Below are 111191 nucleotides of genomic sequence, written 5' to 3'. Positions count from 1 at the left end.
CCGGACAACTGGTCGTGCTGGCAAGCGGCTATGCCGAGGATGACGACGCCCTGCCGATCCGCACCGAGGCGCGGCTGGTCGCGGGCACTCTGCGCGCCGGGGAAAGCGTTGATTATGCGCTTGGTGCCGAACGCAAGGGGTATCTCGTTCCCGCGACCGGTCGCATCCGGGTGAACGGGGTCGAAGCCGATGCCCGCGACGGCATCGCCATTGCCGAGGTTGAAACGATCACCATCACCGCGATCGAGGAAGCCGAAGTCGTCCTCGTCGATACGCTCTGAATCTTGCCATCCAGTTCGAGGAGACCTGCCATGATTGCTCCTGATGCACCTGTCGACAAAGTGATCCTGCCGCCGCTGCGCGATCTGGGCGACGGGTTTTCGGTGCGCCGGGCCTTGCCCAGTCCGGGGCGGCGCATGGTCGGTCCCTTCATCTTCTTCGACGAGATGGGACCGGCGGTGCTGACCGGCGAACATGCGCTCGATGTCCGGCCGCATCCCCATATCGGTCTGGCGACGGTTACCTACCTCATCGAAGGGGAAATCCTGCACCGGGATTCGCTCGGCAGCCTGCAACCCATTCGTCCGGGCGAAGTGAACTGGATGACGGCGGGCAGCGGCATCGTCCATTCCGAACGCACGCCGGTCGAGGCGCGGGGCAAGGATGCCTTGCTGCACGGCTTGCAGATCTGGGTCGCCCTGCCGACGCAGCATGAGGAAGCTGCGCCGACATTCCGTCATTATGGTGCCGGGGCCATTCCGGTCGGTGAAGAGGCGGGGGCGCGGATCACGCTGATTTCGGGGGAAGCGGACGGGTTGAAGTCCCCGGTCGAGACCTTTTCGGACATGATCTATGCCGATCTCGTCCTCGCACCGGGGGCACGTTATGCCTTTTCGGCCGAGCATGTCGAACGCGCGGTCTATGTCGTTTCAGGCACCTTGCGTGTCGCCGGACAGGACGGGCAGTTCGAACAGGGGCAGCTTGTCCTGCTCAAGCCCGGAACGCAGGTCGTTCTTTCCAGCGAACAGGGCGCGCGACTGATGCTGGTCGGGGGCGAGCCGTTGCCTGAAAAACGCTATATCTACTGGAACTTCGTGTCCTCTCGCCCGGATCGGATCGAACAGGCCAAGGACGACTGGCGCAACGATCGTTTTGCGCGGGTTCCGGGCGAGCATGAATTCATTCCGCTGCCTGCCGAGGTTCCGGGAGCGAAGCTGGTATAAGGCCGCGCGCCGTCTGAGCGAAACGACCTGCAATGAGTTTATCTCATTGCAGGTCCGGATAAGAGTAATTCGTATCCACCGGGTGATTGCGGAGGGATATTCGTCTTGGGTTTTAAGCCGTCATGGGCCATAGCCCGGCGCGCATCCCCGGCGTTCCCGACGCATTCGGGCACGCTTCCTGCCTCATGACGCAAGGATGACTGCCTTGGCAAATTCGGACCCGAAGAAGCTCGACCCTCGCGGGCGCAAGGTCAAGATACTGGCAACGGTCGGACCGGCCAGCAGTTCCCCGGAAATGCTGGAAAAGCTCTTTCGCGCAGGGGCCGATGCCTTTCGCGTCAACATGAGCCACGGCGAACAGGCCATGCATGCCCAGACGATCGCGGCGATCCGCGCGCTGGAGGCCAAGGTCAAGCACCCGATCACGATCCTGTGCGACTTGCAGGGGCCCAAGCTGCGCGTCGGCACCTTCAAGGGCGATCGCGCGGTCATTCGCCATTCGGGGCATTTCACGCTCGACCGCAATCCCGAGCCGGGTGATGAAACCCGCGTCTGCCTGCCGCATCCCGAATTGTTCGGCATCCTGCAAAAGGGGCAGCGGCTGTTGATCGACGACGGCAAGCTGCGCCTGCGCGTGATCCGCGCCGACGCAAACGAAATCCTCTGTTCGGCCGAAGTCGGCGGGGTCATTTCCAACCGCAAGGGCGTCAACATTCCCGATGCGGTGGTGCCGGTCCCGGCGCTGACCGACAAGGATCGTCGCGACCTTGCCTTCGCGGTGGAACAGGGCGCCGACTGGATCGCGCTGTCCTTCGTGCAGCGGCCTGAAGATCTTGCCGAGGCACGGCGCCTGATCGGCGGGCGTGCGGCGCTGATGGCCAAGATCGAAAAGCCTGCCGCGATCGGGCGGCTGGGCGAGATCATCGAATTGTCCGACGGGATCATGGTCGCGCGCGGCGATCTGGGGGTCGAGCTCAATCCCGAGGAAGTCCCGCCGCTGCAGAAGCGGATCGTTGCCATGGCCCGTCGTCAGGGCAAGCCGGTCGTCGTCGCGACGCAGATGCTCGAATCGATGATCGAGGCGCCGACGCCGACGCGCGCGGAAGTTTCCGACGTTGCCAACGCGGTCTACGACGGCGCCGATGCCGTCATGCTCTCGGCCGAAACTGCTGCCGGTGCCTGGCCCGAAGAAGCAGTGACGATCATGAACCGCATCGCCGCCCAGGTCGAAGCGGACAATGCCTATAACGCGCGCATCCATTTCATCGAGACGCCGCCCGATCCGACGACCGCCGATGCTCTGGCCGGGGCCTGCGCCTCGATCGCGGCGACGCTGCCGATTGCGGGGATCGTGGTCTTTACCGGATCGGGGTCGACCGCGCGTCGGGTCGCGCGCGAACGGCCGGGCGTTCCCATGCTGGTCCTGACACCCACGCTCAAGACGGCGCGTCGCGTCGGCCTGCTGTGGGGGGCTCATGCCGTCAACACCAAGGACATCGGCAGCTTCGAGGAAATGATCGCCAAGGGCAAGCGCATGGCGCTGCGCCACGGTTTCGGGTCGCCGGGGTCGAAGCTGATCATGCTGGCCGGGGTTCCCTTCGGCACGCCCGGTTCGACCAACCTGCTCCATGTGGTCACTCTGGCCGGTGACGAACTGGCTCGCCATGCCGAGCAGGGTGGAGTGGACTGATCAGGCTCGCGAAAGGGCGAGTTTGGCGCCGAACCCGATGAAGACCACGCCACAAAGGCGGTCGAGCCCCCGGCTCACCGCCGGGCGGGCAAGCATCGGGGCAAGGCGGGCGGCAAAGACGATCATCACCGCAAACCACAGCAATGAGACCAGCACATGGGCGGCGGCGAGGACAAGGCCCGCCATGGCCATGCCGGGGCCCTGCGGCAGGAATTGCGGCAACAGCGTCAGATAGAACACGCCGACTTTGGGATTGAGCAGGTTGGTGAGGAAACCGCGTCGGAAAGCAATCAGGGCGCCGGTGCGACGGGCCGGTTCGACCGCCGGGCCCTGCGATGTCTTTCCCCCGCGCAGCAGGGCCATGCCGATCCAGGCAAGGTAAAGCGCGCCCGCAGCTTTCAGCCAGGCAAAGGCGAGCGGGCTTGCGACCAGGACGGCTCCGAGCCCGAGCGCGACGAGCAGTCCCCATCCCATGCAGCCAAGGCCAACGCCCAGCGCCGCAAAGGCCGCTGCGCGCGCACCTGCCAATCCGGCAGTGCGCAGGACCAGCAGGGTATCGGCCCCCGGCGTGATCGACAGCAGGGCCGCGACCGGCAGGAACGCCAGCACGGAGGCAAGGAGAGGGGGCGCCGCCGTCATGGCCGTGAGGTCGTTCAGCCTTCGCGGCGCCCGAACAGTGCGCTGCCGACGCGCACGTGCGTGGCGCCGAGCATGACGGCGGTCTCGAAATCCTCGCTCATGCCCATCGACAGCCCCGACAACCCGTGATCGGCCGCGAGCTTACCCAGCAACGCGAAGAACGGCGCCGCCTCGATCCCCGCGGGTGGAACGCACATCAGCCCCTGAACCGGCAAGTCCGCCGCGCGGGCCTGCGTCAGCAGGGCGGGAAGATCGGCAATCGCGCAGCCGCCCTTCTGTTCTTCCTCGCCGATGTTCACTTGCACGAACAGCGGCACGCGGCGGCCGACCTTGTCCATGGCATGGGCAAGCGCGGTCAGGAGCGAGGGACGGTCGAGCGAATGGATGCAGTCGAACAGACGCACCGCCGCTTCGGCCTTGTTCGATTGCAACTGGCCGACCAGATGCAGTTTGCAGTCGGGATAGGCCTCGATCAGCGCCGGCCACTTGTCCTGCGCTTCCTGAACCCGGTTTTCGCCGAACACCCGCTGACCTTCTGCAATCAACGGCAGGATCGCGGACGCAGGCTTGGTCTTGCTGATCGCGACGAGCGTGACGTCTTCGCCCTTGCGCCCGGCGATTTTTGCGGCGTGATCGATACGCGCACGGATCGCGGCAAGGGGGGAGAGATCGTCGTAGCCGGTCGGCTGGTCGGCGGGAGTATGGCTGGCAGGAGTCATGCCCGGTGCTATAGCGCGCGCATGGCAAAGTGCCACCCTGTCTCCCGATCCCGCCGCCTGCGGGCGCCGCGCGTCGTCCTCTTGAGCGATGCGCGCAACGATGCCGTGCTCGATCGCGCGCTGGCCCGGCTTCCGGCGGGAAGCGCGCTGGTCTTTCGCCATTATCACCTCGACCCGGCGGCGCGGGCGAAACGGATGAAGGGGCTCGCTCGGCTGGCGCGCCTCTACGGCGTGGCGTTCGTTCTGTCCGGGGTTGGCTATGGTCCGGCCCGCCACCTTTCCCGATGGGGCAAGGGCGCAGGCGGGCTGCGTCTGGCAACGGCGCACGACATGGGGGAACTGGCCGGGGCGGCAAGGGCCAGGGTCGATGCCGTGCTGCTGTCGCCGGTCTTTCCGACGCGCTCGCATCCCGGAGCGAAAGGACTGGGTCCGCTGCGCTTTGCCCTGATGGCGCGGCAATGCCCCTTGCCGGTTCTGGCGCTTGGCGGCATGGACAGGCGGCGCGCGGAACGGCTCCGGGCCTATGGCTTTGCCGCCATCGACGGGCTCTCGCGATAATCCGAACCGAAATCGGTGGATGCACGACTCGACGGAATCCCTTGGATTCTTGACGGTCGCGCGGCCTCTGGCGCATGATGGACACGGATGTGGGGATGACAGGGCCCCGCTTTTACCTGAAGGAATCGAGCATGGCATCGCGGGCAGTATCATCGGCATCGGGCGGGCGTTCCGGCCGGTCCGACTGGCGCGCGATCCTGCGCCGCAGTTTCCGGCGCAGTGCCGAGCTGATCGGCGGTGCGGGCCTGTTCGGGGTGATGGTGTTCCTCGCGCTCGCACTGTTCAGCTATACCGAGACCGATCCCTCGGGCTCGACCGCGTCGGGAAGTCCGGTCGAGAACTGGATGGGATTGCCCGGTGCATGGGCGTCCGAGCGGGTGCTGATGCTGTTCGGCCTGCCCGGTGCGCTGATCCTGCCGCTGCTGTTCGTCTATGCTCGCCGTTTGTGGGACGGGGCCGGGGACCTGATCGAAATCACCGAGGATGACGAGGAACTGCCCGAGCTGCCCGCGTGGTGGCGACTGGGGCTCCTGCTGACGGTGGCGATCGTCCTGCTCGATGTGGCGGTGGCGCTGGGCTATGCGCCGCAGGGTGGGCGTCTTCCGGCCGGGATGGGCGGTCTTTTCGGCCTGCTCGGCGCGGCGGGCGTGCATTGGGGCGCGCATTATGCCGGGGCGGTCGAGACTTGGGTGGCGCTGGCGGTTGCCGGGATTCTCGGGCTCGCGGGGCTGTTCCTGGCGGGCCGCGTCTTTGCGCTCGACTGGTGGCGTTTGATCACCCTCCCCAATTTCTTCCGCCGCAATACGGTTGAGGACGAAGGCGAGGACGATGTCGAGGATGCTCTCGCTCCGGCGCGGGCCAAGCGGCAGAAGGCCGGAGAAAGCGGCGTCATCATTGCTGACGCTCTCGAGAGCGCGGATGTCGACGAGGCGGGAACCCCGGCCGGAGACAATGCCGCGGCCGGATCGCGTCGCCAGACCGAGATCACCGATCCCACGCGTTCGCCTGCGCCTGCGACAACCAATACCAAGGCGCGACAGGGCGACCTTTTCGACAAGTTCGAATTGCCCTCGATCGAGATATTGGAGGAAGCGCCGCCCGCTTCGGCGCCCAAGATCGACAAGCTCGCGCTCGAACGGAACGCGCGCCTGCTCGAAAACGTGCTCGACGACTTCAAGGTGAAGGGCGAAGTGACCGCCGTGCGGACCGGCCCGGTCGTCACGATGTACGAACTCGAACCCGCACCGGGCACCAAGGCGAGCCGCGTGATCGGGCTGGCCGACGACATTGCCCGCAACATGAGCGCGGTCTCTGCGCGCGTCTCATCGATCCCGGGCCGCACGGTCATGGGGATCGAACTGCCCAACGTCACGCGCGAGATGGTCAGTTTCCGCGAACTGGTTGGGTGCGACCGCTTCGTCAATGCCAAGGGGCTGTTGCCGATCATTCTGGGCAAGGACATCACCGGCGAACCGGTGGTGGCCGATCTTGCCACCATGCCGCACTTGCTGGTCGCCGGGACGACCGGGTCGGGCAAGTCGGTGGGGCTCAACTGCATCCTCCTTTCGCTGCTCTATCGTCTGACGCCGCAGCAGTGCCGGATGATTCTGGTCGATCCCAAGGTGCTCGAACTCAAGAGCTATGACGACATTCCGCACCTCCTCTCGCCGGTGGTGACCGAGCCGGCCAAGGCGGTCCGCGCGCTCAAGTGGGCGGTCGAGGAAATGGAGCGGCGTTATCGCATGATGAGCTCGATCGGGGTGCGCAACCTCTCGGGCTTCAACGAAAAAGTTCGCGCCGCCGCGTCCAAGGGCAAGCCGCTCGGCCGCCGCATCCAGGTCGGTTTCGATCCTGATACCGGCGAGGAAATCTACGAGGAACAGCAGCTCGATTATCAGGTCCTGCCGCAGATCGTGGTCATCGTCGACGAACTCGCCGACCTCATGGTCACGGTGGGCAAGGAAATCGAAGTGCTGATCCAGCGTCTGTCGCAAAAGAGCCGTGCGGCGGGCATTCACCTGATCATGGCGACGCAGCGTCCCTCGGTCGACGTCATCACCGGCGTCATCAAGGCGAACCTGCCGACCCGTATCAGCTTTGCCGTGACCAGCCGCATCGACTCGCGCACGATCCTTGGCGAACAGGGGGCCGAACAGCTGCTGGGCAAGGGCGACATGCTCTACAAACCCAGCACCGATCCGATCAAGCGCGTCCACGGCCCCTTCGTCTCGGACGAGGAAGTCGAACGCGTGGCCGATCACTGGCGCGGTCAGGGCTCGCCCGAATATGTCGATTCGGTCACCGAGGAACCGGCCGAGGGCAGCTTCGGGTTCGACGATCTCGACGCCACCGCTTCGGACAATCCCGAAGAGCGCAAGTATCGGCAGGTCTGCCAGCTCGTGTTCGAAAGTCAGAAGGCTTCGGCGAGCTGGATCCAGCGCCAGATGGGCGTCGGCTACAATACCGCGTCCAAGTGGATCGAGCGGATGGAAGCCGATGGACTGGTCGGTCCGGCCAACCATGTCGGACGCCGCGAGATCTATCGCGACAAGGACGGGAACCCTCTCTGACCCGGCGCTTTTCATGCGCCCTTAACCTTGTCCTGTGCCCGCCGTCCTGTTGTCATGACCGGCGGGCCGGATTCCTCCATCCCGTGAACACGACCCGTCGGTCACATGTGGAGCAATGGAGGCGTTTGGCCATGGAGTCCCTGACAAAGTGCTGGTTTACCCGCGAACACCTCCCGGATCGCGTACGTCGCCATGAAAGCGATGGTTCGCTCCACAGCACCTGTCGTTATTGCCGACGTCCGGTGGTGACCTGGGATCGGCGGAACTGGTCGCTGGCCAATGGTATCGATGTTTCGCGGCTGGCTGAAATGGCGGGCGGACGCGTGCTGACGCTGATCGATACGCTGAGCGATTATGTGGTGCGCCGCTTCACGGTCGCTCATCTGGCCAGCGAGGAAGAGGTCGAGGCCTACAAGCTCGACTTGCGGGCCCAATACCGCGTCGATGAACCCGACAGCGCTCTTGAATTGCGCGACAGCGCGCCGCCGCGCGTCCGTCGCGGGGGCAAGATGCAGCGTGTCGCGGCAACGATGCGTTTGCCCGCCGCTCTTCCGGGCGCGGCCTGACGTCCTTTACTGACCTGTAATGAGAAGGACCTCATTGCAGGTTGGTATTACGGCAGGAAGGGCGCCGCCACTTCAGCCGGAACCCGCATCAGGCGTCCGCTTGCCCGGTCGAGCAAGGCCCAGGTGGTGCGGGACGCGACCAGCAACTTGCCCGCCGCATCGCGAAATTCGGTGCAGCGGTTAAACCGGGCACCGGTCGGCTTTTCCGGAATGAATGTTTCGGCATGGGCCATGTCGCCCTCGCGGATATTGCTGCGATAATCGATTTCGTGCCGGGTCACGACCCAGGCATAGGCCGCGACGTGGTCGGGCAAGGCATCGTGTTCCCAATGCGCGACGGCGATCCGCTCCATCCAGCGGACCCAGACCGCATTGTTGACATGGCCGAGTTCATCGATGTCCTCGGCCGTCGCGGAAAAGGTCATGGCAAAGCGGTTCGCCATTGTCGGCATTGTCCTTTTTGCGGTCAGGCAGCGTCGAGACCCAGTTGCCACAGGATGAAGGCGAATTCCTCCGCCGTTTCCTTGAGGCTTTCGAACCGGCCCGACTTGCCGCCGTGCCCGGCACCCATATTGGTCTTGAGAACCAGTTCGTTGCCGTCGGTTTTCAGCTCGCGCAGCTTTGCCACCCATTTGGCCGGTTCCCAATAGGTCACGCGCGGGTCGTTGAGCCCGGCTGTCACCATCAGCGGCGGATAGGCCTGCGCGCGCACCTGATCGTAAGGCGAATAGGAACGGATCAGGGCAAAAGCCTGCGCATCCTCGATCGGGTTGCCCCATTCGGGCCACTCGCCCGGGGTCAGCGGCAAGGTCTCGTCGAGCATGGTGTTGAGCACGTCAACGAAGGGGACATGCGCGACGACCGCGCCCCAGAGGTCGGGATCGGTATTGATGACCGCGCCCATGAGTTCGCCACCGGCCGAGCCCCCGGCAATCGCGATCCGGCCCGGTGCCGTCAGGCCGCGTTCGACAAGGCCGCGCGCGACATCGACGAAATCGTTGAACGTGTTGGTGCGCTTGTCGAGCTTGCCGTCCTTGTACCAGCGGCGGCCAAGATCGTCTCCGCCCCGGATATGGGCGATCGCAAAGGCCATGCCGCGATCGACGAGGCTGAGCCGTGCCGTCGAAAAACCCGGGCCGATGGCAATGCCATAGGCGCCATAGCCATAGAGATAGAGCGGCCCGTCGCCGGTACGGTCCTTGCGCATCATGATCGAGACCGGGATCGCGGTGCCGTCACGAGCCGGGATTTCCAGCCGCTGCGTCACATAGAGCGAGGCGTCGTAGCCCGAGGGGATTTCCTGCACCTTGAGCAGTTCGAGCCGCTTGTCGGTAACGTGATAGTCATAGACGGTCGCCGGGCTGACCATCGATTCATACGTCAGCCGCAGCCGGTCGGTCACCCATTCCGGATTGTCGGCAAGGGCCGCTTCGTAGCTTTCCTCGGGGAAGGCGATCGCCTCGATCCGGGCGGGATCGTCGTAATAGCGCACTTCGATGCGATCGAGTCCGCGCACGCGACCTTCGATGACATAGAAATCGCGGAAGAGGTCGAACCCGGTCAGGTAAAAGGCATCGCTGCCCTCGATCAGCGTCGTCCATTGCGCGGGCGAGGACAATGCGGCCGTCGCGAGGCGGAAATTCTCGTGCGTGTCGTTGGTGTGGATATAGAGCACCGGCTCGCTGCCGTCGCCACGGTCGAGCACATCGACGTCGTATTCGATTCCCGTCTCGCGCGCGCGGACCAGGATCGGCGTGGCGGTCGGATCGGCGGCGGGGACGAGATGGACTTCGCTCGTTTCATGGTCGCCGGTCGCGATGACCAGCCAGCGCTCGCTGGCCGAGAGACCGACGCCGACGCGAAAGCCTTCGTCCGCTTCGTGGAACAGCACCGTGTCCTCTTCGAGCGGAGTGCCGATGCGATGGACGAGCAGGGTGTCGGTGCGCCACTGTCCGTTGACGCGGGCATAGACGAGGGCGCTGTCATCGCTTGTCCAGACAAGGCCGGACAGGGTGTCGGGGATGACGTCGGGCAGGATCTCTCCGGTTGCGATCACCTTGATCCGCGCGGTGAAGCGTTCCGAACCGTTGTCGTCGATCGACCATGCCAGCCGCTTGCCGTCGTTCGAGACCGACAGCGCGCCGAGGCGGAAATAGTCCTTTCCTTCGGCAAGGGCGGTTTCATCGAGAACGAGTTCGTCCGCGCCGCCTTCGACCGGGCGGCGCCACCACTTCTTGTATTCGGCCCCTTCCTCGTATTCGACCCAATAGAGATAGGCTCCGTCCTTTTGCGGAACCGAGCGGTCGGCTTCCTTGATGCGCCCGCGCATTTCGGTGAACAGCTTGTCCATCAACGGCTGGCGGTCGCCCATGCGCGCGGCGAACCAGGCGTTTTCGGCTTCGAGATAGCCGAGCACGTCGGGGTCGGTGACTTCGGGATAACCCGGGTCGCGCAACCATGCGTAATCGTCCTCTACCGTCACGCCATGGTGGGTGAAGCTGGAGGCCCGCTTGTCCGCACGGGGCGGGGCGGAGATGGCAGCGGCGGGTTGGGGGGTGGTCTTGGCCATGTCCCGCATCTATGGTGTGCGCATTGACCCCGCAAGACGGGGCATCATGCAACCGATGCAAAGATTTTCAGGAACTCCCCATGCTGATGAACACCCACGAGGCGCGGCTTGACGCCTTGCGCAAGCATCTTGCAGCCGAAGGGCTCGACGGTTTCGTGGTCCCGATTTCCGACGAGCACATGAGCGAATATGTCGGGGCCTATGCCCGACGTCTGGAATGGCTGACCGGTTTTGCCGGGTCGGCGGGGACGGCGGTGATCCTGCGCGAAGAAGCGGCGATGTTCGTAGATGGGCGCTATACGCTGCAAGTGCGGGAACAGGTCGATCCGCGTTTCTATTCCTATCATCAGGTTCCGGGCGAAAGCGTCCCCGGCTGGCTTGGGACGCAGGCGCCGCAGGGTGCGCGGATCGGCTTTGATCCCTGGCTGCACACGCGCGGCTGGGCTGAAACGGTGGCGCGCGCGCTCGCCGCGCGTGGCGGCGAACTGGTCGCGGTGGCGGCCAATCCGGTCGATGTGGTGTGGGAGGATCGCCCCGCGCCGTCGCCTGCGCCCGCCGTTCCCCATGGAATCGAATTCGCCGGTGTCGATGCTGTGACCAAGCGCGGGCAAGTGGCCGCCTGGCTCAAGGAAAAGAGCCTTGATGCGGTGGTGATCGCCGCGCTCGATTCGGTTGCATGGCTCTTCAATCTGCGCGGTAGCGACGTCGATCGCACTCCGGTCGCGCTGGCGTTCGCGCTGGTCCATGCCGATGGCAGCGCCGACCTCTTCATGGCGCCGGAAAAGGTGACGCCCGATCTCGTCGCGCATCTGGGCGAGGGCGTGCGTCTTGCTTCCCGTGATGCCTTCGTGCCCGCGCTTGAAGCGTTGGGCGGGCGCAAGGTCGCGGTCGATCCCGATCGCAGCGTGGAGGCAATTTTCCGCGCGCTCGAAAGTGCCGGGGCGACGATTGCGCCGCTGCTCGATCCCACGATCCTGCCCAAGGCGGTGAAGAACCCGGTCGAGCTGGCGGGACACCGCGCGGCGCAGGCTCGCGACGGGGCGGCCATGGTGCGTTTCCTGCGCTGGCTCGAAGCGACTGCGCCTGCCGGTGGAGAGACCGAGCTTTCGGCGGCCGCGCGACTGGAAGCCGAGCGGGCGGCAAGCAATGCGCTGGTCGACTTGTCCTTCGACACGATTTCGGGTGCCGGGCCCAATGCGGCCATTCCGCATTACCGGGTCGATGAAGCCTCGAACCGGACGATCGCGCCCGACAGCATCTATCTCGTTGATTCGGGCGGGCAGTATCGCGACGGCACCACCGACATTACCCGCACCGTCTGGATCGGCCCCGGCGCGCCTCCGGCGCAAGTGCGCGACCGGTTCACCCGCGTGCTCAAGGGGCATATCGCCCTGTCGCGCGCCGTGTTCCCGCAGGGCACCAATGGGGCCCAGCTCGACGTGCTGGCGCGCCAGTTCCTGTGGTCGGCGGGGCTCGACTATGCCCATGGCACCGGGCACGGCGTCGGCAGCTTTCTTTCTGTCCACGAAGGGCCCCAGCGCATTGCCAAGGCGCAAGGCGGGCAGGCCGGGACTGCGCAGGAATTGCTCGAAGGCATGATCCTGTCGAACGAGCCGGGCTATTACAAGGCAGGCGATTACGGCATCCGCATCGAGAATCTGGTGCTGGTGACTGGACGGACGATCGCCGGGGCGGAAGGCGCTTATCTGGGCTTTGACAATCTGACGTTCGTGCCGATCGACCGCAGCCTTGTCGATGTCGATCTGTTGAGCGCGGAAGAGCGCGGCTGGTTCGACGCCTATCACGCGCAAGTGCGCTCGATCCTGGCGCCGCTGCTCGAAGGCGAAGATCTTGCCTGGCTCGAAGCGGCGACCGCGCCGTTGGTCTGAGCCCATGCGTGTTGCGACCTGCAACGGGTGTGTCTCGTTGCAGGTCGCCCATCGCGCGACAATCTGCGACAAAATACCCGCCAACCCGGCATAGTTCAGCGACAACCGCGTCCTATATCATGGGACAGAAAGTCGCGGGGCGGTTTACAATCAGCCCCCAAGCACAATCCCGGCAGGCTTCCCCCAATCCCCCATGCCTGCTGCGGGACCGCGCCGCGGCTTTCCCCCGTTTATCAAACGGCGCTCCGAGAAAGGGGACGACGAAATGAAGAAGTTGCTGCTGGCAGGTGTTGCCGCGGGCCTGATGTTGTCTGCGGCGGTCGAGTTCGCTGCGCCTGCCTTTGCTGAAAAGGCTCCGCAGAGCCAGGACAAGGGCGGACCCGACCGCGAAATCGCCTGGGCCGACGTGAAGGCCAAGGCCGATGGTCTGTGGGACAAGCTCGACGCCAATCACGACGGCAAGCTTGACCAGGCCGATCGCGATGCCCGCGTGCTCGAACACTTCGCCGAAATCGACGCGAACCACGACGGCGTGGTAAGCAAGGACGAATTCCTGGCTTTCCACCATGCGCGTGAAGCGAAGTGGAAGGAAAAGCGCGAGGACATGCCGCCTCCGCCGCCTCCGGGCGGAAAGGGTCCCGAAGGAAAGGGTCCCGAAGGAAAGGGCCCCGAGGGTAATGGGCCGCATGGCATGGGCATGATGGGCCCGCATCGCATGCACCCGGGCATGATGGGGCCGGAAGGCTTCATCGGAGAAGCGATCATCCACCCCGCGATGCGCGAAGCGCGTCAGGGCGATACGCTCACCCGCGCCGCTTTCGATGCGGCGGTCAAGGCTCGCTTCGACAAGCTTGACGCCAATCACGACGGCAAGTTGACGCGCGAGGAACGCCGGGCGGCATTTGGTCCGCGCGGTCCCCACGGCTGGCACCATGAGGGCCGTCGTGGCCCGCCTCCGGGAGATGGTGACGGCCCGCCGCCGCCTTCGGGAGATGAAATGTAAGTTTGCGATTGGGAACTCCGGTCGGCCGGGGTTCCCGACGCGACACCTAGCATGAAATGGGATTGTGGACGTGACGACCATGCTGGAACCTGTCCGACAATCGGATATGAGCGATGGGATGAGCGAAGCTGCCACCGAAATCCTGCTGGTCGACGACGAAGCGGCCCTGCGTGAACCCCTGGCCGATTATCTCGCCCGTCAGGGATTTGTCGTGACCCAGGCGGCGAGCGCCGCCGAGGCACGCGGCCGGATTGCCTCGGCCCATTACGATCTCGTCCTGCTCGACATCATGATGCCGGGCGAGGACGGATTGTCGCTCTGCCGCCATCTTGCCGAAACCAGGCGGATGCCGGTCATCTTCATCACGGCCAAGGGCGAATCGACCGACCGTATTGTCGGGCTGGAAATCGGCGGCGACGATTATGTCGTAAAGCCGTTCGACCCGCGCGAACTGGTCGCCCGCATCCGCAGCGTGCTGCGTCGATCGGGCCGGGTGATCCCCGAAGCCGTCGAAGCGACGCTCTATGAATTCGAAAGCTGGCGGCTCGATCCGCTCAAGCGCCGCCTGACCGATCCCGAAGGCGTGGTGGTGCCGATTTCCTCGGCAGAATTCCGCCTGCTCATGGCGTTCCTCGACCATCCGCGACAAGTGCTCGACCGCGATCGCCTGCTCGACATGGTGCAGGGGCGCGAGGCGCATCTGTTCGATCGTGCAGTGGACAACCAGATCAGCCGCCTGCGTCGCAAGATCGAGATCGACAGCCGCAATCCGCAATTGATCCAGACGGTCTGGGGCGGGGGCTACATGCTCGCCGCCGAAGTGCGCAAGATCGTGGCCAAGGACTGAAGGCGCTCGCCGTGAACGCGTTGCCATCGCAACCGGACGGGAAAAAGCCCTTCCTGCGCCGCATTCCGCTCTGGCCGCACAGCCTCATGGGGCAGATGTTGCTGGCGATCGCGCTGGCGCTTTTCGTGGCGCAAGGGTTGTCGGCCTATCTGATCTGGCGCGAACAACACGAGCGTCATCTGGCCGGAATGGTCAACAGCACCGCCATGCGCATGCTGGGTGAACGCATGGCGATGCGGCACGGATTTTCCGAAGGCATGCACCCACCCGGACCGCCTCCGGGGTTTCCGCCGGGATCGCCTCCGCCCGATCTTCAGCCTTTGCCCGCCTTGCCGGGAGGTCTTCCTCCCGAAGAGCGGCTGCGCCTGCCGCGCACGCTGCGTTTCCATGTCGACAGCCGCTCGCCCGAACAGCCCGGCGACATTCACATGGCCGAGATGGAAAAGCATCTGCGGCAAGTGCTGGAATCTCAGGGCGAACAGGTAAAAGCCGTGCTGGTGGTCGAACGCGATCCCGCGCGGGATGCGCTTGTGGGGCCGGTCCTGCCCGCCTTGCGTGCGCGGTTCGACACCTCGACCGGGGAAGGCTATCCTCGGCTGGTGATCGCCTCGATGCAGCAGGCGGACGGGACGTGGATGACCGTACGCAGCTTCGTGCCGTCGAACGAGACGCTGCTGCTCATCGCGCTGCTGCGACAGACGATCCTGATCTACCTCGTGCTGGTGGGGGTCGTCGCCCTGATCCTGCGCCGGATTACGCGTCCCTTGCGCGCGCTGACCGGGCGGCTCGAACAGTTCGCCCGCGAACCGGGACGGATCGAACCGCTGGTGCCGCAAGGGCCCGAGGACATGAAGCACCTGATCGCGGCGCATAACGCGATGGAAGCGCGTATCAGTGCCCTGCTCGATGAAAAGGACGTCATGCTCGGCGCGATCGGGCACGATCTCAAGACGCCGCTGGCAGCCTTGCGCGTGCGGATCGAGGCAGTCGAGGACGATACCGAACGTGCGCGCATGGCCGCCACGATCGAGGACATCAATCGCTCGCTCGATGACATTCTCTCGCTGGCGCGCGTCGGGCGCCCGTCGGATCCGGTCGAGGCGACTGAAATCTCCGCGCTCGTCGTAGATATCATCGGCGAATACGAGGACATGGGCGAACCGGTCGAAGTGATCGATCTCGAACGCATGGTTGCGCCGGTGCGCGCGACCTGGCTGCGTCGGGCCTTGCGCAATCTGGTGTCCAACAGCCTGCGCTATGGTGAACGCGCGCGGGTGACGCTGGCGCGCGACGGGCACGAGGCAGTGATCACGGTCGATGACGACGGACCGGGCATTCCGGAGGGTTCGATCGCCCTGATGATGGAGCCCTTCACCCGGCTCGACCCGTCGCGCAACAGTGCGACCGGGGGCACGGGGCTGGGGCTCACGCTCGCGCGGGCGATTGCCGATCAGCACGGCGGTTCGCTGATCCTTGCCAATCGGATCGAGAAGGGCCGGGTCGTCGGTTTGAGAGCAACCTTGCGGGTTCCGCTCGCCTGATCGCACGGCCTTGCGGGTTCAGGGGTATCGTTTGCCCGGACCCGGGGTTGCCGTTCGTCGGGCCGGGTCGGTCGCTGGTCGATGGCGTCACGGCAATCCGGTTGGCTTTGCAACCATCTCCTTGCTAGGCAGGACCATTCGCGGCCGCCGCTCCCGGCTGGCCGACGTCCTCCCATGGGGTGATGATGATCAGCTTTTCCAAGCATTCCCTTGCCGCGCTGGCGCTTGCCGGTTCGGCGCTTGCCCTTGCCGTATCCGTCCCTGCCTGCGCTGCGCCTGCTGCCCCGGTTGCAGCTCCGGCTTTCCCCGTCGATGGAACGCTGCCGCATACTGCGATCCCCAGCCACTATGCCATCGGGATCGTGCCCGATCCAAAGGCGATGACCTTCGCAGGCACCTTTGCCATCGACATCGATGTGCCCCAGGCAACCGATGCGATCACGCTCAACGCTGCGATGCTCAAGATCGGCGAGGCAAAGCTTGTCGCGACCGGGGGCAAGGCCACGGCGCTCAAGGTCACGTTCGACGACAAGCAGGAAACCGCAAGCTTTGCCGCAGGCAAGACGATTGCTGCCGGACACTATCGTCTGGAAGGCACTTATACCGGGCACATCGACACGCAGGCGAGCGGCCTTTTTGCGCTCGATTACACCGGCAACGACGGCAAGCCGACTCGCGCGCTCTTCACCCAGTTCGAGCCGAGCTATGCGCGCCAGTTCGCCCCGATGTTCGATGAACCCTCGTACAAGGCAACTTTCGACCTCTCGGTCGTCGTTCCCGAAGCGCAGCTTGCAGTCAGCAACATGCCGGTCGCGAGCGAGGCTCCGGCGGGCAAGGGGCTGAAGAAAGTCACCTTCCGCACCACGCCGAAAATGGCTTCGTACCTCTTGTTCTTCGGCGCGGGCGATTTCGAGCGGATGAGCAAGATGACCAGCGCCGGGGTCGAAGTGGGCATCGTCTCGCCCAAGGGCAGCGGCGAACAGGCCCGCTTTGCGCTCAACGAGCTGGCGGGGCTCGTCCCCTATTACAACGACTATTTCGGTCAGAACTATCCGCTGCCCAAGCTCGACAACATTGCCGGGCCGGGCCAGTCGCAGTTCTTCAGCGCGATGGAAAACTGGGGCGCGGTGTTCACGTTCCAGCGTGACCTGCTCGAGGATCCCAAGACGACCTCGCCTCAGTCGCGCCAGTTCATCGAAGTGGCCCAGGCCCACGAGATCGCTCACCAGTGGTTCGGCGATCTCGTCACCATGGCCTGGTGGGACGACCTCTGGCTGAACGAAGGGTTCGCCAGCTGGATGGAAACCAAGGCGACCGACCATTTCCACCCCGACTGGTTCGCGCTGATCGGACGCGTCGGCGGGCGCGAGGCGGCGATGGGGCTCGATGCCTTCCGCACGACGCACCCGATCATCCAGAAAGTGCGCACGGTCGACGAAGCCAATCAGGCTTTCGACGCGATCACCTATCAGAAGGGCGAAGCCGTCCTTGCCATGCTGGAAGCCTATGCGGGCGAAACCACCTGGCGCGACGGCATCCGCGCCTACATGGCCGCGCACAAGTTCGGCAACAGCCACACCACCGACCTCTGGAATGCGGTCGAGGCCGCCGGGGCCAAGGGGCTGAGCACGATTGCTGACGATTTCACCAAGCAGCCGGGCATTCCGCTGGTTCGCGTCGCTGCTGCGCAATGCGCAGGGGGCAAGACCACGCTGTCGCTGGTGCAGGACGAATTCACGCGTGATCGCGTCGGCGAACCTTCGACCCGGCGCTGGCATGTGCCGCTTCTGGTCGCGGTGGGCGGAGGCGCTCCGACCCGCTCGATCATGGCCGACGGCAAGACGACGCTGACGATCGAGGGATGCGGTCCGGTGGTCATCAATGCCGGACAGCTCGGCTATTACCGCTCGCTCTATACGCCGACACAGTTGAAGGATCTGGCCGGGGCCCTGCCGCGCCTTGCTCCGATCGACCAGCGCGGTCTGGTCGCCGATCAGCTCGAACTGGCCCAGGCCGGGTATCAGCCGATGGCGGGCGCCCTTGCGCTGCTCGCGGCGGTGCCGGGCAAGGGCAATCCCGAAGTCGCCAATGAAGCGATCCGCCGGTTCAGCGGGCTTTACGATCGTTTCGGGGACAACGCCGGGGCCGGAAAGGCCGCGCTCGCAGCCCGTGCGATCGCCCTGTGGAAGCCGCGCCTCGATGCGCTCGGCTTCGATCCCAAGGCCGGGGAAGCGCTGCCTGACGCCGACTTGCGTTCGACGCTGGTCGCGGTGCTGGGCAAGCTCGGCGAACCGGGCGTGGTGGCAGAAGCGCGTCGCCGCTTTGCCGCGCTCGACACCGATCCCGCTGCGCTTGACGGTCCGCTCAAGCAGGACTGGCTGGGCATCGTTTCCCGCAATGCGACGCCTGCCGAATGGGACAAGCTCGAACGGTTGGCCGAGGCGGCGACGTCCACGGTCGACCGATCCGATCTCTTCGTGCGTCTGGGCGCGGTGAAGGACCCGGCTCTGGCGAACAAGGCGCTCGCTCTTGCCCTGACCGACAAGCCGGGCAAGACGACGTCGGCGGCGATCATCACGGCGGTCGCGCGCGAACACAGCGAGCAGGCGTTTGACTTCTTCCTCGCGCATCGCGACGCGGTACTCGACCTGGTCGATGCCTCGGGCCGGACGACGTATGTCGAACGGCTCGCCTCGACCGCCAATACGCAGGCCATGGTCGACAAGCTGACGGCCTATGAAAAGACGATCGAACCGGGCGCGCAAAAGCCGGTCGAGCGTGCGCTCGCCCGCATTCGCAACCGTCTGGCAACCGATCCGCGCATCACCAGCGAAACGACGGCCTGGCTCGCAGGCCAGTAATCCTCACGAGGGCGTAAATCCTCAAGAGGACGGAAACCCTCAAAGGGCTGGCGTCGGTTTTGCATCGGCGCCGCCCACACGCTAAAGGGCCGGGTCTCATGACCCGGCCTTTTTTCATTCTGCTCGATGATGCGCGCCGCGACGGCGCGGTGCCGTCGCGGCTCTACGAAACGCCACTCGAAACCGTCGTTGCCCGGCGTCCGGAGGAGGTCGTGCCCGCTCTTGCCCGGATCGGCGCGGTTCCGGGGCATTGGGCCGGCTATGTTGCCTATGAAGCCGGGCTCGCGCTCGAACCCCGGCTCGAAGGACTGGCTCCGGCGCGGACCGGGGCGTCGGGCCCCCTGGTGTGGTTCACGCGCTTTGCCGACCTCACCTTGATGAACGACGCCGACGTCGAAACCTGGCTTGCAATGCAGGCGGAGGGGGAAGGGCGGCTCGGGCCGATGACGCCCGATCTTTCGACCGGCGGGTATGCCCGCGCCTTTGCCGGAGTCGAGGAAGCGATCCGGGCAGGCGATACCTATCAGGTCAATCTGACTTTTCCGCTCGGCGGGACATGGCGCGGCGATCCTCTGGCGATCCATGCGCAACTGCGCCGCGACGCCCGCGCGGGTTATGGTGCGGTGATCTGGGACGGATCGCACTGGCACCTGTCGCATTCGCCCGAACTCTTCTTCCGCCTCGATGCGGGCGATGCGACCGTCCGTCCGATGAAAGGGACCGCCCCGCGCGGACGCACCGAGGAAGAGGATCGGGTCAACCGCGAAACCCTGGCCGCCAATGTTAAGGATCGGGCCGAAAACCTGATGATCGTCGACCTGATGCGCAACGATCTCGCGCGTCGGGCGGTGCCGGGCAGCGTCAAGGTCGAGGCGCCCTTTGCCATCGAAAGCTATCCGACGGTGCACCAGATGGTGACCACCGTCCACGCCCGGCTCCTGCCCGGCGAAGGAGCCGCCGATCTTGTCCGCGCGATCTTCCCTTGCGGGTCGGTGACGGGGGCGCCCAAGATTCGCGCGATGGAATTGATCGATACCCATGAACGCGATGCGCGGGGGCTCTATTGCGGTGCCATCGGCCATGTCGATCCTGCTGGCGATGCGGTGTTCAATGTGGCAATTCGCAGCTTGCGTCTGGCACCCGATCATCCGGGGGCGGATGGCGGGCGCGCCACGATGGGGGTCGGATCGGCGGTCGTTGCCGATTCCGTCGCCTTGGGCGAATGGCGTGAATGCATGATCAAGGGGAATTTCTTGCAACTGTCCGCCGGTCAGGCCGATCTTATCGAGACCATGGCGTTCGATCCGGCCAAGGGGATCGCGCTGCTCGAATTCCATCTCGAACGTCTGCGCGACAGCGCCTCCGCGCTCGCTTTCGCGTTCGATCGCCATGCCGCGCGCAATGCCATTCATGCGCTGTGTTTCGATCTCGACGCTCCGGCGCGGGTGCGGCTGGTCGTGTCGCGCGGCGGGGCCATGGCGCTCGAAACCGCGCCGCTGCCTGCGCCGATCGAGGGGGCTCTGGTCTGCGCGGTCCTGCCCCTGCCGGTCTCCGCCGATGACTGGCGCTTGCGCCACAAGAGCAGCGATCGCGGGTTCTATGAAGCAGCGCTTGCCGCCGCCCGGGCTGCGGGCGCGGGCGAGGCGCTGTTCCTGCGCGACGATGGCCTCGTCACCGAAGGCAGCTTTACCAATGTTTTCGTCCGTCGCAGCGACGGACGCCTTGTCACCCCGCGCGCCGATCTCGGCCTTCTTCCCGGTGTCCTGCGGCGCAGCCTGATCGACGCCGACAAGGTGGTCGAAGGCGAAGTGCGCCTTGCCGACCTTGCCGATGGATTTCTGGTCGGCAATGCGTTGCGCGGACTTGTCCCGGCGCGTCTGCTGGAGCTTTGAAAATGCCCCCCATCGATCACCTCAGCGCGGCTCTGGCCCGCATCGCCCCCTCGCGCACCAATGCCATGACCGACCGGGCCATCGCCCTGCGCGCGGCCGGGCGCGACATCATTTCACTGTCGGTCGGCGAACCCGATTTCCCGACGCCCGACCACGTCAAGGCGGCGGCCAAGGCCGCGCTCGATGCCAACGATACCCGCTATACCGCCGTTGCCGGGACGCAGGCCCTGCGCGAAGCGGCGGCGCTTCATTTTCATCGTGATCTCGGCATCACGGTGCCGCCCGGACAAGTGATCGTCTCGGCTGGGGGCAAGCAGGCGATTTTCCACGCGCTTGTCGCGACGCTCGATCCGGGCGACGATGTCCTGATCCCCGCGCCGTGGTGGGTGAGCTATCCCGAGATCGTGCGCTTTGCCGGGGCCAACGTGGTGCCGATGCAGACCGACGCTGCCGGGGGCTTTCGCATCACCGCCGACCAGCTCGAGGCCGCGATCACCCCGCGCACCCGCTGGTTGCTGCTCAACAGTCCCGGCAATCCGACCGGCGCGACGTATACCGAGGCGCATCTTGCCGCACTGGGTGAAGTCCTGCGCCGCCATCCCCAGGTTCTGGTGCTGAGCGATGACATCTATGCGCCCTTGCGCTATACACCCGGTGCGCATGCAACGCTCAGCGTGGTTTGTCCCGATCTCGCGCCGCGCGTTCTGACGGTTTCGGGCGTGTCGAAAAGCCACGCCATGACCGGTTTTCGCATAGGCGTCGCCGCCGGTCCGGAATGGCTGATTGCCGCGATGGGCAAGTTGCAGTCGCATTCTTCGGGCAATCCCTGCTCGATCAGCCAGGCGGCAGCCGTGGCGGCCTTTGCCGGGCCGCAGGAATTCCTCGCCGACTGGCGTGAGCGTTTTCGCGTGCGGCGCGATCGGGTGGTGGCGGCGATCAATGCCATCCCCGGTCTTTCGACTCCGGTGCCCGATGGCGCCTTTTACTGCATGATCGATGCCGCGCCGCTGATGGCGCGCTTCGGCGACGATGAAGGACTTGTGATGCACTTGCTCGAACACGGGGTAGCCGTGGTCTCGGCTTCGGCTTTTGGCGGAAAGGACGGCTTCCGCATCAGTTTTGCCGCCGATGACGAACGTCTCGAACGGGCGATCGAACGCATCGCGGCGGCGCTGGCATGAACGAGCTTTCGATCCTGTTCGAAGACGGCGAAGCGCTGGTCATCGACAAGCCCGCCGGTCTGCCGCTTGATCGTCCGCGCGCGGGCGGGATTTCGCTCGACGACCGCCTCGACGAATTGCGGCTGGGTTTCCAGCGTCGCCCGGCGCCGGTCCATCGGCTCGACCGCGACACGTCCGGATGCCTTTTGCTGGCGCGCAATCCCAAGGCGCTCAAGCGGTTTGCCGCTGCTTTCGAAGCGCGCAAGGTGATCAAGATCTATCTCGGCGTGGTCGCGGGACCGGTTGAGGGCGACAAGGGCACGATCAGCCTGTCGTTGTCCAAGATCAGCAGCGAAAAGAACGGCTGGCGGATGATCCCCGCGCGGCAGGGCAAGGCCGCCGTGACCCACTGGCGCGTCCTTGCGCGCAAGGACGGGTTGACGCTCGTCGAATTCCGCCCGGAAACCGGCCGTACGCACCAGATCCGCGTCCATGCCGCCTCGGGGCTGGGGCACGCCCTGCTCGGTGACCCGGTCTATGGCAAGGCGGTGGCGGGGACGCGCACCATGCTCCATGCCGCGCAGCTGGTGATCCCGCGCGAGGGCAAGGACACGATCGAGGCCGAAGCACCACTTCCCGCCGATTTCGTGGCTTTGGGCTTTACGATCGAACCGTGAGTGCCGCCGACGCCCTCGTCGAACGCGCGCTGGCGCTTGCCAGCGAAAGTTTCATCGCGGCGGCGGGGCCGGGCGGGCAGAATGTCAACAAGGTCGCGACCGCCGTGCAATTGCGCGTCGATGTCTTTGCCTTGCGGCTCGCCCCGGAAGTCTTTCACCGCTTGAAGGAACTGGCCGGGTCGCGGATGACGGCGGGGGGCGAGATTGTCCTCACCGCCCGCCGTTTCCGGACACAGGAAGCCAATCGCGACGACGCGCGCGAGCGGCTGGCCGAGATCTTGCGCGAGGCGATGAAGATTCCGGCCAAGCGCGCCAAGAGCCGCCTCAACCGCGTCGGCAAGACTGCGCGGCTGGCGACCAAGAAGAACCGTTCCGCGATCAAGGCCGGACGCGGTAAAGTCAGCTTCGACTGACCGGCTTCACCGGCACTTACAGGGCCGGGGATCACCCTTCGAAATTGCGGATCACGTCGAGAAAGCGTTCGCCATAGGCGTCGCGCTTGCGTGCGCCCACGCCGCTGATTTCGGCAAGACCGTCGAGCGTCATCGGGCGCATGGCCGACATTTCGCGCAAAGTGGCGTCGTGGAAGATGACATAGGGCGGAACGCCTGCCTCGCGCGCAAGATCGCGGCGCAAGGCGCGCAGCGCGTCGAACAGCGGGTCGTTGCCGCCGACGTCCGCCGATCCGCCGCGACGGCGACGCGGGGCCTTTTCGGTGGTCTTGGGGACGATCAGGTCAACTTCGGCCTCGCCTTTCAGAATGGCGCGAGCCTCGCCGCCCAGCATCAGGCCGCCGTGTTCATTCTGGACCAGTGCGCCGCGCGCCTGCAAGGCTCGGCTGACGGGGCGCAGGAGGTTGGCTTCCTCATCGTCGACAATGCCGAAGACCGACAACTGGTCGTGGCCGCGCTGCATGACGCGTTCGTCCGAAGCGCCTTTCAGCACTTTTTCGACGTGGCCGAAGCCGAACGCCTGTCCGGTGCGATAGACTGCCGACAGCAGCTTGCGGGCGAGTTCGGTCACATTGGTGACCGCCGGAGGTTTGAGGCAATTGTCGCAATTGCCGCAGGTTTCGGGCGGGTTTTCCCCGAAATGGCGGAGCAGGATCGCGCGGCGACATCGCGGGGTTTCGACAAGGCTGGCGAGCATGTCGAGCCGCGCGCGTTCGCCGGAAAGGCGCGTTTCGTCCATTTCACCCAGACGCGCGCGGGCACGGGCGAAATCTTCGGCACCCCACAGCATCATCGCGACCGCCGGATCGCCGTCGCGACCCGCGCGTCCGGTTTCCTGGTAATAACTTTCGATCGATTTGGGGAGCGCGGCATGGGCGACGAAGCGCACGTCGGGTTTGTCGATGCCCATGCCGAATGCGACCGTCGCGACCATGATCATGTCTTCGGAGGCGACGAACGCGGCCTGATTGGCGGCGCGGACTTCGGGCGCGAGTCCGGCGTGATAGGGAAGAACCGTGCGCCCGGTCGCGCCCAGCTGGTCGGCTAGCTTTTCGACGCCCGCGCGGGTCGGGGCATAGACGATGCCCGGTCCCGGCTGCCCTTCGATCAGCCGCGTGATCTGGCGCAGTGGATTGTCGCGCGGCGTGATCGAATAGCGGATATTGGGCCGGTCGAACCCGGCGATGACAAGGCCATCGGAAGGAATGCCGAGCTGATCGAGAATGTCGGCGCGGGTATGGGCATCGGCCGTCGCGGTCAGGGCAAGACGGGGAACCGAGGGGAAACTGTCGAGCAGCGGGCGCAGCAGGCGATAGTCGGGGCGGAAATCATGCCCCCATTCGGAGACGCAATGCGCTTCGTCGATGGCAAAGAGCGCGAGCGGCGCGCTTTCGAGCAATTCGCGGAAATGCGGTTGGCTCGCGCGTTCGGGCGCGATGTAGAGCAAGTCGAGCGCGCCCGCGCGGAAACGTTCGATCGTCTGTCCGCGATCGGTGTCGGCGCTGGTCAGCGTTGCCGCGCGGATGCCGTTGGCGGTGGCGGATCGCAACTGGTCGTGCATCAGCGCGATCAGCGGCGAGACGACGACGCAGGTTCCTTCGAGCATGACGGCGGGAAGCTGATAGGTCAGCGACTTGCCCGCGCCGGTGGGCATGACGGCGAGCGTCGATTGCCCGGCGAGCACGCGCCCGACCACGGTTTCCTGCACGCCGCGAAAGGCGGGAAAGCCAAAGACGCGCGAAAGCGTTTCGCGCGCGGCGGAAAGGTCGTTGACCGCTACCGACATCACGCGGCCGGCTATGCCCGCAACCGGGCGGGTGCGCCAGAGGGTATCACGCTATTCCGGCAAGACGGCGCCGAACCATCGGCACGGTCAGCATGGTGCTGGCAACCGCCATCAACAGCATGGCGGTAAAGGTTTCGGCGGTGATGATCTGCTTGTCGAACAGGACGTTGACGAAAATGATCATGATCAGCGCCTTGGTCTGGAGCATCCAGCCGATCACGCTCGCTTCGCCTTTGGCCCAGCCGAGCAGGCGTCCGGCGAGGTGAACGCCCACAAGCTTGCCTGCGATCGAGGCGACGAGGAACAGCCCCGCCGAGCCGAAAATCGCAAGCGTGCCTTCTCCATCAAGGCCATCTCCCCATTTCGTCTTGAGCCCGGTCGAGAGGAAGAACACCGGCATCACTGCCAGCAACAGGAATTCGCGCAAGGCGTCGCGGCGGGCCATGTCGAAATGGTGGCCATCGAGCACGGCCCCGGCGAGAAACGCGCCGACCATGAAATGAAGGCCCGACCAGTCGGCGGCAAACCCGCTGGCCGCAAGCCAGATCAGGCCGATCGCCCAGCGATCGTTTTCTCCGACGCGGGCGATCAATTTGCGCATGCCCCAGGCGGCAAGGGCGAACGTGCCGAGGAACAGCGCTTGTCGTCCCATGCGTTCCCAATCGACGAGAATGAGTGCCAGCACGCCCCAGATCGCCACGTCGTCGAAGCTGGCATAGCGCAAGAGCCGATGCCCAAGCGGGCTGCGGAAAATGCCGAGCTTTTCCATGAGCAGGACCAGGATCGGCAGGGCCGTGACAGCACAGGCCATGCCGATCCCGAGCACGGCCTGCCCATAGGTGCCCTTGGGTCCGATCCAGCCCGGCGTGCGCAGGATGAGTGCGGCGGCAAGCGCACCGAACGCGAGTGGAACGAGCAGCGCGGAGGCGGCGGTCGTCAGCGTCTCGCGGCGATTGGTCCAGGCATCGTGAAGATCGAGTTCCAGTCCGGCCGCGAATACGAAGAGCATGACCGCCCACCAGGCAATGCCGTTGAGCGCGCCGATAACCGGCGGGGCGAAGAGGAAGGCGTATGTCGCGGGAAAGACAGCGCCCAGAATGCCGGGACCGAGCAGAATGCCGGTCAGGATCTGCACCACCACCAGCGGCGCAAAGCCGTCGGTCCGCAGCAGGCGCCAGAATGCATAGGGTACGGCCAGAATGATCGTCAGTGCGATCAGGAATATTTCGGTCGGGCCCAACGGTATCTCCCCAAAGTCTTTTTTCTTTGGGGCAAAGAGCATGACCCGGCCTGCCCTGACAAGAGCAGGCCGGGAAAACGTCAGTCGAGGTTGGGGCGAAGCCAGCGTTCGGCAGTGGCAAGGTCGATGCCGCGCCGGGTCGCATAGTCCTGCAACTGGTCGCGCCCGATCGTCGCCACGCCGAAATACTGGCTTTCGGGATGGGCGAAATAGAACCCGCTGACTGCAGAAGTCGGCAGCATCGCCTGGCTTTCGGTCAGAGTGATGCCCGCCGATTGCGTTGCGTCGAGCAAGTCGAACAGGATCGGCTTGAGGCTGTGGTCCGGGCACGCCGGATAGCCGGGGGCCGGACGGATGCCGCGATAGGATTCGCGGATCAGCGCGTCGTTGGTCAGTTGCTCGCCCGGCGCATAGGCCCACAGCGTGGTGCGGACATGCTGGTGCAGGCGTTCGGCAAAGGCTTCGGCAAAGCGGTCGGCCAAGGCTTTGAGCAGGATGTCGGAATAGTCGTCGTGCGCCGCGCGGAAGCGTTCGAGATGAGCGTCGATGCCGTGGATGCCGACGGCAAAGCCGCCGATCCAGTCGCCTGCCGGGTCGATGAAGTCGGTGAGGCAGAAATTGGCGCGACCCCGGCTCTTGGCGAATTGCTGGCGCAGGAACGGCAGGCGCAGGCGGGTGTCGCCATCGTCGAGGAAGACGATCACGTCGTCGCCTTCGGCCGCGCATGGCCAGAACTGCGCGACGCCGCGTGCGGTCAGCCACTTTTCCGAGATGATCTGTTCGAGCATCGACTGCGCATCCTGCCACAGCGAACGGGCGCTTTCCCCGACGATCGCATCGTCGAGGATGGCCGGGAACGTGCCCGCCAGTTCCCACGCGCGGAAGAACGGTGTCCAGTCGATGTACTGCGCCAGATCGGCCAGATCCCAGTCGGCAAAGATATGGCGGCCGGGCTGTTCGGGCGGCGGCGCCTTGTCGGTGAAATCGGCGGCGAAAGCGTTTTCGCGGGCTTCCTCGATCGACAGCAGCTTCGATCCGCCCTTGCCCGCGCGGGCGTCGCGCACGGCCTGATATTCGGCGGCGGTGGTGGCGATGAAGCCTTCCGCCTGGGTATCGGACAGGAGCTGGCTGGCAACGCCGACCGCGCGGCTGGCGTCGAGGACGTGGATGACCGGGCCGTCATAGGCCGGATCGATGCGCAGCGCGGTGTGGACCTTGCTGGTGGTCGCGCCGCCGATGAGCAGGGGAACGGTCATCCCGGCCCGCTGCATTTCCTCGGCCACGGTGACCATTTCGTCGAGCGAGGGGGTGATGAGGCCCGACAGGCCGATGATGTCGGCTTGCGTTTCGCGCGCGGTCTCGATGATCTTGGTCCAGGGCACCATGACGCCGAGGTCAATCACTTCATAGCCGTTGCACTGAAGCACGACGCCCACGATGTTCTTGCCGATGTCGTGGACGTCGCCCTTGACCGTCGCCATGATGATCCGGCCCTTGGCTTTCGCCCCGGCTTCCTTTTCGGCCTCGATGAAGGGAATGAGGTGGGCGACCGCCTTTTTCATGACGCGGGCGGACTTCACCACTTGGGGCAGGAACATCTTGCCCGCGCCGAAAAGGTCGCCGACCGTGTTCATCCCCGCCATCAGCGGGCCTTCGATCACTTCGATCGGGCGGGCGTGGGCAAGGCGCGCTTCCTCGGTATCCTCGACGATATGGGCGTCGATGCCCTTGACCAGCGCGTGTTCGAGACGGCGCACGACATCCCAGCCGCGCCATTCCTCGGCGGCCTTTTCGGCGGCCTTGTCCCGTCCCTTGAAACTTTCGGCCAGTTCTATCAGTCGCTCGGTCGCATCGGCGCGACGCATGAGCAGCACGTCCTCGCACGCTTCGCGCAGGACCGGATCGATCGCGTCATAGATGTCGAGCTGACCGGCGTTGACGATCGCCATGTCCATGCCCGCCGGAATGGCGTGGTAGAGGAACACCGAATGCATCGCCCGGCGCACGGTCTCGTTGCCGCGGAAGCTGAACGAGAGGTTGGAGAGCCCGCCCGAGATATGGACATGGGGGCAGGCGGCGCGGATTTCGCGCGCGGCTTCGATGAAATCGAGTGCGTAGCGGTCGTGTTCCTCGATCCCCGTGGCGACGGCAAAGACGTTGGGGTCGAAAATGATGTCTTCGGCCGGGAACCCGATGCCGGTCAGCAGGGCATAGGCGCGCTTGCAGATCGCGACCTTGCGTTCGCGGGTGTCGGCCTGCCCCTTTTCATCGAACGCCATGACGACGACGGCCGCGCCATAGTCGAGGCACTTGCCCGCATGGGCGAGGAAGGCTTCCTCGCCTTCCTTGAGCGAGATCGAATTGACGATCGGCTTGCCCGAGACGCATTTCAGACCGGCCTCGATCACGTCCCATTTCGAACTGTCGATCATGACCGGCACCCGCGCGATGTCGGGTTCGGCGGCGATCAGCTTGAGGAAGGTGGTCATGGCGAGCTCTGCGTCGAGCAGGCCTTCGTCCATGTTCACGTCGATGATCTGGGCGCCGTTCTCGACCTGCTGGCGGGCGACGTCGACCGCCTTGGCATAGTCCCCGGCAAGGATCAGCTTCTTGAACGCGGCAGAGCCGGTGACATTGGTGCGTTCGCCGATGTTGACGAAGCGGGCGCCGGTGGCGGCGGACTGGTCGGAGGTCATGATGAGCTTCTTTGAAAAGGGGGTGTCGTCGGCGGATCGGTGCGTGCGATCAGAGCGGGGTGATCAGGACGCCATGATGAAGGGTTCAAGACCGGCAAGGCGCGTCTCGACCGGCACATCGGGCAGGGCGCGGGGCTTGAGGCCCGCAACCGCCTGCGCCATCGCGGCGATATGATCGGGCGTCGATCCACAGCATCCGCCCAGCACGTTGACCTGCCCGTGTTCGGCCCATTCTCCGACGAGGCCCGCGGTGGTCCTGGGCGCTTCGTCGTACTGTCCCAGTTCGTTGGGCAGCCCGGCATTGGGATAGATCATGATCAGCGTTTCGGCGATTTCCGACAGCGTCCGCACGTGGGGGCGCAACTGGCTGGCACCGAACGAGCAGTTGAGGCCGACCGTGACCGGGCGAGCATGACGCACCGCGTACCAGAATGCCTCGACCGTGTGGCCCGACAGGTTGCGGCCCGAAAGATCGGTCAGCGTCATCGACAGCATCAGCGGCACTTCGCGACCGAGCGTGCGCTCGACCTGGCGCACGGCCATGATCGCGGCCTTGGCATTGAGCGTGTCGAACACGGTTTCGACGAGGATGAAGTCCGCGCCGCCTTCGACCAGGGCCGTTGCCTGTTCGGCATAGACATCGACCAGCGTGTCCCAGTCGATTTCGCGATAGCCCGGGTCGTTGACATCGGGGCTGAGTGAAAGCGTCTTGTTGGTCGGGCCGATTGCCCCGGCAACGAAGCGCGGACGACCGTCGCGGGCGGTGAATTCATCGGCAACCCGGCGCGCGAGACGGGCGCTGGCGACGTTGATGTCGCGCACCAGATGTTCGGCACCGTAATCGGCCTGGCTGATACGGTTGGCCGAAAACGTGTTGGTTTCGGCAATGTCCGCCCCGGCTTCGAAATAGGCGCGGTGGATCGCTTCGGGAACCTCGGGCCGGGTCAGCGCGAGGATGTCGTTGTTGCCCTTTTGATCATGCGACAGGCCGAGTGACCCGGCATAGTCCGCTTCGGTCAGGCCCCGGCGCTGGATCTCGGTGCCGAAGGCGCCGTCGGTGATGAGAATGCGCTTGGCCGCTTCGGCAAGGAACGCGGCGCGGGCGGCGCTGGGGACAAGAGTCATCAAACGGTTTCCTTTGGGCGGACGCCCAGCAACTGGCAAATGGCAAAAGCCTGATCGGCGCGATTGAGCGTGTAGAAATGGAAGTCGCGGACCCCGCCATTGTATAGGCGGCGACACATGTCGGCGGCAACCACCGCCGCGACGAGCGCGCGCGAACCGGGGCGATCATCGAGCCCGGCGAACATGCGTTCGAGCCAGTCGGGAATCTGGACGTTCCCGCCCATGCGGCGAATGCCCGAAAGATTGGTTACCGGCATGATGCCCGGCAGGATCGGCACCGTGATTCCGGCCGCCAGCGCGCGGTCGAGAAAGCGGAAATAGGCGTCGGTCGAAAAGAAGAACTGGGTGATCGCCCGGCTCGCCCCGGCATCGACCTTGCGCTTCAGGTTGTCGAGATCGGCTTGCGCACTCGTCGCCTCGGGATGGACTTCGGGATAGGCGGCAACCGACAGTTCGAACGGATGCCGCGCGGCAAGTCCCGCAACGAGTTCGGCGGCATTGGCATAGCCGTCGGGATGGGGAACGAAGCGGCCGCCCGCCGACGGCGGCGGATCACCGCGCAGCGCGACCAGATGGCGCACGCCCGCGTCCCAATAGCGATCGGCGATTTCTCCGATTTCACCCCGGCTCGCGCCGACGCAGGTGAGGTGCGCGGCCGGGACGAGCGAGGTTTCGCGGACCAGCCGGGCAACGGTTGCATGCGTGCGTTCGCGCGTCGACCCGCCAGCGCCATAGGTCACCGAGACGAACGAGGGATCGAGCGGCGCCAGGGCCTCGATCGCTTCCCACAGCTGGACTTCCATCGCGTCGCTCTTGGGCGGGAAGAATTCCAGGCTGACATTGATGTCACCGGCCATGTCGGCAAACAGCGGCTCTTCGTCAGCGTGGGTCGGGGGCGAAAGGGGGGGCACGAGACTCATTGTTTCAGACATCCTCATACGGGCGTGCGATGAGCCGGGCTCACCGGTTGCCGGTATCATGCGACGCGGACGGAGCACGGCGCACCGCCGTCCACAACTTGACGATCAATTCCTTGCCCGCGAGCGCACGGTCGGCGAGCGGTTCGAAACCGGCTTCGGCAAACAGGGCGGCCATCTGGGCGTCGGCAAAGCCGAGGCGGGCATGGGCATGGCGGGTGCGCAGTTCCTCGCGGTCGTGCGCGGCGAAATCGACAATGGCGATGCGTCCGCCCGGCGCGGTGACGCGCGCGGCTTCGGCCAGCACCGCTTCGGGCGCCTGCGCATAGTGCAGCACCTGATGAAAAAGCAGGGTGTCGAAGCTGGCCGAGGCAAAGGGCAATTGCGCGAAATCGCCCTGAACCAGTTCGACTTTGCCTGCGGGCAGGTGTTGCAGCCGGGTGCGGGCCAGACGCAGCATGTCGGGGCTGCGGTCGAGTGCGGCGACGCGGCTGGCCAGCGGGGCGAAAAGTTCGGCCATGCGCCCGGTGCCGGTGCCGACGTCGAGCAGGCGGCCGAGGCCTTCGCCATTGGCCGCTTCGCGCAGCAGTTCGGTCAGGGCCTGTTCGACCGGGCCGTCGGCGATGTGCAGGCTGCGCAGGCGGTCCCACTGTGCGGCATGGCGCGTGAAATAGTCCTGGGCGTGGGCCTGTCGCGTCGCGCGGATGGCGTCGAGATGCACGCGATCCTCGGTGCATTGCGCGGCGAACGCGCAATCGCCGTCTTCGGCCAAGGCAAGCAGGCGCCCGAGTGCTTCGACCAAGGGGGCGCTGCCGCCGCCACGCGATTCGTCGCTTTGCGCGCGCAGGAACACCCAGGCCCCTTCGCGACGGCGTTCGGCAAGGCCTGCGTCGCACAGGATCTTGACATGGCGCGAGACCCGAGGCTGGCTCTGCCCCAGCACTTGCGCGAGTTCGCCCACCGCCAGCTCCATGCTGGCAAGCAGGCGCATGATACGCAGGCGCGTCGGGTCGGCCAGCGCGCGCAGCATTTCCAGCAGGGAGATCGTTGCGGTCATGGCATGGCGTATAAAGACATCTTTATATGGCGCAAGGCATATAAAGTTTTCGTTATATCAAGTCCGGGTTTCCCGGTTCCGTTTGTCGCTCGGTTCGCCGCACCCCGATTGGACAGGGGCGTATGGTCTGGCTAGAACGGCGCGCATCCCCTTGCGCCTCGTGCGTATGCGACAATTGAGGAATTCGATGAAGACGATCGCCAAGACCGCTGCCCTTGTCCTGGCTCTTTCCACGCTGGGCGCATGCGGACGGCATGACGAGGCGAGCGATGACGCGACCCCCAACAATGTCGAAATGCCCGCTGCCGACTTGCCCGCCGCGCCGCCTTCGCTCGACGCGCCGCCGCCGGCCAAGGATCCTGCCGCCGACGCGAGCCAGGCAGCCCAGTCCGCCGAAGCTGCCGCGAGCAGCGCGGCCGATACCGCCGCCTCGGTCGCCGAAGCCGCCCGCGCGGCCGCTGCCGAAGCGGACCAGCAGGGCGGCGGGAATACCGGTAACCAGCAGGCCCCGGCCCAATAATTCCATTTGGTAATTTGACCATGATATCCCGGATCCTGCCCCGCATCCTGATCCCTGCCGCCGTTTTCGCGCTGGCGGGGTGTTCGGGTGACAGCGATCCGGGCCCCGGGGGCGTGACCCGGGGCGAAGCGCGTCAGCTCGACGCGGCGGCGGCGATGCTCGACGCGCGCCCGGCCGCGCCGCTGGTCGATGCGACGGTTCCTGCCGATATCGGCGAGGATACCTCCAAAGGGCAGCGGACCAAGGGACGCGGGCACACCTGACACTGCAGTTCGGCTGGCCCGGGCTTCCCGGAAGTGATATTAATTTGATATCATTTTTAGGGGAAGCATCATGGCCGAGTCGTCGGTTTCCGTGCATGTCAGTGTCGAGCGTCCGGCTGCCACTGCGAGCGGCTATACCATGCTGGTGGTGGCGTTCGTCCTCGCCGCCTTGCTGGCGGTCGAACTGATTTCACTCGTCAATGCGCAAGGCGTGATCACGATGCCCGTCTGGACGGTGGTCGCGCCCTTGCTGGTTCTGCCACTTGCCTTCGCGCTGGTGTCGGGCGGGTTCTACATGATCCAGCCCAATCAGGCCGCCGCGATCACTCTGTTCGGCTCGTATCGCGGAACCGATCGGGCCCACGGCTTGCGCTGGGCCTGGCCCTGGCTTGGCAAGGCGCGGATTTCGGTGCGGGCCAACAATGTCGTTTCGGAAAAGCTCAAGGTCAACGACTTGCGCGGCAATCCGATCGAGATCGCGGCCAATGTTGTCTGGCGCGTCGCTGACACTGCGCAGGCGCTCTACGATGTCGATGATTACAAGGCTTTCGTGCTGGTGCAGATCGAGGCCGCCGTCCGTTCGATCGGGTCGCGCTATCCCTACGACGATTTCGAACATGCTGAAGTGACGCTGCGCGGCAATCACGAGGAAATTGCGCGTGAATTGCAGGCCGAACTCAATGATCGCCTGCGTCTTGCCGGGATCACCGTCGACGAATGCGGGCTCACCCATCTTGCCTATGCACCCGAAATCGCGGGGGCCATGCTCCGCCGCCAGCAGGCCGAAGCGGTCATCGCTGCCCGGCGCAAGTTGGTCGAAGGCGCGGTCGGCATGGTCGAGCTGGCATTGGCGCAATTGTCCGAACGCGATGTGCTGACGCTTGACGACGAACGGCGTGCGGCGATGGTGTCGAACCTGATGGTCGTGCTGTGCGGAGAGCGCGATACGCAGCCGATCGTCAACGCCGGAACGCTTTACCAGTAACGCCGATGCCGCCGGTTCCGCGCAAAGCCTTTGCCCTGCGCCTCGATCCCGCGCTCCATGCCGCGATCGAGCGCAGTGCGGCGACGGATCTGCGCTCGGTCAATGTGCAGATCGAGGTCTTGCTGCGCGAGGCGCTGGCCCGGCGCGGGGTGCGGCTCGACCCGGTCGACCCGCCCCGGCGCGGCCGACCCCCACGTGAGGGGAAGGGGGCACGTGACGGGAAGGGGGATGGCCGGGAATGAGACGCTGCCGGGCCGATCCTCGACAGAGTGATGATCGACAGCGCCCTCGGGGTGGGGCAGAACGCCGGTCCGTCTCGTTCAAGAGGAACCCCCGTGATGTCGCGTCCTGCCCGCCTTGCCGCTGCCGTTCTCGTTGCGGCGTTTTTGCCCGGTGGTGCGGTTCTCGCCGATGGGGCGCGGGCGCCTTACACGCTGGCCGAAACCGGGCAGCGGTTCGCGGCCTTGCAGGATGCGGTCAATGCGATCGGCGACCGCTCGGGAACGATCATGATCGAGCCCGGGACCTATCGCGACTGTGCGGTGCAGACCAAGGGCGAGGTCGCCTTTCTCGCCGAAGTGCCGGGCAAGACGATTTTCGACGGAGCCATTTGCGAAGGCAAGGCGGCGCTGGTCGTGCGCGGGCGCGGGACGCGGGTGGAAGGGATGATTTTCCAGAACCAGCGCGTCGATGACGGCAATGGCGCGGGGATCCGTCTCGAGCACGGCAATCTGGTCGTGCGCCAGTCGTGGTTTCGCGACAGCGAGGAAGGCATCCTGTCGGCCGACGATCCCGACAGCAGCGTGTTGATCGAGCATTCGACCTTTTCGCGGCTCGGGCGTTGCGACCGGGGCTTGTCCTGTGCCCATGCGGTCTATTTCGGCGACTATGCCAGCGTGACCGTGCGCAACAGCCGGTTCGAGGCGGGCCGGGGCGGGCATTACGTGAAAAGCCGCGCTGCACGGATCGAAGTGACCGATTGCAGTTTCGACGATTCGGCCGGGCGGAGCAGCAATTACATGATCGACCTGTCCAACGGGGCGACCGGTTCGATCCGCGGCAACTGGTTCGTCGATGGGCCGGACAAGGAAAACCGCACCACGTTCATTTCCAACGCGCCGGAAGGGCACAAGCACAGCGCCGACGGTCTCGTGATCGAGGACAATGTCGCGCGTATGGTGCCGGGTGCCAAATATACGACCGCATTCTTCGTCGACTGGTCCGGCGATGCCATTCGTCTGGGCGCCAATACCATCGGTGCCGGGATCAAGCGTTTCGAGCGTCGTTAACGCAGGATGTGGCCGGTGCGGTCGCGCTTGGTTTCGAGATAGCGGTGGTTGTGCGGGTTTGACGGCAACTGGTGCGGGACGCGTTCGACGACATCGACGCCGACGGCCTTGAGCGCGGTGACTTTGGCCGGGTTGTTGGTCATCAACCGCACTTTGCCCACGCCGAGCAGGTCGAGCATCCGCGCCGCCACCGGAAAATCGCGCGCTTCACTGGGCAGGCCGAGCCGTTCGTTGGCATCGACCGTGTCAAATCCCTGATCCTGCAACTGATAGGCGCGCAGTTTGTTGATGAGCCCGATCCCGCGCCCTTCCTGACGCAAGTAAAGGAGGATGCCCCAGCCGCCGTGCGCGGCCTCGTCGGCCATGCTCCGCAGCGCTGCGTCGAGTTGCGGGCCGCAATCGCATTTGAGGCTGCCCAGAATGTCGCCGGTCAGGCATTCACTGTGCAGGCGCACCAGCGGGATCTTGTCATGGTCCTGATCGCCGATGATCAGCGCGACATGCTCGCGCAAGTCGTCGCGCGCGCGAAAGGCGATGATCTGCGCGTCTTGCGCGGCGGCCACGGGAAGACGCGCGCGGGTCTGGATGGTGAGGGCGACAGGATCGCGAAAGGCGGCAAGGTCGGACGGGGTCACAGTGACCGCGACCTCGCTGCCGCTGGCAACGAGATAGGCGGGAAGGATACCCGCGAGGCGCGCCAGTTCCATCGCTGTTGCCGCAACCAGCGGATCGGGCAGGGGGTCGGCGCGGAACGGACCGCGCAAGGGGCTGTCGAGATCGCGGGCGGGATCGGCAAGATCGCGTGCGGCGGCAAGGCTGAAGGGTTCGTGGCCGCGGATCAGCACCGGGGCCTCGGGGCTGAATTCGCGCAAGTTGGCGAGTTTGAGCGTCGCTGCCCGAGCCGCCGAAATCAGCATGCGTGCGCCGTAGAGCCCCGGCTGGGCAAAGCCCGTCTCGGCCGGAAGCAAGTCGAACGCGCGCGCCGGATCGCCGTCATCGGGCTCTACCCGGATGGCCCAGCCGTGGCGCAGGGCATCAAGCGCCTGTGCCGTGCGACGAGCGGCAACCGGACTGTTCACGCGGCAAATCCGGTGATCAGGGGAATGTGGTCCGAGGGTTGTTCCCAGCGGCGCGTCTCTTCTACGAAGCGATGACCCTGTGAGCGTGCGGCGACTTCGGGCGAGGCCCACATGTGGTCGAGCCGCCGTCCCTGATCCTTGGCTCGCCAGTACGAGCGATAGGACCACCACGAATAGTTCCGCTCGGGGGCGGGGATATGCTTGCGGCCCAGGTCGACCCAGTCATGGGCTGCGGCAAGGCGTCCGAGCGCTTCGACCTCGACCGGCGTGTGCGAGACGACCTTGAGCAGGGCCTTGTGGTCATAGACGTCGCATTCGAGCGGGGCGATGTTGAAATCCCCGACCAGCAGCGTCGGGCGGTCGAGCCCTTCCGACCAGCGCGTCATGCGTTCGAGGAAATCCAGCTTCTGCCCGAACTTGGGATTGGCCTCGCGATCGGGAACGTCGCCGCCCGCCGGAATGTAGACATTGTCGAGGAACAGGTCGTGGCCGAGAATTTCCACTCCGACATGGCGCGCTTCGCCATTGGCCTGCCAGTCTTCGCGGCCGGTTTCGCGCAAGGGCAGGCGGCTGACGATGGCAACGCCGTGATAGCCCTTTTGTCCGCTGACGGCCATGTGGCCATAGCCCAGACGTTCGAACATCTCGCGCGGGAACAGGTTTTCCGCGCATTTGATTTCCTGAAGACACAGGACGTCGGGCTTTTCCTGAGTCAGGAAGCGTTCGACCTGGTCGATGCGCAGGCGAACCGAATTGATGTTCCAGGTGGCGATTTCGATCATGCCAAGGGCTTTAGACACACCATCGGGGCAGGCAATCGGTTTTCGCAGGTCTGGCGGTTTTCGCAGGTCTGGCGGTTTTCGCGGATCTTGGGAGGGGGGCGGAAAACCCTCGCCCCAAAGGGGGGCGGAAGGGGCGAGGGTTCCAGCCGCGTTCGTCACGCTGTGGCAAGTCGGTTCGGGGGCTTGGCTGGCAACAGGGGGGAAGTGCCTGCCATTCCGTCTTGCTGAAACCTCTCTAGCTGGGCTCCGCTTTCGCTGGGATGAACGCAACGTGCAGGGTTTTTGCAGTTTGTCGCAGGAATGTATCGGTTACGTCCTGCCCCAAATGACCAATGGCCCGGACCGACGTCAAGCCGATCCGGGCCATTGTATTGAAAACGCTTTGGAAAGATCAGCCCGCGCGGTGGTTTTGCGGGTTCGGGTCGCGATAGCGGAAGGTGATTTCGTTCACCGGGATACCGTATTGCGGATTCATCAGATGAACGGTCGTCCGCCGCGCCTGGGCATCGGTGGTGATCCACGAATCAAGTTCGAGACCACCCGGTGCCGAAGCCTTGCGCACCATCTGCAGCGTCAGGGTGCCGTATTCCGGATGGCTGGGGTCGCGCACGGCGACACTGACCTGATCGGGGCGGCCCGTCGGGATCAGGCGGGCAAAGCGCGCCACGTCCTTGTTCGGATCGAGCAGGGCGCCGAGCGGGCTGTTGCGGATCGGCCACCGCTGGACCTGCCGCACTTCATAGTCGATCATCGTCAGCGCGGCGCCGTCCGAAACGATCAGCAGCGGGACGCCCGGCTGATACTGGAAACGGATCTTGCCCGGACGCTTCATGGTCAGCGTGCCGTTGAGGCGGCCGCCATTGGCATCGGTCTGGACGAAGTCGGCCCGCATCGTCGTAATCGCGCGCAGGGCGGCGATCGCTTCATCCACGGCAGCCGGATGAGCCCCGGCGGGGTCGGCGTGCGCGACGGACGGAAACGAGACGGCGGAAAGCAGGATGGACGAAAACGAAAAGGCCCCCACCGCAAACGCGGTGAGGGGGCCCTTGATCGTCGCACGGGAAACCGCGCGGGAAAGCTTGGTCAAGAAAGTCATAGCGGAGGGCTAGCTACCGGCCCTTGAACCGGCTGTGAACCCGCCTGTACAACCTTACTTGGCATACATGCCACCTTTTCGAACCTGCCCATGGGCGAGCCGTGAATCGGGGCCGGATGCCAAGATTACTTGATCTTGGCTTCCTTGAACTCGACGTGCTTGCGCGCCACCGGGTCGTACTTGCGGAAGCTGAACTTCTCGGTGGTGTTGCGCGGATTCTTCTTGGTCACATAGAAGAAACCGGTGTTCGCGGTCGAGACCAGGCGGATCTTGACGGTAGTGGGCTTGGCCATGTCGCTATCCTGAAACTTCTGTCCTGAAAAATAGATGCCCGCAAAAACAACGGGCGGCTTTGCCGCCGCCCCGCTAGATCTCTGCGCTACAGGGGCGGGGCGTTGGGGCAGAATCACCTGAATGTCAAGGGTACGGCGTTCGTTTCATGATTGCCGGATGCCCAGTGTACCCTGAAAAAGCCAGTGTATCCCGAAAAAGGGTGAGTCCCGAAAAACTCAGTCCGCGTCTTCGCGGGGCCCCCCTGCAAAGGTGGGGATCGGGTCGATCAGGCCGAACCGTTCCTTGTGCGGGGCATGATGGAGCGCGGGCAGGTCGAGCGGTGCGACATCCACGCGGGTGTCGGGCAGCCGGTCGAGCAGATTGCGCACCAGCGTCAGGCGACCGCGACGCTGGTCGTTGAAATCGACGAGCGTCCAGGGCGCCGTGGTCGTGTGAGTGGCCGCCAGCATGGCTTCGCGGGCCCGGGTATAGTCCTCGTAGTGCTTGCGCGCGGCAAGATCGACGGGCGAAAGCTTCCACCGCTTGAACGGGTCGTCGCGGCGTTCGGCAAAGCGGTGTTCCTGTTCCGCCTGATCGCAGCACAGCCAGTACTTGAACAGGAGGATGCCGTCGTCGACCAGCAGCTTTTCAAAGACCGGCACCTGGGCAAGGAAGCCGCGCACCTGATCCTCGTTGGCATAGCCCATGACGCGCTCGACCCCGGCGCGGTTGTACCAGCTGCGGTCGAACAGGACGATTTCGCCCGCACTCGGCAAGTGGGCGACATAGCGCTGGAAATACCACTGGCCGGTTTCCCGTTCGCTGGGCTTGGCCAAGGCGACAGTGCGGACCTGCCGCGGATTGAGCTTTTCCGAAATGGCATGGATCGCCCCGGTCTTGCCGGCGGTGTCGCGCCCTTCGAACAGGACCAGCACGCGCGCGCCGGTCTTGGCCGCCCAGCGCGCCGCCGCGGTCAGTTCGACCTGCATCGGTTCGAGGAGAGCGGAATAATCCTTGCGGGAAAGCTTGTCGGTTCCGTGCGCCATCGGTCGATCAGATCTTCATCAGCCAGACCAGGGCAAGGCCGCCCGCGATGATGCGATAGACGGCAAAGGGAATGAACCCGCGCTTCGTCACATAGTCGAGGAACAGGCGGATGACGACGAGAGCGACGACGAAGGATACGACCGAACCGATCGCGATCTGCGTCCAGCCCACCGGCCCTGCCTGTGCGGTCAGTTCGTGGCGGTTGTCCCACAGCTGCTTGGCCGTCGCGCCGAACATCGTCGGGACCGCGAGAAAGAAGCTGAATTCGGCGGCCGTGCGGCGATTTTCGCCCATCGCGAGCGAACCCATGATGGTGGCGCCCGAACGCGAGACACCCGGGATCATGGCAAGGCACTGCATCAGCCCGATCGTGAACGACTTGCGCAGCGACAGCGCGCTGACCGGCTCGAACTTGCCCTCGCGCGCGAACTTTTCGATGGCGATGATCGCAAAGCCGCCGACGATCAGCGCAACCGCGACGATCACCGGGGTTTCGAGCATGGCGTCGATCTTTTTCTTGAGCAGCACGCCCAGAACGGCCGACGGGATGAAGGCGGCGAGCACGTTGCGCACGAAGTGCAGCGATTCGCGGTCCTTGCGCAGAACGCCGATCGCGACTTGCGTGAAAGTGTTCCGGTAGAGCACCACGACCGCAAGGATCGCGGGCAGCTGGATGACGACGTTGAACACTTCCCAGGCTTTCGGGTTGTATCCGAAAAGCTCGGTCGCCAGGACGAGATGGCCGGTCGAGGAAACGGGCAGGAACTCTGTCAGTCCCTCGACGATGCCAAGCAGGATGGCGGTGATGTTCAGGCTGTCCATAGGGGCATGGGATTGCCGCGCTGCAGCAGGGCGGTCAAGCCTGCGCACGGCGCTGCAATGTTAAATTCCTTCAATGCTTGGGCCCCCGATAGTCCTACCAGATGTGGACCCGTTCCTCGGGCGGCAGATAGAGCTTGTCGCCCGGCTTCACGCCAAAGGCCTTGTACCAGGGTTCGAAATTGCGAAGCACCGCGTTGACGCGCGCTTCGGCCAGCGAATGCGGGTCGGTCTTGAGCAGTTGCCTGGCGAACGTCTCGCGGTATTTCCAGCGCCACGCCTGCGCGTAGGACAGGAAAAACCGTTGGTCCCCGGTGAGGCCGTCGATCACTTTGGCAGGCTTGCCGTGCAGCGAGAGGTGATAGGCCTCATAGGCCATCGACAGTCCGCCAAGGTCGCCGATGTTCTCGCCCAGCGTGAGGTGCCCGTTGTGGCAGGTCTTGCCGTCATCATAAGGACACTGGCGATCGTATTGCCCGGCAAGGTTGGCAGTCAGCTTCTCGAACGTCCTGCGGTCCTCGTCCGTCCACCAGTTGGCGAGTTTGCCGGTCCCGTCGTACCGTGAACCTGCATCGTCGAAACCATGGCCGATTTCGTGGCCGATGGTCGCCCCGACCGCGCCATAGTTCACCGCATCGTCGGCTTGGGGGTTGAAATAGGGCGGCTGGAGATAGGCGGCGGGGAACACGATCTCGTTGGCGGGCGGGTAGTAATAGGCATTGACCGTCTGCGGGGTCATCAGCCACTTGGACCGGTCGACGCCTTCGGCCAGTTCGCGCAGCTCGTCCTGCCAGTGCCAGCGTATGGCTTCCACCGCGTTCGCAAGCGGCGTGTCGGGATGCATGGTCATCCCGTCATAGGTCTTGAACGTGTCGGGATAGCCGATCTTGACGCCGAACTGGTCGAGCTTGGCCTGTGCCGCGGCGCGCGTTGCGGGCGTCATCCACGACAGGTCCTTGAGATTGGCGGCCATGGCAAGGCGCAGGTTGGCAACGAGCTTTTCCATCGCGGCCTTGCTCGTCATCGGGAAATAGCGCTGGACATAGATCTTGCCGACCGCTTCGCCCATTTGCGCCTGAACCGAGGCGACCGCGCGTTGCCAGCGTTCGCGCTGTTTCTGTTGTCCCTGCAACAGCTTGCCGTAAAAGGCGAAATTCGCTTCGTCGATGTCCGAAGGCAGGACTGCGGCATTGGCGATGAGGAAATGAACCGTCATCCACGCCTGAATGGTGGCGATGTCCTGCGTGCCGAGCAAGCGGGCAAGGGCGGGCATCCCGCCGCCCAGCTTTGCCAGATCGGCGGGGGAAAGGCCGAGACGGGCGACAAGCTCGGGCGAAGGCGGAACTTCGCGCACGATCAGCGAGGGGGTCTTGCCAAGGCCGCTGCCATCGACGAGCGGGGCGAGCGGAAAGTCGCTGCTCCAGCCGAGGAAATCGGCGTGAGGGATGACCGTGTGCGTCAGCAAGGGATTGCGCGCGAGCGCCCGGTCCCAGTCGGCCAGAGCAATCTGGTGCTCGAATTCATAGACCTTGTCGGCCATGGCACTGTCGTACCCGGCCTTGCCCAGCAGAAAGGCGAGATAGGCGCGATACCGTGTGCGGATCTCCACATTGCGGATCGTGTCGGACAGGTAATAATCCCGGTCGGGCAGCCCGAGACCGCCAATCCGGGCAAACGCGGCATTGGCCTGCGGATTGGCGGGGTCAATCTCGACCGAGAATACCACCGGTGAAGGCATTCCGGGTTCGCCCATCAATGCGGACAAGTCGGCGCGTGTTGCTGCCGCCCGGATGCGCGACAGCCACGGCTGGGCCGGGGCCATCCCGGCGGCATCGATCGCCCGCTGATCGAGGAAAGCCTTGTAGCTGTCGGCCATGCGCTGTTCCACCGACCCTTGCGGATGGGGGACGGCTGCCAGTTCCTCGACGATCCCCTTGACCGCGCGTTCGGCCTGAAGCCGCAGGGCCAGGACATTGCCGCTGTAGACGTATTGGTCGGGGATCACTTCCTTGCGGGCCCAGCGACCGTTTACATAGGCGAAGAAATCGTCGCCGGGCCGGACCGCGTGATCGATGTCGGCGGGGTTCACGCCCCATCCGGGAAAGGTCGGCACGGGATAGTCGGCCCCGCTCGTGCTCGGCGCGATTGCGGCGGGGGCCGGTTCTGCTGCCCGTGCAGAGGGGGCGAGGGAGAATGCCGGGGACAGCGCAAGGATCGACAACCCGGCGCGCAGCAGGGCCGCGCGGCGACGGGACGGGCATTTCGGCATAAGTCCAGCTTTCCCCCGAATGGACCCGGCGGGCCCTTTTCGGAGGGAGCGTTAACGATGCCGCGCGGGGTCGGCAATGCCTTCGATTCCCGCGTTTCCGGGTCAGTCCCGGCCGTCGCTCTGTTCGAACTGCAATCCGGCGAGGCGGGCATAAAGGCCACCGGCCTCCAGCAGCGAGGCGTGGGTGCCTTCCTCGACGATGCGGCCGCCGTCCATGACGATGATGCGGTCGGCTGCGCGCACGGTGGCGAGGCGGTGAGCGATGACGAGAGTCGTGCGCGCCTGCATCAGGCGATCGAGAGCATCCTGCACCAGCCGTTCGCTTTCCGCGTCGAGCGCGCTGGTCGCTTCGTCGAGAAGGAGAATGGGCGCATCGCGCAGCAGGGCGCGGGCAATCGCGATCCGCTGGCGCTGGCCGCCTGACAGGCGCGTGCCGTCCTCGCCGAGGAACGTGTCGAGACCTTGCGGCAATTCGCGCAGGAAGCCTTCGGCATTGGCGGCGCGGGCCGCGGCCCAGATGTCCTCGTCGCTCGCTTCGGGGCGGCCATAGCGCAAGTTGTCACGCGCGGTCGCGGCAAAGAGCACGCCTTCCTGCGGAACGAGAGCGATGCGGGCGCGCACTTGCGCCGGGTCGGCCTGGGGCAGGGGCACGCCGTCGATGCGGACCATGCCGCCTTGCGGATCATAGAAACGCTCGGCGAGCTGGAACAGCGTCGACTTGCCTGCGCCCGAGGGGCCGACGATGGCCACCGTCTCGCCCGGTTCGACCGTCAGCGAGAAATCGTGAAGCGCCGGGCTGTCGGGGCGGCTGGGATAGCGGAAGGTGACATGCTGGAACGCGAGCTGTCCGCGCGGTGGGGCGGGCAGGGCGATCGGTCGTGCGGGCGGCGCGATCTCGGGCTTTTCGCGCAGGAGCTCGCCCAGCCGTTCAGCAGCGCCCGCACCGCGCAGGAGATCGCCGTAGACTTCGGTCAGGGCCTGGAACGATCCGGCGACAAGGCCGCCGGTCAGGACGAAGGCGGCAATTGTGCCGCCGCTGATCCGGCCGCTGGCGACGCCGAGCGCGCCTTCCCACATCAGCGCGGTGATCCCGCCCAGAATAAGGACGATGACGACGGCGGTCATGATCGAGCGGATCAGGATGCGGCGGCGTGCGGTCGAGAACGTGCGTTCGACCGCAAGGCTGAACCGCGCCAGTTCCCGCGATTCCTGTCCAAAGGCCTGGACGACTTTCATCGCGCCGAGCACTTCGGCGACGCGCACGCCGACATCGGCGACGCGGTCCTGGCTGCTGCGCGAGGCTTTGCGCAGGCGATTGCCGAACAGGGCGATCGGGCCGACCACCAGCGGAATGCCGGTCAGGAGCCAGGCTGTCAGGGCAGGGGCCAGCGCAAAGAGATAGGCAATGCCGCCGATGCCCATGATCGAATTGCGCAGCGCGATCGAGACGGTCGTTCCGACCACCTGTTCGATGATCGCGGTGTCCGAGGTCATGCGCGAGGAGATTTCCTTGGGACTGTTCATCTCAAAGAAACTGGGCGGCAGCTTGAGCAGGTTGTCCTGCACTTTCATGCGGATGTCGGCGACGACCCGTTCGCCCAGCCACGACACGAAGTAGAACCGGGTGGCCGTGCCGATGCCGAGCACGACGACGATGCCGAACAGGATGATGAACCATTCGCCGAGCGCATGGGTATCGGCCCCGCGTGAGAACCCCTTGTCGATCACCATGCGAAAGCCATAGGGGACGGCCAGGGTCGACAGGGCCGTGACGATCAGCGCGCAGCCTGCCGCCGCCACTTGGCCGGGATAGGCAAGGGCCTGTTTCCACACCATGTGCAGCGGCCCCAGCGTCTTGCCGCGCGGGGGCTCGCTCTTGGGATCTGTCTCGGGTTGGGACGGGGACTGCCCCGGCTCAATCGCGGATGTGGAAGGTTCGACCGGCGGCGTGGCCGGTGTGACTGGCGCGGATGGCGGGATCGCGGCGTTCATGGTGCCTGCGCGTAGAGCATTTTTGCCTCAAGGTGTATGGGGCAATAAGCATTGTCACGAGGCAAATTTCGAAAGGGTGGCGCCGTTCGCGTGTTCGTATCGCGCTTTCCGGCCGCCGCCGTCCCGGCTGCCCTGTCGGTCGAACGTTTGATCGGCATTGTCCAAGAGTTGCATTGCGCAATCGAATGATGGCTCACACTATGACGGCAATGAAAGAGCGCGAGTCCGTAAAGTGCTCGTCTCGTGACAAGGAACCATGTTCGTGTTGTACAAGGCTTATGAAGTGCAGCGCTCGCTCCTCAATGCCGGGAGCGCGATGGCCGCGATGACGGTCGACATGCTCAATGACCCGCGTAATCCCTTTGCGGGCACGGCAGGGACGCAGGCGCTGGCGTCGGCACTCGATGTGTTTGCCCATGCCTCGGCTCCGCGCGGGAAACCCGCATTCGGCCTGCGGACTGTCCACGTCGATGGGCAGTCCTATGCCGTCACGGAAAGCACAGAGATTCACCGTCCTTTCGGCGATCTCAAGAAATTCACGCATGAAGGCCTGCCCGAAGATGCGCCGCGTCTCCTGATCGTGGCGCCGATGAGCGGGCATTACGCCACGCTGCTGCGCGGGACGGTCGAACGCATGCTCGACCGCAACGTCGTCTACATCACCGACTGGGCCGATGCAAAGCTGGTGCCCGAAGCCGAGGGGCGCTTCGATCTTGACGATTACATCGACTACCTGATCGGTTTCCTCGAATATATCGGTCCGGGCGCCCATGTCATGGCGGTGTGCCAGCCATCGGTTCCCGCTTTTGCGGCGACCGCCGTCATGGCGCGTCGCGGCCATCCCTGCCGCCCGGCCACGCTGACCATGATGGGCGGGCCGATCGACACGCGCGAAAGCCCGACTGCGGTCAACGATCATGCGATCACCAAGCATTACGTGTGGTTCAAGCACAACGTGATTTCCGAAGTCCCGGCAAACTATCCGGGCGCGGGCCGTCGGGTCTATCCCGGCTTCGTCCAGCTCGCCTCGTTCATGTCGATGAACCTGGGCAGTCACATGATGAGCCACTATGCCCTGTTCAAGCACATGGTGCAGGGCGACGGCGAAAGCGCCGAGGCGACCAAGCGGTTCTATGACGAATACCGCTCGGTCTGCGACATGACGGCCGAATTCTATCTGCAGACGGTCTATGTCGTGTTCCAGAACCACCTGTTGCCCAAGGGCGAGCTTGTCCACCGGGGGCATGCGGTCGATCTTTCGGCAATCACCGATACCGCGATCCTGTGTGTCGAGGGCGAGCGCGACGACATTTCGGGCATCGGCCAGACCCGCGCCGCGATCAAGCTGACTCCGGGCGTCCCCGACGAAATGAAGAAGTATCACCTCGCACCCGAAGTGGGGCACTACGGCATTTTCAACGGCTCGCGCTGGCGCAATGCCATTGCCCCGGTCGTCGACGAATGGATCGCCCGCCACGACCGGCGCGGGCAGGGCGCCAAGCTGAGCGTGGTTGCCTGATCGGATCGGCGGGCCGGGGTGGTCTCGACTGCCCCGGTCCTTCTCCGTTTCGTCCGATTATACGAAGAACTGCGAAATCCACTCGCAGAGCAGGGCGGGCTTGTCCTCGCCTTCGATTTCGACCGTGATTTCCATGGTCTGCTGCCATTGGCCGGGGCGCTTTTCCTCGATCTCGAGCAGTTTGAAATGACCCCGGACGCGCTTGCCCGAACGGACTGGGGCAAGGAAGCGGGTCTTGTTCCCGCCATAGTTGACGCCCATCCGGATGCCTTCCGGGCGCGGGCAGTCGCTGTTCTGGGTCATCAGCGGGATCAATGACAGCGTCAGGAACCCGTGGGCGATAGTGCCTCCGAACGGGGTCTTCGCCGCTGCCACGGGATCGATGTGGATGAATTGATAGTCGCCGGTCGCCTCGGCGAAGAGGTTGATCCGCTCTTGCGTGACCTCGATCCAGTCCGAAGTGCCCACGACCTTTCCGATCAGGTCCTTCATCGTCGTGACATCGACGGTTTTCGGCATGCTCGTCCCCTGTTGCTGGCCACGGGTCCGATGGTCCGGCCCGGGCATTCGTTGGCGTTTCTTGCCCCGTCATGCCGCCCGGAGCGTCGCCATGCAATCGATTTAATCGAATAATTAAGAGGTCGGAGGCGTGGTCCGGGGCGGAATCGCGGGCAGGGGGGGCTGCGACCTTGCGCCGATCATCGGGCCTGCCGGGCGATCGTGCCGGATCGCGGTTTCGATCTGTGGCTCGGTCCCGGCGTTTTCCTGCGCGATCATGGCAATGCGGCGGGCGATCCGTGCGTCGCGTTCGGCCAGCCGACGGGCCTCCTCGGCTGCTTCGTCGAGGCGCCGGACATAGGCGTGGAGCCCGCATTGCAACCCCACCAGCATGTAGCAGAACGGTTGAAAGGCGATGCCGACGAAACTGCCGCCGACGAGATAGACGATCTGCGCTTGCTGGAGTGCGTCGGCGAGCGGTGAGATCCAGGCCAGTTGCGGATTGGGCGTCTTGCGAAAACGGCGACGGATCACCTCCATCTGCACGACGCCCAGCACATGGAGCAGGAGCCACAGGCCGATGCCCGGATAGCCCTGTTCGCCCAGCATTTCGAAATAGCTGGAATGATAGGCGCGACCGCTTTCCTGCACTTGCTGGGTACTGATCTGGGTGGTGTTGTTGCTCAGGGTCTGGGTGATGACCTTGTCATAGGTCACGCTGTCCTGCCGATAGGCTTCGAACCCACCGCCGAACGGGTGGGACTTGGCAAAGTCGATCGTCCATTTCCACACCGCGACGCGAGTGCTGGCCGACTGGTCGGCCTGATGGTTCTGGATCGTGCTCATCCGCTCGGTAAAGCTTTGCGGCAGAAGCGGTATGGCGATCAGCGCGCCGACAGCGATCACGGCGATATAGGTAAAGCGCCTCTCCGTGCTTCGCAGCATGAGCAGGCCGAGCACGCCGACGCAGATGAGGCCGGTGCGGGCCTGCGTCCCGACCGGCATCAGCATGGCCGAAAAGCAGACTCCCGCCGCGAACAGCCAGACCAGTCGACCTGGCGGAAAGATCGTGCCGAACCGGGCCAGCCAGAGCGCGATCGGAATGAGGCATATGGCCACGGTCGAGATGATCGAGCCTTCGTAAAGCCCGGTATTGTCGTTGACGAGCAATTTGAGTTCGCCATAGCCGCCGCCACCGGTCAGCGTCTTGAGCCCGCCGTCGATCGTGATGACCGCCACGCCCAGAACCATGACGAGCGTCAGCGCCTCGATCCGCAATCGCGTGCGCAGTGTCATCGGCAGGAACATCGCGAAAACCAGCGCTTTCCACACCCACGACCACTTTGCGGCTGCTTCGTCGGGGAAGTCGGCGCCCAGCGTCGTCATCCCGCAATAGAGCAAGAGAACCAGCATCAGGCTCTGGCGCAGGGAAAAGTGAACGCCGCGCTTGTCCTCGCGCATTGCCCAGGCAATCGTCATGAGGATGAAAGCCAGCAGCGAGATCGGGATGGCCTGAAGCAGGCCCCAGCTGATCTTCTGCGGTGCGACGATGTCGATATAGGCGTAGGCCAGCACGAACAGGAATGGCCGCGCGAACCCGGCGGCAAAGAAGGCCATCACGAAAAGCGTGAGGAAAAGGTTGGTCATCCCGCCGTTCCCGGATCGCCGCCGGGGGGCGGCTGGATCGGCTGGGGTCGATGCACGCGCACGATTTCCCGGGGCGGCAGCAAGGGGTCGTTGTCGAGGTCGTCGCGCCCGATCAGCCGCCAAATGGTCAGCGCAAGCAGGGCATGCGGGACGACGAGGGCTAAGATGTCGATCATGGTCCTTGGCCCCCGCTCGCCGAAAATCAGGCGCTCTAGCTAGTCCGCCTGCGGTTGATAGCGCGTTAAACCTTGCTGTGGCATTGTTTTGCCATGACCCGGATTCTTCACGTCCTCGATCACAGCCTGCCGTTGCAGAGCGGATACACGTTCCGCACCCGCGCGATTCTCAAGGCCCAGCAGGCTTTGGGGCTGGACGTGCGCGGGGTGACCGGATTGCGCCATGCCGCTTCCGTGCCCGATGATGCGGGGTTGGCTGCGGGCGGGGAGGTGGTCGACGATCTCGTCTTTCACCGCACGCCGGGGCGGGTCGATGGGCCTCCGGGCTTGCGCGAATGGCGCGAGATCGAGGCTCTGGCCGCGCGGATCGTCGATCTCGCGCAGGAATGGCGTCCTGACGTGCTTCATGCGCATAGCCCGGCCCTGTGCGGGATGGCGGCGCTTCGTGCCGCGCGGCGGCTCGGTGTGCCGCTGGTCTACGAGGTCCGGGCGTTCTGGGAAGATGCTGCGGTCGGCAACGGCACCGGGCGCGAAGGTTCGCTGCGCTATCGCCTGACGCGCATGCTGGAAAACCGGGTGATTGCCGGAGCCGATGCAGTGGTGACGATCTGTCAGGGATTGAAGCAGGATCTGGTTGCGCGGGGATGCGATGCCGGGCGGATCACGATCATGCCCAACGGGGTCGATCTCGGCCTGTTCGGAACCCCCCTGCCGCGCGACGCTGCTTTGGCGGCGCAACTCGATCTGGGCGAAGGGCCGGTGATCGGCTTCCTCGGCAGTTTCTATCCCTATGAAGGGCTCGACGACTTGATTGCGGCGATGCCCGCGATCGTCGCGGCCGATCCGGGCGTGCGCCTGTTGCTGGTCGGAGGCGGCCCTGCCGAAGCCGGACTGCGCAGCGCGGCGGCGGCCTCGCCGGTCTCGTCGGCGATCCGGTTCGTCGGGCGCGTGCCGCACCACGAAGTCGATCGTTATTACGCGCTTGCCGATGTCGTGTGCTATCCGCGCAAGGCCATGCGGCTGACCGATCTCGTCACGCCGCTCAAGCCGCTCGAGGCCATGGCCCAAGGCAAGCTCGTTGCCGCAAGCAGCGTTGGCGGGCATCGCGAGCTGATCGAGGATGGCGTCACCGGTACGCTGTTCGCGCCCGACGATCCGGCTGCGCTGGCGCAGGCCATGGTGCGCCTGCTCGGTGATCGGGCGGGTTGGCCCGAACGGCGCGAGGTTGCGCGTGATTTCGTACGCAAGTCCCACGACTGGAACCGCAACGCAGAACGTTATCTTCCCGTTTACCACGCCTTGTTATCCCGGAAAGGTGATGGTGCCCGGATTGCCGCGTGATTCCGTTTTTTCGGATTTTGTCGGGTGGCGTTTTGAGTGAGGCGGCGTTTGGGTAAGGCGACAAGGAAGAGAGAGCCGTGAGCAAGAAAGCACGTCCCGCCAGCCAGCCGGTTACCGGCCATCGCCTGTTTCCCGGGCTTGCCGCCCTCTGGTTCGCGGCTCTGTTCGGATTGGGCATTCTCGTCACCGGCGGCGATGTTCTCGCCTCGCTGGTGATTCGCCTGCATTTGCCCGCAATCCTGCCTGCTGCAGCGCTGCCGCTTGGCCTGACGGCCCGGCTGCTGCTCGCGCTCGGCTTTGCGGGGCTTGGCGGTGTTTTCGGTCTGGCCCTTGGCCTTGCGATCAAGCGTCGTGTCACGGCGGGGCAGCCTGCCGTGTCGCGGGTGCGCAAGGAAGCCAGGGGCGAAGCGGTTGCGGCTGACGATGAAGTCGCTCCTGTTGCGCAGCGCGTGCGCAATCGCGATGCGCATCCCGATGCGCCGCCGCGTCGTCCGCTTGTTGTTACCGAAGACGTCGCTCCCTTTGAGCCCGAACGGACGGTGTCCGAAGCTGTGGCGCCCGAGGCTGCAATTCCCGAGGTTCCGGTTGCAGTCGACCCGACTGCCGAACCGTCCGAGCCTGTCGTTGCCGTGCCCGCAGACGATGTTCACGAGGATGCCGTCGCGGAGGAGTCGACCCCTGTGCCGTTCGCCGCGTTCCCCTCGTCGGAAGCGCATGTCGATCCCAACGCCCTGCCGCCTTTCATCGCTGCGGCACTGGCATCGCAGCGCATGGCCGAAGGTTCTGCCCAGGGCGATGTCGAGGCGGCTTCATGGGGGGCTGCCGATCATCCGGTGACCGATTTCATTCTCGACACCGAAGAAAGTCAGGTTCTCGAGCCGGTCGAACCGGCTGCCGGGATCGCGGCGCACGAGGAGCCTCTGGTCGCCGAGGTTGTTTCGTCTGAGATCGTAGTAGGTCCCGAAGACCATGCTCCGGTCGCGCCCGAGCAGGTCGCGGCTGTCGAGGCAGAACCTGCACTTGCGGCGCCTTGCGCTCCGCTCGCCAGCCAGGCTTCTGCCGTCCGGCACAAGCCGCTGACCGATGCCGAGCTTGAAAGCCTGGGGCTTGTCCAACTGATCGAACGCCTCGCTCTTGCCATTGCCGAGCGGCAGGAACTGCGCGGGCAGGGTGTTGACGGCGAAAACGGCCACGAAGCGTTTGAGGCGGCGCCGTTCGACGGAATGGTGGAAGGGATGGCGGGCGAGATGTCGCACCCGACGCCCGACCTTATCACGCCGCTCATTACGCCGTTGCACCGCTTCGATCCCCTGACCATGGACCCGCCGGGGCCCCTGCTCAAGACGAAGCCGGTTCGGGCCAATCGCCCCCAGGCCGTGGTTTCGGGCGATGATACGGACGATTTCCATGCCGCGCCTGCGCCTTCCATGGGGGGCGGAATGCTGATCGATCCGGTTGCGGCGGATGATTGGGACGACGACATCGACGGCGATCCGGTGGTCCCGCGCTTTCTCGGCATGACGCCTGCGGTCGCAGGCGAGGCTTTCGACGATCATGCCGGTGAGGAAGATCATAACGAAGGCGAGGGACATGGCGACTGCGGGCATGAACTTGCGGGGGAGGACCCGGAGGATCGGTATTCGTCGTTGATCGACATGGCCATGCCGCGCCCGGAATTGGTCTCGGTTCCGACGCCGATGAGCGATCCGGTCGTTCCTTTCCCGACCCCGAGCATGCGTCTGGCGGCAACGGCAGAGGGTGGCGAAGACATTTCGGACAAGGGCGAGGACGCTGATCGTGCGCTGCGCGAGGCCCTTGCGACTTTGCGCCGCATGACGGCAAAGGGTTGATCGTACTTCGATAGAGCGAGTTCTGCATGGTTGCCGGACAAGGTTTGCATTCCGGCAACACTTTCAGGCAAACCGCCCGACAGGGCCTTTCTTGACAGACCTGTCCTTGTTGCGCGGTTGCAAAATAACATTCATGCAGTCATTGGGAAAATTCGCGCAACTTTCGTTACCTTTCCGGTGGCGTGATTCGCGCGAATGAAAGACCTCTGGTTGCAGGAACTGAAAGACGATGGGATTTCCGCCGGTTCAAGGCCTTTATGATCCGCGTAACGAGCATGATGCCTGTGGTGTGGGCTTTATTGCTCATATTAAAGGGCAGAAAAGCCACGCGATCATTGACCGGGCGCTGGAAATCCTGCGCAATCTCGACCACCGCGGTGCGGTGGGCGCCGACCCGCTGCTGGGTGACGGCGCGGGGATCCTGATCCAGCTTCCCGACCAGCTTTTCCGCAAGTGGGCCGCTTCGCAGGGCAAGGAACTGCCCGCGCCCGGCGATTACGCCGTGGCGATGTGCTTCCTGCCGCAGGACGAGCCGAGCCGCACTTTCATCACTGAATTCTTCGAAAAGTTCATTGCCAAGGAAGGGCAGGAACTGATCGGATGGCGCGATGTGCCGACCACGCTCGATGGTCTGGGCGCGACGGTCATCGCCGAAATGCCGGTGATCCGTCAGTGCTTCATCAAGCGTGGCGAAAACACGCCCGATCAGGCCGCGTTCGAACGCAAGCTGCTCGCGATCCGCAAGCAGACGCAGAACCCGCTGCGCGCCCTTGCCGAAAAGCAGGGCCTGCCGGGGATCAGCCAGCTTTACATGCCGAGCTTCTCCTCGCGCACGATCGTCTACAAGGGGCTGCTGCTCGCGACGCAGGTCGGCGGTTTCTACGACGACTTGCGCGATCCGGATTGTGTCTCGGCGCTGGGGCTTGTTCACCAGCGTTTCTCGACCAACACCTTCCCGAGCTGGAAGCTCGCGCACCCGTTCCGTTTCGTGGCCCACAACGGTGAAATCAACACCGTGCGCGGCAACGTGAACTGGATGAATGCGCGTCGCCGCACGATGGAATCGGAACTGCTTGGTCCCGACCTCGACAAGATGTGGCCGCTGATCCCGCACGGCCAGTCCGACACCGCCAGCCTCGACAATGCGCTCGAACTGCTGGTGGCGGGCGGTTACAGCCTCGCCCATGCGGTCATGATGCTGATCCCGGAAGCCTGGGCGGGCAACCCGCTCATGGATGCCAAGCGTCGTGCGTTCTATGAATATCACGCAGCGCTGATGGAACCCTGGGACGGTCCGGCCGCCGTCGCGTTCACCGACGGGCGCCAGATCGGTGCGACGCTCGACCGTAACGGCCTGCGTCCTGCGCGTTTCTCGATCACCCGTGACGATCACATCTGCATGGCCTCGGAAAGCGGCGTGCTGCCGTTCCGTGAAGAAGACATCGTGCGCAAGTGGCGTCTCCAGCCCGGTCGCATGCTGCTGATCGACCTTGAAAAGGGTCGCATCATCGAGGACGAGGAAATCAAGGCCGAACTCGCCGGGGCCGAGCCCTACGAGGAATGGCTGGACGCTGCGCAGTACAAGCTCAAGGAACTCGACGTGGTCGAGCCTGAGCTGGCCGCACTGCCGGTGGAAACGACTTCGCTGCTCGATCGCCAGCAGGCTTTCGGCTATACGCAGGAAGACATCTCGAAGTTCCTCGAGCCGATGGCGATCTACGGCGAGGATCCGCTGGGGTCGATGGGCACCGACACGCCGATTGCGGTCCTTTCGAAGCGTTCGCGTCTGCTCTACGACTATTTCAAGCAGAACTTCGCCCAGGTCACCAACCCGCCGATCGACCCGATCCGCGAGGAACTGGTGATGAGCCTGGTCTCGATGATCGGTCCGCGTCCGAACCTGCTCGGCCGTGACGCCGGGACGCACAAGCGTCTCGAAGTCGCACAGCCGATCCTTACCAACGAGGAAGTGGCCAAGATCCGCTCGGTCGAGGCCGCGCTCGACGGCGCGTTCCGGACCGGCACGATCGACATCACCTGGGACGCTTCGACCGGCGCTGCCGGGCTCGAACAGGCGCTCAAGGAAATGTGCTGGGCCGCGACCGAAGCGGTTCTGGCGGACAAGAACATCCTGATCCTGTCCGACCGTGCCCAGAACGAGAACCGGGTGCCGATGCCCGCGCTCCTGGCGACGGCGGCGGTGCACCACCACCTCGTCCGTCAGGGCCTGCGCATGCAGACCGGCCTTGTCGTCGAAACCGGCGAAGCGCGTGAAGTCCATCACTTCTGCGTCCTTGCCGGTTATGGCGCCGAAGCGATCAACCCCTACATTGCCTTCGAAACGCTCGAAGCGATCCGGGTGGAACGCGATCTGCCGCTCAGCACCTATGATGTTCAGAAGAACTACATCAAGGCGATCGGCAAGGGCATCCTGAAGGTCATGTCCAAGATGGGCATCTCGACCTACCAGTCCTATTGCGGTGCGCAGATCTTCGACGCCATCGGCCTGTCGAGCGCGTTCGTTGAGAAGTACTTCACCGGAACCGCGACCTCGATCGAGGGCGTGGGGCTCAAGGAAATCGCCGAGGAAACCGTCCGTCGTCACGCGGCGGCCTATGGCGACAACCCGATCTACCGCAAGATGCTCGACGTGGGCGGCATGTACCAGCTGCGCCTGCGCGGCGAGGAACACGCCTGGACCGCGTCGAACGTCGCCAATCTCCAGCATGCCGTGCGCGGCAACTTCTCGGACAAGTACCGGGAATTCGCGCAGTCGATCAACGACCAGTCCGAACGGATGCTCACCATCCGCGGGCTGATGGAGCTGAAGAAGGCGGACAAGCCGCTGTCGATCGACGAAGTCGAACCGGCAAGCGAGATCGTGAAGCGTTTTGCGACCGGTGCGATGAGCTTCGGCTCGATCAGCCGCGAAGCCCACACCACGCTCGCGATCGCGATGAACCGCATCGGTGGCAAGTCGAACACGGGTGAAGGCGGCGAAGAGCCCGATCGCTTCAAGCCGATGGCCAATGGCGATTCGATGCGTTCGGCGATCAAGCAGGTTGCCTCGGGTCGTTTCGGCGTCACCGCCGAATACCTCGTCAATGCCGACGACATCCAGATCAAGATGGCCCAGGGCGCCAAGCCCGGCGAAGGCGGCCAGCTTCCGGGTGACAAGGTCGACAAGGTCATCGGACGCACGCGTCACTCGACGCCGGGCGTGGGCCTCATCAGCCCGCCGCCACACCACGACATCTATTCGATCGAAGACCTTGCGCAGCTCATTCACGATCTCAAGAACGTGAACGGCGGCGCGCGCATCTCGGTCAAGCTGGTGTCGGAAGTGGGCGTGGGCACGGTCGCTGCGGGCGTGTCGAAGGCGCGCGCGGACCATGTTACCATCTCGGGCTATGAAGGCGGCACCGGCGCGTCGCCGCTGACCAGCCTGACTCACGCGGGTTCACCCTGGGAAATCGGCCTTGCCGAAACCCAGCAGACGCTGCTGCTCAACAACCTGCGCAGCCGTATCGCGGTGCAGGCCGACGGTGGTCTGCGTACCGGCCGCGACGTGGCGATTGCCGCGCTGCTCGGTGCCGACGAATTCGGTTTTGCGACTGCCCCGCTGATCGCGGCAGGCTGCATCATGATGCGCAAGTGCCATCTCAACACCTGCCCGGTGGGTGTGGCGACGCAGGATCCGGTCCTGCGCGCGCGCTTCACCGGCAAGCCCGAGCACGTGATCAACTACTTCTTCTTCGTTGCCGAAGAGCTGCGGGCGATCATGGCCGAAATGGGCTTCCGCACGGTCGCGGAAATGGTCGGTCGGGTCGATCGCATCGATGCGCGCAAGGCGATCCATCACTGGAAGGCGGACGGCGTCGACCTTACGCGCCTGCTCCACCGCGTCGATCCGGCGCCGGGCACCACGCTTGCGTGGAGCCAGACGCAGGACCACGGGCTCGAAAACGCGCTCGACAACGATCTCATCGCCGCTGCCCGGCCTGCGCTCGACAAGGGCGAAGCCGTGCGGATCGAACGCAATGTGATCAACGTCAACCGCACGGTCGGCGCCATGCTGTCGGGCGAAGTCGCGCGTCGCTATGGTCACGCGGGTCTCCCCGACAACACCATCAACATCGCGTTCAAGGGTGTCGCGGGGCAGTCCTTTGGCGCGTTCCTTGCTCATGGTGTCACGCTGGACCTCGTCGGCGATGCCAACGACTATGTCGGCAAGGGGCTTTCGGGCGGCCGGGTGATCGTGCGTCAGCCGACCCACGTCGATCGTGAAGCGGCCGAGAACATCATCGTCGGCAACACCGTGCTGTATGGTGCGATCGCGGGCGAAGCGTTCTTCAACGGCGTCGGCGGCGAACGTTTCGCGGTGCGCAATTCGGGTGCCCTTGCGGTGGTCGAAGGCACCGGGGACCACGGCTGCGAATACATGACCGGCGGCGTCGTCGTCGTTCTGGGCAAGACCGGCCGCAATTTCGCGGCGGGCATGTCCGGCGGTATTGCCTATGTCTATGACCCCGAAGGCCGTTTCCCGGCTCTCGTCAACGGGGCCATGGTCGATCTCCTGCCGATCTCGGCGGAACGCGACGAAGAGGACGGCGCAGGTCGTCCGCAGCAGCGCGGGGTCGACATTCACGACTATGGCATGGGCGACATGCTGCGTCATGACGCGGAACGACTGCGCATCCTGATCGAACGCCACTTGCTCCACACCGGCAGCAAGCGTGCACGGGACATCCTCGACAATTGGGCCGAGGAACTGCCCCGCTTCGTGAAGGTCATGCCGCGCGACTATGCGCGTGCGCTCCGCCAGATGGAGGCCGAGCGCCTCGCCGCCGCTTCGGTCGCGGCCGAATAAGGATTGAATGAGATGGGCAAGGCAACCGGCTTTCTCGAAATCGAGCGCAAGGATCGCGGCTATGACGCGCCTTCGGAACGGCTGAAGCACTATCGCGAATTCGTGATCGCGCACGACGAAGCGACCCTTCAGGGACAGGCTTCGCGCTGCATGAATTGCGGTATTCCCTATTGTCACAACGGCTGTCCGGTGAACAACCAGATCCCGGACTGGAACCACCTGGTCTATGACAACGACTGGCGCGAAGCGCTGGACAATCTCCACTCGACCAACAACTTCCCGGAATTCACCGGGCGCATCTGCCCCGCTCCGTGCGAGGCGGCCTGCACGCTGAACATCGTTGACCAGCCGGTCACCATCAAGTCGATCGAATGCGCGATCGTCGACAAGGGCTGGCGCGAAGGCTGGATCGGGCCGCAGGCTCCGGTCAAGAAGAGCGGCAAGTCGGTTGCGGTCGTGGGTTCGGGCCCGGCGGGCATGGCCTGCGCACAGCAGCTTGCTCGCGCCGGTCATTCGGTGACGGTGTTCGAGAAGTCGGATCGTGTCGGCGGGTTGCTCCGCTACGGCATTCCCGACTTCAAGATGGAAAAGCACCTCATCAATCGCCGCATGGTGCAGATGATGGCCGAAGGCGTCGAATTCCGCACCTCGGTGGAAGTCGGCGTGACGGTCTCGATCGCCTCGCTGCGCGAGAATTTCGACGCGATCGTGCTCGCGGGCGGGGCGGAAGATCCGCGTCCGCTGCATATCCCCGGCTTCGAACTGCCGGGCGTGCGCTTCGCCATGGAATTCCTGACGCAGCAGAACAAGCGCAATGCCGGCGACGATGAAATCCGCGCCGCACCGCGCGGGTCGCTGACCGCGACCGGCAAGCACGTCATTGTCATCGGCGGTGGCGACACCGGTTCGGACTGCGTCGGCACTTCCAACCGGCAGGGCGCGCTGTCGGTTACCCAGCTTGAAATCATGCCGCGTCCTCCCGAAAAGGAAGACAAGGCACTGAGCTGGCCCAACTGGCCGCTCAAGCTGCGCACTTCGACCAGCCACGACGAAGGCGTCACCCGCGAATTCGCCGTGCTGACCAAGCGCGTGACCGGCGAAAACGACGTGACTGGTCTCGAATGCGTGCGGGTCGAATGGGTCGACGGCAAGATGCAGGAAGTGCCGGGCAGCGAGTTCACGCTCAAGGCCGACCTGATCTTCCTTGCCATGGGCTTTGTCGGTCCCCGCAAGCAGGGCCTGCTCGAACAGGCGGGCGTTTCGCTCGACGGGCGCGGCAATGTCGCGGCAAGCACCGACAACTATCAGACCAGCGTCGAAAACGTGTTCTCGTGCGGGGACATGCGTCGCGGTCAGAGCCTGGTCGTCTGGGCCATCCGCGAAGGTCGCCAGTGCGCCCGCGCGGTGGACGAGGCGCTGATGGGCGTTTCCGAACTTCCGCGCTGAAGGTTTCGTCCCGCGTTCCGGTCCGGCCGGAATGCGGGACGGCGCAGAAGCGGAAAACCGTGGATTACCGGGAAAGGCGCCCTCTCTTGGGCGCCTTTTTCGTTGCGGTTGTGCTATGCGGGGTCGTCGCGAATTGCGTGACAAAGTCGCTCGTTCCTTGACGAAATGCCGTTTTGCTGACTAGCGCCCACCCGCCGCTTGAGATTGGGGAGTCGAACCGTCCGACAGATTGCCGCCTTGCCGTACCGCACCTCGGGTGACGGTCTTTCCGCTCCAACGGAGATCATGCTTGTCACCTCGCGAGGGACGGGCCGCTGGGTTCTGCCCAAGGGAAACGGGAGCAAGGGCGAGCAGCCGCATGCCGCGGCCGCGCGCGAGGCACTGGAAGAAGCGGGAGTGACGGGGGCGATCTGCCCGACCCCGATCGGTAGTTATCAATATCGCAAGACGTTGCGCTCGGGCGCGGCGGTCAAGGCGAATGTGCTGGTGTTCCCGCTGGCCGTTACGTCGGAACTGGATGGCTGGCAGGAAGCAGGCGAACGTACGCGTCGCTGGTTCTCGCTCGCCGAGGCGGCACAGATGGTCGACGAACCCGACCTTGCCGTCATGATCCGCTGTTTCCGGACTACCGACCTCAGCGCGCATACCGAAGCCACACCGCTTGTCCGCAGCATCGGCAGCGTGAAGGAGAAAATGGGGATGTTCCACTGGTTCCAGAACCTGTTGCCGCGCCAGGGCAACTTCTTCGAGCTGTTCGAGGCCCATGGGCAGACGATCGTTGCCGGCAGCAGCGCGCTCGCTCGCCTGCTTCAGGGCGGTTCGGGCATGGCCGACCATGTGCGCGAAATCATCGAGCGTGAAAACGACGCCGATGCGATTACTCGCGAAGTTCTGGTGACCGTCCGCAAGACGTTCCTCACCCCGTTCGATCGCGGCGCGATCACGTCGCTGATCGGGTCGATGGACGATGCCATCGACCAGATGTACCAGACCGCCAATGCCGTCTCGATCTATGAAGTGACGGCATTCGAGCCGGAAATGCAGGACATGGCGGCGATCATCGTCGAAGCCGCGCGCCTGATCGCCGAGGCTTTGCCGCTGCTGCGCACGATCCACGGCAATGCAGCGCGCCTGCACGAACTGACCGAGCGCCTGATCCGTCTCGAAGGGCGTGCCGACGAAATCTATCACGTCGGCCTGACCAAGGCGTTCAAGACACATGGCGAATCCGCGCCGATGCGTTTCTTCGTCGCGCGTGAAATCTACATTCACCTCGAACGGGTCGTCGACAAGTTCGAGGATGTCGCCAACGAGATCGACAATCTCGTGATCGACCACGCCTGAGGGGGCGGGACAATGATGCATCTCAGCGTCGCGCTGCCCTTGATCATCGGTCTGGTGATCATGGCGCTGGCCTTCGACTTCCTCAACGGCCTTCACGACGCGGCCAATTCCATCGCGACGGTGGTCTCGACGCGTCTGCTGACGCCGGTTCAGGCGGTGCTCTTTGCGGCTTTCTTCAATTTTGCCGCCTATTTCACGTTCGGTCTGAAAGTTGCCGAAACGGTCGGCAAGGGGATCATCAACAAGGACGTGGTGACCCCGCAGGTCATCTTTGGTGCGCTGGTCGGGGCGATGGCGTGGAATGTCATCACCTGGTGGCGCGGCATCCCTTCCTCGTCGAGCCACGCGCTGGTCGGCGGGTTGCTGGGGGCGGGGATCATGCACGCGGGCCCGGGGGCGATCGTGTGGGGTGGCCTTACCACCACGACGGTCGCGATCGTGCTGTCGCCGGTTCTCGGCCTGATCGTTTCGATGCTGTTCTTCCTTCTCACGTCCTGGGCGCTGGTCTGGGCAACCGCAAAGACGGCAGAGAAGGGGTTCAAGCGGCTCCATCTGGTTTCGGCTGCAGCCTATTCGCTCGGCCACGGCGCCAATGACGCGCAAAAGACCATGGGGATCATTGCCGTCCTGCTCTATTCGCAAGGACTGCTTGGACCCACGTTCCACGTTCCGACCTGGGTCGTGCTGTGCTGCTATACCGCGATGGGCCTCGGCACTCTTTCGGGTGGCTGGAAGATCATCGAAACCATGGGCAGCCGTATCACCAAGCTGTCGCATCATCAGGGCTTCTGTGCTTCGGCGGGCGGCTCGGTAATGCTCTTTGCGGCGAGCGCCTTCGGCATCCCGGTTTCGACGACGCACACCATCACCGGCTGTGTCGTCGGCGTGGGCGCCGCCCGGCGCGCCTCGGCCGTGCGCTGGAGCGTGGCGCAGCGGGTCGTTGTCGCCTGGGTGGTGACGATCCCGGCCTCGGCTGCGGTCGGCGCGCTGTTCTACGAAATCGCGCGGGCTCTCTGATCCCGTGTGGCCTGTGGCCCTGCCCGGCGGGCAGGGCTCAGGCGAGCAAGTCTTCGAAAAAGGCGCCGAACAGGCGCGTGGGATGGCGGATCTGGATTTCCAGAATCCACAGGCCCGCACCCGGTACGTCTTCGAATGTGCCGAGCTTGCCGCCCGGCGGCAGGGCGCGGTGGGGGTAATCGCTCACCCGGTGTCCCTTGACTTCCAGATTGAGTTCCCAGCCCATTTTATGGGCTTCGTGCGCGGCCGCTTCGTAAAGGGCGATGCCGCCGACGTCGCCCTTGTGCCAGATCTTGCGCACTTTATCGAACAGGGTCCGCGCGGCCTTGGCACAGGCTGCCATTTCGGGATCTTTGCCGGTCACGTAGGTCGCCCCCGCATCCCCTTCATGGCCGCCGAAAACCGGCCCCATGTCGATGAAGAAGATATCGTCCTCGCCCAGCACGGGATCGCCGTCGCTCTTTTCACTGAACAGTTTGAGCGTGTTCGGGCCGAAGCGGACGAGGAGCGGGTGCCAGTCCAGTTCCATGCCGTGATGCGCGAGGATTTCCTCGCCCAGTGCCTGAGCCTCGCTTTCGCGCATGCCCGGAACGATGCGGGCGGCGATGGCTTCGACCGCGCGCCAAGTCTGTTCCTGCGCGGCATGCATCGCATCGAGCGAATAATTGGGGCCGATGGCTTCGCGGATCGGATGGCGAGAGGATGCAGAGGTTGGCATGGGGCAAGGGCTACACCGCTCGTGCCTGCCGCGCAATTCGCGAGGCCGCGTCACCCTTGTTGCTCTTTTTCCTTGAACGCTGTGGCTTTTTCTTGATCCTGAGATCACATCAAGCGGGTTCGAAGGCTCACTCAAGCGGATAGGATCATGGCGAACCGGAAACTGGCCCCACAGGCGGTATCGTTCTGGCTGGAAACCTGTGGAGACGACCTGTCGCCCCGGCCGCGCCTGAAATCGGATATCACGGCCGACGTCGCCATCATGGGCGGCGGTTTTACCGGGCTGTGGACCGCCTGGTTCCTGCTTCAGCACGAACCTTCGCTCGACATCGTCATCGTGGAACGGGATTTCGTCGGGCACGGGGCCTCGGGGCGGAACGGCGGCTGGGTGTCCCCGCGCTATCCGGTCGATGCCCATGCGATGATCGCGCGGTTCGGCGCCGACAAGGCCCGCGCGACGCTGCTCGCGCTCGAGGACATGGTCGAGAGCATTGGCACCACTCTCGCGGAAGCCGGGATCGACGCCCATTATCGCAAGACCGGCCTCCTCACGCTGGCGCGGGGCGAACATCAATTGCCCGGCCTCTATGCGACGCTGCGGACGTTTCAGCGGCTGGGGCTTGCCGACGACAAGCGCATCCTGTCCGCATCCGAGGCTTTTGACCGGGTCCACGCGACCAAGGTTCATGGCGGGCTGGCGAGCGATGGGGGCGCGGCGGTCCATCCGGGGCGACTGGTGCGCGGTCTTGCCCGTGCGCTCGAAGCGCGCGGCGTGCGCATCTATGAGGGGACGGCGGTAAAGTCGGTTCGCTTCGGGAGCGATGCGGGGCTGGAAACCAAGGGCGGTTTCGTGTCCGCGCGCCGCGCGGTGGTAACGGCGGGGGAAGCCTATCTCAGCGGCTTGTCGCAATTCCGCCGCGACCTCTTGCCGATGTCCTCGATGATCATTCTGTCCGAGCCGCTGACACCTGCGCAGTGGGAGGAAATCGGCTGGGCCGCGGGCGAATCTCTCAGTTCGCCGGTCCACACCAAGAATTACCTGACCAAGACGACCGATGGCCGGATTCTCTATGGCAGTCGCGGGGCGCTGTACCAATATGCCTCGGCCATGCCCGAGGACGTCGTGCGCGACGAGGCCATCTTCACCAAGATGCGCGGCGAAGTGCGTGACTGGTGGCCGCTCTTGCACGGGGTGCGCTTCACTCATTCCTGGGGCGGCTATCTGGGCATTCCGCGCGACTGGGTTCCGAGTGTCTGGTTCGACCCCGACAGCCGCCATGCCCGCTGCGAAGGCTATACCGGGCGCGGGGTGGCGACGTCGGCGCTTTCGGCCAGCCTGCTTGCTGCGCAAGTGCTGGGCAAGCCCTCCAGTCTCGAAGGCCTGCCGTTTCATCGCCCGCAGGCGCCGCGCTGGGAAGTCGAGCCGTTCCGCTACTATGGCGTCCGCTATGTGCAGAATGCCTTTGCCCGCATCGACGAGGCTGAGACTGCTGGTGAGCGCCTGCCGTTCGACGCGCCGCTCGCGTCCTGGCTGGGCGAACAATAACCCCGTTTCCTTCCAGGTTTTTCTATCAGGGACCGTCTCGCATGTCGTTTTCCGCCAATGCTCTCAAGTTCTACATCGACGGCGCATGGGTTGACCCGGCCGGCTCGGCAACGCTCGATGTGATCAATCCGGCGACCGAGGCGCCGTTCATGACGATCGCGCTCGGCGGCAAGGAGGATGTCGATCGCGCTGTCGCGGCCGCCCGTCGCGCGTTCGAGACCTATGCCTTCACCACCAAAGAGGAACGGCTGGCGCTGCTCCGCCGGGTGCTGGAGGAATACAACAAGCGGTTCGACGACATCGCCCGCGCGGTCAGCGCCGAAATGGGGGCGCCGCTGTCCTTTGCGACCGGCGCACAGGCCTGGGCCGGACGCGCGCACATGGAAGCCGCGATCAAGGCGCTGGAAGACATGGACTTCGAGGAACAGCGCGGAACCAGCCGCGTTCTGCTCGAACCGATCGGCGTTGCCGCGCTGATCACGCCATGGAACTGGCCGCTGAACCAGATCGTGTGCAAGGTCGCGCCGGCTCTGGCGGCGGGCTGCACCGTCGTGCTCAAGCCTTCGGAAATCGCGCCTGCGAGCGGGCTGATCTTTGCCGAAGTGATGGAAGCGGCCGGAACGCCTGCGGGTGTGTTCAACATGGTCAACGGCAATGGCCCCGACGTGGGACAGGTCATGGCCGAGCATCCCGACGTCGACATGGTTTCCTTCACCGGATCGACCCGCGCGGGCATTCTCGTTGCCAAGGCCGCCGCGACCACGGTCAAGCGGGTGTCGCAGGAACTGGGCGGAAAGTCGGCCAACATCATCCTGCCCGATGCTGATTTCGCCGATGCCGTGGCCAAGGGCGTGCTCGGCTGCTTCAGCAATGCCGGACAGTCCTGCGATGCGCCCACGCGCATGCTGGTTCCCGCCGATCGTCATGAGGAAGCGCTCAAGATCGCGCGTGAAACCGCAGCGGGTCTTGTCGTGGGCGATCCGCTCGATCCGGCAACGACGCATGGCCCGGTGGTCAGCGACGTGCAGTGGGGCAAGATCCAGCGCCTGATCCAGACGGGGATCGACGAGGGCGCCATTCTGGTGACGGGCGGTACGGGACGTCCCGAAGGGCTCGATGCGGGCTATTTCGTGAAGCCGACGGTCTTTGGCGGCGTCACTCCCGACATGACCATCGCGCGCGAGGAAATCTTCGGCATGGTGCTCTCGATCCTGCCTTACGACAGCGTGGAGCAGGCCATCGCGATCGCCAACGACACCGTCTATGGTCTTGCCAATTACATCGCCACGACCGACATCGAAAAGGCACGGGCGATTTCGCGCCGGTTGCGCAGCGGCACCGTTCAGATCAACTATCCCGACTGGGACACGTTCGCGCCGTTCGGCGGGTACAAGCAGTCGGGCAACGGGCGTGAATATGCCGATTACGGCATCCACGACTTCCTCGAGATCAAGGGCGTGATCGGCTGGGGCTGATTTTTCCGAACATTTTCCTGTCGGCTGAGGAGTCCCTGTCATGACCACAGTCCCGGCGCGAGAGCGCGGTCTCTACCACGGCTGGAAAGTCGTCATCGCGCTCTTCCTGGCCGGGATGATGGTCTATGGCTGCGGGCTCTACAGCTTCACGCTGTTCATCACGCCGCTGACGGCCGAATTCGGCTGGAGCCGTGCGGCAACGAGTGGCCTGGTGTCCGCGTTCTGGCTGGCGGCGCCGCTCACGCTGGCGGGCGATCCGATCATTCGGCGCTTTGGCGGCTTTCGCATGATTGCGGCGGGGGTGGTGATCGCCTCGCTCACCCTGATCGCCATCGGCACGTGCAAGTCCTTGATCATGCTCTATGCCTTGCGGCTGGTCATGGGGGTAGGCAAAGTGCTGATGGCCTGCGGGGTCAGCATTCTCGCCGCCCAGTGGTTCAGCCGCAGCTATGGCATGGCGATTGCGACGTGTTACGCGGGCTGGCATTTCGGCGGGCTGACCATGGTTCCGCTCACTCAGATGCTGATCGATCACGTCGGCTGGCGGACCACGGCGATGATTCTGGGGGGCGCGATTTCGGCGGTGACCTTGCCGCTGCTGTGGTTGTGGACGCGGGTTCCGTCACCTGCCGAACGGGGCGAAATTCCCGAAATCGGCGGACGTCTTCCTCTTTCGGTCGACACGCCTCGCGCCGGGGCGGCGCCTGCACTCGGCACGGTCATGGCGCAACCGATCGTGTGGTGGTCGATGGGCGTGACCATGCTCGGCGCAGTCGCTTATGGAGCGATCATCACCAACGAGGCGGCGCTGGTCGACGAACTGGCGGCATTGCGCGGTCTGGGGCATGGACTTGGTGCCGGGGCCGTGAGTCTCACTGCCGTAACCGCCTTGATCGGGGCGCTTGTGTTCGGCTGGGCGGCCGATCGGTTTCCGCCGCTGCTGCTCTCGACAGTCGACCTCCTGCTCATGATCGCGGGAGCCATGGGGTTCGTGCTGGTCGCGCGTGGCGGCGGTCCGCTCGTCATCGACCTTTCGGCGATTGCCTTTGGTCTGGCGGTTGGCGGTTTCGAGCCGGTGGTCGTGCCGCACATGAAGAAATGCCTGCCCCAGCAATGGTTCGGCCATGCCTATGGGACGTGGTATCTGGGCTATCTCGGCGTGCTGTTTGCCGCGCCGATCGCGCTCGGCTGGCTCCACGACGTGACCGGCTCCTATCTCACCGCGCTCGAATGCGCGCTGGTGCCGGTCTTGCTGGCCTTTGTCCCGGCGGTTCTGGCCGCAAGGGTCAAGGCCTTGGTCTAGTCGGGAAGCCGCCAGTCCACTTCGCCGCGCCCGTGTTCGGTCAGAAAGGCATTGGCCTTGCTGAAATGGCGGCAGCCGAAGAATCCGGAATGAGCGGAGAGCGGGCTCGGGTGCGGCGCTTTGAGCACCAGATGCGGGCCGTTCATGAGCCCCGGCACACGTGCGGCCTTTTTCTGCGCATGGCTGCCCCAAAGCAGGAAGACGCAAGGCTCGCTCTTGGCCGCGACCGCCGCGACGGCGGCATCGGTCAGCAATTCCCAGCCCCGGTTCTGATGCGATCCGGGCTGGCCCTGCTCGACGGTCAGCGCGTTGTTGAGCAAGAGGACACCCTGTCGCGCCCAGGCGTCGAGATGACCATGGCGCGCGGGCGGAATGCCGAGATCGCTCTGCAATTCCTTGTAGATGTTGACTAGGCTTGGCGGCACGCGCACGCCCGGCTGCACGGAAAAGGCAAGGCCGTGGGCCTGTCCGGCGCCATGATAGGGGTCCTGTCCCAGAATGACGACTCGCACGGAATCGAGCGGGGTCAGCTCGAGCGCGGCAAGGCGAGTGCCGCGCGGGGGATAGATCGCCTTGCCCGAGGCTTCCTCGGAACTCAGGAAAGAGCCCAGCGCCTTGAGCGGAGGGGACTGGAGCACGGGGCCAAGCGCAGGGCGCCAGCTTTCGGGAATGGCTGTGGCGGTCATGATGTGGCGGGACCTCTGCCACGCCGATCCGTCCTTGCCAATCGTCCATGCGCGCTTCGCCGCTTGCTCCCTGCCGCAGGAGCGCCTAATCGTCCGGCCATGGCCGTATATCTCCATGAAGAAGACTTGCCCGCCGATGTCCTTGCACCGGGCATCGTTGCCGTCGATACCGAGACGATGGGGCTCGTGACCACGCGCGACCGTTTGTGCGTGGTCCAGATTTCCGATGGCAAGGGCGACGAGCATCTTGTCCGCTTTGCTCCGGGCAGCACCTATGATGCGCCCAATCTGAAGGCGGTGCTGGCCGATCCTGAGCGGCTCAAGCTGTTCCACTTCGCCCGCTTCGACCTTGCCGCGATCCACTATTACCTCGGCGTCATGGCAACGCCGGTTTTCTGCACCAAGATCGCCTCGAAACTCGTTCGCACTTATACCGACCGTCACGGTCTCAAGGAACTGGTGCGCGAGCTTGCAGGCAAGGAGATTTCCAAGCAGCAGCAGTCGAGCGACTGGGGCGGCGCCAATCTCAGCGATGCACAGCTCGAATATGCGGCGTCGGACGTGCGCTATCTGCACACTTGCCACGCGGTGCTGGTCGACCGGCTCGCGCGCGAAGGGCGGGCCGAGATCGCACAGGCCTGTTTCGATTTCCTGCCGACCCGGGCGCTGCTCGATATTGCCGGCTGGGCTGATCGCGATATCTTCAGCCACGAATAAGCCGCTTTTGCCGCCCGTCGCCCGCCTTTCCCCATCCGTCAACGGAGCCCCGGCATGACCAGCCTTGCCGAACGCATGCGCAGCCGCCGTCAGGTCAAGGCCGCGCCGGGCGGTTCCCACGATCGCATGGTCCGCTTCCTGGCGGTGACATTGCCGGGAATGATCGGTGCATTGCTCGCGGTCATGCTGATTTCGCCGCTGACGCCGCGCGGGGAAATCAGCTTCCTGCTCGATCGCACGAAAGTGGCGATCGTCGAGGATCGCATGCGGGTGCTTGGCGCTATGTACCGTGGTGAAGACGACCACGGGCGGACGTTCTCGATCACGGCGGGCAGCGCGGTCCAGCATACGGCGCGGGAAAATCTGGTCCAGATGCGCGACATCACGGCGCGGGTGCTGCTCGACGATGGGCCGGCGATCCTGACCACCGATGCCGGGACATACGATTTCGGGCAGCAGGACATTTTCGTGCCCGGGGCGCTCAATCTGCAGACGTCGGACGGCTACCGGATGATGACCAAGGGGGCGACAATCGACCTCGATCATCGCCGTCTGGTCAGTACGCAACCGGTCGAAGGGCGCATTCCCACTGGTACATTCAACGCCGACAGGATAACTGCCGACCTCGGGACACGCATCGTGACTCTCGATGGTCATGCGCACTTGCGGATGGTTCCGGGCAGGATGAACATGCCCGGCCATGCGTCTGGCGCTGGCTCCAATACACAACAGGTACAAAAGCCGTGATGACTGCGAAGCCCGCATCCGTGTCCGTCCGCCCAACGACTGCCCGCCCGACGACTTCCACGCTCGCCCGGCGCAGCCTGTTCTGGGGCTTCGCCCTGTCGGCGGCCGTCCTTGCCGGGGCAGGTGCGCTCAATGCGGCAGCCATCGCGTCCCACAACAGCGAGGCGCCGGTCGACTTTTCCGCCGATCACATGGAATTGCAGGACAAGCAGAAGCGCGTCCTGCTGACCGGCAACGTCGACATCACCCAGGAAGAGCTGCGCCTGAAGGCGGATCGCACGCTCATGACCTATACCGACAATGACAAGCTGACCTTGCAGCGGATCGAGGCGACCGGAAACGTCGTCGTCACCCGCCAGGACGAGCGCGCTGCCGGGGACGTCGCGGTCTACGATTTCAATCGCAAGATCATCACCATGGTCGGCCATGTTGCCTTGCGCCGGGCGCAGGGTGACACGCTCAACGGTGGGCGTCTGGTGATCGATCTCAACACTGGCATCTCGAGCATCGACGGCCACGTCAGCGCGCCGCCGTCGGGAACTGCGGCAGGTCCGGTAACGACGGCACGTCCGGGACGTGTCAGCGGGACGTTCGTGGTGCCGAAGAAAGACGACAAGAAGGACAGCAAGGGCACGGCGACGCCGAAGCCCTGATCGTTCCTATCGGCTGTCGATGAGGACCCCGACCGATGTGTCGGGGTCAGTGAACCGAAAGAGTTCCCGAAATCTGGCCGAAAATCATTCCTCGGTGCGGATCAGCACCGTTTCCCCGATGAGCAGGAACAGGAGGAACGGCGACCACGCCGCCAGGAACGGCGAATATCCGCCGAAATTGCCCATCGCCAGCGCGGCATTGTCGACCACGAAATAGGCAAAGCCGAGCGCCATGCCGATCACCGCGCGCACGAACAGCTTGCCCGAGCGGGCGAGGCCGAAGGCTGCTACCGAACCCAAAAGGGGCATCAGTACCGCCGAGAGCGGGCCGGAAATCTTGTGCCACCATTTGCCGTCGAGTTCGTTGGTCCGATAACCCGCAGCCTGAATTTCCGCGATCGACTGGGACAGCTGCGTAATCGATTCGCGGTCGGCGTCGGTCTTGCGGATGATGATCTGGGTCGGTTCAACGCCCGATGCATAGACTTTCGGGCCGGGAAGGGTGGTCAGGGCCGCGCTCTGGACGTCGAAGCTGGTCGGGTGATCGAACCGCCAGCCGGGGTGGGTATACGTTGCCAGCGGGGCGTGGACGATTTCGGTGACGACGCCGGTGGGGTCGCGCCGGTACCAGCTGACTTCGCTCATCCTCGTTGCGGTTCCGCGACCGCTGATCGTCTTGGCAAAGACGATGTTGGGCCCATCCTGCAACCAGACGTTCGATTTGACGTCGCTGTCGGTGGGAACCGCCCCGTAATCGACATCCTGCCAGGCTTTGAGCGTTGCGGTCGAGCGCACGACGACGCGTTCGTTGAACGTGAAGGTGAACACGCTCGCGGCGGCCGAGACGAGGAACAGCGGTGCAAGCACCTGATGCGCGGAAAGGCCTGCGGCCTTCATCGCGATGACTTCGCTGTTCTGGTTGAGCGTCATCAGTGTGATGATCGTCGCCAGCAGGACCGAATAGGGCAGGAAGCGGCTGACCAGCTGCGGCGTGCGGAGCATGCCATAGCGCAGCAGTTCCATCTGCCCGTTGCCCTTTGCCGCCAGGATGTGCCCGCTCTCACTGAGGAGGTCGAGCATCTGGAGCACGAGCACCAGCATCAGCAGCACCGCGACGATGCGCACCGCGAACAGGCGGGCGATGTACAGCGTCATCGTCCGCGAAGGGAAGAAATCAAGCAGCATGGGACGTCCGGTGGCTGTCGTCGTCAGAGCCATCGCTCACCGGATGGGCATGATGATGCCCATGGCGCGAGGCAAAGAGCTTGCTGACGACTTTCGTCGCCTTGGCAAAGGCGGTTTCGAGCGCGCCCAGCGGCTGGCCACCCGGGACATAGGCAAGGCGCCAGTACATCCACATGATCAGCGCGGCGAAGATGAAGAACGGCCCCCACAAGGCAATCGTGGGATCGATCCTGCCCAGGCTGGAGACGTCCTGCCCGTATTCGTTGACCTTGTGATAGGCGACCACGAGAATGATCGAGACAAAGACGCCAAGGGACGAGGATGACCGCTTGGGCGGTACGGCAAGCGCCATGGCCAGCATCGGCAACAGGAACATCATCGCCACTTCAACCAGCCGGAAATGCAGGCTGGCGAGGCTCTGGTAGCGCATCTGCGGCGTCGAATCCTGGCTCCAGCCGATATGTAGCAGTTCGGGCAGGAAATACTCGCGATCCTGGTCCCCGCGGCGGCGGAACTGTTCGATCTTCGGCAAGTCGATCGGCAGGTCGTGGCTGGCGAAAGTCAGCACGCGCGGATTGCGGATCGTCGGCGATTCCTGGACGATCTGTCCATCGGTCAGGCGCAGGATGACCGTATCGGGATTCTCGCGATTGGCGAAGAACTGACCCTCGCGAGCGGAGATCACCAGGATCTGGCCGTCCTTGCCGACGACGCGGGCAAAGATGCCCTGGAGCTGGCGCCCATCGTCACGGCTCGATTCGACGCGCAGCGCGGTGCGGTCCTGCAGCGAGTTGAATTCACCGACCTTGATCGAGGCGCCGAGCGCGCCCGAGCGCAGCTCGAACTGCAATTCCTCGTAATAGTACCGCGAGAGCGGCTGGACATAGCTGACGATCAGGAGATTGAGCGCCGCCAGCACGAAGGCGAGGATATAGGGCACGCGCAGCAGGCGCGTATAGCTCAGCCCCACCGCGCGCATCACGTCGAGTTCCGAGGACGTCGCGAGTTTCCGGAAAGCCAGCAGAATGCCGAGCATGAGGCCGAGCGGAATGGCAAGGCTGGCATATTCGGGCATCAGGTTGGCCAGCATCTTGAACACGATGCCGACCGGTCCGCCCTGCGTCGCGACGAAGTCGAACAGCTTGAGCATCTTGTCGAGCACAAGCAAGGAGGCCGCGATGACGAACACCGAGAGCATCGGCACGAAAACCAGCCTGGCGATGTACTTGTCGATAGCGGTGAGGAATTTCACAAAGCTGCCGATTTGCCTGTCGGGGGGACGAACGGGGGGAGGCACAAAGTGCTTTCGCGTCGCCTAGCCCGGTTCGGGAAGGGAGGGAAGCGCAAAAGGGATTCCGGCCGTCGGCTGGTCGGCAAGTGTTGCCCGCGCAGCGCAGGTCGAGATGGAAGGGGCAGGAAAGTTCAGGCCTTTTCGAGCGTGCAGCGCAGCGGGTGCTGGTTCTGCTTGGCGAAATCCATGACCTGATTCACTTTGGTTTCGGCGATTTCGTAGGGAAAGACGCCGCAAACGCCGACGCCGCGCTGATGGACGTGCAGCATCACACGGGTCGCCTGCTCCAGATCCATGTGGAAGAACCGCTTGAGCACCATCACCACGAATTCCATCGGGGTGTAGTCGTCGTTGAGCATCAGCACTCGGAACATGCTCGGCTTTTTGGGCCGGGCGCGGGTTGCGATGCCGACGAGGCCGTCTTGATCGCCCTCACCATGATGGTCTCCGCCATCCTCGCCACCATGACCGGCCATGATTTCAGTCATGGCGATTGCATGCCCGGACTCGCGGGCGAGGGGAGTGAAGTGGCTTTGCATGGTGGGGGCAATATCGCATTGGCCCGCCCGCCATACAAGAGGCGAGGCGACCGGGATCTGTGCACGGTGCGCGCGACCGCAGGACGCTGTCGAGGCGAGCCGGGATCAGGGGCGCAAGGAAGGGCCCGAAAACGAGCGGGCCGGACGGAAAGAATTTCCCGCCCGGCCCTTCCGTCAATCAGAGCGCGGCTGCGTGTTGGCGCGACCGCACATAGCCGATTAAGCGGCGCCGATCAGGCGGCCGTCTTGATCTTTTCGACCGCGAGGCTGACGCGGTTGGAGATCGGCTGGAACGCTTCGTTGGCGAGCTTGAGCAGAGCTTCGCTGTTCTTCGAGCTGGCGGCGACCGCAGCGTCGAAGTGCTTGCGCAGGAGAGCCGACTGCTTTTCGAGGAGTTCGGTCGGGGTCTTGGCCGCAGCGAGATCCTTGAATTCGGCAGTCAGGGTTTCGAACGCGCTCTTGCCTTCGGTGGCATAGCCCTTGCCGAGTTCCTGCAGGCCGGTCGAAAGGATCTTGGTCGATTCGACCAGGGCTTCGACGTTGCCCTTGGCGAATTCGCCCAGTTCGCCAAAGCTGGCCTGGCTCTTTTCCAGAGCGGCCTTGGCCTTTTCCGAAGCGTCCTTGAACGCGGTCTGCATCTTTTCGGTGAATTCGGTCGTGGTGGTCATGACGAAAATTTCCTTCCTGGGGGCCGACGCTGTCCGGGGAAGGGGGGCGGCGGCGGGTTTCGTGGTCTTTGCTGCAGCCTTGGCCGGCTCGGCCGGAGTGGCTGCAACCGTTGTCGGAGCAGGGGTTGGCGGGGCAGGTTTGGCCACGGCAGGTGCCGGAGCCGCAGGCGGGACCGTCTTGCCTGCCTTTGCGACAACGACCTTCGGCGCGGGCGCCTTGGGTGCCGGAGTCTTTGCGGCAGGTGCTTTCGGAGCAGGCGTTTCAGCCACGGGGGGCTTGGGCGCTGCCTTCACCGGCGCAGGCTCGGGCTTGGCCGTTGCTTGCGGGGAAGCCTTGGGAGCGACAGGCGCCAGCGTTTCGGCTGCGGCAACTGTCTTGGGCAAAGGAGCCTTGGCAACCGTCGGCTCGACCGTTTCGACCTTCTTGGGGGCTTCGGTCTTCGCGGCAACGGGAGGCGTGGGGGCCGTGGCTGACGGCGTTACGGTTTCCTTGGTCGTTTCGGTCACGCCAGCGGTCGTCGGCGTCTGTGCCGTCGCGGCCTTGGCACCCTGTTCGACTTTATCGGCCATTGTCCCATGCTCCTGCCAAGCTGCAATCACGCACCGGGCCTTAATCTCGACTCCGGGGCCTGTCTTTGCTGCAACGCAAAATTGAGCGATCGGCGGGGTGAAGTCAAGGTAAATTTGTGCGCTGCACAATGAGCATTCGTCATGGAATTCCGCCCTGTCCCGGTGCTGTTCATCCGGTCAGGCGATGGCGCGTTCCCGAAGTGTCCGGGGGCGAAGCGCGGGGGCGACTTTCGCAGGTGCGTCGCCCCCGTGGCGTGGGTCTCAATGCTGCTTGACGTAGCGTCCGGGGGCGTCCTCGATAGCCGGATCACCCTTGCCGCCCGGTGTTCTCAGGCCGCCTGCGGGGACCTGAGTATCACCTTGCGAGCGGATCCACTCGATCCAGTCGGGCCACCAGCTGCCTTTGGTTTCGACCGATCCGGCAATGAATTCGTCGAGCGAATGGGGATCGTTGGCATTGAGCCAGTACTGATATTTCCCCGATTGCGGCGGATTGACGACGCCAGCGATGTGGCCCGAACCTGCCAGGACGAATTTCCACGGCCCGGACAAGTGGCGTGTGAGTTTCCAGACGCTTTCGGCCGGGGCGATGTGATCGAGTCGCCCGGCCTGGATGTAGCAGGGCGTCTTGATCCGATGCAGGTCGATGGGCGTGCCGTCGATCATCAGGTCGTCGGGAACGACCAGGCGATTGTCGCGGTAGAGATCGATCAGATAGGCCTTGAGCCAGCCGAAGGGCAGGTTGGTCGTGTCCCCGTTCCAATAGAGCAGGTCGAACGCCGGATAGTCCTGTCCCAGGAGGTAGTTGTTGACCACGTAGTTCCAGATGAGGTCCGACGGGCGCAGGAGATTGAACGTCGCCGCCATATAGCGCCCGTCGAGATACCCGTCGGTGGTCAGGCTTTCAAACATCCGGATCAGGGGATCCTCGATGAAGTGTTTGAGATCACCGGCCTTTTCGAAATCGACTTGCGCGGTAAAGAACGTGGCGGAGGCCACCCGGTCGGCAAGGCCGCGCCGCGCGAGCAACGCGAGTGTGGCAGCCAGCGTCGTGCCCGCGACGCAATAGCCGATGGTGTGGACCTTTTCGACCGACAGGCGCGCGCGGACGAGCTCGATCGCCTCGATCTGCGCCTTGACGTAGTCGTCCCAGGCGATGTCCGCCATCGAGGCATCGGCCGATTTCCACGACACGACAAAGACGCTCAATCCCTGTTCGACGGCCCAGCGGATGAAGCTGTTCCCCGGATTGAGGTCGAGGATGTAGAACCGGTTGATCCACGGTGGAAAGATCACGAGCGGCGTTTCGGCGACCGTCTCGGTGGTCGGGGTGTACTGGATCAGCTGGAACAGCGGTGTTTCATGCACCACTTTGCCCGGCGTCGCCGCAATGTTGCGTCCCAGTTCGAAGGCGTCGCTGCGGGTGTGAGTCAATTGTCCGCGGCGAAGATCGTTGAGCAGGTGTTCTACCCCGCGGACGAGATTTTCGCCGTGCGTTTCGAGCGTGCGTTCGATCACCATTGGATTGGTCATCGGAAAGTTCGCAGGGCTGAGCGAATCGGTGACGACCCGGGTCAGGAAGCGCAGGAGTTCGTGCTGCTCTTCAGGGAGCCCCCCCACGTCATCGACCATCGCGCCGAGTCGCTCGGTCAGTAGCAGGTAGGTCTGGTGAATGAGCGCAAAGACCGGCTGTTCGCGCCACTTGGGGTCGGAAAAGCGGCGGTCGCGGCGCGGCAGATCGGGTGCGGGCGAGCCTGCGGGAGCCTTGGCATAGGCGCCAAGAACGCTGGCCCAGAGGTCAACGCCTTCCTGCCACAGGGCCTTTTGCGTCTCGGGACGCGCGAGCGGGAACTTTTCCAGCCATTCGCCCGACCACGCCGACCAGCGCGAGGGGTCGCCCATGCGTGCAAGCATCGGTTCGACCTTGCCGGCTTGCTCGGCGCCGAAATCGAGCCACATCTTCTGCAACTTGGCTGCCGACATCGCCCAGTGCTGGATGTCGGCCGGATCGGGGGGCGGGGTCTGGGCCGTGGGCAGGAACGGGCTGAACAAGGCCTGGAACGCCTCGCCTTGCTTTCGTACAAGATCTTCCAGAACGGTCTTCTGGTCCAGCGAGGGTATCGAGGCGCTGGTGGCACACGTCTGGGTCGTATCGGCCTTGGTTGTCTTCTTGTCCGACTTGCTTCGACCTGCCTTGTTACCGCCGGTCCTGTTGTCTGCTTTGCCGCCGATAGTCTGAGCGCTCATGCGTTTCCCCTAGCTGGTCGTGCGCTTCTTACACCCGCAATTGATGACATATCCAGTACGGCTTCGCAGGTCCAAGTCGATATTGCGTTCGATTCCGGAGTTGTCAGCCTGCGCTACGGGAAATTCCGGGGGCCGGATCTGTGCAGGCGGCGGCTTTTTTCGGGGATGTCAAAGGTTTTCTTGGGCGGTCATTTCGCGTAAGGATGACCGCTTCCGGCACTCCCGCCGGACTTGAGGAAGTATCACAGCCGTGGACGAAGAATTCTACCGCATGAAGCGCCTGCCGCCTTACGTCATTGCCGAAGTCAACGGCATGCGGGCAGCAGCACGCGCCGCAGGGCGGGACATCATCGACCTCGGCATGGGCAATCCCGATCTGCCGCCGCCCCAGCACGTCATCGACAAGCTGTGTGAAGTGGCGCAGAAGCCTTCGGCACACGGCTATTCCGCGTCGAAGGGCATTCCCGGCGTTCGCCGTGCGCAGGCCAACTATTACGGCCGCCGATTCGGCGTCGACCTCGATCCCGAAACCGAAGTGGTCATGACCATGGGGTCGAAGGAAGGTCTGGCGAGTCTCGCCACGGCCATCACCGCGCCCGGCGATGTCGTGCTGGCGCCCAACCCCAGCTATCCCATTCACACATTCGGCTTCATCATCGCCGGGGCCAGCATCCGTTCGGTGCCGACCACGCCCGATGAACGCTATTGGGAATCGCTCGACCGCGCGATGCGCTACAGCGTGCCGCGTCCTTCGGTCCTGATCGTCAACTATCCGTCGAACCCGACGGCCGAGACGGTCGACCTTGCCTTTTACGAGCGTCTCGTCGCCTGGGCGCGCGAGAACAAGGTGTGGATCCTCTCCGACCTTGCCTATTCGGAGCTCTATTACGACGGCAATCCAACTCGCTCGATTCTGGAAGTGCCGGGTGCGAAGGATGTCGCGGTCGAATTCACTTCGATGAGCAAGACCTTCTCGATGGCGGGCTGGCGAGTCGGCTTTGCCGTCGGGAACAAGCATCTGATCGCGGCGCTGACGCGAGTGAAATCCTACCTCGATTACGGCGCGTTCACGCCGATCCAGGCAGCAACTTGTGCCGCGCTTAACGGTCCGCAGGACATCGTCGAGCAGAACCGCGAACTCTATCGCAGGCGTCGCGACGTCATGGTTGAAAGCTTTGGCCGGGCCGGCTGGGAAATTCCCAGCCCGAAGGCCTCGATGTTCGCCTGGGCCCCGCTTCCGCCGGCTCTGCGTCATCTCGGCAGCCTGGAATTTTCCAAGCAGCTGTTGACCCATGCCGACGTCGCGGTCGCTCCGGGGGTCGGTTATGGCGAAGACGGCGAAGGCTATGTCCGCATCGCCATGGTCGAGAACGAGCAGCGCCTTCGTCAGGCCGCACGCAATATCAAGCGGTACCTGACCAGCATGGGGGTCAACGCCAGCGCGGCGTGATTTTCGCGCGAAAGGTACTGGACCCAGGCTTCGTCCCGAGTAATTAATCGAGCAATGAAAAAATGCTCGGGACGGATGCCATGACTCTGAATTTCCATGACCGCGTGACGGTCACCATTGCCGACCACATCGCCCATGTCCTGCTCGACCGCGCGGACAAGATGAACGCGCTCGACGATGCGATGTTCGACGCGCTGATCGATGCGGCAGGATATTTGCGCGCCGACGCCGGAATCCGGGCGGTGGTGCTGTCGGGGGCAGGGCGCGCATTTTGCGCCGGGCTCGACCTTTCCAATTTCGGTAATTCGGGATCGGGCGCAACCGATCGACGGCTTGAAATCTCGCTCGCGGAACGGACCCATGGGCGGGCGAACCGGGTGCAATATGTCGCGACGGCCTGGCGTGACTTGCCGATGCCGGTGATCGCGGCGGTTCACGGGGTCTGTTTTGGCGGCGGGCTCCAGATCGCGTCGGGCGCGGACATCCGGATCGTCGCCCCCGACGCGCGCATGGCAGTGATGGAAGTCAAATGGGGGCTGGTGCCCGACATGGGCGGTTTCCTGCTCTGGCGCGGCAATGTCCGTGACGATGTCCTGCGCGAGCTGACTTATACCCATCGGGAGTTCACCGGCGCCGAAGCGATGCGCCTGGGATTTGCGACCCATGCCGATGCTGACCCCCTGGCCCGCGCGACTGCACTGGCGCAGGAGATTGCGGCCAAGAGCCCCCATGCGGTGCGCGCGTCCAAGGACTTGTGCAACCGCACGCCGTTCATGGATGCCGATGCGGTCCTGCTCGCCGAAAGCGTGGCGCAGATCGACTTGCTCCATTCCCCCAACCAGATCGAATCAGTGCGGGCCGGGATGGAACGCCGACGCCCGGAATTCGTCGATCCCTGACCCGGCATCGACGAAAACCGCGCCGGGGCGAGTAAAGAGCGCGGGTGCGAAAATTTCCGTTGCCCTCCACGCTCGGCTCGGCTAACCGCCCGTCTCCCACACACTGCGGCCGACGGGTTGCAGTGCGCCGGAGGCCCGATGGCGGAGTGGTGACGCAGCGGACTGCAAATCCGTATACGCCGGTTCGATTCCGGCTCGGGCCTCCAAAATTTCACCGAAAATCAGATGGCGTGCAAAATCCCCTGTCGGGGTGGCCGTGCCCTGTTATTGCCGTGGATTCCCCTTGATTTTCATGGGGTCACGGCGTGTCCACGGAACATGGATGCGACATGGCAGGGGAGCCGTTTTAGAGTCGGGCAGCTGTCCAAATCCGGCCTGAATGAGCTGTTTAGCGGCCCTTGCTGAGCCTTGGTGATCCCGCTGCCGTCAGCTCGACGGCGACGCGATTTTGTCCTCCATCTGATCCTGAGGTGGCGCCGGTTTTCAGGCAGGCTGTCCGCCTGCGGTTATTTGGGGCGCTCAGCTGTATAGGGAGTGCCGTCCTTGTGACGGTAATTGCCCTGGTTGTCCCACACCATGTCGATGTCGGGATAGACGCCGCCGCCATCGGGTCCGGCGCTGATCGCGACATAGCTGCAATCGGCATCGCTTTCGTTGACGAGGTGATGGCCGTTGGCGACGTTTGCCGGAAAGGCCGCGATATCGCCTGGTCCAAGTGGCGTGCGCAGATCGTCTTCGATCAGGACGGCGTTGCCGGTCAGCATGATCACCAGTTCGTCCGCGCCTGAGTGCCAGTGCCGCTGCGCCGACCATGCGCCGGGCCTCAGGACGACATGACTTGCGCCGAGCACGTCGAGGCCCGCCACGGGCGCGAGACGTTTGTACCATCGGCCTTGCACCGGGGCGTCGAAGGGGGCGGGGTATCCTGTGCGGTTGGTCGCAGGAATCGCGGCAAGGTCGAGCTTGGGCATGGGAGGAGGATACCTCGTATGCCCAAGGGAAGGAACGGGCCTTTGGTATCTTGCCGCCTTGGTGGCCTTACCGGGTGGGGGATGAGCTGTCGATCGATCCATGTGTCGCGTGGCCGGCGCCGAATGCGGTGAGGGCCATGCGGCGGAGGCGGTCGAAGTGGGTCGAGAGCGGGCGGCCGTCGGCTTTCGCACGCAGCAGCATGCCTTCGTAGGCGTCGATCAGGAAGGCGGCGGCTTCATCTGCGTCCAGGTGGGGCGAGGTTTCGCCACGGTCGCGTGCTTCGTTCAAGAGGACGGCGATCTGCGTCTGCCAGTCGGCAAAGACTTCGGACAGGCGCGAGCGAACGCGATCGCTGCGGGCGCTCGCGGTTTGGGCCAGGACGCCATAGAAACATCCACCCAGCGGACGCTCGGCGGCGTGGGCGATTTCCAGTGACGTGAGATAGGCGGTGAGGCGGTCGAGCGCGGGGCGGTCGCGGTCGGCGAAGATTGCTTCGCGCAAGGCGGCGTAATGCGCGCGATAGGCGTCGAGCACGGCGAGGCAGAAATCCTCCTTGCTCGCGAAGAAGTAATAGAACGACCCCTTGGGAACCCCGGCCGCTGTCAGAATGCCGCCGATACCGACCCCATCGTATCCATGGCGCAACATGGCATCGAGACCGTGGGCGATCAGCCGCGCCCGCGTGTCGGAAGCCGGAGAGGTCTTGGTTTCGGTGGGTTTTGCGTCGGCCATCATGCTTGTCCTCTGCCCGCCTATCATGTAGTAGACCGGTCGTCTAGTTCATGAGGTCGCCTGGCCGACCTGGCAAGCGGGAGCAAGGGGTGGCGATCGGGACGGCAGCAGGGGTGAACATCGACGCTCACGCGCATCGGCGCGGCATTCTCATGGTGGCGGCGTCGGCTGTGCTGTGGAGCACGGCCGGGTTGTTCGTGCGCATGGCGACGCTCGATACCGCGACGCTGGTCTTGTGGCGTTCGCTGTTTGCGGCGCTGACACTGGGCGGCATGGCGCTTGTGCGGCGCGGGCCGGTCGCTTTCGTTGAGTGCTTTCGCGATTTGCGAACCACCGCGATCTTCGTGGGGACCTCGGTCGTGTCGAGCACGTCCTATGTCTTTTCCCTGCGGCTGACGAGTGTCGCCAATGTGATGACGGTCTATGCCGCCTTGCCGTTCATCGCGACCGGGATTGGTTATGTCTGGATCGGGGAGCCGGTGACCCGCCGTTTCCTGTTGGCCGGAACGATCGCGGCGGGCGGTATTGCCGGAATGGCCGGTGGATCTGCGGGCATGGGCGATCTTGCGGGAATCGCGGCGGCATTGGTGATGACCGCCGGGTTCGCGATCCAGCTGGTGGCCATTCGCCGTCACCCCGGTGTTGATGTGCTGGCGCTCAATGCCTGTTCGGCGGCGGCCTGCGTTCCGGTTGTGCTGCCTTTTGCCTCATGGGCGGTGCCCGGGGCGGTTTCGCTCGGTGCGGCGGCGCTTTATGGCGTTCTGACGACTGGCCTTGCCTATGTTCTGGCGATGGAAGGTGGGCGTCGGGTTTCCCCGGGGGAGGCCGGGTTCATTTCCATGCTCGACGTCGTGCTCGGCCCCTTGTGGGTGTGGCTTGCTTTTTCGGAGCGGCCGGGGATGGCGGTCCTCCTCGGCGGGGCGGTCGTGCTGGGGGCCGTGGGCTGGTATCTCGGCACATTGCGGGGGCAGCGTCCGGTCGAAAGTGTCGAGGAACGGGACGATCTCGAGGATGTGGCGGTCTGTGTGGCCGACTGATTCGCGAGCGGCTCCATTTTGGGCAGGGCATTTCGAGGCATGGTCGGGCGGTGCGTGCTCCGCGTCATGACGTAGCCTCGGTGCGCTTCGTCGCGTTCCTGCCTGCCGGTGCGCGATGAACCGATTTGTTCATCTTTGGGACAAGCGGCGCTTCATAGCCCTTGGTGCGGCGACCGGGGGGTAATGAGGAAAGGACCGCAATCATGTTTCAGACACGCGCACTGGTTTATCCCAGACTGATTCTCGCAGCGACGGTGCTCCCGCTGGCATTGGCCGGTTGTGCCACGACCGGCTCGGTGAAGCGGGCGCAGGCCACCGCCGACCAGGCGCTTGCCCGCGCCAACGACGGATATGACGCCGCGCAAAAGGCGCAAGGCTCTGCCGATGCTGCCATGGGCGCCGCGCAAAAGGCGCAAGGGACCGCCGATGGCGCTGCCAATGCAGCGCAGGGCGCGGGCGGAACCGCGCAACAGGCGCTGGCCGCAGGGCAGAGTGCCGACGCGCGTATCGCCCGTCTGGAAAGCCGCCTGCACAGGCTTGAACATGCACGGGGCCATCACAGGAAAGGCAAGCACCATCATCGTGGCTATTGCCCGACCAAGCCTGCCGCCGCGAAGGCTCAGGCGAAGAAATGAGGTCGTGCGGGTTCCCGGTGATGAGCCGGGAACCCGTGTCCCCCGATGAATTCACGAAAACCGGTTTCCACTTTGGTCGACAATGCTAGAAGCCCCGCCATGCCCGGAGACATTCTAGACAACAGGGGACGAGGTACCGCCGGCTGGAGCTGGCCCTCGATCCATCCCGAAGGCCGCAAGTTCGCGCTGATTGCCGGCGTTGCGGCTCTTGCCATCGGTTTTTTCGGCTGGAGCTTCATAGCCTGGCCGCTTGCCGCATTGACGGTCGGTATTCTGGCCTTTTTCCGGAATCCGGAACGGGTGACGCCGCGCGATGATGCGTTCATCGTCGCCCCGGCGGACGGTCTCGTCACGCTGATCCAGAAAGTGCCGCCCCCGCGTGAGTTGTCGGCAAACGACGGCACCGGCGCGACCGGGCTCGGCGAGACGCCGGTCACGCGGATCTCGATTTTCATGTCGGTGTTCGACGTTCACATCAATCGTGCCCCGATCGGGGGAACGATTCGCCGAGTCGTCTATATCCCCGGCAAGTTCCTCAATGCCGACCTCGACAAGGCGAGCGAGGAAAACGAGCGCCAGCATTTTCTGGTCGAGCGCGGCGATGGCGTGAAGGTGGGCTTCACCCAGATCGCGGGCCTGATTGCCCGCCGGATCGTTCCTTTCGTCAAAGGTGGCGACATCGTCGCGGCCGGGCAGCGTGTGGGCCTCATTCGCTTCGGCAGCCGCGTCGACGTCTATCTGCCCGAAGGAACCGAGCCCAAGGTCCTGATCGGCCAGCGCACCGTTGCCGGTGAAACCGTGCTTGCCGAAGTCGGGCAGGCGCCGATGATCGAGGGTATTCGTCAGTGACGGGAAATCGCCCGGCCGATGTTCCGGACGAGGATGACGCCGATGCGCTTTTCGAAGCGCCGGCTCACGATGCCGGCTATGATTTCGGGCGCAAGCGGTTGCCGCGCGGTCTGACCTTGCGGGCGCTCGTGCCCAATGCGGTGACGTCGGCTGCCTTGTGTTGCGGCCTGACCGGCATCCGCTTTGCCATCGGCGGGGATTTCCACCTTGCCGTGCAGGCGGTGATCGTCGCCGGGATGCTCGACGGCATCGACGGTCGCATTGCGCGGGCCATGCGTGCGCAATCGCGGTTCGGTGCCGAACTGGATAGCTTGTCCGACGCGATCTCGTTCGGCGTCGCTCCGGCTCTGGTTCTCTATCTCTGGTCGTTGCAGGTCATGCCGCGCTTCGGCTGGTTCGCGGCACTTGCTCTTGCGGTATGTTGCGCCTTGCGGCTTGCCCGTTTCAATGCCCAGATCGACATGGCCGAGCCGCCGCAAAAGCGCGCGGGCTTCCTGACCGGCGTGCCCGCTCCGGTCGGGGCCGGGCTGGCGTTGATGCCGATCTATCTGTGGATCGCCAGCGGGCGTGACGAATTCCGCAATCCGCCCGCTGTTGCGTTGTGGACGGTGATGGTTGCGTTCCTGATGATCTCGAACACCGCCACGCTCGGTTGGGGGGCACTGCGTCCGCGCAGGTCGGTCCGGCTCGAACTCATCGGCCTGTTCGGGCTGGTCTTCGCGGCGCTTCTGACCGAACCCTGGCTCACGCTTGTCGGCATTTGCGCGGTCTATCTCGCGCTCCTGCCGGTCGGCATGATCCGTTACAGCCGGGTCAAGCGGCAGCGCGAAGCGGTGCGGGGAAAGCCTGTCGGCGACGCTTGATCGCGCCACGGGCGACTCCGGCAAAAGCAGGCTGCGCGAACGCGTGTTCCGGGCGCGCAGCCGGTGCTTCGACGCGCGGAGGCGGGGTTCCGTCATGGCGCGGGGTTTCGATCAGCGTATAGAGGAACACACGGTCCTGCGCGATCGAGCCGTGTTCGGCGACAATCCTGCGGATGGCGGGCAGAGCGCCGCGCACGCTGGAACCAATGACCGCCACACTGGTGCAACCGGCGGTGACGAAGACGAGCGAAGCAAGCAATCCAAGCATGACACGCGCCCTTTCGATCGGGCTTCCATCGGGGCGCAAGCGAACCGCGGGCACCATCGCAATCGCGATCGTGTGCCGTCGTCGCGGGCTTGACACCCTGTGGAAGGCCTGTGGATAATGTCCCGGTCGGCGTGATGTTCCCCGATCCGGCTGATGGACTATTTGTTCCACTTTTGTTCCATTCCGTCAAGTGGAAAGCCTGCAGCTGCCAGGCGGTGCGCTAACTTGCGGAATTTCCCTGATATTTTTCTGCCAATATGGACTTTTACCTAGTCTCTGCGTTCCACCTTTGGGGGGTCGTGGCGGGGTGGCGATTCGGTTGCCCGATTCTTTTGCTCGACGGCGACAGGCCTTGCTTGACGGCACATGTCGATTCCGGACGATGTGCATTTTTTATGGATTTGGCGACGAACTGCGGCTAGGGGCCCGTGCGTCGTACGGCGATTCGAACAGGCATCCGCTTTTCGATCGGCCCGTCCGGCAGAACCCATGTTTCAAATCCACATGGGCGGACCACATACCGGTGCCCCACGCCATCCGTCGGGTTCCTTCCGCCCAGAGGTCAAACCGGAAAGGACGTATCCTATGGCGGCTCCCGTCGTCACCATGCAGCAGCTGATCGAGGCCGGTGCGCACTTTGGCCACCAGACCCACCGCTGGAACCCGCGCATGAAGCCGTACATCTTCGGCGTTCGCAACGGCATCCACATCCTCGACCTGTCGCAGACCGTTCCGCTGTTCGCTCGCGCGCTCGACTTCATTTCGGCCACTGTCCAGGCCGGCGGCAAGGTGCTCTTCGTCGGCACCAAGCGCCAGGCTCAGGAGCCGATCGCCCAGGCTGCGCGCGCTGCCGGTCAGCACTACGTCAACCACCGCTGGCTGGGCGGCATGCTCACCAACTGGAAGACCATCTCGGGTTCGATCAAGCGCTTCAAGGCGCTGGAAGAACAGCTTTCGGGTGACACTGCCGGTCTCACCAAGAAGGAAGTTCTTCAGCTGACCCGCGAACGCGACAAGCTCGAACTGTCGCTCGGCGGTATCCGCGATATGGGCGGTATCCCCGACGTGATGTTCGTGATCGACGCGAACAAGGAAGAACTGGCGATCAAGGAAGCCAACGTGCTGGGTATCCCGGTCGTTGCGATCCTCGACTCGAACGTCTCGCCCGAAGGCATCGCGTTCCCGATCCCGGCGAACGACGACGCCAGCCGCGCCATCCGTCTCTACTGTGAAGCGGTTGCCGCTGCTGCCACCCGTGGCGGCCGTGACGCTGCCATCGCGGCGGGCGTCGACCTCGGCGCGATGGACGTGCCGGTCGCCGAAGAAGCGATCGAAGGCTGATTGGTTACAGTGACAGCGGTGCCGGGTGCCTTGCCGGCTCCGTCACCGAACTGTCCTGTTTCATGAATAGAGGCCGCGGCACGTGTTGCCGCGGCCGCACCTGTTTAGAACGATGAAGGATCACCGCCATGGCCTATACCGCCGCTGACGTGAAGAACCTGCGCGAGCGCACCGGCGCCGGCATGATGGACTGCAAGAAGGCCCTCGACGAAACCGGTGGCGACTTCGAAGCCGCCGTCGACGCGCTGCGCGCCAAGGGTCTTGCCGCCGCTGCCAAGAAGTCGAGCCGCACCGCTGCCGAAGGTCTGGTTGGCGTTGCCGTCGCCGGCACCAAGGGCGTTGCTGTCGAAGTCAATTCGGAAACCGACTTCGTTGCGAAGAACGAACAGTTCCAGGACTTCGTGCGCAATGCGACCCAGGTCGCTCTCGAAACGGCTTCGGCCGACATCGAAGCGCTCAAGGCTGCTGCTTATCCCGAGGGCGGCACCGTTGCCGACAAGCTGACCAACAACGTCGCGACCATCGGTGAAAACCAGCAGCTGCGTCGCCTGAAGCACGTTGCGGTGACCAACGGTCTCGTCGTGCCCTACATGCACAATGCCGCTGCGCCGAACCTCGGCAAGATCGGCGTGCTCGTGGCGCTCGAATCCGAAGCCGGTGCCGACGTGCTCGAACCGCTGGGCAAGCAGATCGCGATGCACATCGCCGCTGCGTTCCCGCTGGCGCTGACCGCCGACGAACTCGACGCCGAACTGATCGCGCGCGAACGCAAGATCGCTGCGGAAAAGGCTGCCGAAAGCGGCAAGCCCGCCGAAGTCCAGGCCAAGATGGTCGATGGCGCGGTGGCCAAGTACGCCAAGGAAAACGCACTGCTGTCGCAGCTGTTCGTCATGGACAACAAGACCCCGATCGCTCAGGTCGTCGAAGCGGCCGGCAAGGCTGCCGGCACCAAGATCGCGCTGGTTGACTATGTCCGCTTCCAGCTCGGTGAAGGCATCGAGAAGGAAGAAACCGACTTCGCGGCCGAAGTGGCTGCTGCTGCCGGTCTGAAGTAAGAAACAGGATCGTGGCGTCGCTTGCGGCGTCCGGCAATTGATCCCCGCGTGCCCGTTCGGCTTGTCCGGCAGGGTGGCGCGGGGATAATTGCGTCCGAAATCCCGTGTCGCACCCTTGGCAGGGGAAACCCTGTGCGTATAAGGGCGCGCCGAAGCGGCCATAAAAACGAGACCGGACATCCCATGACCCTGCCCAAGTTCAAGCGCATTCTCCTCAAGCTTTCGGGCGAGGTGCTGATGGGCAATCAGCCGTTCGGGATCGATACCGATTTCGTCGCCAGTCTTGCTGCTGAAGTGAAGGCAGCCAAGGATACCGGCCTTGAACTGTGCCTCGTCATCGGCGGCGGCAACATTTTCCGTGGCATGGCAGGCGCTGCCAAGGGCATGGACCGTGCGCAGGCCGATTACATGGGCATGCTGGCGACCGTGATGAACGCTCTTGCCATGCAGTCGGCGCTGGAAAAGCTGGGGGTCGATACCCGCGTGCAGTCGGCGGTACAGATGGACGCGGTGTGCGAGCCGGTCATCCGTCGCCGCGCCGAACGCCACCTTGAAAAGGGGCGCGTGGTGATCTTCGCCGCAGGGGTCGGGGCTCCCTATTTCACGACCGATTCCGGCGCGGCTTTGCGTGCGGCCGAAATGCAGTGCGACGCGCTGCTCAAGGGGACCAGTGTCGACGGCGTCTACAACGCCGATCCCAAGCAGGATCCCGCCGCGCGCCGCTATGACGTGATCGATTACGACACTGTGCTCGCCGACAACCTGAAAGTCATGGATGCTTCGGCCGTCGCGCTGTGCCGCGACAACAATATTCCCATCGTCGTGTTCTCGATCCGGGAGAAGGGCAACCTGGCAAGGGTGCTGGCCGGCGAGGGCACGCAGACCACCGTCAGGAAGGATATCTGATCCATGGCCAAGTACGACAAGGCCGATCTCGAGCGACGCATGAAGGGCGCTGTCGATGCGCTACGCCACGACCTTTCGGGGCTTCGCACCGGACGCGCCAATACGGCTCTGCTCGATCCCATCACCGTCGAGATCTATGGCTCGCGCATGCCGCTCAACCAGGTGGCAACCGTGTCGGCGCCCGAACCGCGCCTGCTGTCGGTTCAGGTCTGGGACAAGTCGTCGATCGGCCCCGTGGAAAAGGCGATCCGTTCGGCTGGGCTCGGCCTCAACCCGATCAATGACGGCAACACCCTGCGCTTGCCGATTCCCGACCTCACCGAGGAACGCCGCAAGGAACTGGCCAAGCTTGCCAGCCAGTATGCGGAAAAGGCGCGCATCGCGATCCGCAACGTCCGCCGCGACGGGATGGAAGCGCTGAAGGCCGACGAAGCGAAGAAGGAAATCTCGGAAGACGAGCGCAAGCGCGCCGAAACCGAAGTCCAGAAGCTGACCGACGAGATCATCAAGGCGGCTGATGAAGCGGCGTCGGAAAAGGAAAAGGAAATCCTCGGCAAGTGAGCGCCGTCGCGGCCACAGGCGACGAGCAGGGGCGGGGGCCTCGCCATGTCGCGATCATCATGGATGGCAATGGGCGCTGGGCAAAGCGCCGCCATCTTCCGCGCGTGCTGGGCCACCAGCGCGGCGTGGAAGCGGTGCGGCGTACGGTCCGGGCCGCTGTCGATCTGGGGCTTTCGGCAATCACGCTCTATGCCTTTTCGACCGAGAACTGGCGGCGTCCCGAGGATGAAGTCTCGGCCCTGATGGGGCTGCTCAAGCACTTCATCCTCGCCGACATCGAAGAGTTCGCGCGCAACAACATCCGCCTCAAGGTTATCGGCGACTACAAGGCCTTTGCGCCTGACATCGTCGCCCTGATCGAAGGGGCCTTGCAGCGGACGGCGGGAAACACCGGCCTCACCATGGCCGTGGCTCTCAACTACGGATCGCAGGACGAGATTGTGCGCGCGGCGCGTGCCGCTGCCGCCAAGGGCGAGATCACGACTGCGACGATCGCCGCCGAACTCGACACGGCAGACATGCCCCCGCTTGATCTCATCATCCGGACCTCGGGCGAAGTGCGGCTGTCGAATTTCCTGATGTGGCAGGCCGCCTACGCGGAAATGCTGTTCCTCGACGTGCTGTGGCCCGATTTCGGGCGTGACCATCTCGAAGCCGCGATTGCCGAATATACGCGCCGGGAGCGTCGTTTTGGTGGCTGCTGATCCCAAGGGCGCGGCGCGGAAGTCCGACTTGCCGGTCCGCGCGGCTTCGGCGGCGGTCATGGTAACGCTGGCGGGACTGGCGTTCGGGTTGGGCGGACTGGTGCTCGCCGTGTTCATGGGATTGATCGGGCTTGGCGTCGTCGTCGAATGGGCCTCGCTGGTCCGGCGCTTCGTCGCAGCGCCCCTGCCGCGCGTGATCTGGGTGCTCGCGGGCATCGGTTATGTCGAATTCGGTCTGTGGGCGGGGCTGGTCCGGCTTGCGCCGGTGCCCGGCTTCTGGCCCTTGCCCTGGGTGATCGGCAGCGTGATCGCGGTCGACGTCGGCGCCTATTTTGCCGGGCGCACTTTCGGCGGTCCCAAGATCGCTCCGGCGGTCAGCCCGTCCAAGACCTGGAGCGGCCTTGGCGGCGCGATTGTCGGTGCCAGTGCCGTCTATGGCGCGATGGCCGCCTTTTTTGCGGACGCGTCGGGGATGGGGCCGGGGCGGGCGCTGGCTTGCGGTCTTGCGACGGCTGTCGTCGGTCAGGCCGGCGACTTTTTCGAAAGCTGGATGAAGCGGCGTGCCGGAGTCAAGGACTCGGGCCGGCTCATCCCGGGGCATGGCGGGCTCTTCGACCGGGTCGATGGACTGCTTGCTGTGCTCTTTGTCATTGGCATTGTCTCCCTTGTCTAGGCTATGACCCCCCAAATGATGCGTTCCCTTACCATTCTGGGCGCGACCGGTTCGATCGGCGCGTCCACTCTCGACCTTGTCCGCCGCAACCGCGATGCGTTCCGCGTTGTCGCCTTGACCGGACACAGCAATGTTGCCGCGCTTGCCGAACTGGCCCGTGAATTCGACGCCGAAGTCGCCGTGATCGGCGACGAAGCGCTGCTTCCCGACCTGCGCGAAGCTCTTGCGGGCAGTGGCGTGGAAGCTGCCGGTGGCGCGTCCGCGCTGGTGGAAGCAGGTCATCGTCCCGCCGACATCACCGTCGCCGCGATTGTCGGCTGTGCCGGTCTTGCGCCGACCATGGCCGCGATCGAGCAGGGGCGGACCGTCGCGCTCGCCAACAAGGAATCGCTGGTTTCGGCGGGCGAAGTGATGACCCGGGCGGTCGCACGCCACGGGACCACGCTGCTTCCCATCGATTCCGAGCACAATGCGATCTTCCAGTGTCTGTCGGGCAACAATCCTGCCGATGTGCGCTGGATCACGCTGACCGCGAGCGGCGGACCGTTCCGCGACTGGGCGGCCGATCGTCTTCCCGGTGCTACCCCGGCCGAGGCTGTGCGCCACCCCAACTGGTCGATGGGCGCCAAGATCAGCGTCGATTCGGCAACGATGATGAACAAGGGGCTCGAGTTCATCGAGGCGTTCCACCTGTTCCCCGTCGGCGTTGAGCGGCTGCGCATTCTCGTCCACCCGCAGTCGATCGTCCATTCGATGGTCGAATACCGCGACGGCTCCACGCTCGCCCAGCTCGGGCCCTCGGACATGCGCGTGCCGATCGCCTCGGCGCTGGCCTGGCCTGCGCGCATGGAAACGCCGTGCGATCCGCTCGACCTCGCCGAGATCGGTGAATTGACGTTCCGTCGTCCGGACGAAGTGCGCTTTCCTGCCACCCGCCTTGCCCGTGAAGCGGTCATTGCCGGGGGCGGGGCCGCGGCTGTCCTCAATGCTGCCAACGAGATCGCCGTTGCGGCTTTCCTTTCGGGACAGATTGGGTTCACCAAGATCGTGCAATGCTGCGAGGACGTGCTAGCGTGCGGCCTGCCTACTCCCCCGCAGAACCTCGACGAGGTGATCGCGGTGGACCGGGAAGCGCGCATCAGGGCGCGGGAAGCGATGGAGCCTGTGCGTTGAGCCCGGAGATACACTCCCCCGGATTGCTGATTACTCTCGTGGGCTTTGCCCTCGTGCTTGGCCCGCTCGTGTTCATTCACGAGTTGGGCCATTATCTCGCCGGGCGTCTGTTCGGCGTGCGGGCGGATGTCTTCTCGATCGGTTTTGGCCGCGAATTGCTGGGCTGGACCGATCGGCGCGGGACTCGCTGGAAACTCTCGGTCCTGCCTCTCGGTGGCTATGTGCAGTTCGCCGGAGACGTCAATCCGGCCGGGCAGCCGAGCGCGGAATGGCTCTCGCTGCCGCCCGAGGAACGGGCGAAGACCCTGCTGGGGCGGCCGTTGTGGCAGCGGGCGATCATCGTCCTTGCCGGGCCGCTGATCAATCTGGTTGCGGCGGTGCTCATTCTGGCCGGTTTCGCGATGGCCTACGGCACGCTGGTGGCCCCGCCGGTGATCGGCATGGTGGCCAAGGGGTCGGCGGCCGAGCAGGCCGGGTTGATGCCCGGCGATCGCGTGGTGTCGTTGCTGGGGTCTTCGGTCGACACTTTTCTTCAGATTCGCATGACCGTTTCGCAGCATCCCGGTGAAGTGCTCGACGTCGTTGTCGATCGCGGCGGGCATCGTCTCGACAAGCGGATCACGCCGGTGACCAAGGTGGAAACCGATCAGTTCGGCAACAGCCAGGCGATCGGGTTCCTCGGCATTGCTCCGGCAACGATCGAGCGCCGCCCGGTCGGGCCGCTCGGCGCGCTCGAGGTCGGCGTGCGCCAGACCCGCGACATCATTGCCATGACGGTGACCGGCATTCGCCAGATCGTGGTGGGCAAGCGCGACGTGCGCGAGCTTGGCGGGCCGATCAAGATCGCGAAGTACTCCGGCGAGCAGTTCGTCTCGGGCTGGCAGAGTTTCGTCGGTTTTATCGCCCTTATTTCGATCAATCTGGGTTTTATCAATCTCTTGCCGATCCCGGTGCTTGACGGCGGGCATCTGGCGCTGTTCCTTGCAGAAGCGATCCGGCGCAAGCCGATCAGTCAGCGCGCGCAGGAACTGGCCTTCGGGACCGGACTGGTTCTGGTCGTTGCGTTGATGTTGTTCGTCACGTTCAACGATGCCGGTTCGCTCAAGCTGTTCGGAGGGTAAGGACACCTTCGTCCGTTGAAGGTGTTACGGATACGGACGTCGATGAATGCCGGGTGATGGCGTGAAGTCGTCCGGGCAGGACTCGCTGACCAAGTTTCCTGGGGAATTTGCGGGGTATGACGGTTCGCTGCCGCAAGCTTGCTTGCGCGAAACGCCCGGTTCGGGCACAGGGCAGGCATATTCGGCCAGAGGTCCGGCAGGCCGGGGTGGTAATGGGTGTGGCGGTCGCGGAGAGCGATCGCGCGTTAGGACGGGATGGCGCTTGGTGATGATTGCAGGGAACTCGTGCCGGACCGTGGTCGGCCGCATGCGCGCGGCGACGACGCTTGGCCTGCTGCTGGCGACAAGCTGTCTTGCGGTAATGCCCGATGACGCCGCGGCCGCTCCGTGGAACAAGCGCGAGCTGAGGGCGCGGCAACAGGCCCGCGCGGCTGCCGCCGCTGCTGCGGCTCAGGCGGCTGCGACCGGCACCGCTTCGCCCGACGCGACGCCGTCCGATGCCGCATCGACAGCCGCGACGACCACCGGAACCGCATCGGTAGAGGCTGTGGCAACGCCCGACGCATCTTCGGATCAGGCCGCGTCGGCGAAGAAAGCCAAGGCAGCCAAGGAACGTGCTGCCAAGGATGCTCGGGAAAAGGCTGCCCGGGAAAAGGTGACCAGGGAGAAGATCGCCCGCGATCAGGCCGCGGCGGCAAAGGTTGCGAAGCCGGCTCCGGTCAGACCCGCTCCTCCGGCAAGGCCGGGCGCTCCGCAGGTCGTGCCGATCGCTCTCGATGCCGCGCAAGGGGAAGCGCCCCATGCCGCGCCTGTGCCCACCGAAGGCACCCAGACGGTGCAGTCGATCACGATCGATGGTGCGCAGCGTCTCGAATCGGACACCATTCTCTCCTACATCCGCATGCACGTCGGCGACCGCTATACGCAGGCGTCCGCTGACCAGGTGCTCAAGGATCTTTACGCCACCGAACTGTTCTCGGACGTGCAGTTGCGCAACGACAACGGCGCGGTGGTTATTCAGGTGAAGGAAAACCCGGTCGTCAACCGGATCATCCTTGAAGGCAACAAGCGGTTGAAGGAGGACAAGATCCTTCCCGAAATCAAGCTTGCCGCCCGCCAGATCTTTACGCGTTCGAAAGTGCGCGCCGACGTCACGCGCATCATCGAACTTTACAAGCGGCAGGGACGCTTCGCGGCTTCGGTCGAGCCGAAGATGGTCATGCTCGACCAGAACCGCGTCGACATCGTCTTTGAGATCACCGAAGGGCCCAAGTCCAAGGTGCGCCAGATCAACATCATCGGGAACCACGTGTTTTCCGCAACGCAGTTGCGTACGGAAATGGTGACCAAGCAGTCGCGTTCGTTCCGCCTGTTCTCCTCGGGCACGAGCTATGATCCCGATCGTCTGGCCTTCGACCAGCAGAAGCTGCGTCAGTTCTACCTGACCAACGGCTATGCCGACTTCCGCGTGGTTTCGGCCATCGCCGAACTGACGCCTGACAAGCGCGACTTCATCGTCACGTACGTGGTCGAGGAAGGGAAGCGCTACAAGTTCGGCAACGTGAAGGTCGAAAGCCAGCTGCGCGATTTCGACGGCGAGCAGCTGGCAAAGAAGCTCGCGATCAAGAAGGGTGAGTTCTACAACGCCAAGGCGGTCGAAGACACGGTCGACACTTTGACTGAAACGGCGGGCAGCTTCGGCTACGCTTTCGCCGACGTTCGTCCTGACTTCCAGCGGAACAAGGACGACCTGACCATGTCGGTCACGTTCCGCATCGCCGAAGCCCCGCGCGTCTATGTCGAGCGGATCGACGTCAACGGCAACACGCTGACCGAGGACAAGGTCATCCGCCGCGAATTCCGTCTTTCCGAAGGCGACGCATTCAACTCGTACCAGATCAAGCGTTCGTCGAACCGCATCAAGTCGCTGGGATATTTCCAGGAAAAGTTCGAAGTCGAGCAGAAGCCGGGTTCGGCGCCCGACCGCATCAATCTCGAAGCCAACGTCGAGGAAAAGCCGACCGGGCAGCTCCAGCTTTCGGCCGGTTTCTCGAGCCTTGAAAGCTTCATTTTCCAGGCTTCGATCCAGCAGAACAACTTCCGCGGTCGCGGGCAGACGATCGGGACCAGTCTCGACTATTCGCGCTATACCCGCGCGGTGCAGGTCAGCTTCACCGAGCCCTATCTTGCCGATCGCAACGTGTCGCTGGGCGTCGACGTCTATCGTCGCGATACGTCGAGCTTCAACTACTACAACACCAATCGCAACACGACCTACAAGCAGGCGACGACCGGTTTTCAGGTTCGTGCGGGTGTGCCGTTGACGGAATACAGCTCGTTGATCGGGCGTTACACGTTCAACTATGACGACGTCTCGCTCGACAAGTCGACGTACTACATCAACAATACCTGCTCGATCTATCTGGCAGGCCGTTATCTTTGCGATGCCATCGGTAAGCGAACGAGTTCGATTATCGGTCTGTCCTATGTTTTCGACAACCGCGACAACCGCCTGCGTCCGACCAAGGGCTCGAACTTCATGCTCGGCGGGGATTTCTCGGGGCTGGGCGGGACGACCAAGTACGTTCGCGCGTCGGTCAGCGGCGGGCATTACATGGCGCTTGGCCACGGCTTCATCTTCTCGCTGCGCGGCGAAGGTGGCGCGATCCATGCGCTGGCCAGCCGGTCGAACGATCCGACGGTCGATTCGGTTCGTCTGACCGACCGCTTCTTCCTCGGCGAGCCGCAGATCCGCGGTTTCGACATCCGTGGTGTCGGTCCGCGCGTGCTGCGCAAGTTCTACACCGGGTACAACCCCTCAAGCGGTAACGGCGGGACGCTGACCACCGACCGCAACAGCTGGGTCGATGACGCTATCGGGGGTAAGTACTATTACCTCGGTCACGCCGAAGTCGAAATTCCGCTGGGTTCGGGTGCTCGCGAACTTGGGCTTCGTCCTTCGGTCTTCGTCGATGCCGGTGCTGTGTTCGGAGTTGCTCGTCCGAGCACGTCGGGGACGACGATCCTCTATCTCGATGCCGTGACGGGCAAGTATACGACGAGCGCAAGCGCGTCGAACGGGACGGCCAACTCGATCGCCCAGAAGTTCGAGGAAACCTATGTGGGCGACAGTCCCAAGCCGCGCGTTTCGATCGGTTTCGGGGTGAACTGGAACTCGCCGTTCGGTCCGTTCCGCATCGACGTCGCCAAGGCCCTGACCAAGGTTTACGGCGACGATACCAAGACCTTCAGCTTCAACGTGGGAACTCAGTTCTGATGAAACTTAGCATTGCTTCGGCCGCGCTGGTCGCGGGTCTTTCGCTTGCCGCCATTCCGGCGGTTCACGCCCAGGCGGTCGGCACGGCCGTTGCCGGGCTCGCGGTCGCCAACCCGACGGCGGTCGTCTACAACTCGAACGCGTTCAAGAACGCGGTGCAGTCGCAGATCCCGACCACCTACAAGGCGCAGATCGACCAGTACAATACCCGCAAGGCGCAGATTCAGGCTCAGATTCAGCCGCTGGTCGCCAAGTATGAAGCCGACGCCAAGTCGCCCAAGCCCGATCAGGCTGCCCTGCGCACCCAGGCTGCGCAGATCCAGCAGATCCAGGAAGCGGGCGAACGCGAGCTTCAGCAGATTGGTGAGCCGATCAATCTCGCCCAGCAGTTCGTGACCGAGCAGATCAGTGAAAAGCTCGATGCCGCGACTCAGGCTGCGATGACCAAGCGCAAGGTGACGCTCGTGCTCGACCAGCGCGTCGTGGTGAAGGGCGACGACACCCTTTACAACCTCAACAAGGACATCATCGAGCAGATCAATCTGATCGTGCCGCAGGTCGGCGTGACCCCGCCGGCAGGCTGGCTGCCCCGCGCCCAGCGCGAGCAGCAGGCTCAGGAACAGGCCGCAGCCGCGCAGCAGAGCGCAGCTCCCGCCCGTAAGCAGCCGGAAGGCCGCTGAGGCACTGACGGCGGACTTGCAAGCATGAGCGAGGAAAACCAGAGCCAGTCTGCTCCGATCGCCTTCGACGTGACGCGGGTGATGGCGGCGCTTCCGCACCGCTATCCCCTGCTCTTGGTTGATCGCGTGGCCGAGCTCGTCGTCGGCGAGCGAATCCATGCGGTCAAGGCTGTCAGCATGAATGAACAGTTCTTCCAGGGGCACTTCCCCGGTCGTCCGATCATGCCCGGCGTGCTTCAGATCGAAGCGCTGGCGCAGGCTGCGGGCGTTCTGGCGGTGGAAAGTCTCGGCTTGGCCGGTTCGGGCAAGCTGGTCTATTTCATGGCTATCGAGGACGCGAAGTTCCGCACTCCGGTCGAACCGGGTTGCCTGCTCGATCTCCACGTCACCTTCACGCAAAAGCGCGCGCGGGTGTGCAAGTTCGCCGGCAAGGCGATGCTGGGTGACAAGATCGCGACCGAGTGCAGCTTTACCGCGATGATCGCCGACAGCTGATCGCGCAAAGGCGAACATCCGGGGCCGATGATCGCCATTGCGCAGACTCTTCTCGACATCGGCGCCTCTTTCCGTTAGGGGCGCCGCTTCGAATTTCCTGCTCCCGGTCGGAACCGGGCGCGCCAAGGAGCAGACCCATGAAGGCCAATACGCACCCCGACTATCACTTCATCAACGTCCAGATGACCGACGGTACGGTGTTCCGTACTCGTTCGACCTGGGGCAAGGAAGGCGACACGCTCGCTCTGGACATCGATCCGACCTCGCACCCGGCCTGGACCGGCGGCAACCAGCGTCTGATGGACCAGGGTGGTCGCGTGGCTCAGTTCAACAAGCGCTTCGGTGGCCTCTCCCTCAAGAAGGGCTGAGCGCAGAGCCAGTGCGAACCGGACAAAGGCGGCCTTCGGGTCGCCTTTTTTCGTTGGAAAACAGGCTTTTTTGAACGCTCTTCCGAACAAACTTCGCGTCAGGTGAATTTTTCTCTTTTCAAGGCGCCGCCTTTCTGCAATTGGGGCGCCCCTGTGGTGACGCCATGATCCGAACGGATCGGCATCTTGCCCCATGGCGATTGTAGCTCAGTTGGTTAGAGCGCCGGTTTGTGGTACCGGAGGTCGAGGGTTCGAACCCCTTCAATCGCCCCATTTTCCCTTTCTCAAAGATATGACCCGCTGCTAAGGCAGCGCTCCGTCGATGTGTCGACGCTGCGTTCGGCTAGTGGTCTTTGGTCCGGTTGTCTGTCCGGTCCTGTCTCCGGTAGGTCCGAATCGGCGTCTGCTGTCGCGGCGTCCGGGGCGGGGGTGCCGCCAAGTCACTGCAATCAGGTCATCAAGCGTTTCGCATGCACGGTTTTGCCAATCCTGCCCGTTTCCTGCGCCTGGCGCGCTGGCTGCTTCCGACCTTGCTGGTACCGGGTTTCGTGCTCGCGTTCGGCTCGCTCGCTTGGGGGCTGTTCATGGTGCCGCCCGATCACCTGATGGGGGATACCGTGCGCATCCTGTTCATGCATGTGCCCTGCGTCTGGCTGGGCATGGCAGGCTGGAGCACGATTGCGATCTCGAGCATCGTGGAGCTCGTCTGGCGCCACCCGCTGGCTGGGATTGCCGCACGCGCCGCAGCGGTGCCGGGCGCCGTCTTTACCGCGCTGGGGCTGATCACCGGATCGATCTGGGGGCGTCCGACCTGGGGCACCTGGTGGGTCTGGGACGGGCGTCTGACCAGCTTCCTCGTCCTGCTGTTCCTGTACCTCGGTTATATCGCGCTTGCCGATGCGGCCCAGCGCGATGCGGCGGCCGGTGGCAGCACGAGCCGGGTGACTGCCATTTTCGGGCTTGTCGGGGCGATCAACATTCCGATCATCAATCGTTCGGTGGTGTGGTGGAACAGTCTGCACCAGCCGCCTTCGATCACGCTGGGTCGTTCGACGATCGACGGCACCTATCTCTGGCCGTTGCTGATCGGTGCGCTCGGGTTCTCGCTGATTTTCGGCGGCGTGGTCATTGCCCGCATGCGCATGCTGCTGGCCGACATCCAGACCGAGGCGAGACTGCGCCGCAAGGCAATGGGCTAAGGGAGCGCTCGCCCGGTTCACGCCGGGTGCATCGGGGTTAGAGGATCAGGGCAACAAAGGTATGCACGAAGGACTGAACCAGTGGCAATTCGTCGCGGCGGCGCTGTCGATCGGTGTCGGCGGCACGCTGGCTATGGTCGGATGGTCGCTCGGGGCAATGATTCGCGCTGAAAGGCGGCGTGACAAGGTGCGTGGGAAATGAGTTCTTCGGGATTGAAAGCCAAGCATCAGCGGTTGGTGCTGGTCGTTTTCGCGCTGGTCGCTCTGGTCGGTGCCGGACTTCTGGCTGCCTATGCGCTCAGCCGCCAGGCCAGCTATTTCTATGTGCCGAGTGATCTTCGCGCCAATCCGCCCGAAGCCGGGCGTGCCGTTCGTCTGGGCGGCATGGTGGAGAAGGGCTCCATTCACAAGCAGGCCGACGGCGTGACGATCGATTTCCTCGTCACCGATGGAAAAGCGCAAGTGCCCGTCCGCTTTTCGGGGATCACGCCGGACCTCTTCGTCGAGGGATCGGGCGTCGTTGCCGAAGGGCGGCTCGAAGGGCAGACTTTCGTGGCCGACAACCTGCTGGCCAAGCATGACGAGAAATATGTGCCGCGCGAAATGAAGGACATGAGCATTTCGCAGGCCAAGCAAGTGGTGGCCCAGACCCGATGATTGCCGAAATCGGCCTTGCCGTCCTGTGGATGGCTGCGGCGCTCGCCATGCTGCAACTGATCGCCGGTGGCTTGTCGCTCCGGCCCGAAGGGCGTCAGCTTGCCGCGCTGGTGCGTCCGGTTGCGGTCATGCAGGGCGTGCTCGTGCTGGTGGCCTTTGGCGCGCTGGTCACGTTGTTCGTGACGACCGATCTTTCGGTCAAGCTCGTCGTCGACAACAGCCATTCGGCCAAGCCGTTGATCTTCAAGATCGCCGGGACCTGGGGCAACCATGAAGGTTCGATGCTGCTGTGGGTGACGATCATGGCGGTGGCCGGGGCTTTCGTTGCCCTGATCGAGCGGCGCCTGGAAGAACGCACCCTGATCGCGACGCTCGCCGGGCAGGCGTTCATCAGCCTCGGCTTCTATGCCTTCCTGCTGATCGCCTCGAACCCGTTCGCGCGGCTTCAGGAGCCGGTCGATGATGGGCAGGGGCTCAATCCCCTGCTGCAGGATGTCGGTCTCGCCTTCCACCCGCCTACGCTTTACGTCGGCTATGTCGGGCTCTCGATCGCCTTTTCGTTTGCGGTCGGGGCGCTGGTGACGCGCAACGTCGGGCCTGCCTTCGCCCGGGCGATGCGTCCCTGGGTTCTGGGTGCCTGGATTTTCCTGACGGTCGGGATCACGGCCGGTTCGTACTGGGCCTATTACACGCTGGGCTGGGGCGGATGGTGGTTCTGGGACCCGGTCGAAAATGCTTCTCTGATGCCGTGGTTGGCAGCGACGGCGCTTCTCCATTCGGTCTCGGTTCTGGCCAGTCGCGATGCCTTGCGCGCATGGACGGTCATGCTCGGCGTCGTTGCCTTCTCAATGTCGATGGTGGGGACGTTCCTGGTCCGCTCGGGCATCCTGACCTCGGTCCACGCCTTTGCCGTCGATCCTCAGCGCGGGACGTTCATTCTTGCCCTGCTTGCCATCGACATCGGCAGTGCGCTTGCCCTGTTCGGGGTGCGGGCCTCGACCGTGAGCGAGGGCGCGCGGTTTTCCTTCCTCAGCCGCGAAGCGAGCCTCGTTTTCAACAACGTGATGCTTTGCGGGATTCTCGGCATCGTTCTGGTCGGAACGCTTTATCCGCTGGTGACCGAATCGATGGGGGTGAAGGTTTCGGTCGGTGCGCCCTATTTCAACCCGGTCTCGGCGATCTTTGCCTTTCCCATGCTGCTGGTCATGGCCGTGGGGCCGATGTTGCGCTGGCGGAAGGATCGTCTCGATGGGGAGCGAGCGCGCCGGGTCAGCTTGCCGCTTGCTGCCTGTGGCCTGCTGGCGGTCGTGGTTCTGGTCGGCGTCGAACTGACCGCGCATCGCATTTCGCTTTTGCCCGCGCTCGGGATCGCGATGGCGAGCGGGCTGGTTCCGGCAAGCCTGTTGCCGCTTGTCGGTCGTAACCTGCGCCGGACTCCCTTTGCGGTCTGGGGCATGGTCGTGGCCCATCTCGGGCTGGCGGTCGCCTTGTTCGGCATGGCGAGCGAAAGTGCGTTCACGACCGAACGCCTTGCCGCGCTGTCGATCGGCGAGACGCGCGATGTCGGTCCCTGGCAGGTTCGCCTCGACGGCATGATGCCTGTCGCCGGACCGAACTACACCGCGCTCGAGGCGAGCGTGACCGCGCGCTACGAAGGGGGTGCCCCGATCGTGTTGCACCCCGAAGCGGAAAGTTTTGCCAATCCGCCGGGCACGCGCAACCAGTCCGCCTTGCTCACCCGCTGGAACGGACAGCTTTACACCGTGCTCGGTGAACAGGGCGACGATGGCCGCTGGCAGATGCGCTTCTGGTGGAAGCCTTTCGTGCCCCTGATCTGGGTCGGTGGCCTGATGGTCGCTCTGGGCGGCTTTCTCGCCCTGCTCGGACGGGTTGCCGCCGATGTCCGGCGACTGGTGGCCAAGGACAAGATCGCGTGGCGACGGATGAGGCAGGGACGATGAGCGTGCATGAAAACCGGGTTGGCGAAAACCAGGCTGGCGAAAACCGGGGAGGAGCACGCATGCGTCTGGGCCTGTGGCTGCCGCTGGCGATTTTCGCCGCGTTGATCGCTCTGTTCGTGCATGGTTTGTTGCGTCCGGCCGACACTTCGGTGGCCAGTGCCTTTGTCGGCAATCCGCTGCCCCAGTTCGATCTGCCCGCCGCGAATAGCGAGCGTCCGGGGCTGGCGACGGCCGCGTTCCACTCGGGCAAGCCGCGTCTCCTCAACATCTTTGCCAGCTGGTGCGTTCCCTGCGCCGCCGAATCGCCGCAACTGGCACAACTGGCGCAGAGCGGAGCCGTGATCGAAGGCATCGCCATTCAGGACAAGCCGCAGGACCTGGCTCGCTTCCTTGCCAACAACGGCAATCCCTATGCTGCCATCGGCAAGGATGACGACCGCAAGGTTCAGCTCGAGATCGGCTCGTCGGGCGTGCCCGAGACGTTCATCATCGATGGGCGTGGCGTGATCCGGTATCAGCACATCGGTGACATCCGGCCCGAAGACGTGCCGATGCTGCTTGCTAAGCTCAAGGAGGCCGGGGCGTGAAGCACAAGTCCGCTTTCGCTCTTGCCGCCACTCTGGCGCTTGTGCTGTCGGCGCCGGTCGCTCTTCCCGTGCTCGCACAGGAAGGAGCCCCGTCGGCGCCTTATGCCTATCGCCAGTTGCCTGACCCCGATCAGGAAGCGCGGGCCAAGGCGCTGATGGTCACCTTGCGCTGCGTGATGTGCCAGAGCCAGTCGATCGCCGATTCGGACGCGCCGATCGCTGGTGACATGCGCAGCGAAGTGCGCACGCGCATCGCTGCGGGTGAAGACCCCGAACATATCCGGCAATGGCTGATCCAGCGCTATGGCGACTACGTCAGTTTCACCCCGCAAGTGAAGCCGATCACCTGGCCGCTCTTTGCAGCTCCGGTCGCGATCCTGCTGTTGGCCGGATTGCTCTTGCGCGGCCGTTTCGGAAAGGGAACCCGGACATGACCTGGGTCATCATTCTGGGGATCGCGGGCGCGGTCTTCGCGATCATGGCGAGCGTCCTGCGGATGCCGCGCGCGGGGTGGGAAATCACCGGCGCCGCGTTGCTGTTCGGCATTGCCGGTTACGCACTGCAGGGGCACCCCGACATGCCGGGCGCGCCCAAGGCGGCTGTCGAGAACCAGAAAGTCGCCGACGCGGAACTCATCAAGCAGCGCCAGCAGATGGGCGCGCAGTTCGGCAAGGGGCAGTCCTGGCTGATCGTGTCCGATGCCCTGACGCGGGCGGGCCAGTATCGTGCCGCCGCCGATTTCCTCGGCCGCGCGGTTCAGGACAATCCGCGCGATGCGGATCTGTGGGTCGCGCTCGGCAACGCCCTGATCGGGCATAGCGAGGGCATGATCTCTCCGGCGGCGCAATTCGCGTTCCGTCGTGCGGCACAGATCGACCCGAACCATCCGGGACCACCGTTCTTCATGGGGCTGGCACTGGCGCAATCGGGCAAGCTCAACGAAGCGCGCGACATGTGGGTCGGGCTGTTGCGGCGGGCTCCGGCCGATGCGCCCTATCGTCCCGATCTTGTCGCACGGCTTGCCCGACTCGATCAGATCATCGCGATGAGCAACGGGGGCACGGTTCCCGAAGCGACTCCTTCCGCTACGACACCCCAACCTTTGCCGAAAGCGGCCCCGACGCGCTGATTTTTCACCGGTTTTTTTCAGCGGTGGTTCAGACAAAGGTCCCTAGAACAGCCCCCCTTTTGGCCCCATTGCCGACCCTCTGAGGCGGTGCTAAAGCGCCGCGCCGCAGCCAGCTCGTGCCGGTGCGGCATGTCGAGGCTAGGCCAGGGGCCAAGGTGCCATGAACACAAGCAATGGCGATGGAGTGCCGCAGTCTGCAGGCACCGGGATGGTCGGCTCGACAGACGAGTCGACATCCGGAGACTGTAGTTCCGAGGGTGCCGGTCGACGCGATCTGACCCGGCTTGCGGTCGGGGCGATGGGGGTCGTGTTCGGCGACATCGGGACCAGTCCACTTTACGCCTTGCGCGACACTTTTGCCGGGCGGCACCCTCTGCCGCTCGATTCCCTGCATATCCACGGCATCGTCAGCCTGATGTTCTGGTCGATGCTGATCATGGTCACGTTGAAATACATGATCGTGCTGATGCGGGCCGACAATCGCGGGGAAGGTGGGAGCCTTGCGCTTCTTGCCCTGATCAACCGTGAGGCGACCGAAAAACGCTGGGGCCACGGGGTCATCCTGCTCGGGGTTTTTGCGACAGCGCTGTTCTATGGCGATTCGATGATCACCCCGGCGGTGTCGGTCATGGGCGCGATCGAAGGGGTCGCGGTCTATCGCCCCGAGCTCCATTATGCGGTCATGCCGCTGGTTGTGGCGATCCTCATCGGCCTGTTCCTGTTCCAGGCGCGCGGGACCGAGCGCGTGGCGGCGTTCTTCGGCCCGATCATGCTGTGCTATTTTGCAACGATTGCGGTTCTGGGGCTGGTCAGCGTGATCGGCAATCCCCGCGTGATCGTCGCCTTGTCACCCCATCACGCGGTGGCGATGTTCATGGCCGATCCCTGGCGCGGGTTTCTCGCCATGGGGGCAGCCGTGCTGGCGGTCACCGGCGCAGAGGCGCTCTATGCCGACATGGGGCATTTCGGGCGCATCCCGATCCGCATGTCGTGGCTGACGCTGGTGCTTCCCGCGCTGGTGCTCAACTACCTTGGCCAGGCGGCGCTCCTGCTGCGCAATCCGGCGGCTCTGGAAAGCCCGTTCTACCTCTTGGCGCCGCACTGGTTCCAGTGGCCCTTGCTGATCCTTGCCAGCCTTGCCGCGATCATCGCCTCGCAGGCGGTGATCTCGGGGGCCTTTTCGGTCACGCAACAGGCGATCCAGCTCGGCTTCATTCCCCGCCTTGCCATCCGTCATACCAGCAAGGCAGCAGGGCAGATCTATATCCCCTCGGTCAATCAGGCGCTGATGATCGCAGTCATCATCCTGGTTCTGGTGTTCCAGCGGTCGACCAACCTCACGGCAACTTATGGCGTGGCGGTCACCGGGGCCATGCTGATCGACAATCTCCTGCTCGCGGTCGTGCTGTTCCGTCTGTGGCACTGGAACCCGGTTCCGGCGGCAGCGTTGCTTGCCCTGTTCTTTGCGGTCGACGCGCTCTATCTCGGTGCGAACCTCACCAAGGTGCCCGACGGGGGGTGGGTGCCGCTGTTGATGGGGGGTGTGATCTTCGTCCTGCTCACCACCTGGTCGCGCGGTCGCCAGCTTCTGCGCAAGCACATGGCCGCCACCGGCATTCCGCTCGAAGTCTTCACCAAGTCTGCGCACAGCAGCGCGACGCGCGTGCCCGGCACGGCGGTATTCATGGCTTCGGCAACGGCAGGCGTGCCTTCGGCGCTGCTTCACAACATGAAGCATAACAAGGTGCTGCACGAGCGCGTCGTGCTGATGACCGTGCAGATCGAGGATACGCCGGTCGTCGATCCGGCAAGTCGCGCGGTCGTGCGCGATTTCGGCAACGGCTTTTACCGGATGACGCTGCGCTTCGGTTTCCTTGAAGGGACCGATGTTCCGGCTGCCTTGCGCGAAGTCGCGCTGGGCGGGCAGCCGTTCGACATGATGCGGACCAGCTTTTTCCTGTCACGCCAGACTTTGCTGCCGTCGGACAAGCCGGCCATGGCACAGTGGCGGGAGCGGTTGTTCGCGTGGATGCTGCGCAATTCGGCAAGCGCGATGGAATTCTTCCGCCTGCCGACCAATCGTGTGGTCGAGCTGGGCAGCCAGATCCGGATGTGATCGCGATGTCCGGACGGGGCGGCCCGTCCGGATGCGTCTGATCAGTCGTGCGGCGTGGTCGTTTCCGCGTTTTCGGTGGCCTTCTCGCCCAGGCCGTGGCGCAGCAGCATGGGGATCTGCGCAAAGGTGAACAGGAACGAGAGCGCGCTCACGCCCCAGACCTTGATCGTGAGCCAGGTCTCGAAGCCGCCGTTATCCTTGTTGTAAAGGTGGCGGAGCACTTCGTTGAGCACGGCAAGGACGAGGAAGAACCAGGCCCAGTTGCGCGACAGCTTGAGCCAGCCTTTTTCGTCGAGCCCGTCGAACGCCGATTGCAGCAGATCGCGCAGCATCGGGCGTCCACGGGCAAGACCGGCGAAGAGAATCCCGGCAAAGAGCACATAGACGACGGTGGGCTTGATCTGGATCCAGGTGGGATCGCCCAGGAACACGGTCAGCGCGCCGAACCCCATGATGAGCGTCGAGGACAGCCACAGCATCGGCGAAATCCGGCCCAGCCGCCATTTCGACACGACGAGGGCAATGACGGTCGCGATCATGAACGTGACCGTGCTCTTGGTCACAGCGACCGCCGCGCCCAATCCCGCATCGCCCCCGCCCTTGGGGCTGAAATGACGATAGGCGAGGAAGAAGACCAGCAGCGGGCCATAATCGACCAGCAGATTGATCCACGACGAGCCCGCCTTGGCCTTGGTTTCGGGCGTGCTCACCGGAACACCCCGGCAATGACCTTGGCGACAAGGTCGGGGTCGAAGGGGCGCAAGTCGTCGATCTTTTCGCCGACGCCGATGGCATGGATCGGCAGCCCGTATTGTTCGGCAGCGGCGACCAGGACCCCGCCGCGCGCGGTGCCGTCGAGCTTGGTCATGACCAGCCCGGTCACGCCTGCCACTTCGCGGAAGATCTCGATCTGCTGGAGCGCGTTCTGCCCATTGGTGGCGTCGAGAACGAGGACGACGTCATGCGGCGCCTCGGGATTGAGGCGGCCGAGGACGCGGCGGATCTTGGCCAGTTCGTCCATCAGCTCGCGCTTGTTCTGCAGCCGCCCGGCGGTATCGACGATCAGGACGTCGGTGCCCGCATCGGTTGCCTGCTTCACCGCGTCGAACACGATTGAGGCCGGGTCGCCCCCTTCCGCGCCGCTGACGATGGGAACGCCGAGCCGTTCGGCCCAGACGCGCAGCTGGCCGATCGCGGCCGCACGGAACGTGTCGCCCGCCGCCAGCATGACGCTGTAGTCGAGTTCCTGGAACAAGTGGGCGAGCTTGGCGATGGTGGTCGTCTTGCCCGATCCGTTGACGCCGATCACCAGAATGACCTGTGGGCGGGGGAAGGCGACGATGTCGAGCGGGCGAGCCACCGGACGCAGGATCGCGGCGATTTCCTCGGCGACAGCTTCGCGCAGGGTCGCTTCGTCGAGACCCTTTTCGAAGCGGCCGGAGGCGAGGCGCTCGCGGATGCGGGCGGCCGCGCGCGGGCCGAGATCGGACGCGATCAGTGCGTCCTCGATGTCGTCGAGTTGTTCGTCGCTCAGTCGGTTTGCACCGACCAATCCGGCCAGATTGCCGGAGAGCCGCTCCTGCGTCTTGCGCAGGCCGCCCAGCAGCCGGTCGCTCCAGGTATCGCTACTCATGCCAGCAGTCCTTCGCTGATCGTCGTCGGGGTAAGGGTGACAAGCGCGCCCGGTGCCGTGCCGGGGGGCAGGCGATAGGGCGCGAATTCGGGGGAATGGCCGGTGCCGTCGCGTTCGGCAAGCACTTCGCGCGGTCGCCCGATCAGGCCGTGCAGCCAGGCCGCGCGTTCGGCGGCGACGGCCTCGCGCAGTTGGGCCGCACGCTCGCGGACTTGCGCGGGATCGACGGCGGGCATCCGCGTTGCCGGAGTGCCGGGGCGGGGAGAATAGGGAAAGATGTGGCCATGAACGATGCCCGCTGCTGCAATCAGGCTGAGATTGTTCGCGTGCATGGCTTCGGTCTCGGTCGGGAAACCGGCAATGATGTCGGCGCCGATCGCGATGTCGGGACGATAGAGGCGCAGCCGTTCGATCAGGAAGAGTGCCTGCCCACGACTATGGCGGCGCTTCATCCGCTTGAGCACCATGTCGTCGCCCGATTGCAGCGAGAGGTGGATATGGGGCATCACCCGAGGCTCGCCGGTCAGGATCTCGAACAGGCGGTCGTCGATCTCGACGCCGTCGAGCGAGGACAGGCGCAGGCGGGGCAGGTCGGGGAAGTGGGCAAGGATTGCGCCGACCAGATCGCCGAGCCGGGGCATGCCGCCCTCGGGCTTTGGCGCAAGGTCTGCGCCCCAGCCGGTCACATCGACACCGGTCAGCACGATTTCGTTGACGCCGAGCGCGAGGTGGGCCTCGATCGCGCGCAGCACCCGGGCGACCGGGGTGGACACGCTGTGGCCACGCCCGAGCGGGATGATGCAGAACGTGCAGGCGTGGTCGCAACCGGTTTGGACCGGGACGAACGCGCGGGTGTGTCGGTCCGACAGGCGTGCGGACGGGCTTTCGGATACAGGGGCGTGCTCATCCGTGCGCCAGCTTGCCGGGGCAAGCTTGTCCGGGTTGGCGACGACGGCATCGACTTCGGCCATGGCCGAAAAGATGTCGGGCGTGATCGTCGCGGCACAGCCGGTGACGACCAGCCGGGCGTCGGGATGGGCACGGCGCAGGCGGCGGATCGCGCGGCGCGACTGGCGCACCGCTTCGGCTGTCACTGCGCAGGAATTGACGACGACGGTACGCTCGGGCGCTGCGGCCAGCATGGCGCGGATCGCGTCGCTTTCGGCAAGGTTCAGCCGGCAACCGAGCGTGACGACGTCGTCGCGCGTGGTCATGCCGGGTAATCGCTTGTCCCGAAGCTGCCCTCGAAACTGGTGGTGGCGGGACCGGTCATGATGATTTCGTCCGCATCGGTCCATTCGATGACGAGCGGACCGCCCGGCAGCGTCACGGTGACGCGCCGCCCGGTCAGCTTGCGGCGCATGGCCGCGATTGCGGAGGCACAGGCGCCGGTGCCGCAGGCGCGGGTGAGGCCCGCCGCGCGTTCCCACACGCGCAAGTCGAGTGCGTCGGGGCCGGTGAGCGTCGCGACGTTGACGTTGATCCGGCGGGGGAACAGCGGGTCGTTCTCGATCAGCGGGCCGAGGCGGGCAAGATCGACGGAATGGGTGTCGGGTACGAAGAAGATGACGTGCGGATTGCCGACATTGACCGCGACCGGCTCGACCAGGTCTTCCCAGCCGACCGGCATGGTCAGCGTGTCCATGGGATAGGCGAGCGGGATTTCGTCCCAGCCGAATCTGGGGCGGCCCATGGCGACGCTGATCCCGGTGTCACTGGTGCTGGCCGCGATGATGCCGCCCAGCGTCTCGATGCGCTTGTCGCCGCCCAGATAGAGGCCGACGGCCCGGCTGGCATTGCCGCAAGCCTCGACTTCGCCGCCGTCCGGATTGAAGATCCGCATGCGCACGTCCGCCGTTTCGGACGGTTCGAGCAGGATGAGCTGGTCACAGCCGATGCCGGTGTGCCGGTCGGCGAGTGCGGCGGCGCGGCGCGCGCTCATCTCCACGGCGCGCTCGCGCGCGTCGATCACGACGAAATCGTTGCCCAGGCCATGCATCTTGCGAAAAGGAATGCGCATGGCGCGCGATCTAGGGTCTCGGGCGCGAAACCTCAACACTCTTGGCGGTCCGAAAGACGGACACGCGGGTTACGCGGTGCGGCGGCAGTTGTTTTCGTCGGCATCGGTTCCAGGGACATCGGGGGCGGGTTTGTCCTCGCGATCGTGGAGCAGACCATAAATCGCCAGTTCGCGGCGCAACTCGGCGCCATTGAGCAGCGGGCCGAAGACTTTGCCCTGGCCTCGGGAAAAACCGTGTCCGCGCAATTTCGTCAGCATTTCGGGCGTGTCGATGCCCTGCATCGTGATCGGCAGGGAAAGATTGTGTCCGACCGAGCCGATCGCGCCGAGAATCGTTTCGACATCCTCGTCGCGGTCGATCCCGACGATGCAGGCCGGATCGATCTTGATCCGGTCGAGCGGCAAGGCACGTAACTGGGCAAGGCTGGAATAAAGTGTGCCGAAGTCGTCGAGGCTGAGGCGCACGCCCTGATTGTGCAGCGAGATGAACAGCGAGCGCAGCAGGGCGAAATCCTGATCGAGGCAGCCGTGGACGATTTCCACTTCGAGCCGTCCCGGTGCGATGCGGGCTTCCATCAGCATCTTGAGCAGTTTCTGGGCGAACCAGGGATCGCGCAAGTCGCCGGGCGAGACGTTGACGGCAAGCGTCAGGTGCGGCGCCCAGGTCGCCATGTCTGCAAAGGCGTTGCGGATCAGGCTTTCCCAGACGTGGCCCATGATGCCGATGTTCTCGGCCAGGGGAACAAAGACGTCGGCCGTGACTGGACCGCGCGATGGGGACAGCCAGCGACCGTGCATTTCCAGCCCGACGATCGCGCCAGAGGTCAGGTCGATCTGGAACTCGTAGCAAGGGACGAATTCGTTGCGCTCGATGCCTTCGCGAATCTCCTGCTCGAGCCGGCAGCGTTGCAGCATTTCCCGCTCCATTGCCGGAGTGAACCGGCAATAGTGGCCGCGCCCTTCCTTCTTGGCCTGATACATGGCGATGTCGGCCTGTTTCAGAAGGTCGTTCGCCGTGGACGAGAGGTCGTCGCGATGCGGCGTACATGCGACGGCACTGCCGATCGAGGCGGTCAGCGCCACGGTGTGGCCGTCATGACGGATCGGTTCGACCAGGGCCTTGCTGATGCGGGTCGAAATGAGGTCGATCTCGCCGGAGGGATCCGCGCCGCTCATGAGCGGGACGAGTGCTGTGAATTCGTCGCCTCCGAAGCGGGCCAGGGCGCTGCCTTGGGGAAGGCCGGTATCGATCCGGCGCGCCGTTTCCGACAGGATCGCATCGCCGACCTTGTGTCCGTGAACGTCGTTGGCCTGCTTGAACCGATCAAGGTCGATGAGAAGTCCGGCAAGGTTGCCGCCCAGTTCGACGTGGCGGCTCAGCGTCGTGGCGAGAGCCGCGTCGAGGCCCCGGCGGTTGAGGCAGCCGGTCAGCGGATCGGTTTCGGCAAGGCGAAGCGCCGTCGTTTCGGCCTTGCGCCGGATGAGCACTTCGCGATGGAGGTCCGCGTACCGGCGCCAGCCAAAGATGATCAGCGCGATATTGAGCAGGACCGCATTGGTCAGCACCGGATCGGGATGGCCTTCGCCGTAGAGAAAATGGCGGGCGAGTCGGGTGAGGACAGTCGAGCCCGAGCTGATGAAGAGCATGACGGCAGCCACGAGTATGCCCAGCGAAATGGGATCGTGGGAATATTCGCCGGTCGTGTTTCGTTGTCCTGCGAAAATCGGCATGGTCAATGGCAGGGGAGGCGCAGCCTCGATCGTCGGTCCCTGACGCGGTCCGGTCCGGTGTGTCCCTTCGATGCCCGCGCGCGCCCGGTTATCCTGAAAATCTTGCCGTGCCATCGCGACTGGCTCGCTCCTCCCTGAATTTCCCGTCACGGGACTGTCTGCCGTCGTGGAAATCCGTCGACCCGAGGGTGCAGCTTAAGCAGGATCGCTGAATTATGGGTTAAGGTTGTGTTTGCACTCCCGCGCTTGCAAAAATGGGGCTCCAGGGGTAAGGGGCCGCACTGGAACAGCCGATTGGGGCTGTTGCACGAGATTCGCTTTCGGCTCTTTTGTAGCGGATTGCCCACGCTGGTCGGCGAGGTTTCGCCCACCGGCGTTTTTGGCGTTATGGTGGTGATGCGGTGCATCCTGCCGGTGCCATGGGTGGTTCGCAAGCGGGCAGGGCGCGGACCAAGAGGAGTGGCGCAACGTGTTCGATAGTCTGTCAGACCGGCTGAGCGGCGTATTCGACCGCCTGCGCGGGCGCGGCGCGCTTACGGAAGACGACGTTCGCGCCGCCATGCGCGAAGTGCGCATCGCTCTTCTCGAAGCCGACGTTGCTCTCCCCGTCGTCCGCCGTTTCATCGATGCGGTGACCGAACAGGCCATCGGTCAGCAGGTCCTGCGCTCGGTCACGCCGGGGCAGCAGGTGGTCAAGATCGTTCACGACGCGCTGGTCGAGATGCTCGGCGGCGGAACGTCCGATCTCGATCTGGCTGCAACTCCGCCGGTCGTGATCATGATGGTCGGTCTGCAGGGGTCGGGCAAGACCACCAGCACGGCCAAGATCGGTAAGCTGCTCAAGGAAAAGCAGGGCAAGAAGGTCCTGATGGCCTCGCTCGACGTCAATCGTCCGGCGGCGCAGGAACAGCTTGCGGTGCTCGGTGGGCAGGTCGGGGTGGCGACGCTTCCGATCGTTCCGGGTCAGCAGCCGGTCGAGATCGCCAATCGCGCGATTCAGGCTGCAAAGCTTCAGGCGATCGACGTCCTTCTGCTCGACACCGCCGGTCGTCTCCACGTCGACCAGGCGCTGATGGACGAGATGAAGGCAGTCGCGGCTGTCTCCTCGCCGCGCGAAACCCTGCTGGTCGTCGACTCGCTGACCGGTCAGGACGCGGTCAACGTCGCGCAGAGCTTTGCCGGTGAAGTGCCGCTGACCGGTGTCGTGCTGACCCGTATGGACGGTGATGCGCGCGGCGGTGCGGCGCTGTCGATGCGCGCCGTGACCGGCAAGCCGATCAAGTTTGCAGCGACGGGCGAAAAGCTCGACGCGATCGAAGCGTTCCATCCCGAACGCGTCGCCAGCCGCATTCTGGGCATGGGCGACATCGTCTCGATGGTCGAAAAGGCGGCTGCTGCCGTCGAGGTCGAGGAAGCCGAAAAGCTTGCCCAGCGCATGGCGAAGGGCGAGTTCGACATGAACGACCTTCGTACCCAGCTGCGCCAGATGCAGCGCATGGGCGGTCTTGGCGCTCTTGCCGGGATGATGCCGGGGATGAAGAAGGCCAAGCAGGCCATGGCCGCGTCGGGCATGGACGATCGCGTCCTGCTGCACATGGATGCGATCATCGGCTCGATGACGCCCAAGGAACGCGCCAAGCCCGAACTGCTCAATGCCAAGCGCAAGATCCGCGTGGCCAAGGGCGCGGGCATGCAGGTCCAGGACGTCAACAAGCTCATCAAGATGCACCAGGAAATGGCGCGCGCGATGAAGCAGATCCGCAAGATGGGCGGGCTCAAGGGCCTGGCCGCCATGTTCGGCAAGGGTGGCCTTGGCGCTGCCATGCCGGGGCTCGACCAGCAGGCCGGGCCAGGCGGACTGGGCGGCCTTCCCGGCGGTGGACTTCCAGGTGGCGGCAAGTTGCCGGGGCTGGGCGGGATGCCGTCCAACCTGGGCGACCTGCTCAAGCGGAAGTAACGGATTTCAATTGAATTTATCGGATTAAAACGAAAGGTAGCGTAAGAAATGTCTGTTTCCCTGCGTCTGTCGCGCGGCGGTTCGAAGAAGCGCCCCTATTACAAGATCGTCGTTGCCAACAGCCGCGCTCCGCGCGACGGCAAGTACTTGGAACAGGTCGGGACCTATAACCCGCTCCTCGCCAAGGACGACGAAAACCGCGTGCGTTTCGTCGACGACCGCGTGCGTTACTGGCTCGGCGTCGGCGCTCAGCCGACCGACCGCGTTGCCCGTCTGCTCGACAAGCAGGGCATCAAGGAACGCGCCGCGACCAGCAACCCGAGCAAGGGTGAGCCCGGCAAGAAGGCCAAGGACCGCGCCGAAGAAAAGGCTGCCAAGGCTGCTGAAGCAGCTGAAGCTGCTGCCGAGGCCTGATCCTTGTCGATCGATCGTCCGGTCACGCTCGCGGCCGTCATTGGTGCGCATGGGGTGACCGGCGATGTGCGGCTGAAACTGTTCGGCGAAGGGGTTGCCGCGCTCAAGCGCTACAAGGCGTTCAATGGCGGCACCCTGACACCGGTATCGCTGCGTGATGACGGCAAGGGTGGGGCTCTGGCCCGTTTCGCCGAAGCCGGTGATCGCACCGCCGCCGAAAAGTTGCGCGGCACGGCTCTGACCGTGCCGCGTTCCGCGCTCCCGCCTCTGGCGGAGGGCGAATATTACCATGCCGACCTGATCGGTCTTGCCGTTGTAAGCGGTGAGGGCGAAGCGCTCGGCACATGCGTTGCCGTCGACAATTTCGGCGCCGGTGACGTGCTCGAAATTCGTCGTCCCGACGGCAAGGCGTTCATGGTGCCGATGCGCCCCGAAGCCGTGCTCGAATGGGACGCAGACCGTCTGGTGATCGCGGCGGTCTACGCGCAGGACTGATCCTGCCCGCGTTCTTTCAGGTCGTGCCGTAATCGGCGCGGCTGACCTCTTCCGACAGATTTGCTCCCAAAAAGGAACCGCTTGCGGTCTGGTCAAGGCCTGTGCCTTGCTCCAGCATGGCCCGTGGGGATTGACCTGCGGGTCTGTGGTGGAGCGTAAGGGATGCGGGAACGGTCTGTACTGGCAGCTTTTTCAGGGGTGCTGCTGACGCTGGCTCCGGTCGTGGCCGAAGCGCGCGCGCGGGTTGCGCCGCCGGCTCCTCCGGCGCAGGTTTCCGTCGGGGTGGCATCGCTCGCTCCCGAGATCGACGCGATCTTTGCAAAGTGGATGGCCGACAACCACGTGCCGGGCATGGTCTATGGCGTGGTGGCAGGGGGCCGTCTTGCCTATGTGCACGGCATGGGGGTGCAGGATCTCGACCGGCGACGCCCGGTCGATGGCGCCTCGCTCTTCCGCATCGCGTCGATGACCAAGGCCTTTACCGCGCTCTCGATCCTGTCCTTGCGCGACAAGGGACTGCTCTCGCTCGACGATCCGGCCGAGAAATACGTGCCGGAAATGCGCGGCTGGACTTATCCGACTGCCGATTCGCCCAAAATCACCTTGCGCGACTTGCTTCACCACGTGGCCGGGTTCGTCACAGACGATCCCTGGGGCGACCGGCAGGAAGTTCTTTCGCAGGAGGATTTCACGAGGCTCCTGGCGCAGGGCGTCTCGTTCACGCGCGCGCCGGAAATGCGCCATGAATATGCCAATCTCGGCTATGCGATTCTGGGCCGGGTGATCGCCAATGTCACTCATGCGCCCTATCGGACTTATGTCGAAAAGACGCTGTTGAGCCCGCTCGGCATGACATCGAGCGGCTTTGACGTGCTGGCCCACCCGCGCGATCGTCGCGCCATCGGCTATCGCTGGGAAAACGGCGGTTATGTCGAGGAACCGACGATGGCCGACGGCGCCTTCAACAGCATGGGCGGGCTGGAAGTCAGCGCTGAGGACTATGCCCGGTGGCTTGCGTTCCTGTTGTCGGCCTGGCCCCCGCGCGACGATGCCGACAAGGGGCCGGTCCGGCGCGGGACCGTTCGCCAGA

99 protein-coding genes and 2 tRNA genes (1 of these 101 running past the window's edge) are annotated in these 111191 nt (G+C 64.4%); 65 read left to right on the top strand and 36 right to left on the bottom strand.

The window, feature by feature from the left end:
- The 3 genes from Y88_RS16105 to pyk all read left to right on the top strand — a co-directional run.
- On the top strand, positions 1–281 hold a 281-nt coding region (locus Y88_RS16105; protein WP_040702622.1), incomplete at its 5' end, for a pirin family protein.
- 30 nt (positions 282–311) lie between these two features.
- Positions 312–1223, top strand: a complete 912-nt coding sequence (locus Y88_RS16100) for a pirin family protein (protein WP_008071130.1) — start codon at positions 312–314, stop codon at positions 1221–1223.
- 196 nt (positions 1224–1419) lie between these two features.
- On the top strand, positions 1420–2913 hold the full coding sequence (pyk, locus tag Y88_RS16095) for a pyruvate kinase (RefSeq protein ID WP_008071128.1): 1494 nt from the start codon (positions 1420–1422) through the stop codon (positions 2911–2913).
- Here the strand turns inward: pyk and Y88_RS16090 are convergent, their stop codons facing one another.
- Together Y88_RS16090 and Y88_RS16085 are read right to left on the bottom strand one after the other, a co-directional pair.
- Entirely contained in the window at positions 2914–3552 is a 639-nt protein-coding gene (locus Y88_RS16090) for a LysE family translocator (RefSeq protein WP_018075872.1), read from the bottom strand.
- Between the two features lie 14 nt (positions 3553–3566).
- Positions 3567–4271 carry a YggS family pyridoxal phosphate-dependent enzyme gene (locus tag Y88_RS16085; protein WP_008071125.1) on the bottom strand — a complete coding sequence of 235 codons (705 nt, stop codon included), beginning with the start codon at positions 4269–4271 and terminating at the stop codon, positions 3567–3569.
- A gap of 21 nt (positions 4272–4292) precedes the next feature.
- On the opposite strand from Y88_RS16085, the gene Y88_RS16080 reads away from it, so the two are divergent.
- The 3 genes from Y88_RS16080 (at position 4293) to Y88_RS16070 (ending at position 7965) form a co-directional block, all read left to right on the top strand.
- A complete protein-coding gene (locus Y88_RS16080; protein ID WP_232281115.1) occupies positions 4293–4829 on the top strand; it encodes a thiamine phosphate synthase in 537 nt (178 codons plus the stop codon).
- Positions 4830–4960: 131 nt separating this feature from the next.
- Positions 4961–7399, top strand: a complete 2439-nt coding sequence (locus Y88_RS16075) for an FtsK/SpoIIIE family DNA translocase (RefSeq protein ID WP_008071120.1) — start codon at positions 4961–4963, stop codon at positions 7397–7399.
- A gap of 131 nt (positions 7400–7530) precedes the next feature.
- Positions 7531–7965: a hypothetical protein gene (locus tag Y88_RS16070; protein WP_232281114.1), complete on the top strand. Its 435-nt coding sequence runs from the start codon at positions 7531–7533 to the stop codon at positions 7963–7965.
- Between the two features lie 47 nt (positions 7966–8012).
- Here Y88_RS16070 and Y88_RS16065 read toward each other — a convergent pair whose 3' ends face one another.
- Positions 8013–8408 carry an acyl-CoA thioesterase gene (locus tag Y88_RS16065; protein WP_008071116.1) on the bottom strand — a complete coding sequence of 132 codons (396 nt, stop codon included), beginning with the start codon at positions 8406–8408 and terminating at the stop codon, positions 8013–8015.
- A 23-nt stretch (positions 8409–8431) separates the two neighbouring features.
- The gene (locus tag Y88_RS16060; RefSeq protein WP_008071114.1) at positions 8432–10543 is read right to left on the bottom strand and encodes a S9 family peptidase; all 2112 of its coding nucleotides are present in this window, start codon (positions 10541–10543) and stop codon (positions 8432–8434) included.
- Positions 10544–10614: 71 nt separating this feature from the next.
- Between Y88_RS16060 and Y88_RS16055 the strand changes: the two genes are divergently transcribed.
- The 9 genes from Y88_RS16055 to arfB all read left to right on the top strand — a co-directional run bounded on the left by Y88_RS16055 (position 10615) and on the right by arfB (position 22817).
- Positions 10615–12423 (top strand): aminopeptidase P family protein, encoded by a 1809-nt coding sequence (locus tag Y88_RS16055; protein ID WP_008071112.1) that lies wholly within the window; start codon positions 10615–10617, stop codon positions 12421–12423.
- Between the two features lie 265 nt (positions 12424–12688).
- Positions 12689–13426: an EF-hand domain-containing protein gene (locus tag Y88_RS16050; protein WP_008071111.1), complete on the top strand. Its 738-nt coding sequence runs from the start codon at positions 12689–12691 to the stop codon at positions 13424–13426.
- 118 nt (positions 13427–13544) lie between these two features.
- Entirely contained in the window at positions 13545–14273 is a 729-nt protein-coding gene (locus tag Y88_RS16045; protein WP_157132675.1) for a response regulator, read from the top strand.
- Between the two features lie 86 nt (positions 14274–14359).
- On the top strand, positions 14360–15814 hold the full coding sequence (locus tag Y88_RS16040) for an ATP-binding protein (RefSeq protein ID WP_018075868.1): 1455 nt from the start codon (positions 14360–14362) through the stop codon (positions 15812–15814).
- Between the two features lie 182 nt (positions 15815–15996).
- Positions 15997–18675, top strand: coding sequence for a M1 family metallopeptidase (locus Y88_RS16035; protein WP_018075867.1), 2679 nt, complete (start codon positions 15997–15999; stop codon positions 18673–18675).
- A 98-nt stretch (positions 18676–18773) separates the two neighbouring features.
- Positions 18774–20567, top strand: coding sequence for an aminodeoxychorismate synthase component I (gene pabB / locus Y88_RS16030; RefSeq protein ID WP_008071104.1), 1794 nt, complete (start codon positions 18774–18776; stop codon positions 20565–20567).
- 2 nt (positions 20568–20569) lie between these two features.
- Positions 20570–21748, top strand: coding sequence for a pyridoxal phosphate-dependent aminotransferase (locus Y88_RS16025; RefSeq protein WP_018075866.1), 1179 nt, complete (start codon positions 20570–20572; stop codon positions 21746–21748).
- A complete protein-coding gene (locus Y88_RS16020; RefSeq protein ID WP_008071103.1) occupies positions 21745–22404 on the top strand; it encodes an RluA family pseudouridine synthase in 660 nt (219 codons plus the stop codon). Before Y88_RS16025 ends, Y88_RS16020 begins: the two co-directional genes overlap by 4 nt.
- On the top strand, positions 22401–22817 hold the full coding sequence (arfB, locus tag Y88_RS16015) for an alternative ribosome rescue aminoacyl-tRNA hydrolase ArfB (protein ID WP_008071102.1): 417 nt from the start codon (positions 22401–22403) through the stop codon (positions 22815–22817). Before Y88_RS16020 ends, arfB begins: the two co-directional genes overlap by 4 nt.
- A gap of 31 nt (positions 22818–22848) precedes the next feature.
- On the opposite strand, the gene recQ is transcribed toward arfB, so the two are convergent.
- From recQ to Y88_RS15985, 6 genes are all read right to left on the bottom strand, one after another.
- Positions 22849–24642 carry a DNA helicase RecQ gene (gene recQ, locus Y88_RS16010; RefSeq protein ID WP_008071101.1) on the bottom strand — a complete coding sequence of 598 codons (1794 nt, stop codon included), beginning with the start codon at positions 24640–24642 and terminating at the stop codon, positions 22849–22851.
- A 46-nt stretch (positions 24643–24688) separates the two neighbouring features.
- Entirely contained in the window at positions 24689–25882 is a 1194-nt protein-coding gene (locus Y88_RS16005) for a cation:proton antiporter (RefSeq protein WP_008071100.1), read from the bottom strand.
- 80 nt (positions 25883–25962) lie between these two features.
- Positions 25963–28578, bottom strand: a complete 2616-nt coding sequence (gene metH / locus Y88_RS16000) for a methionine synthase (protein WP_008071098.1) — start codon at positions 28576–28578, stop codon at positions 25963–25965.
- A 63-nt stretch (positions 28579–28641) separates the two neighbouring features.
- Positions 28642–29703, bottom strand: a complete 1062-nt coding sequence (locus tag Y88_RS15995) for a homocysteine S-methyltransferase family protein (RefSeq protein WP_008071096.1) — start codon at positions 29701–29703, stop codon at positions 28642–28644.
- Entirely contained in the window at positions 29703–30623 is a 921-nt protein-coding gene (gene metF / locus Y88_RS15990; RefSeq protein ID WP_008071094.1) for a methylenetetrahydrofolate reductase [NAD(P)H], read from the bottom strand. The genes Y88_RS15995 and metF overlap by 1 nt, the downstream gene beginning before the upstream one ends.
- Before the next feature lie 40 nt (positions 30624–30663).
- A complete protein-coding gene (locus tag Y88_RS15985) occupies positions 30664–31677 on the bottom strand; it encodes an ArsR/SmtB family transcription factor (protein ID WP_008071092.1) in 1014 nt (337 codons plus the stop codon).
- 187 nt (positions 31678–31864) lie between these two features.
- Between Y88_RS15985 and Y88_RS15980 the strand changes: the two genes are divergently transcribed.
- The 5 genes from Y88_RS15980 (at position 31865) to Y88_RS15960 (ending at position 34734) form a co-directional block, all read left to right on the top strand.
- Positions 31865–32197: a hypothetical protein gene (locus tag Y88_RS15980; protein WP_008071088.1), complete on the top strand. Its 333-nt coding sequence runs from the start codon at positions 31865–31867 to the stop codon at positions 32195–32197.
- Positions 32198–32217: 20 nt separating this feature from the next.
- Positions 32218–32460: a hypothetical protein gene (locus tag Y88_RS15975; RefSeq protein ID WP_008071086.1), complete on the top strand. Its 243-nt coding sequence runs from the start codon at positions 32218–32220 to the stop codon at positions 32458–32460.
- A 70-nt stretch (positions 32461–32530) separates the two neighbouring features.
- On the top strand, positions 32531–33445 hold the full coding sequence (locus Y88_RS15970) for an SPFH domain-containing protein (protein WP_018075865.1): 915 nt from the start codon (positions 32531–32533) through the stop codon (positions 33443–33445).
- 5 nt (positions 33446–33450) lie between these two features.
- A complete protein-coding gene (locus Y88_RS15965) occupies positions 33451–33687 on the top strand; it encodes a hypothetical protein (RefSeq protein ID WP_008071082.1) in 237 nt (78 codons plus the stop codon).
- Positions 33688–33783: 96 nt separating this feature from the next.
- Positions 33784–34734, top strand: coding sequence for a right-handed parallel beta-helix repeat-containing protein (locus Y88_RS15960; protein WP_008071079.1), 951 nt, complete (start codon positions 33784–33786; stop codon positions 34732–34734).
- Here the strand turns inward: Y88_RS15960 and ribA are convergent.
- From ribA to Y88_RS15920, 8 genes are all read right to left on the bottom strand, one after another.
- Entirely contained in the window at positions 34731–35813 is a 1083-nt protein-coding gene (gene ribA, locus Y88_RS15955; protein WP_008071077.1) for a GTP cyclohydrolase II, read from the bottom strand. The genes Y88_RS15960 and ribA overlap by 4 nt on opposite strands.
- On the bottom strand, positions 35810–36595 hold the full coding sequence (locus tag Y88_RS15950) for an exodeoxyribonuclease III (RefSeq protein WP_008071076.1): 786 nt from the start codon (positions 36593–36595) through the stop codon (positions 35810–35812). Before Y88_RS15950 ends, ribA begins: the two co-directional genes overlap by 4 nt.
- Before the next feature lie 391 nt (positions 36596–36986).
- Positions 36987–37691, bottom strand: coding sequence for a LolA family protein (locus Y88_RS15945; protein WP_018075863.1), 705 nt, complete (start codon positions 37689–37691; stop codon positions 36987–36989).
- A gap of 125 nt (positions 37692–37816) precedes the next feature.
- Positions 37817–37984, bottom strand: coding sequence for a 50S ribosomal protein L33 (rpmG, locus tag Y88_RS15940; RefSeq protein ID WP_008071074.1), 168 nt, complete (start codon positions 37982–37984; stop codon positions 37817–37819).
- 216 nt (positions 37985–38200) lie between these two features.
- A complete protein-coding gene (gene ppk2 / locus Y88_RS15935; RefSeq protein WP_008071073.1) occupies positions 38201–39010 on the bottom strand; it encodes a polyphosphate kinase 2 in 810 nt (269 codons plus the stop codon).
- Between the two features lie 7 nt (positions 39011–39017).
- Positions 39018–39833, bottom strand: coding sequence for an undecaprenyl-diphosphate phosphatase (locus Y88_RS15930; protein ID WP_008071072.1), 816 nt, complete (start codon positions 39831–39833; stop codon positions 39018–39020).
- A gap of 94 nt (positions 39834–39927) precedes the next feature.
- Positions 39928–42099: a M13 family metallopeptidase gene (locus tag Y88_RS15925; RefSeq protein ID WP_008071071.1), complete on the bottom strand. Its 2172-nt coding sequence runs from the start codon at positions 42097–42099 to the stop codon at positions 39928–39930.
- A gap of 102 nt (positions 42100–42201) precedes the next feature.
- Positions 42202–44091 (bottom strand): ABC transporter transmembrane domain-containing protein, encoded by a 1890-nt coding sequence (locus Y88_RS15920; protein WP_008071070.1) that lies wholly within the window; start codon positions 44089–44091, stop codon positions 42202–42204.
- 256 nt (positions 44092–44347) lie between these two features.
- Here Y88_RS15920 and Y88_RS15915 point away from each other — a divergent pair, with 256 nt between their 5' ends.
- Positions 44348–45610 (top strand): polyhydroxyalkanoate depolymerase, encoded by a 1263-nt coding sequence (locus Y88_RS15915; RefSeq protein ID WP_008071066.1) that lies wholly within the window; start codon positions 44348–44350, stop codon positions 45608–45610.
- A 57-nt stretch (positions 45611–45667) separates the two neighbouring features.
- Here Y88_RS15915 and Y88_RS15910 read toward each other — a convergent pair whose 3' ends face one another.
- From Y88_RS15910 to Y88_RS15900, 3 genes are all read right to left on the bottom strand, one after another.
- A complete protein-coding gene (locus Y88_RS15910) occupies positions 45668–46129 on the bottom strand; it encodes a MaoC family dehydratase (RefSeq protein ID WP_008071065.1) in 462 nt (153 codons plus the stop codon).
- A 114-nt stretch (positions 46130–46243) separates the two neighbouring features.
- Positions 46244–47755 (bottom strand): putative O-glycosylation ligase, exosortase A system-associated, encoded by a 1512-nt coding sequence (locus tag Y88_RS15905; RefSeq protein WP_008071064.1) that lies wholly within the window; start codon positions 47753–47755, stop codon positions 46244–46246.
- Complete coding sequence (locus tag Y88_RS15900; protein ID WP_008071063.1) at positions 47752–47931, bottom strand: hypothetical protein; 180 nt, start codon at positions 47929–47931, stop codon at positions 47752–47754. Before Y88_RS15900 ends, Y88_RS15905 begins: the two co-directional genes overlap by 4 nt.
- Before the next feature lie 93 nt (positions 47932–48024).
- On the opposite strand from Y88_RS15900, the gene Y88_RS15895 reads away from it, so the two are divergent.
- The 6 genes from Y88_RS15895 (at position 48025) to Y88_RS15870 (ending at position 59799) form a co-directional block, all read left to right on the top strand.
- Positions 48025–49272 carry a TIGR04063 family PEP-CTERM/XrtA system glycosyltransferase gene (locus Y88_RS15895; protein WP_018075860.1) on the top strand — a complete coding sequence of 416 codons (1248 nt, stop codon included), beginning with the start codon at positions 48025–48027 and terminating at the stop codon, positions 49270–49272.
- A gap of 77 nt (positions 49273–49349) precedes the next feature.
- Positions 49350–51122: a hypothetical protein gene (locus Y88_RS15890; protein WP_008071061.1), complete on the top strand. Its 1773-nt coding sequence runs from the start codon at positions 49350–49352 to the stop codon at positions 51120–51122.
- Positions 51123–51351: 229 nt separating this feature from the next.
- Positions 51352–55992, top strand: a complete 4641-nt coding sequence (gltB, locus tag Y88_RS15885; RefSeq protein ID WP_018075859.1) for a glutamate synthase large subunit — start codon at positions 51352–51354, stop codon at positions 55990–55992.
- Positions 55993–56004: 12 nt separating this feature from the next.
- Positions 56005–57438, top strand: coding sequence for a glutamate synthase subunit beta (locus Y88_RS15880; protein ID WP_008071057.1), 1434 nt, complete (start codon positions 56005–56007; stop codon positions 57436–57438).
- A gap of 285 nt (positions 57439–57723) precedes the next feature.
- On the top strand, positions 57724–58782 hold the full coding sequence (locus Y88_RS15875; protein ID WP_008071055.1) for a DUF47 family protein: 1059 nt from the start codon (positions 57724–57726) through the stop codon (positions 58780–58782).
- A gap of 15 nt (positions 58783–58797) precedes the next feature.
- A complete protein-coding gene (locus Y88_RS15870) occupies positions 58798–59799 on the top strand; it encodes an inorganic phosphate transporter (RefSeq protein ID WP_026166986.1) in 1002 nt (333 codons plus the stop codon).
- 37 nt (positions 59800–59836) lie between these two features.
- On the opposite strand, the gene Y88_RS15865 is transcribed toward Y88_RS15870, so the two are convergent.
- On the bottom strand, positions 59837–60517 hold the full coding sequence (locus Y88_RS15865; RefSeq protein WP_008071052.1) for a M24 family metallopeptidase: 681 nt from the start codon (positions 60515–60517) through the stop codon (positions 59837–59839).
- A gap of 147 nt (positions 60518–60664) precedes the next feature.
- Here Y88_RS15865 and Y88_RS15860 point away from each other — a divergent pair, with 147 nt between their 5' ends.
- From Y88_RS15860 to Y88_RS15850, 3 genes are read left to right on the top strand one after another with little or no spacing between them, the layout of a single operon-like run.
- Positions 60665–62062 (top strand): NAD(P)/FAD-dependent oxidoreductase, encoded by a 1398-nt coding sequence (locus Y88_RS15860; RefSeq protein ID WP_008071050.1) that lies wholly within the window; start codon positions 60665–60667, stop codon positions 62060–62062.
- A gap of 41 nt (positions 62063–62103) precedes the next feature.
- Positions 62104–63537 carry an aldehyde dehydrogenase family protein gene (locus tag Y88_RS15855; RefSeq protein WP_008071048.1) on the top strand — a complete coding sequence of 478 codons (1434 nt, stop codon included), beginning with the start codon at positions 62104–62106 and terminating at the stop codon, positions 63535–63537.
- Between the two features lie 40 nt (positions 63538–63577).
- Positions 63578–64840 carry an MFS transporter gene (locus Y88_RS15850; RefSeq protein WP_008071046.1) on the top strand — a complete coding sequence of 421 codons (1263 nt, stop codon included), beginning with the start codon at positions 63578–63580 and terminating at the stop codon, positions 64838–64840.
- Here the strand turns inward: Y88_RS15850 and ung are convergent.
- Complete coding sequence (gene ung / locus Y88_RS15845) at positions 64837–65526, bottom strand: uracil-DNA glycosylase (protein ID WP_008071038.1); 690 nt, start codon at positions 65524–65526, stop codon at positions 64837–64839. The genes Y88_RS15850 and ung overlap by 4 nt on opposite strands.
- Positions 65527–65625: 99 nt before the next feature.
- On the opposite strand from ung, the gene Y88_RS15840 reads away from it, so the two are divergent.
- From Y88_RS15840 to Y88_RS15830, 3 genes are read left to right on the top strand one after another with little or no spacing between them, the layout of a single operon-like run.
- Positions 65626–66243, top strand: a complete 618-nt coding sequence (locus tag Y88_RS15840; RefSeq protein WP_008071036.1) for a ribonuclease D — start codon at positions 65626–65628, stop codon at positions 66241–66243.
- 54 nt (positions 66244–66297) lie between these two features.
- A complete protein-coding gene (lptC, locus tag Y88_RS15835; protein WP_008071034.1) occupies positions 66298–66990 on the top strand; it encodes an LPS export ABC transporter periplasmic protein LptC in 693 nt (230 codons plus the stop codon).
- Complete coding sequence (locus Y88_RS15830) at positions 66990–67643, top strand: LptA/OstA family protein (protein WP_018075858.1); 654 nt, start codon at positions 66990–66992, stop codon at positions 67641–67643. Before lptC ends, Y88_RS15830 begins: the two co-directional genes overlap by 1 nt.
- Positions 67644–67727: 84 nt before the next feature.
- Here the strand turns inward: Y88_RS15830 and lptG are convergent, their stop codons facing one another.
- From lptG to Y88_RS15805, 5 genes are all read right to left on the bottom strand, one after another.
- Positions 67728–68828 carry an LPS export ABC transporter permease LptG gene (gene lptG, locus Y88_RS15825; RefSeq protein ID WP_018075857.1) on the bottom strand — a complete coding sequence of 367 codons (1101 nt, stop codon included), beginning with the start codon at positions 68826–68828 and terminating at the stop codon, positions 67728–67730.
- Positions 68818–70080, bottom strand: a complete 1263-nt coding sequence (gene lptF, locus Y88_RS15820; RefSeq protein ID WP_008071030.1) for an LPS export ABC transporter permease LptF — start codon at positions 70078–70080, stop codon at positions 68818–68820. Before lptF ends, lptG begins: the two co-directional genes overlap by 11 nt.
- A gap of 170 nt (positions 70081–70250) precedes the next feature.
- Entirely contained in the window at positions 70251–70607 is a 357-nt protein-coding gene (gene clpS, locus Y88_RS15815; protein WP_008071029.1) for an ATP-dependent Clp protease adapter ClpS, read from the bottom strand.
- 284 nt (positions 70608–70891) lie between these two features.
- Complete coding sequence (phaP, locus tag Y88_RS15810; RefSeq protein WP_008071028.1) at positions 70892–71896, bottom strand: phasin family protein; 1005 nt, start codon at positions 71894–71896, stop codon at positions 70892–70894.
- A 261-nt stretch (positions 71897–72157) separates the two neighbouring features.
- Entirely contained in the window at positions 72158–74143 is a 1986-nt protein-coding gene (locus tag Y88_RS15805; protein ID WP_008071027.1) for a PHA/PHB synthase family protein, read from the bottom strand.
- Between the two features lie 250 nt (positions 74144–74393).
- Between Y88_RS15805 and Y88_RS15800 the strand changes: the two genes are divergently transcribed.
- From Y88_RS15800 to Y88_RS15790, 3 genes are all read left to right on the top strand, one after another.
- Positions 74394–75593, top strand: a complete 1200-nt coding sequence (locus Y88_RS15800; protein ID WP_008071025.1) for an LL-diaminopimelate aminotransferase — start codon at positions 74394–74396, stop codon at positions 75591–75593.
- 62 nt (positions 75594–75655) lie between these two features.
- Positions 75656–76492 carry a crotonase/enoyl-CoA hydratase family protein gene (locus tag Y88_RS15795; protein ID WP_008071024.1) on the top strand — a complete coding sequence of 279 codons (837 nt, stop codon included), beginning with the start codon at positions 75656–75658 and terminating at the stop codon, positions 76490–76492.
- Between the two features lie 132 nt (positions 76493–76624).
- A tRNA-Cys gene (locus Y88_RS15790) sits at positions 76625–76698 on the top strand.
- A gap of 300 nt (positions 76699–76998) precedes the next feature.
- Here the strand turns inward: Y88_RS15790 and Y88_RS15785 are convergent.
- Together Y88_RS15785 and Y88_RS15780 are read right to left on the bottom strand one after the other, a co-directional pair.
- The gene (locus Y88_RS15785) at positions 76999–77463 is read right to left on the bottom strand and encodes a cupin domain-containing protein (RefSeq protein ID WP_008071023.1); all 465 of its coding nucleotides are present in this window, start codon (positions 77461–77463) and stop codon (positions 76999–77001) included.
- Positions 77464–77530: 67 nt separating this feature from the next.
- On the bottom strand, positions 77531–78199 hold the full coding sequence (locus tag Y88_RS15780; RefSeq protein WP_008071022.1) for a TetR family transcriptional regulator C-terminal domain-containing protein: 669 nt from the start codon (positions 78197–78199) through the stop codon (positions 77531–77533).
- Between the two features lie 86 nt (positions 78200–78285).
- Here Y88_RS15780 and Y88_RS15775 point away from each other — a divergent pair, with 86 nt between their 5' ends.
- The 4 genes from Y88_RS15775 (at position 78286) to Y88_RS15760 (ending at position 81580) form a co-directional block, all read left to right on the top strand.
- Positions 78286–79233, top strand: a complete 948-nt coding sequence (locus tag Y88_RS15775; protein ID WP_008071020.1) for a DMT family transporter — start codon at positions 78286–78288, stop codon at positions 79231–79233.
- Between the two features lie 203 nt (positions 79234–79436).
- Positions 79437–79868, top strand: a complete 432-nt coding sequence (locus tag Y88_RS15770) for a hypothetical protein (RefSeq protein ID WP_018075855.1) — start codon at positions 79437–79439, stop codon at positions 79866–79868.
- A gap of 99 nt (positions 79869–79967) precedes the next feature.
- Entirely contained in the window at positions 79968–80717 is a 750-nt protein-coding gene (locus Y88_RS15765) for a phosphatidylserine decarboxylase (RefSeq protein WP_008071016.1), read from the top strand.
- A complete protein-coding gene (locus Y88_RS15760) occupies positions 80714–81580 on the top strand; it encodes a CDP-alcohol phosphatidyltransferase family protein (RefSeq protein WP_008071015.1) in 867 nt (288 codons plus the stop codon). The genes Y88_RS15765 and Y88_RS15760 overlap by 4 nt, the downstream gene beginning before the upstream one ends.
- On the opposite strand, the gene Y88_RS15755 is transcribed toward Y88_RS15760, so the two are convergent.
- Positions 81531–81848, bottom strand: coding sequence for a hypothetical protein (locus tag Y88_RS15755; RefSeq protein ID WP_232281113.1), 318 nt, complete (start codon positions 81846–81848; stop codon positions 81531–81533). The two genes, Y88_RS15760 and Y88_RS15755, sit on opposite strands and share 50 nt — an antisense overlap.
- A gap of 585 nt (positions 81849–82433) precedes the next feature.
- On the opposite strand from Y88_RS15755, the gene rpsB reads away from it, so the two are divergent.
- The 21 genes from rpsB (at position 82434) to Y88_RS15655 (ending at position 101851) form a co-directional block, all read left to right on the top strand.
- Entirely contained in the window at positions 82434–83189 is a 756-nt protein-coding gene (gene rpsB / locus Y88_RS15750) for a 30S ribosomal protein S2 (protein ID WP_008071009.1), read from the top strand.
- A gap of 128 nt (positions 83190–83317) precedes the next feature.
- Positions 83318–84244, top strand: coding sequence for a translation elongation factor Ts (gene tsf, locus Y88_RS15745; RefSeq protein WP_008071007.1), 927 nt, complete (start codon positions 83318–83320; stop codon positions 84242–84244).
- A gap of 183 nt (positions 84245–84427) precedes the next feature.
- Entirely contained in the window at positions 84428–85150 is a 723-nt protein-coding gene (pyrH, locus tag Y88_RS15740; protein ID WP_008071002.1) for a UMP kinase, read from the top strand.
- A 3-nt stretch (positions 85151–85153) separates the two neighbouring features.
- The gene (gene frr / locus Y88_RS15735) at positions 85154–85711 is read left to right on the top strand and encodes a ribosome recycling factor (RefSeq protein ID WP_008071001.1); all 558 of its coding nucleotides are present in this window, start codon (positions 85154–85156) and stop codon (positions 85709–85711) included.
- The gene (uppS, locus tag Y88_RS15730) at positions 85708–86415 is read left to right on the top strand and encodes a polyprenyl diphosphate synthase (RefSeq protein ID WP_008071000.1); all 708 of its coding nucleotides are present in this window, start codon (positions 85708–85710) and stop codon (positions 86413–86415) included. Before frr ends, uppS begins: the two co-directional genes overlap by 4 nt.
- Positions 86405–87088 carry a phosphatidate cytidylyltransferase gene (locus tag Y88_RS15725; RefSeq protein WP_008070999.1) on the top strand — a complete coding sequence of 228 codons (684 nt, stop codon included), beginning with the start codon at positions 86405–86407 and terminating at the stop codon, positions 87086–87088. The genes uppS and Y88_RS15725 overlap by 11 nt, the downstream gene beginning before the upstream one ends.
- Positions 87089–87103: 15 nt before the next feature.
- Positions 87104–88261, top strand: coding sequence for a 1-deoxy-D-xylulose-5-phosphate reductoisomerase (locus Y88_RS15720; RefSeq protein ID WP_008070998.1), 1158 nt, complete (start codon positions 87104–87106; stop codon positions 88259–88261).
- 38 nt (positions 88262–88299) lie between these two features.
- Positions 88300–89382, top strand: coding sequence for an RIP metalloprotease RseP (gene rseP, locus Y88_RS15715; protein WP_008070997.1), 1083 nt, complete (start codon positions 88300–88302; stop codon positions 89380–89382).
- Positions 89383–89650: 268 nt separating this feature from the next.
- Entirely contained in the window at positions 89651–92659 is a 3009-nt protein-coding gene (gene bamA / locus Y88_RS15710) for an outer membrane protein assembly factor BamA (protein ID WP_232281119.1), read from the top strand.
- On the top strand, positions 92659–93339 hold the full coding sequence (locus Y88_RS15705) for an OmpH family outer membrane protein (protein WP_008070992.1): 681 nt from the start codon (positions 92659–92661) through the stop codon (positions 93337–93339). The genes bamA and Y88_RS15705 overlap by 1 nt, the downstream gene beginning before the upstream one ends.
- Positions 93340–93363: 24 nt before the next feature.
- Positions 93364–93834, top strand: a complete 471-nt coding sequence (gene fabZ, locus Y88_RS15700; RefSeq protein WP_008070991.1) for a 3-hydroxyacyl-ACP dehydratase FabZ — start codon at positions 93364–93366, stop codon at positions 93832–93834.
- 137 nt (positions 93835–93971) lie between these two features.
- Positions 93972–94202: a 50S ribosomal protein L31 gene (rpmE, locus tag Y88_RS15695; protein ID WP_008070990.1), complete on the top strand. Its 231-nt coding sequence runs from the start codon at positions 93972–93974 to the stop codon at positions 94200–94202.
- A 196-nt stretch (positions 94203–94398) separates the two neighbouring features.
- Positions 94399–94475, top strand: a tRNA-His gene (locus Y88_RS15690).
- A 197-nt stretch (positions 94476–94672) separates the two neighbouring features.
- Positions 94673–95401: a heme ABC transporter permease CcmC gene (gene ccmC, locus Y88_RS15685; RefSeq protein ID WP_008070989.1), complete on the top strand. Its 729-nt coding sequence runs from the start codon at positions 94673–94675 to the stop codon at positions 95399–95401.
- 61 nt (positions 95402–95462) lie between these two features.
- Positions 95463–95603: a hypothetical protein gene (locus Y88_RS19420; RefSeq protein ID WP_008070988.1), complete on the top strand. Its 141-nt coding sequence runs from the start codon at positions 95463–95465 to the stop codon at positions 95601–95603.
- Complete coding sequence (ccmE, locus tag Y88_RS15680; RefSeq protein WP_008070987.1) at positions 95600–96058, top strand: cytochrome c maturation protein CcmE; 459 nt, start codon at positions 95600–95602, stop codon at positions 96056–96058. Before Y88_RS19420 ends, ccmE begins: the two co-directional genes overlap by 4 nt.
- A complete protein-coding gene (locus Y88_RS15675; protein WP_008070985.1) occupies positions 96055–98019 on the top strand; it encodes a heme lyase CcmF/NrfE family subunit in 1965 nt (654 codons plus the stop codon). Before ccmE ends, Y88_RS15675 begins: the two co-directional genes overlap by 4 nt.
- Positions 98016–98606, top strand: a complete 591-nt coding sequence (locus tag Y88_RS15670; protein WP_018075853.1) for a DsbE family thiol:disulfide interchange protein — start codon at positions 98016–98018, stop codon at positions 98604–98606. The genes Y88_RS15675 and Y88_RS15670 overlap by 4 nt, the downstream gene beginning before the upstream one ends.
- On the top strand, positions 98603–99040 hold the full coding sequence (locus Y88_RS15665) for a cytochrome c-type biogenesis protein (protein WP_008070982.1): 438 nt from the start codon (positions 98603–98605) through the stop codon (positions 99038–99040). Before Y88_RS15670 ends, Y88_RS15665 begins: the two co-directional genes overlap by 4 nt.
- Positions 99037–99735 (top strand): tetratricopeptide repeat protein, encoded by a 699-nt coding sequence (locus Y88_RS15660; RefSeq protein WP_008070979.1) that lies wholly within the window; start codon positions 99037–99039, stop codon positions 99733–99735. Before Y88_RS15665 ends, Y88_RS15660 begins: the two co-directional genes overlap by 4 nt.
- A gap of 208 nt (positions 99736–99943) precedes the next feature.
- Entirely contained in the window at positions 99944–101851 is a 1908-nt protein-coding gene (locus tag Y88_RS15655) for a potassium transporter Kup (RefSeq protein WP_408637198.1), read from the top strand.
- 41 nt (positions 101852–101892) lie between these two features.
- On the opposite strand, the gene Y88_RS15650 is transcribed toward Y88_RS15655, so the two are convergent.
- From Y88_RS15650 to Y88_RS15630, 5 genes are all read right to left on the bottom strand, one after another.
- Positions 101893–102561, bottom strand: coding sequence for an inner membrane-spanning protein YciB (locus Y88_RS15650; RefSeq protein WP_008070977.1), 669 nt, complete (start codon positions 102559–102561; stop codon positions 101893–101895).
- Positions 102558–103484: a signal recognition particle-docking protein FtsY gene (gene ftsY, locus Y88_RS15645; RefSeq protein ID WP_008070975.1), complete on the bottom strand. Its 927-nt coding sequence runs from the start codon at positions 103482–103484 to the stop codon at positions 102558–102560. Before ftsY ends, Y88_RS15650 begins: the two co-directional genes overlap by 4 nt.
- Entirely contained in the window at positions 103481–104698 is a 1218-nt protein-coding gene (locus Y88_RS15640; RefSeq protein ID WP_008070974.1) for a MiaB/RimO family radical SAM methylthiotransferase, read from the bottom strand. Before Y88_RS15640 ends, ftsY begins: the two co-directional genes overlap by 4 nt.
- A complete protein-coding gene (gene dapF, locus Y88_RS15635) occupies positions 104695–105504 on the bottom strand; it encodes a diaminopimelate epimerase (RefSeq protein ID WP_008070973.1) in 810 nt (269 codons plus the stop codon). Before dapF ends, Y88_RS15640 begins: the two co-directional genes overlap by 4 nt.
- A gap of 69 nt (positions 105505–105573) precedes the next feature.
- Positions 105574–107349, bottom strand: coding sequence for a putative bifunctional diguanylate cyclase/phosphodiesterase (locus tag Y88_RS15630; protein ID WP_008070972.1), 1776 nt, complete (start codon positions 107347–107349; stop codon positions 105574–105576).
- 355 nt (positions 107350–107704) lie between these two features.
- Between Y88_RS15630 and ffh the strand changes: the two genes are divergently transcribed.
- From ffh to Y88_RS15610, 4 genes are all read left to right on the top strand, one after another.
- Positions 107705–109192 carry a signal recognition particle protein gene (ffh, locus tag Y88_RS15625; protein ID WP_008070971.1) on the top strand — a complete coding sequence of 496 codons (1488 nt, stop codon included), beginning with the start codon at positions 107705–107707 and terminating at the stop codon, positions 109190–109192.
- A 48-nt stretch (positions 109193–109240) separates the two neighbouring features.
- Positions 109241–109606 carry a 30S ribosomal protein S16 gene (gene rpsP, locus Y88_RS15620; protein WP_008070970.1) on the top strand — a complete coding sequence of 122 codons (366 nt, stop codon included), beginning with the start codon at positions 109241–109243 and terminating at the stop codon, positions 109604–109606.
- Positions 109607–109609: 3 nt separating this feature from the next.
- Positions 109610–110101, top strand: a complete 492-nt coding sequence (rimM, locus tag Y88_RS15615) for a ribosome maturation factor RimM (RefSeq protein ID WP_008070962.1) — start codon at positions 109610–109612, stop codon at positions 110099–110101.
- A gap of 162 nt (positions 110102–110263) precedes the next feature.
- Positions 110264–111191, top strand: the 5' portion of a protein-coding gene (locus Y88_RS15610) for a serine hydrolase domain-containing protein (protein ID WP_232281112.1). It continues 623 nt past the right edge of the window; only the first 928 of its 1551 coding nucleotides appear in the window; the start codon lies at positions 110264–110266; the stop codon falls past the right edge of the window.

The organism is Novosphingobium nitrogenifigens DSM 19370 (genome assembly GCF_000192575.1).
Taxonomy (GTDB): Bacteria; Pseudomonadota; Alphaproteobacteria; order Sphingomonadales; family Sphingomonadaceae; genus Novosphingobium; species Novosphingobium nitrogenifigens.
The sequence above is the reverse complement of the archived record's forward strand: the minus strand, read 5'-3'. Positions and strand labels throughout refer to the sequence as shown.

Bases quoted from the DNA above. Each gene is read 5' to 3' on its own strand.
- Y88_RS16100 (WP_008071130.1), top strand. From the start codon at position 312: ATGATTGCTCCTGATGCACCTGTCGACAAAGTGATCCTGCCGCCGCTG.
- pyk (WP_008071128.1), top strand. From the start codon at position 1,420: ATGACTGCCTTGGCAAATTCGGACCCGAAGAAGCTCGACCCTCGCGGG.
- Y88_RS16090 (WP_018075872.1), bottom strand. From the start codon at position 3,552: ATGACGGCGGCGCCCCCTCTCCTTGCCTCCGTGCTGGCGTTCCTGCCG.
- Y88_RS16085 (WP_008071125.1), bottom strand. From the start codon at position 4,271: ATGACTCCTGCCAGCCATACTCCCGCCGACCAGCCGACCGGCTACGAC.
- Y88_RS16080 (WP_232281115.1), top strand. From the start codon at position 4,293: ATGGCAAAGTGCCACCCTGTCTCCCGATCCCGCCGCCTGCGGGCGCCG.
- Y88_RS16075 (WP_008071120.1), top strand. From the start codon at position 4,961: ATGGCATCGCGGGCAGTATCATCGGCATCGGGCGGGCGTTCCGGCCGG.
- Y88_RS16070 (WP_232281114.1), top strand. From the start codon at position 7,531: ATGGAGTCCCTGACAAAGTGCTGGTTTACCCGCGAACACCTCCCGGAT.
- Y88_RS16065 (WP_008071116.1), bottom strand. From the start codon at position 8,408: ATGGCGAACCGCTTTGCCATGACCTTTTCCGCGACGGCCGAGGACATC.
- Y88_RS16060 (WP_008071114.1), bottom strand. From the start codon at position 10,543: ATGCGGGACATGGCCAAGACCACCCCCCAACCCGCCGCTGCCATCTCC.
- Y88_RS16055 (WP_008071112.1), top strand. From the start codon at position 10,615: ATGCTGATGAACACCCACGAGGCGCGGCTTGACGCCTTGCGCAAGCAT.
- Y88_RS16050 (WP_008071111.1), top strand. From the start codon at position 12,689: ATGAAGAAGTTGCTGCTGGCAGGTGTTGCCGCGGGCCTGATGTTGTCT.
- Y88_RS16045 (WP_157132675.1), top strand. From the start codon at position 13,545: ATGAGCGAAGCTGCCACCGAAATCCTGCTGGTCGACGACGAAGCGGCC.
- Y88_RS16040 (WP_018075868.1), top strand. From the start codon at position 14,360: ATGGGGCAGATGTTGCTGGCGATCGCGCTGGCGCTTTTCGTGGCGCAA.
- Y88_RS16035 (WP_018075867.1), top strand. From the start codon at position 15,997: ATGATGATCAGCTTTTCCAAGCATTCCCTTGCCGCGCTGGCGCTTGCC.
- pabB (WP_008071104.1), top strand. From the start codon at position 18,774: ATGACCCGGCCTTTTTTCATTCTGCTCGATGATGCGCGCCGCGACGGC.
- Y88_RS16025 (WP_018075866.1), top strand. From the start codon at position 20,570: ATGCCCCCCATCGATCACCTCAGCGCGGCTCTGGCCCGCATCGCCCCC.
- Y88_RS16020 (WP_008071103.1), top strand. From the start codon at position 21,745: ATGAACGAGCTTTCGATCCTGTTCGAAGACGGCGAAGCGCTGGTCATC.
- recQ (WP_008071101.1), bottom strand. From the start codon at position 24,642: ATGTCGGTAGCGGTCAACGACCTTTCCGCCGCGCGCGAAACGCTTTCG.
- metH (WP_008071098.1), bottom strand. From the start codon at position 28,578: ATGACCTCCGACCAGTCCGCCGCCACCGGCGCCCGCTTCGTCAACATC.
- Y88_RS15995 (WP_008071096.1), bottom strand. From the start codon at position 29,703: ATGACTCTTGTCCCCAGCGCCGCCCGCGCCGCGTTCCTTGCCGAAGCG.
- metF (WP_008071094.1), bottom strand. From the start codon at position 30,623: ATGAGTCTCGTGCCCCCCCTTTCGCCCCCGACCCACGCTGACGAAGAG.
- Y88_RS15985 (WP_008071092.1), bottom strand. From the start codon at position 31,677: ATGACCGCAACGATCTCCCTGCTGGAAATGCTGCGCGCGCTGGCCGAC.
- Y88_RS15980 (WP_008071088.1), top strand. From the start codon at position 31,865: ATGAAGACGATCGCCAAGACCGCTGCCCTTGTCCTGGCTCTTTCCACG.
- Y88_RS15975 (WP_008071086.1), top strand. From the start codon at position 32,218: ATGATATCCCGGATCCTGCCCCGCATCCTGATCCCTGCCGCCGTTTTC.
- Y88_RS15970 (WP_018075865.1), top strand. From the start codon at position 32,531: ATGGCCGAGTCGTCGGTTTCCGTGCATGTCAGTGTCGAGCGTCCGGCT.
- Y88_RS15965 (WP_008071082.1), top strand. From the start codon at position 33,451: ATGCCGCCGGTTCCGCGCAAAGCCTTTGCCCTGCGCCTCGATCCCGCG.
- Y88_RS15960 (WP_008071079.1), top strand. From the start codon at position 33,784: ATGTCGCGTCCTGCCCGCCTTGCCGCTGCCGTTCTCGTTGCGGCGTTT.
- Y88_RS15950 (WP_008071076.1), bottom strand. From the start codon at position 36,595: ATGATCGAAATCGCCACCTGGAACATCAATTCGGTTCGCCTGCGCATC.
- Y88_RS15945 (WP_018075863.1), bottom strand. From the start codon at position 37,691: ATGACTTTCTTGACCAAGCTTTCCCGCGCGGTTTCCCGTGCGACGATC.
- rpmG (WP_008071074.1), bottom strand. From the start codon at position 37,984: ATGGCCAAGCCCACTACCGTCAAGATCCGCCTGGTCTCGACCGCGAAC.
- ppk2 (WP_008071073.1), bottom strand. From the start codon at position 39,010: ATGGCGCACGGAACCGACAAGCTTTCCCGCAAGGATTATTCCGCTCTC.
- Y88_RS15930 (WP_008071072.1), bottom strand. From the start codon at position 39,833: ATGGACAGCCTGAACATCACCGCCATCCTGCTTGGCATCGTCGAGGGA.
- Y88_RS15925 (WP_008071071.1), bottom strand. From the start codon at position 42,099: ATGCCGAAATGCCCGTCCCGTCGCCGCGCGGCCCTGCTGCGCGCCGGG.
- Y88_RS15920 (WP_008071070.1), bottom strand. From the start codon at position 44,091: ATGAACGCCGCGATCCCGCCATCCGCGCCAGTCACACCGGCCACGCCG.
- Y88_RS15915 (WP_008071066.1), top strand. From the start codon at position 44,348: ATGTTCGTGTTGTACAAGGCTTATGAAGTGCAGCGCTCGCTCCTCAAT.
- Y88_RS15910 (WP_008071065.1), bottom strand. From the start codon at position 46,129: ATGCCGAAAACCGTCGATGTCACGACGATGAAGGACCTGATCGGAAAG.
- Y88_RS15905 (WP_008071064.1), bottom strand. From the start codon at position 47,755: ATGACCAACCTTTTCCTCACGCTTTTCGTGATGGCCTTCTTTGCCGCC.
- Y88_RS15900 (WP_008071063.1), bottom strand. From the start codon at position 47,931: ATGATCGACATCTTAGCCCTCGTCGTCCCGCATGCCCTGCTTGCGCTG.
- Y88_RS15895 (WP_018075860.1), top strand. From the start codon at position 48,025: ATGACCCGGATTCTTCACGTCCTCGATCACAGCCTGCCGTTGCAGAGC.
- gltB (WP_018075859.1), top strand. From the start codon at position 51,352: ATGGGATTTCCGCCGGTTCAAGGCCTTTATGATCCGCGTAACGAGCAT.
- Y88_RS15880 (WP_008071057.1), top strand. From the start codon at position 56,005: ATGGGCAAGGCAACCGGCTTTCTCGAAATCGAGCGCAAGGATCGCGGC.
- Y88_RS15875 (WP_008071055.1), top strand. From the start codon at position 57,724: ATGCTTGTCACCTCGCGAGGGACGGGCCGCTGGGTTCTGCCCAAGGGA.
- Y88_RS15870 (WP_026166986.1), top strand. From the start codon at position 58,798: ATGCATCTCAGCGTCGCGCTGCCCTTGATCATCGGTCTGGTGATCATG.
- Y88_RS15865 (WP_008071052.1), bottom strand. From the start codon at position 60,517: ATGCCAACCTCTGCATCCTCTCGCCATCCGATCCGCGAAGCCATCGGC.
- Y88_RS15860 (WP_008071050.1), top strand. From the start codon at position 60,665: ATGGCGAACCGGAAACTGGCCCCACAGGCGGTATCGTTCTGGCTGGAA.
- Y88_RS15855 (WP_008071048.1), top strand. From the start codon at position 62,104: ATGTCGTTTTCCGCCAATGCTCTCAAGTTCTACATCGACGGCGCATGG.
- Y88_RS15850 (WP_008071046.1), top strand. From the start codon at position 63,578: ATGACCACAGTCCCGGCGCGAGAGCGCGGTCTCTACCACGGCTGGAAA.
- ung (WP_008071038.1), bottom strand. From the start codon at position 65,526: ATGACCGCCACAGCCATTCCCGAAAGCTGGCGCCCTGCGCTTGGCCCC.
- Y88_RS15840 (WP_008071036.1), top strand. From the start codon at position 65,626: ATGGCCGTATATCTCCATGAAGAAGACTTGCCCGCCGATGTCCTTGCA.
- lptC (WP_008071034.1), top strand. From the start codon at position 66,298: ATGACCAGCCTTGCCGAACGCATGCGCAGCCGCCGTCAGGTCAAGGCC.
- Y88_RS15830 (WP_018075858.1), top strand. From the start codon at position 66,990: ATGACTGCGAAGCCCGCATCCGTGTCCGTCCGCCCAACGACTGCCCGC.
- lptG (WP_018075857.1), bottom strand. From the start codon at position 68,828: ATGCTGCTTGATTTCTTCCCTTCGCGGACGATGACGCTGTACATCGCC.
- clpS (WP_008071029.1), bottom strand. From the start codon at position 70,607: ATGACTGAAATCATGGCCGGTCATGGTGGCGAGGATGGCGGAGACCAT.
- phaP (WP_008071028.1), bottom strand. From the start codon at position 71,896: ATGGCCGATAAAGTCGAACAGGGTGCCAAGGCCGCGACGGCACAGACG.
- Y88_RS15805 (WP_008071027.1), bottom strand. From the start codon at position 74,143: ATGAGCGCTCAGACTATCGGCGGCAAAGCAGACAACAGGACCGGCGGT.
- Y88_RS15795 (WP_008071024.1), top strand. From the start codon at position 75,656: ATGCTCGGGACGGATGCCATGACTCTGAATTTCCATGACCGCGTGACG.
- Y88_RS15785 (WP_008071023.1), bottom strand. From the start codon at position 77,463: ATGCCCAAGCTCGACCTTGCCGCGATTCCTGCGACCAACCGCACAGGA.
- Y88_RS15780 (WP_008071022.1), bottom strand. From the start codon at position 78,199: ATGATGGCCGACGCAAAACCCACCGAAACCAAGACCTCTCCGGCTTCC.
- Y88_RS15770 (WP_018075855.1), top strand. From the start codon at position 79,437: ATGTTTCAGACACGCGCACTGGTTTATCCCAGACTGATTCTCGCAGCG.
- Y88_RS15765 (WP_008071016.1), top strand. From the start codon at position 79,968: ATGCCCGGAGACATTCTAGACAACAGGGGACGAGGTACCGCCGGCTGG.
- Y88_RS15755 (WP_232281113.1), bottom strand. From the start codon at position 81,848: ATGCTTGGATTGCTTGCTTCGCTCGTCTTCGTCACCGCCGGTTGCACC.
- rpsB (WP_008071009.1), top strand. From the start codon at position 82,434: ATGGCGGCTCCCGTCGTCACCATGCAGCAGCTGATCGAGGCCGGTGCG.
- tsf (WP_008071007.1), top strand. From the start codon at position 83,318: ATGGCCTATACCGCCGCTGACGTGAAGAACCTGCGCGAGCGCACCGGC.
- pyrH (WP_008071002.1), top strand. From the start codon at position 84,428: ATGACCCTGCCCAAGTTCAAGCGCATTCTCCTCAAGCTTTCGGGCGAG.
- frr (WP_008071001.1), top strand. From the start codon at position 85,154: ATGGCCAAGTACGACAAGGCCGATCTCGAGCGACGCATGAAGGGCGCT.
- Y88_RS15720 (WP_008070998.1), top strand. From the start codon at position 87,104: ATGATGCGTTCCCTTACCATTCTGGGCGCGACCGGTTCGATCGGCGCG.
- bamA (WP_232281119.1), top strand. From the start codon at position 89,651: ATGATTGCAGGGAACTCGTGCCGGACCGTGGTCGGCCGCATGCGCGCG.
- Y88_RS15705 (WP_008070992.1), top strand. From the start codon at position 92,659: ATGAAACTTAGCATTGCTTCGGCCGCGCTGGTCGCGGGTCTTTCGCTT.
- fabZ (WP_008070991.1), top strand. From the start codon at position 93,364: ATGAGCGAGGAAAACCAGAGCCAGTCTGCTCCGATCGCCTTCGACGTG.
- rpmE (WP_008070990.1), top strand. From the start codon at position 93,972: ATGAAGGCCAATACGCACCCCGACTATCACTTCATCAACGTCCAGATG.
- ccmC (WP_008070989.1), top strand. From the start codon at position 94,673: ATGCACGGTTTTGCCAATCCTGCCCGTTTCCTGCGCCTGGCGCGCTGG.
- Y88_RS19420 (WP_008070988.1), top strand. From the start codon at position 95,463: ATGCACGAAGGACTGAACCAGTGGCAATTCGTCGCGGCGGCGCTGTCG.
- ccmE (WP_008070987.1), top strand. From the start codon at position 95,600: ATGAGTTCTTCGGGATTGAAAGCCAAGCATCAGCGGTTGGTGCTGGTC.
- Y88_RS15675 (WP_008070985.1), top strand. From the start codon at position 96,055: ATGATTGCCGAAATCGGCCTTGCCGTCCTGTGGATGGCTGCGGCGCTC.
- Y88_RS15670 (WP_018075853.1), top strand. From the start codon at position 98,016: ATGAGCGTGCATGAAAACCGGGTTGGCGAAAACCAGGCTGGCGAAAAC.
- Y88_RS15660 (WP_008070979.1), top strand. From the start codon at position 99,037: ATGACCTGGGTCATCATTCTGGGGATCGCGGGCGCGGTCTTCGCGATC.
- Y88_RS15655 (WP_408637198.1), top strand. From the start codon at position 99,944: ATGGTCGGCTCGACAGACGAGTCGACATCCGGAGACTGTAGTTCCGAG.
- ftsY (WP_008070975.1), bottom strand. From the start codon at position 103,484: ATGAGTAGCGATACCTGGAGCGACCGGCTGCTGGGCGGCCTGCGCAAG.
- Y88_RS15640 (WP_008070974.1), bottom strand. From the start codon at position 104,698: ATGACCACGCGCGACGACGTCGTCACGCTCGGTTGCCGGCTGAACCTT.
- dapF (WP_008070973.1), bottom strand. From the start codon at position 105,504: ATGCGCATTCCTTTTCGCAAGATGCATGGCCTGGGCAACGATTTCGTC.
- Y88_RS15630 (WP_008070972.1), bottom strand. From the start codon at position 107,349: ATGGCACGGCAAGATTTTCAGGATAACCGGGCGCGCGCGGGCATCGAA.
- rpsP (WP_008070970.1), top strand. From the start codon at position 109,241: ATGTCTGTTTCCCTGCGTCTGTCGCGCGGCGGTTCGAAGAAGCGCCCC.